Below are 115343 nucleotides of genomic sequence, written 5' to 3' on the forward strand. Positions count from 1 at the left end.
TTACGTTTCACCACACCTTCGGTCACCATACAGCCGGCAATCGCACCGAATTTCGGATGGCGGAACACATCGCGGACTTCCGCCAGACCAATGATTTCCTGTTTAAATTCAGGCTGTAGCATTCCGCTCATCGCCGCTTTGATTTCGTTTAACAACTCGTAAATAATGGAGTAATAACGCAAATCGATATTTTCATTTTCGATGATACGGCGTGCGGAAGCATCGGCACGAACATTAAAGCCGACGATAATCGCATTGGAAGCCGCCGCTAAAGTGGCGTCGGTTTCGGTAATCCCGCCCACGCCGGAGCCGACCACATTGACTTTAACCTCATCGGTTGACAGCTCCTGTAACGACTGCACAATCGCTTCGACGGAACCCTGTACGTCCGCTTTGACAATGACATTCAGCTCGGCGACATCACCTTCTTCCATATTGCTGAACATATTTTCCAGCTTGGCTTTTTGCTGACGCGCCAGTTTCACATCGCGGAATTTACCCTGACGATACAACGCCACTTCGCGCGCTTTTTTCTCGTCACGCACGACGGTGGCTTCATCACCCGCCGCCGGCACCCCGGAAAGCCCCAGCACTTCCACCGGAATGGACGGGCCGGCGGAATCAATGTCTTTACCGTCTTCATCACGCATCGCGCGCACACGGCCGTATTCAAAGCCGCACAGCACAATATCGCCGCGGTGTAATGTTCCCGACTGCACCAGAATCGTCGCGACCGGGCCACGTCCTTTATCCAGATAGGATTCAATCACAACCCCGCTGGCCATGCCGTCTTTCACGGCGGTCAGTTCCAGCACTTCCGATTGTAATAAAATCGCATCCAGCAATTCATCGACGCCGATACCTTTTTTCGCCGACACATACACAAACTGCGTATCGCCGCCGAATTTTTCCGCGATCACTTCATGTTGCAGCAATTCCTGTTCGACCCGATCCGGGTTGGCTTCCGGCTTATCGATTTTATTTACCGCCACCACAATCGGCACGCCCGCCGCTTTGGCATGCTGAATCGCCTCAATCGTCTGCGGCATTACGCCGTCATCCGCCGCTACAACCAACACTACGATATCGGTGGCTTTGGCACCGCGCGCGCGCATGGAAGTAAACGCCGCATGTCCCGGCGTATCCAAAAAGGTAATCATCTTACCGTCTTCGGTTTCAACATGATAGGCACCGATATGCTGAGTAATACCGCCCGCTTCGCCGGCTGCCACTTTGGCTTTACGAATATAGTCAAGCAATGAAGTTTTACCGTGGTCAACGTGTCCCATAATGGTCACCACCGGCGCCCGCATCACTTTTTCCGCGTTCACATCACGGTCTTCCAGCACCGCTTCTTCCAGTTCGTTTTCTTTGCGCAGAATAACCTTATGCCCCATTTCTTCCGCCACCAACTGTGCGGTTTCCTGATCGATCACTTGGTTAATGGTCACCATTTCGCCCATCTTCATCATCGTTTTGATGATTTCGGTGGCTTTTACCGCCATTTTATTGGCCAGTTCGGCAACCGTAATGGTTTCGCCGATCACCACGTCACGATTGACCGGTGCGGCAGGTTTGGTAAAGCCTTGTTGCAACGAACTGCCTTTTTTACCGTGTTTGCCTTTGCCGCCTTTCACGCCGCGGGTATCTTTCTGATTGCGGCGGTTGGATTCGCGTTCGGTTTTGGTATTATCGTCCTCGCGTCCGCCTTTTTTCGCTTTGGCAACTTTATTCTTACCGCGGCCGCGCCCTTCGTTACGGCGCTCTTCCTCATTTTCCGCTTCCAGCGCATAGCTTGAAGTCAGATGATAATCGGCATATTCGTCCGTATTGTCGCCGCCGTTATGTTCATCCGTACTCTCGGCGTAACGTTTCGCTTCTTCCGCCGCCTTTCTCGCCTGTTCTTCCGCTTTCTGGCGAGCCAGCTCTTCGGCTTTACGGCGCAATTCGGCTTCTTCCGCTTTGCGTTTTTCTTTTTCCGCATCAAGCGGTTTATGTTCCGCTTTAAGTGCGGTGGTTTTTTCCGCCGTTTTTTTCTCCGCCGCCTGCGCCGCTTTCGCCTGCTGTGCTTTTTCCGCTTCCTGACGGGCTTTTTCTTCCGCTTCGCGTTGCGCTTTTTCCGCCGCGGCTTTTTTCTCGGCTTCTTCCTTAGCTTTCAGGCGCGCCTGCTCTTCCGCTTTTCTGGCCGCCTCGGTCTGCACCATGCGTTTTTTACGCACTTCGACCTGCACCTCTTTACTGCGCCCGCCGCTGGTCGTGCCGCTGACCGTAGTTTTGGTTCTGCGTTGCAGGCTCAGCTTTTTCGGGGCACCCGATAGTTTTATTTCATCTGTCATACTGTCATCACTCCTTATTGTTCGCTGAACCAGCAAATGTTACGCGCCGCCATAATTAAATCCGCCGCCTGCTGTGCGCTCAGATCGTCAATATCCGCTAAATCGTCCACGCCCTGTTCGGCAAGTTCCTCTAATGTGGTAATCTGTTTCGCCGCCAGTTTTAACGCGATTTGACGATTCATGCCGTCCAGATTCAATAATTTATCTTCAATATGCGCCTGTTTCAACGCTTCTTCTTCCGCCAGAGCCGCCGCCGTTAATGCGTTTTTCGCCCGGGTTTGCAGCTCTTCCACCAAATCCTCGTCTTCCAGCCCGTCAATCGCGGTCAGTTCGCTGACCGGCACATAAGCCAGTTCTTCCAGGGTAGAAAACCCTTCTTCCACTAAAATATGCGCGAATTCTTCATCAATTTCCAGCGTATCCATAAATAATTTCAACACTTTATTGTCTTCCGCCTGATGTTTGGCGTTTAATTCGTCGGTGGTCATGACATTCAGCGTCCAGCCGGTCAGCTGGGTAGCCAGCCGCACATTCTGTCCGTTGCGCCCGATGGCCTGCGCCAGATTCGCCGCATCCACCGCGATGTCCATGGAATGAGTATCTTCATCCACCACGATAGAGCTGACGTCCGCCGGCGCCATGGCGTTAATCACGAATTGTGCCGGATTATCGTCCCACAGCACAATATCCACCCGTTCGCCGCCGAGTTCATTGGTAATCGCCTGCACGCGCGCACCGCGCATTCCTACGCAGGCACCGACCGGGTCGATACGTTTATCGTTGCTTTTCACCGCAATTTTTGCCCGCGAACCCGGATCACGCGCTGCGCCTTTGATTTCAATCAATTCTTCACCGATTTCCGGCACCTCGATGCGGAACAGCTCGATAATCATTTCCGGTTTAGCCCGGGTGACAAACAACTGCGCGCCTTTGCTTTCCGGATTGACGTTATACAGCACGCCGCGGACGCGATCGCCCGGACGGAAATTCTCCCGCGGCAGCATATCTTCACGCAAAATCACCGCTTCGGCCTGCTGGCCCAAATCCAGAATAATGCTGTCGCGATTGACTTTTTTCACCGTGCCGGTCAGAATTTCGCCCTCATGGGAACGGAACTGCTCAACGATTTTATTACGTTCCGCCTCACGGATTTTGGTACTGATGACCTGACGCGCCGTTTGCATGGTGATACGGTCAAAGGCGACGGATTCAATCTGATCTTCCACATAATCGCCGATTTTGGCATTCGGATCTTCAAACTGTGCGGCCTCAAGGGTAATTTCCTTGGTCGGATTATTCACATGCTCAACCACCAGCCAGCGACGGAAGGTATCGAATTCGCCGGTTTTGGTGTTAATTACCACGCGCACATCGATTTCCTGTTCGTATTTCTTTTTGGTGGAAAGGGCAATCGCACTTTCCAGCGCTTCAAAAATCTTTTCGCGCGGCAACAGTTTTTCATTTGATACGGCTTCGGCCGCCAATAAAATTTCTTTACTCATGGTGTTATTTTCCCCTGTATAAAATTAGAACTTAGGCACAATATTGGCTTTCTGAATATTACCGAATACGAAAACCTGCGGCTGGCCGTCAACGCTGAGGGTCAGCATATCGTTTTCGATTTTTTCCAGCTTACCCTGCCATTTACGGCGATCTGCCTGCGGAATACGCAGCTGCACGGCAATATCCTGCCCGATAAAACGCTGATACTGCGCCAAGGTAAACAACGGGCGATCCAATCCCGGCGACGACACTTCAAGATTGTATTTATCCGCAATCGGATCTTCCACATCCAGCACCGCGCTGACCTGACGGCTGACATCGGCACAATCGTCCACGGTCACGCCGCCGTCTTTATCAATATACAAACGCACGGTTAAAAAACGTCCGTTGCGTTGACATTCAATGCCCCAAAGCTCACAGCCTAAATCCTCTACCGAACTTTGCAGCAATTGCTGTAACTTTTCTTCTAACGTGGCCAAATCAACCTCCTGATCTGAAAGCAAGACATAAAAAAAGGGCGTTCAGCCCAGTCCTACATCTAAATTGCTCGTACAAAAAAACCCCAAACTTGGGGTTCCTTTACTGAACTTGTTGTAAAGTGGTTGCGGGGGCCGGATTTGAACCGACGGCCTTCGGGTTATGAGCCCGACGAGCTACCAAGCTGCTCCACCCCGCGTCCGAAAATATGGAGCGCATTATACGGGGTTTATGCGCCGATAGCAAGTTTTTGTTATAAAAAACACGGATTTTTCCCGATATAAGGCTGATAACTCCCTAAAAACAACAGAAAAAACCACCGCACTTGCGTATCTCGCCCGCCTTTTATCCGGCGGGATTTCAGCGCTTAGAAACTAATCCCGCTGCCAATACCGATGCCCGCACCGACGCCGTTGCTGCCGCCGCCGACACCGAATCCGCCGCCCACCGAACAGGCGCCGAGCATAACAATACACAGCACGATAATCATTTTTTTCATTTTATTGCCTCCTGATGCGCCAGTTTACGCATGGTTTCAAACAACCGGTAAATGGCGATTAAATCCGTTTTCGCCACCGCACTGAACGGTCGCAAAATAGTATATAACCCGCGGTATCGATGTACGGTCGCAAAAGTCGCCCGTTTAATCTGCGGCTCACAATCCTCAAAATAGCGTTCGAGCAAGGTCAACATCCGTTCATCGGATAAACCGGCCGTTCGCCCCAGACTGTGAATAAAAATCAGATTATCGCGCACTTTACGGCGTATTAACACCTTATCCGAATCCGTTTTTACCCAGCCGGATTCAAAATCAATGAAACTCACCCGGCCGTTATCCCACAACATATCGCGCAATGCCGGACGCCCATGCACCAGCCCTTGACGGTGTAACTGCGCCAATGCGCGCGCACCGTCATCCAGCATTTGATCCTTCAGCGCCTGCGGGACGGTTTCATCATTCAGCGCGGAACCGATGGATCGCCCGCTGTCGCGCAGCACAAAAAAATCCTCACCGCACAATACCATTTCCGGCACCGGCGCCCGGTGTTCGGCAAAATAGCGCAGCGCCGCAATTTCCTGCCGGAACGCTTTGCGGGGATACGGTTTCAGTACGCGCCAAATGCCCCTCACCTGCTCCGGCTGTTTCAGCCAGAAAGCCTTGCCCTCGTAGCTGAAAGGCAGGATTCTCTTTCCGTGATATTTCTGTAATAATTGTCGAACATAATGTTCGAAAGCCTGTTGTTCAGAAGTTAACATATCGCCTGTCCATAAAAAGTGCGGTATAAAATTCATGTGTTTTGCCGTTCGCATCGACAAGATTTTGCGTTGATTTCACCGAGCCTGCGCACGTCACCCAAATAATCCTAAGGAGAGTTTATGCGTTATAAAGCCGTTATTGTCGTCGCGCTGTGCCTATACAGCCTGTTTATTCCCGTCGCCCATGGGTTTCTTGCGCCGTTTGCCGTCACCGAAACGCAGATCAACGATTATCTGGCACAAAAAGCCAATATCCGCGATCAATTTCGCTTCCCGGGCCTGTTTTCCATTGATTATCAATTACAGGATTTAACCGCCCGCATCGGACAGCACGCAGAAAAGCGGGTGGAAATCGACGGCAGTATGCACGGCGTATTTAAACTGCAAGACAAACAGTTCGCCGCCAAGCTCAACCTGACCTTTGATACCGTGCCCTACTACGATGCGCAAAAAAGCGCCGTTTATCTGAAAGAGGTGCGTATTCTGCGCTGGTCGGGATCGCCGCAAGCTTATATGGAACAACTGCAAGCCGTTATGCCGTTGCTGAGCGGCAATCTCGCCGCCCTGCTCAACCATATTCCGGTCTACACCTTGGATCCAAACAATGCGCGCGACGCCCTGATTAAAAAATTCGCCAAGGAAATTCGGGTCGAGCCGGGAAAACTGATACTGGATACCGGTATTCTGTAATCCGAATCCGTCCCGGCTTGCAGAACGGCCGCAAACATCAACGGCTTAAAAACAAGGCTGCCGCACCGCGTACGCCGCTTGAATCGCCATAAATCGCTTTTTTAATCACCGGTACGGAAGCGCCGCGCATCAACTGTCCCGGCAGAATGTTCGGCAACGCCTGATATAAATAATCGAAATTGGATAAACCGCCGCCGAAGACAATCAGATCCGGATCGAACACTACCGCCAGATCGCCGATGCAAATCGCCATCAGTTCAACAAACATCTCAACAAATTGCACGGCTTTTTTATCACCGGCATAAAAACGTTCGATAATTTCCTTGGCGGACAACGCCTCACCCTGCAAATCGCGATACAGAAATTCAAAACCGCGGCCGGATAAATAGGTATCCAGACAAGCCTGATTGCCGCAGCCGCACTGATAAATCGGTGCGTTGTCCCAGCCGAGTAATTTCAAGGCCTGATAATTTAATGCGATATGCCCGACTTCGCCCGCCATACCGCTTTGACCGGAATGGGCTTTGCCGTTAATAATCAGACCGCCGCCGAAACCGGTGCCGATAATAAATCCCATCACCGAATTGTATTGCTGATTTTCCTCCGCCCAGGCTTCCGACAGCGCAAGGCAATTGGCATCGTTTTCCGCCCGCACTTCACGTCCGAGCCGTTCGGCCAAATCGGTCAGAATCGGTTTTTTATCCGCCGCACGGATATTACTGATTGACGCGATGCCGGTTTTCGGATTGACGAATCCCGGAATACCCAGCCCCACCGAACCGCGGCAGCCGAAGCGCTGATCGGCGCGGTTTACCAGATCTTCAATGGTATCCAGCCATTGCCGATAATCCTCTTTCGGTGTCGGCACACGTTCGGTGTATTGTTTTTCCAGTTTCTCATTAAATACGGCAAGCTCGATTTTCGTTCCGCCGATATCAAAGCCATATAGCATGTTAACCTCCCTGCTTATTTATTCGAAAATCCGTGTATTTTAACCGCACTTTCCTCGCGTTTCTTTGCGGAAGATCGCCTTTTTCGCTAAAAAGCCGAACAGCAGACAATGCACCAGCCATGCGGTTATCACCGACACAAACAAATCGATCGGATAATGCATGCCCAGACGTAAGCGGCTTATCAGCATCAATAGCGCCCAAATCGCGATAATGCCGGTTAAAATGTGCATTTTTACTGACTTTTCGCCCAGCAGCCGACCGAACCCTACCGCCAGCATTAGCCAGGCTGCGGCAAACAGTGTATGCCCGGAAGGGAAAGAATAGCCGGTTTCATGCATGCGGTGACGCACTAGCCAGTCCGGCGTCTGCGGTTTATCCGCATAATAAAAAGACACCAGCTGCTCCCGTTGCGCCGGTGTCTGATCATAAAAATAATCGGTGGTTATCTCCGATTGTTCCGCCAATGCGCTGATAAAAGGGCGCGGTTCGGCAAACAACAGTTTCAGCCCGCTTTTCATTCCCTGCGTCAGCGCAATAGCGCAGGCCATAATCGCAATGACCCGAACCGCTTGTTTTTTATTCGGAATCAGCCAGAAATACAAGCCGGCAAATACGGCGCAGGTCAGCAACGCATAAGGCGAACTGCCGGTTTCCGTCAGCCAGTAAAGGGCATGATCCGGCGTGCCGAGGTTCGCATCGCCCTGCCAGTGCCAGCCGCTTACCCACGCAAAAAAAGGTACCATAAGTAATAATAAAGTATATAATGACAGCCGTTTTAACATTTTAATAACCATCTCGGATTGTAAAAAGAACGTATTCTAACATCATTAAAAGAAAAAAGGATAAGGATTTAACTATGTCAAAAATTCAGCGTGTGACTGAAGCCAACCTGCCGACCGAATTCGGGTTGTTCCGCATCGTCGGCTTTGAATTTCCGGACAGCAAAAAAGAACATGTAGCGCTGGTGATGGGCGATATCAGCGATCAAAACGTGCCGGTGTTAGCCCGCATCCATTCCGAATGTTTAACCGGCGATGCGCTGCACAGCTTAAAATGCGACTGCGGTTTTCAGCTTGCCACCGCATTGCGTCAAATCAGTGAAGAAGGCCGCGGCGTGCTGATTTATCACCGCGAAGAAGGGCGCGGTATCGGGCTGATTAATAAAATCCGCGCTTATGCGTTGCAGGATCAGGGCATGGATACCATTGAAGCCAATCTGGCGCTGGGTTTCGCCGCGGATGAACGCAACTTTGCCGTCTGCGCCGATATTTTCGACCTGCTCGGCGTCAAACAGGTGCGTCTGCTGACCAATAATCCGAACAAAATCGAAACCATGAAAAAAGCCGGCATCAATGTGGTCGAACGGGTGCCGCTGAACGTCGGCGAAAACCGTTACAACACCGAATATCTGGACACCAAAGCGAAAAAAATGGGGCATTTTATCGTCCATAACAATCAAAAACACCTGCTGACCTGCCCGCACTGTCAGGAAGAAATTCCGCCAAAATGACCGCACTTTCGGGACGCTCGTCCGACGTCCCGACACAGCATCTACCAGTTGAAATAATCCATAAAATTCCTGCTTTTTGCGCAAAAAACGCATAAAATACACGCCGTAATTGCACCCCGACAAAAATCTTGTTAAAGTGCGGTAAAATTTTGTGCCGAATGATGATTAGGAAAAACACATGAGCCAAGAATATTTAGATTTCGAATTACCGATTGCCGAACTGGAAGCTAAAATCGAATCGCTCCGTTCAGTGACTCAGCAAGACGATAAAATCAATCTGGATGATGAAATCGCCCGCCTGCAGAAAAAAAGCGCGGAACTGACGCAAAAAACCTTCGCCAATCTGGACGCCTGGCAAGTCTCACGCATGGCACGCCATCCGAACCGTCCGCACACGCTGGATTATATCCGCCATATTTTTACCGAATTTGAAGAACTCGCCGGAGATCGCGCCTTTGCCGACGATAAAGCGATCGTCGGCGGATTAGCCCGTCTGGACGGCAGAGCGGTGATGGTAATCGGCCATCAGAAAGGCCGCAGCGTAAAAGAAAAAGTGATGCGCAATTTCGGCATGCCGGCGCCGGAAGGCTACCGCAAAGCCCTGCGTTTAATGCAAATGGCGGAACGTTTCCATTTGCCGATTATTACCTTTATCGACACGCCGGGAGCCTACCCGGGCGTCGGTGCCGAAGAGCGCGGACAGTCGGAAGCCATCGCCCGCAATCTGCGTGAAATGTCAACCCTGAAAGTGCCGGTGATCTGTACGGTTATCGGCGAAGGCGGTTCCGGCGGCGCACTGGCGATCGGTGTCGGCGATAAAGTCAATATGCTGCAATACAGCACCTATTCCGTCATTTCACCGGAAGGCTGCGCGTCGATTTTATGGAAAAGCGCGGACAAAGCCTCCACCGCGGCGGAAGTGATGGGCTTAACCGCACCGCGTTTAAAACAGTTAAAACTGATCGACAATATCGTACAGGAACCGCTCGGCGGCGCACACCGCAATTACGACGAAATCGCGCACAATCTGAAACAGCGTTTACTCACCGATCTGGCAGAACTTGACCTATTGGATCAGGAAACCCTGCTGGATCGCCGTTATCAACGCCTGATGGGCTACGGCTACTGCTAAACGGCGGTTTAATCTTCTCACGGGACGGTATATCGCCGTCCCTGATATTCTGTTAATCATCCGGAAACTCTCAATATCATGAAAAATATTCTTTCCATTCAATCTCATGTGGTGTACGGCTATGCCGGCAACAAATCGGCGACCTTTCCTATGCAACTGCTCGGCATTGATGTCTGGGCGCTGAATACGGTGCAATTTTCCAATCATACCCAATACGGTCAATGGACCGGCATGGTGGTGCCGAAAGAGCAAATCGGCGAAATCGTGCGCGGTATTGACGCCATCGGCGAACTGCATCCGTGCGATGCGGTCGTATCGGGCTATATTGGCTCTGCCGAACAGGTGGAAGAAATCATTAATGCGCTGCATCAAATCAAACAAAAAAATCCGCGCGTGCTGTATCTTTGCGACCCGGTGATGGGACACCCGGATAAGGGCTGCATCGTCGCGGACGGCGTAAAAGAAGGGCTGATTAATCTGGCCATGGCAGAGGCGGATATTATGACGCCGAATCTGGTGGAACTGCGCGAACTCAGCGGACTTCCGGTAGAAAACTTTGCGCAGGCCATTGCGGCGGTGCAAGCGATTCTGCGCAAAGGGCCGCAAAAAGTGCTGGTTAAACATTTAAGCAAGGTCGGTCAGGATCCGAACCGGTTTGAAATGTTGCTGGCCACGCCGGCGGGCATCTGGCATATCGCCCGTCCGCTGCATCCGTTTGCCAAAGAACCGGTCGGCGTGGGCGATTTAACCGCCGGCCTGTTTATCGCCAATCTGCTGAACGGCAAATCCGACATCGAAGCCTTTGAACACACCGCAAATGCCGTGAACGATGTGATGGCGATAACTCACCAGCACGGCGCCTACGAGCTGCAAATCATTGCCGCCCGCGATCGGATCGTCAACCCGATCAGCAATTATCGTGCGGTAAAAATCGCCTAAACGCTGTCGGCGCAAACGCGCCGTCAGCCTTCCGGAGCTGACAAATGCCACTGTTTGACCGATTCCGCCGCCAGCTTGCCGAGCATCTGCCGGCGCAAACCGACTTTCTGCTCAGCTTCAGCGGCGGGCTGGATTCTACCGCGCTGCTCGGATTATTCGCCGAACTGCGCGAAAAACAACCGCACTTTACGCTGCGCGCCATTCATATTCATCACGGTTTAAGCCCCCATGCCGATCACTGGGTACGGCACTGCCAAAGTATTTGCCGTCGGCTGGCGATTCCGCTGATTATCGAAAAAGTCAGCGTCGATACCCGCGACGGCATTGAAGCCGGCGCCCGCCAAGCCCGCTACGGCGCGATAAAACGGCATCTGCGCAACAACGAAATCCTCGTCACCGCCCATCACCGGCAGGATCAGACGGAAACCTTTTTGCTCGCCCTCAAACGCGGCAGCGGCCCGGCGGGGCTCAGCGCCATGGCGGTAAAAAGTGCGGTCGATAATCTGCCGATTTTTCGCCCGCTGCTGCCTTTCAGCCGCGCGGAACTGGAACATTATGTGCGCGCAGTCAATCTGCCGTGGATTGAAGATGAAAGCAATGCGGATAACCAATATGATCGCAATTTCCTGCGCAATCAAATTCTGCCGTCGCTGCGCCGCCGCTGGCCGCATTTTGACCGCGCGGTACAGCGTTCCGCACGGCATTGTGCCGAACAGCAACAGCTTATCCACGATTTACTGACGGAAAGTTTCCAGCAAAACTATCGCGAATCCGACCGCACTTTTGACCTCAGCCGTTTTCCGCATTATAGCGCGTTGCAGCAAAACGCCCTGCTGCGTCGCTGGCTGGCGGAACTCGGTTGTAACATGCCTTCCGTGGTGCAGCTGGAGCAACTGATTCGCGATGTCATTTTCGCCCGCGCGGATCGCAACCCGCAGTTTCACTGGCAAAATCAGGTTATCCGCCGTTATCAGAAGCGGCTTTATGTGACGGCGAATTTTGCCGATCTCAGCGCAATCCGCCTCAATATTCAACCAAATCAGACCATCACTCTGCCTGATAATCTCGGCACTTTGCGGCTGTGCGAAACTCACGACGGCTTACTGGCCGAATGGGCACATCACCGCCAGCCACTGCCCGCCACCGATTTGCCGATTCAAATCCGTTTCGCCTATGCCGGTAAAGTGCGCACCCGCAACGGCATTCATCAGGATATTAAAAAATTATGGCAACAGGCCAACGTCCCGGTCTGGCAACGCCGCCGGATTCCGCTGATTTTCTACGGCGAACAGTTTAAAAGTGCGGTAGGTTTTTTTACCGATTACGCAGAACCGTCGATAAAAACGGGGCGTTAATCCGCCCCGGTAACAATTCATAAACGGCCTAATCAGAAATAATAGCCTACGTTGAGTTTAAAATTCCGTCCGCTGCCGGCCATTAAACTGAATGCCGGTAAATATTTTTTATCCAGCAGATTTTCAATCGCAAAATCCAGCCGTAAGTTGTGCCATTCGCCACTAAGCGGTGCGTAGCTTGCGGTGAAATCCAGCAACGTATAACCGCCATACTGCAAACCGTGTTCGGCAGGGACGCGATGCTGTTTGGCATAATGGGTAACACGCGCGCCCAGATTAAATTTCTGTTTCACCAATTCATAATCGGTCGCGAAAGTGAACTTATCCGCCGCAATATTGGAAAGCGGCTGATGAGTGTTTTTGTCTTTACCGCGTGTCTGCGCATAGCCCAATGCCAGCGACAGGCGTTCGTATTGATACTGACTTTCCAGCTCGAAACCGCGTAACCGGGCATTTTCCACATTCCGGTATTGCGAACGATCCGGCAGCAAAATCGCATTGGAATTCGGATCGGATTTATATACCACCAAATTAATAAAATCTTTTACATCATTCTGGAAATAGGTCGCGCGGAATGTCAGCCGGTCGCGGTTATACCATACATTATCAAAATGGAAATCGGCGCTGATTTCTTTATTTTCAGCCGTTTCCGGTTTCAGGTTCGGGTTCGCGACAAATAGATTGCCCAGATCACGACCGCGCGAACTCATACCGAAATGCGCCCCGCTGACAAAACGTTCCTGCATAGAGGGCGCACGATACGCCTCGCTGTATTTCGCCGTAATATCCAGCCAGTCGGCGGCGTGCCAGGTCAGCGCCAGCGCCGGCGACCAGTGATGGTCACGGTATGTCTGATGTTGCCGGCCGCCCTGCGTATTATAGCGATCATAGCGCAGCCCGGGCGACAGCACCCAGCGTTCGCTTAATTGAATATGGCTTAATACATAGGCGCCGAATACCTTGCTGTCCGCCGTATATGAATCGGCCCGGAACTTACCGTCGGTTTGATTGCTTTCGCGCTGCGAATCCAGTTTATCCCGATAATAATCCGCGCCATAGGTCAGGCTGATCCCGGCCAGTTCACTGCTGTTGCGAATATTCAATCCCGTGGTATGCAATTCGGTTTTATCCCGCAAGCCGCTTTGCACGCGCTGTTCCTTTTCCTCCGTGCGATTATGATATAAGGTAAACTGCATATTCAGATACGGATTATGTTCCGGGTTGAGATAATAATTCAGCGCCGAGCTTTGATCCGTCACTTGCTGGCGGCTTAAATAATTCACGCTGCCGAGGCGGGTATGCACGTTTTCCGCATAGAATTTGCGGATGTCCTCCAGGCTGCAACCGCCGCAATTACGGTGAAAATTGCCGATTTCATTAATCACGTCCTGATCGGTAAATTCCGTCGCCGTTTCGTTATTGGAATTGGCGGTTTGTTTGCTGACCGAGCCGCGATGGGACAATTCCAGACGCTGCGCCTCATTAATCTGCCAGCCGAATTTCGCCAAACCGCCTTTCTGCATTAAGCCGCTGTGTGCGATCTTCTCCCCGCCGCCGACCCGTAGGTCATTGGAATCGTTATAAAATCCCTGTAACAGCCAATCGAAAGTGCGGTCGGCGCCGAATACCGCCACTGACGAAGAAGACAATTGATTGGCGGACTGATACCCCTGCTGAATCTGCGCGCCGATAGTATCGCCGTTTTTCAGCAAATCCAAGGCATTGGCAGTACGCATCGCCACCACGCCGCCTAATGCGCCGCTTCCCCATAATGTGCTGGACGGCCCTTTCACCACTTCCACTTCCTGCAATAAAGAGGCGGGCACAAAATAGGCGCCGCGGTGCGCCAGATCAAAATTCTGTCGAACTCCGTCAATGATTTGCACCACCCGGTTCCCGCCCAGCCCGCGGATCATCGGCTTTTGTGCCAACGCACGGGAACCGCCCTGAATATCCACATTGGGCAGATATTTCAGGCTGTCCGCCACACTGGTCGGCTGTTGGCGCCGCAGCGCTTCTTGCTCAAGGGTTTGCGTATTGTTGGCATAGACGGCATACGCGGACGGGTCGCGCAATGCCAGAACGGAAATTTCATCAAGTGCGGTCGGTTTTTGCGAAGTTTCCGACGCATAAACCGCACAAGGCAGCATCACGCCACAAAAAAGCGAAGTATAAATGTTAGACAGTTTCACATGATATTCCTTTAGACTAAAAACAGCGACGGCAATAATACGGGAATTCATCTTAAAAAACAACGATATTGATAATAATTATCATTTATGTAAAATAAGCCCGCTTTTTACTATTTTATTTTTTATAAAGGGAAATTTTTTATGTCCGTTCATACGCATTTAACTGCAATTTCAACCGCACTTTTTATGCTCGCCAGCCCGCTTTGCGCTGCCGAAACGCTACCGGACGCCGGTCTGCTGAATAAAGAAATCGAACAAGGGCAAAGGGCGCCCAAAATAAAACCGGGCGGTTCGCTGTTTCATGCTCAGCAGCAAACTCAGCCTCAAAGCGCCGATGACGGCATTCATTTTCAGTTGCGGGAAATTCAGGTTATCGGGCTGAACGGCGAGCCGGTGGAAGAAGACACCACGCCGGTGATTACGCCTTTTTTGCATCAAGACCTGCAATTTTCCGCCCTTGACCGACTGACCCGGCAACTTACCGAATTTTATCGCCGCCATGACTATCTGCTGGCGCGCGCCATTTTGCCACCGCAGGATATTGTTGACGGTAAACTGACCGTTCTGGTTATCAAAGGGCAACTGGCCGACATTCATATTAATAATCACAGCGCCTTACGCGATAATATCGTACAACGACTGTCAACCGCCGGCATTAACGAGGGCTATTACGTTTATCAGTCGGAGCTGGAAAGACTGGCATTAGTGCTCAACGACATTCCCGCCATTCGCCCGTCATTAAGCCTGAAATCCGCACGGCAACAGGGCAAAGCGGATTTAACCGTTACGCTGGAAAACGGACGGCGATTCGGCGGCTATGTGTTAACGGACAATCAGGGCAGCAAAGAAACCGGACGTTACCGTTTTTTGCTCGGCGGCAGCGTCTATAACCTGCTGGGGCTTGGTGATGAATTAAAACTGGATATGCTGACCTCCGGCAAAGGAGATTTGAAAAATGCCAAATTGGATTATTCCGCGCTGATCGACGGTTACGCCACCCGGTTCGGGGTGACGGCAAGTTATCTGCACTACCGGTTAGGCGGTAATTTTAAGGATTTGCAATCCGCCGGTAATGCAAAAAATGCCGGCGTTTATTTGCTGCACCCCACGGTACGCTCGCCGAATTTGCGGCTGAATACCAGACTGGCGTTTAATCATCAGACCCTGACCGACAAACAGCGCGCGGTAAATTTAATTCAGACCCGCAAAATTAATACGCTATCCCTCACCCTTGCCGGCTCTTGGAACAGCGTGCCGAACGGGGTCAGCTATTTTTCCTTCGGTACGGTTTTCGGGCGGGAAGGCAGTCATTCCAATGAACGGCCCCATTACCGGGCAGAGAATTTCGCCGCCAAAAAATCCTTTACCCTGTTCAATTATCAGCTGTCGCACGAACAGTTTTTACCCTATTCTCTGGCCGTCAATATTAATGCCATGGGGCAATGGACGGATAAAAACCTGGACAGTTCACAAAAATTATTATTGGGCGGGCTGCATGCGGTTCGCGGTTATAAAGCCGGTGCGGCCTCCGTTGACGAAGGCCATATCGTGCAGGCGGAATTAAAACATTATGTGCCGGTTTTCGAACAAAGTATTCTGACCGGTTCGTTATTTTACGACTATGCGACGGGCAAATATTATAAAAGTACACGCATGCTGAGCAAAAATACCGACAACCATGTCACGCTGCAAAGCCTCGGTGCCGGCCTCGCGTTATCTGCCGCCAATAATTACCATATCGGCCTGACGTTCGCCAAACCGATAAACAACAAACTAGCCGCGTCCGATCGGCATCAAGTCTGGCTGTCCGCCATGAAAACATTTTAATAAGGGAACAATATGAAGAAATTACATGTAATCAGCCTTGCCATGGCAAGCTATATTGCACAGCTCCATGCCGCCGGCTTGCCGCAAAACGGTCAAATCACCTCAGGGCAGGCGGAGATCGCCGCCCAAGCCGATAACATGACCATCCGCCAGCAAAGTCCGCAGGTCAGTATTGATTGGCAGAGTTTCGATATCGGTCAAAAAAATCAAGTGGAATTCAAACAACCGAGTTCCACCGCCATCGCCTATAATCGTGTGCGCGGCGCAAACGCCAGTGAAATTCAGGGCAAGCTGGTGGCAAACGGTCGAGTCTTTCTGGCTAATCCGAACGGGGTGTTATTCAGCAAAGACGCGCAGGTTAATGTGGGCAGTCTGCTGGTAACCACTAAAGCGCTGGAAAACCCGGCGCAAAACCTAAACAATCAGACGATGACCTTTGTGCGGGTCAAGCAAAAAGAAGGGGCGATCAAAAATCAGGGAAAAATCACCGCACAAGGTGAAAACGGTTTTGTGGCGTTAATCGGCGATCAGGTCAGTAACGAAGGTACCATCGAAGGGAAATATTATCAGCAAACCACGAAAACCAAAACCATGGTGTGCAGCAATGATTATGGTGCGATATATAGTACGATTACCAGCGAACAGGCCTGTAAAGATTTTGCCAACGACTGGTGGGAAGGCAGCCCGAGCGCACGCTGGCGCGAAAAAGAAAGCGTGAAAACCGTCGTTTCGCCGGGACAGGTGATTCTTGGCAGCGGCGAAAATTTTACCTTAACCTTAAATGACAGCAATATCGACCTTGATCTCGACGCCAACACCGTCGCCGCGCTGGTGGAGAACCGCGGCATGATTATATCCGAAGACGGTCATGTCGTTCTCACCGCCCAAGGCCGCAATGATGCGCTGAAAAGTGCGGTCAATAATGACGGTATTATTGAAGCCAAACGGGCGGCATTAACCGACAGCGGCAGCATTACCCTGCTGGCGGAAAATATTCAACTCGGCAAACACAGTCGCCTGAACAGCGAGACGCTGAACCTGAAAGCGCCGCAACATCGCCTGCATATCCGATCTGCCGAGGGCGCGAAAATTACCGCCCGCAAAACCGCTATCGGAGAAAATAATGATCGCATCGGGCAAAAAACCGTGAAACATCTGCGGATTGAAGGGAGGTTTTCCCGCGATGACAGTAACGAATTCTATGATAAGGCCAAGCATAAACTGAATAGTCTTATTGAGATCAAAGCATTAGATAAAATTATGATTGCAGATAGTCTATCGCCAAGCTCCGAGCATTCCTTTATTCAAACCGATGCGCTGGCCTCAATGTTAGCCGGCAGCGGAAAGGTCGCATTATTGAACGCCGGCTCCGGTTATGATGCCGGCAAAGCCGGAATCGATATTTCCGGCAAACTGCATGTGGATTCCTTCCGAAATACGGATTCCTTCCTGCTGCTGGACTCGCCACATCAAATTAGCATTCATCATGCCGACTGGCGGGCTAAAAACGGGCGTTTACTGTTATTGGGGCAGCTTTGGAACTATTATCAAGGGCGTGTACCGCAAGGACTGACGCCGGCAATCCGGATCAGCCACAGCCGCTTCGATCTGGGGAACGGTTCGCTCGGCTTCGGACATAATACGCAGCTGCAAAACCGGGTATATTACGAACAAAGCGCGCAATATGTGGAGGAGGATCAACGCAATTATTTCGCCGTCAATCTACAGGATGTCAGCTTTAACCGGGTTGATGATGTGGTCATTAGCGGCGGTTTCGGGCAGGTGGAATTCGACCGCGTAAACGCCGAAGGACGCACCAGTTTTTACATTCATGGCGGCAATCAACGCAAATGGGGCAAAGACGGCGCTCAAACCCGTTGGGAATACGGGTTAAAAGATCTGGAAGAACGTATTTTGCGCTCCCAGCCGGATCATTCCCAACGCCGCTGGGCTTATTCCACAAAAACCGATGAAAGCCTGAACCGTGAATTCTGGGATTATTTTTACCAATGGGTCAAAGAGCGGTCGCATTTGGCAACCGATATTACAATTAAAAACAGCGATTTCAATCTGCACAACGGCTTTATGCATTTAATGGCTAAACATGTGCGGCTGGAAAACAGCAATATCACTCTCCGTTTTGATCAACCGTTGGATTCCTTCGGTAAAGCCATCAATAAAATGGGAATTAACGCTGAAAATACGCTTATGGATAACAGCCATATCCGGATTATCGGCGCCGATATGAAAGGCGTTACCCCCGATTCCAAATCCGGAGCGGCTGCCTTTCATTTGGTCGGTAATTTAACCGGTAAAAACCGCAGTGCTATTTTTGTCCGCACTCATCAGGGCTACAGCTTCCGCACGGACGGGCGTTCGACCATTAAAGGGGAAAGCAGTAAAGACGACTTAGCGATTACCGTTATCAATACCGGCTTACCGCCGGTGGCGGACGGTGCGGATCTGGGTCGCAACAACAATGACGATTATTTAGGTACCGCAGGCATTGTCATCGGCGGCGAATCCGGCGACAGAACCCTGTTTGAAAACGTCAAAGTTCAGGCCATCGCCCCGAACGGCGCGAATGCCTACCTGAGCGCAAAAGCCTTACCGCTGGAAACCAAAAACGCGGATTTTTCCTATTTTGAATTACCGCGCAGCACCAACCAATTATCCGCTTATATTCAAGGCGAGCATACCCGGCTAAATCTGTCCGCGCGGGAAAAATTACAGCTGTTGGATCGCCTACAGGGTATCGCCGGCTCGAATCTTTCCAGCCATCAGGTAGCGCAAACCGCGCAAAATCAACTGGCGCAGCGCCGCCCGGCGGTAATCCGCGATAATCTGGCGGAAGACAGCGTTGCCATGACAATATGTGATGAACAGGGACAATGCGAAGAACGGCTTATCGGAAAAGGCGGCAGCGCCCGCATAACGGTAGGCGAATTGCAATAATCCGAACGCACAAAAAAGCGGGCTGAAACGCCCGCCCTACACCGCCACCGACAACGCCGGCGGATTACGCTGATATTCTACGGCGTACAGTTTAAAAGTGCGGTGGTTTTTTTGCTGATTTCAAATAAACCCGAATGATTAATGCCGTAAACTATAAAAAAGAAGGACGCCCTTAAGCGTCCTGCTGTCTGTTAGCGGTGAAGTTAACTACTTCCCAATCACCTCAATGCCGCCCATATAGGGACGCAGCACTTCCGGCACGGTGATGCTACCGTCGGCGTTTTGGTAGTTTTCCAGTACGGCGACCAAGGTGCGGCCGACGGCCAGCCCCGAACCGTTTAAAGTGTGTACCAGACGGGTTTTCTTATCGCCTTTGGCGCGGCAGCGGGCCTGCATGCGGCGGGCTTGGAAATCCCACATATTGGAACAGGAGGAAATTTCGCGGTAGGTATTTTGCGCCGGCACCCAGACTTCCAGATCATAGGTTTTCGCCGAGCCGAATCCCATATCGCCGGTACACAGCAACACTTTACGATACGGCAATTGCAACAACTGCAACACTTTTTCGGCATGACCGGTTAATTCTTCCAGCGCCTGCATGGAGGTTTCCGGCGCGACGATTTGCACCATTTCCACTTTATCAAACTGGTGCATACGGATAAGTCCGCGCGTATCGCGACCGTAAGAACCGGCCTCGGAACGGAAACAAGGAGTATGTGCGGTCATTTTTAACGGTAAATCCGCTTCATCCAGAATTTCATCGCGTACCAGATTAGTGACCGGCACTTCCGCGGTCGGAATCAGCGCATAAGGCTGTTCGCCTTCCAACGGTTTGGTATGAAACAGATCTTCACCGAATTTCGGTAGCTGACCGGTGCCGTAAAGGGTTTCGTGGTTGACTAAATAAGGCACATAGGTTTCCTGATAGCCGTGCTGCTGGGTGTGTAAATCCAGCATAAACTGCGCCAACGCACGGTGCATGCGGGCGATTTGCCCCTGCATCACGGCAAAGCGCGCACCGCTCAGCTTCGCGCCGGCGGCAAAATCCAGCCCTTTGAGCTGTTCGCCCAAGGTGACGTGATCTTTCACTTCAAAATCAAATTTGCGCGGCTCGCCCCAGCGGGAAATCTCTTGATTTTCGCTGTCATCTTTCCCCAACGGCACTTCATCGGCCGGTATATTCGGGATCGCAATGGCGATTTGGTATAATTCCGCCTGCACATCATCAAGCTGCGCTTTCGCCATGCTTAATTCGATTCCCATATGCTCCACTTCATCCAATAAGGGGGCAATATTTTCACCGCGCGCTTTGGCGGCGCCGATGGCTTTGGAACGGGCGTTACGCTGCGCCTGCAGGGTTTCGGTTTTCACCTGCAAAGTTTTACGCTGTTCTTCCAGCTTACTGATATTGTCAACATCTAACGCAAAACCGCGTCTCAGCTTTAATTTTTCCGCCACTTCGGCAAGATTATTGCGTAATAAATTCGGATCGATCATAGTATTACCCTAACCTGTTAATTTGAAATGTGTGTTACCCAGATAATTGGCTATTCTAGATCGGATTAATAAAATAAACCAGTTATCCGCGTGATTTATAACGACTATTCGGGCTTTGTTTATCCAGTTCGCGCAAACGGGTTAATTTTTCGCTGATCTGAATTTCCATACCGCGCGGCACCGGAAAATAATATTGCGTTTCTTGCAGCGCTTCGGGGAAGTAATTTTCGCCCGCGGCATAGGCGTTCGGCTCATCGTGGGCATAGCGGTATTCGGCGCCGTAACCCAGCTCTTTCATTAACGCGGTCGGTGCATTGCGCAAATGTTCCGGTACGTCATAATCGGGGCTTTCCATCGCCTGTTTTTTGGCGGCTTTGAAAGCGGTATAAACCGCATTGCTTTTCGGTGCCACGGCAAGATACACAATAGCCTGAGCAATCGCGCGTTCGCCTTCCGCAGCGCCGACCCGGGTAAAACAATCCCACGCCGCCAGCGCCACCTGCATTGCGCGCGGATCGGCATTGCCCACATCTTCGGAGGCAATCGCCAGCAAACGCCGCGCCACATATAACGGATCACCGCCGGCGGTAATAATGCGGGCATACCAGTATAACGCGGCATCCGGCGCGGAACCGCGCACCGATTTATGCAGGGCGGAAATCAGATCATAAAAGCGATCGCCCTGTTTATCAAAACGCGCCTGCCGTTCGCCCAGCACCTCGGTCAGCAAAGTGCGGTCTAAAATTTTGCCGTTTTCCGTTTCCTCCGCCATATCCGCCATTAATTCCAGACAATTGAGCGCCAGACGGGCATCACCGTTGACATAACCGGCCAACAGAGACAGCAGATTGTCTTGTAAAATCAACCGCACTTTGCCTAGGCCGCGTTCGTTATCATCCACCGCCTGCCGTAACACCCGTTCGATATCCGGCGCGCTCAGCGGTTTTAAAACATATACCCGCGCGCGGGAAAGCAGCGCGTTGTTCAGTTCAAAGGAGGGATTTTCCGTCGTCGCACCGATAAAAATCACCGTGCCGTCTTCAATATGCGGCAAAAAGGCATCCTGCTGACTTTTATTAAAGCGGTGTACTTCGTCCACGAACAACACCGTGCGCCGGTCTGCCAGCCGGTTTTGTTTGGCCCGCTCGATCGCCTCGCGAATTTCTTTAATGCCGCCCGTTACGGCGGAAATGCGTTCCACATCGGCCTGAATCCGCTGTGCGATAATCTCCGCCAGCGTGGTTTTGCCGGTGCCCGGCGGCCCCCACAGAATCATCGAATGAATATGCCCGGCCTCAATGGCTTTGCGTAACGGTTTACCCGGTGCCAACAGGTGAGACTGCCCGCAATACTGTTCCAGTGTCGTCGGTCTCATGCGGGCGGCTAAAGGCCGAAACTCATTTTCGTTAAAATCGAAAGCCAGATTAGACATCGTATTTTGCTTTACCATAGTACGCCCTGCCAACAAGTGCGGTGCAGAAACGCGGAGAAATTCATCAAAACCGGCAGGATAAATCCATGCCGATCATCCGTTCGGGGTTATTTTTTCTTGCGCTGATCGTCCAGCTCCACGCCTTTCGGCACGCTGAACCGGAACAGGCTATCCGCCAGCGGCAGATTGGTGATGTTGCGCAGCAGATACAGATTCGCCTGACCGTCTTTTTCGATGGTACTGAAATTTTTCAGCACGCCGTCCGCCTCAATCCGGATATCAAACTGTTTGATGTTGCTTTGCGCGGATTTCGGTTTCAGGATAAACGTATCGGCACGCTGTTCCACCGAATATTGATTCCAATGGGCTTTATCGTTACTGGTCAGCAGCACGAAAGGCGTATCGTTGACCGCCTCGCTCACCCAGTTGGCCGTGACCTGTTCCACGAAAGGATCATAAAACCACAGGGTTTTACCGTCGGAAATAATCTGCGTTTCCTGCGGCGCTTTATTATCCATGCGGAACAAATTCGGCCGTTTAATCTGAATTTTACCGCTGCCCTGCTGGATTTCCTTGCCTTTCGGATCGCTGACTTTTTGCGTGTAATCGGCGCTCAGTACATCCACTTTGCTTAACCGCGCCTGTAATTCTTCCGCCGCATCCGCCCACGCCAGCGGGCTGATGCCGGCAAGCAAAAGTGCGGTCAGTTTTAATGCTGTTTTTTTCATCGTTGTCGTCCTTAAACAAAAAAGTAATGGCATGAATTAGACCGTCAGAGACAAAATTAATTCACCCGCCGCGTTGCCGCTCACATCATTTGGCCGTCGCCTTCAGGCCGGCAACGCGCGTTAATAATCGGACGGGCGGGATAAAATCTCCCGTTTTCCGTTCTGCATGGCCGATACGATGCCCTGTTCTTCCAGTTGATCCATAATCCGTGCGGCACGGTTGAACCCTACGCGGAAACGGCGCTGAATGGCGGAAACCGACGTGGTGCCGGTGCTGACCACAAATTCCACCACATCATCAAACAGATCGTCCAGCTCGCCGTCATCAAAACCGCGCTCGCCGTCGCCGCTCTCTTCGTCTTCCGCACCGTCTAAAATGCCGTCGATATAATTCGGTTTACCGCGTGCGCGCCAGTCGTCGGCCACGCGCGCCACTTCGTCATCGCTCATAAATGCGCCGTGTACGCGGATCAAATCGGAGGATCCCTGACCGGAATACAGCATATCGCCGCGCCCCAGCAAGGCTTCCGCGCCGCCCTGATCCAAAATGGTGCGCGAGTCGATTTTACTCGCCACGGTAAAGGCGATACGGCTTGGAATATTCGCCTTAATCAGCCCGGTGATCACATCCACCGACGGACGCTGCGTGGCTAAAATCAGATGAATGCCGATAGCGCGGGCTTTTTGTGCCAGACGCGCGATCAGCTCTTCAATCTGTTTGCCGGCAACCATCATCAAATCCGCAAATTCGTCCACGATCACCACAATATAACTGAGTTTTTCCAATGCCGGCGGCAAGGTGTCCATGGTATCGCCCGGTCGCCACAGCGGATTCGGAATCGGCATGCCCATGGCGTTATATTCGTCGATTTTCTCGTTATAGCCTTCAATATTGCGCACGCGCAGCGCCGATAACAGCTGATAACGGCGCTCCATTTCGTCCACGCACCAGCGCAGCGCATTGGCGGCTTTTTTCATATCGGTCACCACTTCGGTCAGCAAATGCGGGATGCCGTTATAAATGGACAATTCCACCACTTTCGGGTCGATCATGATAAATTTGACTTCTTCCGGTTTAACCCGGAACAACAGGCTTAAAATCATGGTATTCACACCCACGGATTTACCCGAACCGGTCGACCCCGCCACCAGTAAGTGCGGCATTTTCGCCAGATCCACCACTACCGGTTTGCCGCTGATGTCTTTCCCCAGCGCCATGGACAGCAGTGAGGTTGAACGGCGGAATTCGTCACTGTCCAGCACATCGCGCAACGGTACGGTCTGGCGCTGCACGTTCGGCGTTTCAATGCCGATATAAGGTTTGCCCGGAATCACTTCCGCCACACGGATCGAACGGAACATCAACGCGCGCGCCAAATCCGTATCGATCCCCGTCACTTTGGAAGCTTTCACGCCCGGCTGTAACTCCAGTTCATAGCGCGTGACCACCGGGCCGACCAGCACATCTTTCACCGTGGCTTTCACATTGAAATTCCGCAGCTGCTGCTCGATACGCTGCGAGGTTTCGATAATTTCGTCCTGGGTAATTTCCTGCGCTTTGACCGGCCGATGCTCCAGCAAATCCAGACTCGGCAGCGGCGTGGTCGGTTTAGCGCCGATCGTCACTTTTTTCTGTAACGCCGGATGAATCAGGGAATCGCCGTAAGACTGATAATGCGGCGGCGCAGACGGCGGAGTTTCAGGCGTTTGCGGTGCGTCGGATAAAATCACATGCAGGGCGTCTTCCGCGTGCATCGCTTTGGCACGCTGTTCCATCTCATTCAGTCGCTGTTGTTCCTGCTCGGCAAACTGACGCGCCAGCTCCGCCATGTCCGCTTCGCCCTGTGCCGCCGGGGCGGGATCAACGGTAATTTGCTCGGTGACGTTCAGCGTTGCATTGCTGTCGGGCATGGAAACTTTCGGCATGGCGATATCCGCATAGGCCGCGCTATAACCGTGATTGGCATAATGATCGCCGGCAAACTCGGTCGGCCGTTCGGCGGCGGAATAAGCATAATCCGCTGCGCTCGAAGCCACCGGCGACGGCGTAATGGTGACCGACGGCAATTCATTGGCAGGTTGTACCGTATAGGCACCGAATGCCGGTATTTCGGACGACGCCGTCCCCGCCGCCAAAGCCTCGTCCGGCGTGTTTGAACGCGCGCTCTCAGGTTCAGGCGCAGCGGAAGTCAGACCGCTGATATGAATTAACTTATCAATATTGACCAAGCCGTCGTCGGCGTCTTTTTCCGCGTTTTCTTCGCTATCCGACGTCACCGTATTCGCCTGCGACGGACGGATAATAATTTCCTCCAGCGGCTGGGCAACGGTTTCTTTGCCGGCGCTTTCCGCCGCCGTATCAATAACCGGTGCCGAGTCGTTTTGCGCCTTATCTTCATTTTTCATGGTCAGCCAGTAATAAAATTTCATCAGCAGTCGCAGCAGCGAGGCGCCGGAGCAAAAAATAAAGCCCACCACGCTAAAAATAAAGGCGGTAAATAAAATGCCGAATTTGCCCAGCAGCGGGAAAAACGACACCGTCAGACTCGCCCCCAGCACGCCGCCGGCCAGATAATACGGCGTATTGGACAGCAGCAAAGTCGCCAGCACGGTTAACCCGCAAAGCAACAATACAAAACCGCATAAACGAAAACCGAAACGCAGCCAGGTCAGGCTGTCCGTGCGCTTGGTTTTGATAAAACTGACCGGCGCAACAAACAGCACAAAGGGCAGAATATTCCCGATATGACCGAACATCGCAAAAAACAAATCGATAAGCCAAGCGCCGAACGCACCGGCTTTATTAATGGTGGTCGGCTGCGAGGTTGACACCGACCACGAACTGTCCAGCGGGCTGTAGCCTGACCAGGCGATAATCAAATACAGCCCGAAAAGTGCGGTTAATCCTAACAATAATTCAACGAGATATTGTTTCGGCGAAAAATGATGAGTAATACGTTTAATCATTATCTGTTTATTTTAATTGTAAAAAATTAGTCTGCTTCACTTCTTCCATCACCACATAAGTGCGGGTGTCGTTCACCCCGGGCAGGCGCAGCAAAGTGGTGCCGAGTAATTGCCGGTAAGCCGCCATATCCGCCACCCGGGTTTTCAATAAATAGTCGAAATCGCCGGAAACCAGATGACATTCCTGAATCTCATCCAGTTGCTGCACCGCCGCGTTAAATTCTTCAAACACATCCGGTTTGCCGCGCACCAAGGTAATTTCCACAATCACCAGCAACGGCGAATTGAGCAACTCCGGATTCAGCAACGCGCGGTAGCCCATAATCACGCCCTGTTTTTCCAGACGTTTCACCCGTTCCAGACAAGGTGTCGGCGACAGGCCGACTTTTTTCGACAAATCAATATTGGAGATCTTGCCGTTGCGCTGTAATTCGGTCAGAATTTTTATATCAATGCTGTCAAGTGCTCTCGTTAATTTCTTTTCCATAAAATCTCCAACTCTAAATAGGTAAATGACGTCAAAAAGACTGAAGAAGGTCTGATTTTACACTATTTCATTAGATTTTTATGTGATTTTTTTTATAAAATGTCCGCCTGCAATCATTTGTTTCGAGGTTGTTAAATATGGCAAATCCGTTTATCGCCCACTGGACCTCCACCGGCAATACATTATGTTTAGGCCACTGGGAAATCACCTATCACGACAAGGCATTAACGCTGCCGGAAAAAATACGCGAACACGATATGGGCACCCGCGGCATTTATTATTTTATCGATCCCACCGATGAGCTGTATTTGGAAGGGCTGGATGAAGACGACTGGATTTTAGCCAATATCGACTGGCTGAGCGAGGTGTTTATCGAGGCGGATATTCCGCTGGAAGAAGAATATATGCGCCTGTTTTATCAGGCGGTCAACCCGCAGGACTGGCGCTGCGGCAGCTGCGGCGGCTGTATTTAAAGGCAGCTGCCGCCGCATGCCTTTCCTGAGATTAAAAATTATCGACAATCGCCAGCGCGTCCGCCAGTTTTTTTACAGTGAAAACCTGCATATTTTGCACCGCACTTTTCGGTTTATTGGCAAACGGTACGATCGCCCGTTTAAAGCCGTGTTTCGCCGCTTCGCTGATGCGTTCCTGCCCACTCGGCACCGGCCGGATTTCGCCCGCCAGCCCCACTTCGCCGAACACCACCAAATCCTGCGGCAGCGGCCGGTTACGGAAGCTGGAGATCAATGCCAGCAACAGCGCCAGATCGGCGCCCGTTTCCGTTACTTTCACCCCGCCGACCACATTGACGAATACATCCTGATCCGACATTTGCAAGCCGCCGTGGCGATGTAATACCGCCAGCAACAGCGCCAGCCGGTTTTGTTCCAGCCCCACCGCCACCCGGCGCGGATTTGCCAGCATGGAATGATCCACCAACGCCTGAATTTCTACCAACAGCGGCCGCGTACCTTCCCAAATGACCATCACCGAACTGCCGGCGGTTTGTTCTTCGCCGCGGCTTAAAAAAATGGCGGACGGATTTTTCACTTCGCGCAGCCCCTGTTCGGTCATGGCGAACACACCCAGCTCATTGACCGCACCGAAGCGGTTTTTATGGCTGCGCAGGGTCCGATAGCGGGAATCCGCCTCGCCTTCCAATAATAATGACGCGTCGATCACATGTTCCAGCACTTTCGGTCCGGCCAGCGTTCCGTCTTTGGTCACATGCCCCACCAGTATTATCGCCACTTGACGGGTTTTCGCATAGCGGGTAAGAAAAGAGGCGCACTCGCGCACCTGCGATACGCTGCCCGGTGAGGACTGAATATCCGCCAGATGCATGACCTGAATGGAATCGATCACCATGATCTGCGGTTTCAGCTGATCCGCCAGCTGACAGATTTGTTCCACCGAGGTTTCCGACAGCAAATTCAGCCGATCCGGCGGCAATCCCAGACGATTGGCCCGCATTGCCACCTGCTGTAGGGACTCCTCGCCGGTGACATAAAGTGCGGTCATTGTTTGCGCTAAATCGCACATCACCTGTAACAACAGGGTACTTTTACCCGCCCCCGGATGACCGCCGATTAAAATCGCGCTGCCCGGCACTATCCCGCCGCCGAGCACCCGATCCAGCTCGTTAAAACCGCTGCCGAAACGCGGCAGCTCCTGCAGACTGATATCCGACAGAGTTTGAATTTTAGCCTGTGTTTCGCCGGCATAACCGCTGAAACGATCATTTTTCGTGTTTTTTGCCGAGACCAAGCGGACTTCGCTGATACTGTTCCACGCCTTGCAGGCGGAACACTGCCCCTGCCAGCGGGCAAATTCCGCCCCGCACTGATTGCAGACATATGCGGTTTTAGCTGTTTTCGCCATGATGATATTGTTCCGTGTCATCCAAACTCAAAGAAATTAAATGCAGCATCCGTTTCACATAAGGTGCCGATTGCAGCAGCTCAAACAATGTTTCCAGCGCCGGGCGGTTAAGCTTGGTTTCGCTGTGGCGGCGGATGATGGTTTTGAGCTGAGACAACAAACGGGCGTTGCTTTCCGCAATGGCGGTCAGCGCATCCTGCCCGTCATCGGTAGTTTGTCCCTTTTCCCGCCGCGCATGCAGCACGCTTTCAAGCAAGGCGCCGTGTTCCGTATAATAATGATACAGATTGAAAAAAGCGCCGATGCGCTCGACGGTGCGCACAAAATCAGCGGCGAAATAATCTGCCCCCAGCGCAAAGGTGTCTTCAATCAGATCCTGTTCCAGCTGAAAAAGTGCGGTCAGTTTTTGCTGAGAATTTCCCGCACCGGCTTCAGCGCGCAAAAATTCACGCCAACTATCCGACCAGTTTTGAAGCGCCGCGTTTTCCTGTCCGGCCAGACGATAACCGCGCTGCGCTTTACTGGCGGCGCTTAAGCGCACGCCGTTTTCCAGACTTAACGCGGCAACGAAATGCAGTAAATCCTTGATGCGTCCCTGTTTCAGTTCAAATTCCACTTCGCAAATGGGTTCGCATTTATCACCGGCGCGGATTTCGCCCTGATCCAGCGCGATTTCCACCACCACGCCGTTACCGCATTCCACCAGCCAGCAACGGCGCTCAAAATCGGTGCTGAAAATCTGCTGTAGCGTCACATCGCGCCAATCCGCTGCAAGTTGATAAGTATCGACCAGCGTCGGTAGATCCGGCTGGGCGTTATCCAGCGCAATGTTATATTCCGGCCGGATATGCAAACCGCCCAAGGTTTTGCCGTCGGTTTTCAGGGTGAAGGTAAAGCGCCCGTCGGCCTGCCGAACCCGCAATCCCATATGCCGGGCGGCGAAAAAATACTGCGGCGTATCATAATACGCATTGGCCAGAAACTGAGTTTTCTGTGACAAAATGCGGAAAGCGGAAATTTCCTGGCTTAAAAATGCGGCAAAACCGGCGGATACCGCCAGTTTCAGTTCAACTTCATTATTCATAGCATGCCTTTCAAGGTAAAACATCAACCGCAGTGCGGTCGCAATGATGCACAAATCATGTCGGCATTATCCAATAAATCCCGATCTTTTTCGATTAAAATCGTGAATTTTTCATTCACATAAGGTAATATGCGCGCTGAATTACTTTCAACCCCTTAAGGAGTTAGCTAATGGCAGTAAATAATATTTTCGGTTTATTTGCCCACTCGCCTTTAAAACCGCTGCAGCAGCACTCGGACAAAGTGACCGAATGCTGTAGCTTTTTAGTGCAGTTTTTTGAATATACCTTTGAAAACGATTGGCAGCATGCCGAACAGATGCGCCAGCAGATTTCCGAAGCGGAACGTCAGGCCGACAGCCTGAAACGGGAAATCCGTTTAAAACTGCCGCGCGGTTTATTCATGCCCATCGATCGCACCGACCTGCTGGAGCTGGTCACCCAGCAGGATAAACTCGCCAACTATGCCAAAGATATTGCCGGACGGATGATCGGACGCCAGTTTTCTTTTCCGGCGGAAATGCAGGATGAGTTTATGCGCTATGTCTGCCGCAGTCTGGATGCCACCGTGCAGGCGCACAAAGTCATCAATGAAATGGACGAACTGCTGGAAACCGGTTTTAAAGGCCGTGAGCTGACGTTTGTGAATAATATGATTCAGGCATTAGACGATATTGAAGACGATACCGATCAAATGCAAATCAAGCTGCGCTTAATGCTGCGCGGCGTTGAAGACCGCTACAATCCTATCGATGTCATGTTTTTATATAAAATTCTGGAGTGGATCGGCGTACTCGCGGATCAAGCGCAGCGTGTCGGTTCCCGCATTGAATTAATGCTGGCCCGCTCATAATTATCATTACATACATAGGAAAACACTATGGAAATTATTCAAGAATATGGCACATTGCTTGTCATTATTACTGCCGCGTTCGGCTTTTTTATGGCATTCGGGGTCGGTGCCAATGACGTATCCAACGCAATGGGAACGTCAGTTGGCTCGGGAACAATTACAGCGAAACAAGCTATTATCATTGCAATGATCTTTGAATCCGCCGGGGCTTATCTGGCCGGCGGTGAAGTGACGGAAACCATTAAAAGCGGGGTGATCAACACCGTTGAATACGCCGCAACGCCGGAAATTCTGGCGCTTGGTATGATGGCGGCGTTATTTTCCTCCGGCTTATGGCTTTTGATCGCCTCCAAAATGGGATGGCCGGTTTCCACCACGCACACCATTATCGGGGCGATTATCGGCTTTGCCTGCGTAACCGTCGGTCCGCACTCCGTGGACTGGGGCTCAATCCGCAATATTATCGGCAGCTGGTTTATCACGCCGGTACTGGCCGGAATCGTCGCCTACGGTATATTCTTCAGCACGCAGAAGCTGATCTTCGATACCGAAAAACCGCTGCATAACGCGCAGAAATACGGGCCTTATTATATGGGCGTGACTATCCTGATTTTATGTATAGTGACGATGACCAAAGGTTTAAAACATGTCGGTCTGCACTTAAGCGGGCTTGAAACCACGGTGATTTCCCTGTCTATCAGCGCCGTTTCCGTGGTGCTGAGCCGCTTTTATTTCCGCAGCCGCATTTTCCGCCATACCATGCGCTCCGGCACTTTCGGCGCGGTGGAAAAAATATTCAGTATTCTGATGCTGCTCACCGCCTGCGCCATGGCATTTGCGCACGGTTCAAACGATGTGGCCAACGCCATCGGCCCGGTATCCGCGGTGGTTTCCATTGTGGATCATCAGGGACAAATCATCGCCAACAGCCCGCTGGCATGGTGGATTCTGCCTTTAGGTGCCGCCGGGATCGCACTCGGGCTTATCGTAATGGGTTATAAAGTGATGGCCACTATCGGTACCGGGATTACGGATTTAACGCCAAGCCGCGGATTCGCCGCCCAATTCGCCACTGCCACCACCGTGGTGCTGGCTTCCGGTACCGGCTTGCCGATTTCCACCACCCAAACCTTGGTGGGGGCAATTTTAGGCATCGGTTTCGCCCGGGGTATCGCGGCGTTAAATCTGACCGTCATCCGCAATATCGTCGCCTCTTGGATCATTACCCTGCCGGCGGGCGCATTATTTGCGATTCTGATTTACTATGTGCTGAGCGCGATTTTCATCTAATCGATACCCGGTTCGTCCGGCGCCAGCCACGCCGGTTCAGTGAAAATTTTGTCAATAGGTTAAAGTGCGGTACAATCTACCGCACTTTTTATTTGCTTAATTTACTTAGGATGTCTGTATTATGCAAAAAATCGCTCAATATCTTCTTTCCGCCCTGCTTTTCGCCCTCACGGTACCAACCGCACAGGCGGAAACCCAATATGTTACGGAAAATCTGTCCACCTTTTTACGCAAAGGTGCCGGCGACCAGTATAAAATCGCCGGCGCCATTCAGTCCGGCGACGCCGTCACCGTGCTGGATCGTAAAGATAAATACACCCTTATCCGTGATGCCAAAAACCGCGAAGCCTGGATTCTCAGCAACGAGCTGACCGCCACGCCGAGCAGCAAACAGGAAAACCCGAAATTAAAAGCACAGATTCAGGAACTTACCCTGAAACTTAATCGTCTGGACGGCGACTGGCAGCAGCGAACCAGCGAAATGCAACGCCGCGCAAAACAGGCGGAAGAACAAAGCAGCCAGCTGCTGGAACAGAATTCGCAGCTGAAACGTGAACTGGAAATCACCAAAAATAAAAACCGCGATCTGGAAGCCATGCTGGATGCCGGCAAGCGGGAAATTGCGATTCAATGGTTTATTTACGGCGGCTCGGTGTTAGGTGTCGGCCTCCTGCTCGGTCTGATTATTCCGTTAATTCTGCCTAAACGCCGCCGTCGCGACGGTTGGGCATAACCTTTCCCGGCGGGCGGTGTGCGCCCGTCTTTATTATCCGGTCTGTTACGGTAATCGAATATGCAAATTTATCTTGTGGGCGGTGCGGTCAGGGATCGGCTGTTGGGACTGCCGGTGAACGATCGCGACTGGCTGGTGGTCGGCGCCACCCCCGCGCAATTGCTGCAACAAGGTTATCGACAGGTGGGAAAAGATTTTCCCGTCTTTCTGCACCCGCACAGCAACGAAGAATACGCCCTCGCCCGCACCGAAAAAAAAGCCGGCCGCGGCTACACCGGATTTCGCTGCGATTTCAATCCGCACATTACCCTTGAACAGGATTTAATGCGCCGCGATCTGACCATCAACGCCATTGCCGAAGATCAGCACGGCACCCTGCACGATCCCTATCACGGCGTGCGTGATCTCCGGCTGCGGATGCTGCGCCACATCTCCCCGGCATTTGCCGAAGATCCGCTGCGGGTATTGCGGGTTGCCCGTTTTGCCGCCCGTTACCATGAGCTCGGCTTTACCATTGCGCCCGAAACCTACCGGTTAATGCGGAAAATCACCCGCCAGGGCGAATTAGCCCAACTGACCGCCGAACGGGTCTGGCAGGAAACGGAAAATGCGTTGCTGGAAAAAAATCCGGCAATCTATTTTGAAACCTTACGGGAAATCGGCGCACTGGCCGTCTTATTTCCGGAACTCGACGCCCTGTGCGGCGTGCCGAATCCGCCGCGTTATCACCCGGAGATCGACAGTTTTACCCACAGTATGCTGACCTTACAACAAGCGGTACGGCTGACGGACGGCACTGACTGTCATCAAAGTGCGGTGCGTTTTGCCGCAGTTTGTCATGATCTGGGCAAAGCGCTTACGCCGCAGGCGCTGCTGCCGCATCATTACGGCCACGAACAGGCCGGCGTTCAGCCTGCCCGCAATCTGTGCCGACGCCTTAAAGTGCCGGCTTATACGCAGGAACTGGCGGTGCTGAGCTGCGAATATCACAGCCATATTCACAGAGCGTTCGAGCTGCGCCCCGATACGGTGCTGAAGCTGTTCAACCGTTTGGACATCTGGCGTAAACCGTCGCGCTTTCAGGAATTACTGCTGGTGTGCCGCGCCGACAGCCGCGGGCGCACAGGTTATGCCGAGACGCCGTATCCGCAGGCGGATTTTCTGCTTGAACTCTACCGCAGCGCGCTGCAAGTGGACGTGCGGCAAATTATCGCTGAGGGGTTCAGCCGGCAAGGCATCGGTGACGAACTGAACCGGCGGCGAAAGCTCGCCCTGCAGCAAAAACGTGCGCAAATTCTACCGCACTTTACTAACGCCGGCTAACACCGTAAAATACGCACAAATTTTTTATTTATTATGATTATGCACTCTTTGAAAAACGTTTTTTTCGTGTTATGTATCGGTTTCGTGCTCAGTGCCTGTACAAGCCTGGATATTGACAGCAATCGCCCGACCGACGTACAGCATATTGACCGCAACGATCCCGCATGGCAGCAACATCTGCAAAAAATCCAAACCATTCACGCTTATGCCGCTCAGGGGCAGCTCGGTTATATCAGCGCGAAAGAGCGTTTTTCCACCCGTTTTGACTGGCAATATCGCCACCCGAAAGCCTATACCTTGCTGCTTTCTTCCACAATCAGCAGTGCCACGCTTAAATTCGAGATGACCAATCAGGGCATGACCATTTCCGACAATAAAGGCAACCGGCGCTCCGAGGCGGACGCCAAAATGCTGCTGCGCGACATCGTCGGCATGGATATTCCGCTGGAACAACTGGCCGTCTGGCTAAAAGGTCAGCCTGATCCGACCAGCGATTATCAGGTCGGCACCAATCATTTGCTGGCCGGTTTCAGCTACCAGCTCGACGGCACGCTGTGGACGGCGGATTATCTGAATTATCACAGGGGGCAGGCCATTGCGTTGCCGCGCGACATTCTGCTGAAAAATGCCGCACAAACCTTAAAAATCCGTGTGGACAACTGGCAATACTGATGAAAACCTATCGATTTTCCACCGCACTTTCGCCGCATAACGCCCATTCGCCGCGGCGTTTTCCCTGTCCGGCCAAGCTGAATCTGTTTTTGTATATTAACGGCAGACGCCCCGACGGTTATCATGAACTACAGACCTTATTTCAGTTTCTGGATTTCGGCGACTGGCTGCAAATCGCCGTGCGCCAAGACGGAAAAATCACCCTCTCGCCGACGTTTGCCGGTATCGATACCGAAGAGAATCTGATTTACCACGCCGCCCGTTTGCTGCAAGACGAAACCGGCTGCACGCTGGGGGCGGATCTGTATCTGGATAAAATTCTGCCGCTCGGCGGCGGGGTCGGCGGCGGTTCTTCCGATGCGGCGACCACGCTGGTGGCATTAAATCATTTATGGCATACCGCACTTTCCACCCAAAAACTCTGCGAACTGGGGCTGCGCTTAGGCGCCGATGTGCCGATCTTTATTCACGGTAAAGCCGCATTTGCCGAAGGAGTGGGCGAAAAAATCACCTATTGTGCGCCGCCTGAAAAATGGTATCTGGTGCTGAAACCGGCGGTGTCGGTTTCCACCGCACATATCTTCGCTCATCCTGCGCTGCCGCGCAATACGCCGAAAAAAACACTGTCTCGGTTGCTGCACGAAAATTATGCAAACGATTGCCAAAAACTTGTGCTGGATCAGTATCCGGAGGTTGAAGAAACGCTCCGCTGGTTGTTACAATATGCACCGGCAAGATTAACCGGAACAGGCGCCTGCGTTTTCGCACAATTTGACGATGAGCAATCGGCGCAGGCGGTATTTCGTGATAAACCGGAAAAATTATTCGGTTTCGTTGCTAAAGGGGTCAATATTTCGCCGCTACAGCATATGTTGAATTCGCTTTAACGGAACCCGTTGATGACTTTATATACACACTTTCTTATCATCCAAAATCCTTGAGGTTAAATTTACCATGCCCGACATTAAACTTTTTGCTGGTAACGCCACGCCAGAACTCGCCAAACGTATTTCCGAACGTTTATATCTTTCATTGGGAGACGCAACCGTCGGCCGTTTCAGCGACGGTGAAATTCAGGTTCAGATCAATGAAAATGTGCGCGGCAGTGATGTGTTCATCATCCAGTCCACCTGCGCCCCGACAAACGACAACCTGATGGAACTGATCGTTATGGTCGATGCCCTGCGCCGTGCATCGGCAGGCCGTATTACCGCGGTGATTCCGTATTTCGGTTATGCCCGTCAGGATCGCCGCGTCCGCTCCGCCCGCGTACCGATTACCGCCAAAGTGGTGGCGGATTTCTTATCCAGCGTCGGGGTGGATCGCGTATTGACCTGCGATCTGCATGCCGAACAGATTCAGGGCTTCTTCGATGTGCCGGTGGATAATGTCTTCGGCTCGCCGGTATTGATTCACGATATTCTGAAAAAATCCGATCTGCACAATCCGATCGTGGTGTCACCGGACATCGGCGGTGTGGTACGCGCCCGCGCGGTGGCGAAATTATTGAACGATACCGATATGGCAATCATCGATAAACGCCGCCCGAAAGCCAATGTGGCGCAGGTGATGCACATTATCGGTGATGTGGCCGACCGCGACTGTATTTTGGTCGATGATATGATCGACACCGGCGGCACACTGTGCAAAGCGGCGGAAGCGCTGAAAGAACGCGGCGCAAAACGGGTGTTCGCCTATGCCACTCACGCAGTTTTCTCCGGCTCGGCGGCAAAAAATATCGCCAGCAACGCACTGGATGAAATCGTGGTGACGGATACCATTCCGCTGACGCCGGAAATCAAAGCGCTGGGTAAAGTACGCACCTTAACCCTTTCCGGTATGCTGGCGGAGGCGATTCGCCGCATCAGCAACGAAGAGTCCATTTCCGCTATGTTTAACTAACGGATTTCGCACTTCTGTCAATAACGGGCGCAATCATCGCCCGTTTATTTTTTGCCGATTTTGGCGCTGAAAATCACCGCACCGACGAGCAAGCCTTTATGCTTTATGAGATTTTCGATAAAAAAACAGCGACCGTGTGATAACACGGCCGCAGGCTTTGAGTGGATATTCAGATTCTTGCTCAACGCGGAAAAACGCGCTATTTTTTCACCGCACTTTCCACTTCGTCAATCATAATGCTCATGCTTTCCAGCCCGCCGAAGGTTAAATACCAATTGGCGGCATTCAGGTAAACAATGTGATTGTTTTGCGCCGCTTTGGTCTGTTTGATAATCGCGTTATCCAGCACGGTTTGCGCATTGTTGGCTTTATCGGTGATCGCCGCGGTACGATCCACCACCAATAAATAGTCCGGATTTTTTTCCAGAATATATTCAAAACCGACGCTCATGCCGTGGGTGGAGGATTTGATCGCCTTATCCGCCGGGGTAAAGCCGAAGCCGGTATAAACGATGGCATAGCGGGAATTGTCACCGAAGGCGCTGATTTTACTTTCATTAACCAAGGTTATCAGCGCGGTTTTGCCTTTTACCTGTTCGGCTAAGGTTTTCATCCGGCTGTCCAGCGCCGCCAGCTTTTCTTCCGCCAGCGCTTCCCGGCCGAAAATTTGACCGAAAATTCGGATATTCTGCTGAAAGCTCGGATAGAAATTATCGTAATCCGTTTTAACGAAAAAGACCGGCGCAATTTCTCTTAAGCGATCCAGCACTTTTTCCTGCCGCCCGGTGGCGATAATCAAATCCGGGTTGAGTTCGTTGATTTTTTCAAATGCCGGTTCCGGCGGCACGCCCACATTGGCATAATTCGCCGCGTTGAATTCGCTTAAATAATCCGGCACTTTACCGGCGTTGGCAACACCGACGATGGTCTCTTTCGCCCCCAGCAGCCGGATCGTATCCACCGCGGAAAAATCCAGCACCACCACCCGCTTAGGATGTTGCGGCATAACCTGTTTGCCGGCGGCATTTTCGACCGTGATCTCCGCCGCATTGGCCGTGACGACGCCCAAAAAACCGAGCAAGGCGACGGCTAGGGTTGAGAAAGTTTTTTTCATCATAGCGATTACTCCTGTTGTGTTGTGATTAATTTCTGAAATAAACGGCGATTTTATGCCGGTTGATCTCCTGAATCGGGATCGGCATATCATAAATCGCCTGTAATACCGGCTCCTGCATAATACGGTTCACTTCGCCCTGCTGTACCAACCGGCCTTCTTTCATGGCAATGATGTAATCGGAATAGCAGGAAGCAAAATTAATATCATGAATCACAATCACTACTGTTTTATTCAGTTCGGTTGTCAGCTTGCGCAGCACCTGCATGATCTGCACCGAATGTTTCATATCCAGATTATTCAGCGGTTCGTCCAGCAGAATATAATCCGTATCCTGTGCCAGCGTCATGGCAATATAGGCGCGCTGCAGCTGACCGCCGCTGAGTTTATCGATATAGCGCTGACGCAGCGGTTGCAGATCCATATAGCCGATGGCATTGTCGATAAAAGTGCGGTCGTTTTCGGTTAAGTTTCCTTTGCTGTACGGAAAACGCCCGAAGCCGACCAGCTCTTCCACCGTCAGACGCAGATTAATATGATTGGATTGTTTTAAGATCGACAGTTGCTTGGCGATATCCGCACTCTTCTGTTCGTTCAATCGTTTACCGTTCAGATAAATTTCGCCGCTGTCGGGATTAAGCAAGCGGCTGATAATCGACAGCAGCGTGCTTTTGCCCGCACCGTTCGGCCCGATAAAGGAGGTGATTTTTCCCTGCGGAATGGTCAGCGACACGTTGTCCACCACCTTTTTATTCGCGTAGCTTTTATTAATATTCCTGATTTCTATTGCCATTTTTTATTCACTCGTAATAACAGGTAGATAAAATAAACACCGCCGACAAAATTCACAATAATACTCAGAGTGGTATTAAAGCTGAACACCTGAGAAACCAGCAGCTGACCGAATACCAGCGTAATCACCGCAATCAGCATCGCCGCCGGGATCAGCACCGAATGGCGGTAAGTGCGGACAAATTCAAAGGTCACATTCATCACCAGCAGACCGAGAAAGGTCAGCGGGCCGACCAGTGCGGTGGAAACCGAGGTCAGAATCGCCACCAGAATCAGCAAGCGTTTTGCGATGCGATGGTAATCCACGCCGAGGTTAATCGCCTGATCCCGGCCTAAAGACAGCACGTCAAAATAAGGCAGATAGCGGACGGCATAAATAATGGCGAGGATCAGAATAGCCAGCGCAAGCCATAAAATATTGGTATTGATGCGGTTAAAACTGGCAAAGCCGATATCCTGCGCGATCTGAAATTCATTCGGGTCGATCAGCACTTCCATAAAGGTGGTCAGACTTTGAAAAAAGGTGCCGAAAATAATCCCTACCAGCAGCAGGAAAAAGATATTTTGCTGTTCTTTTTTAAACAGAAAATGATACAACAGCAGCGAAAACAGCACCATTACGCCGGTACACAGCACAAATAGCAGCACGGAATCAATGGCCATCAGCGTGCCGGAACCAAAGATAAAAATAATGCCGGTCTGAATCAGCAGATACAGATTATCCAGCCCCAGAATCGTCGGGGTAAGAATCCGGTTATTGGCGACGGTCATAAAGATCATGGTCGCCAGCGCAACGGACATGCCGGTCACCACAATCGCCGCAACCGCCAGTGCACGGCTGTGCAGGGCATATTCCCAGCGATTGGGTAAGTTGTAAAACAAATATAACGCCACCGCCAGTATGGCTAAGGCGCCCAATAGGATTAATTGGCGGAAAGATGCGGTGTGTTTAGCCATGGCGATACCGTTTCAACAATAAATACAGGAAAATGCCGCTGCCGAACACTCCGACCATCGCATTAATGGAAATTTCGTACGGATAAATCACCGCACGCCCCAAAATATCACACAACAGCACGAACACTGCCCCCAGCAATGCGGTATGCGACAATATTTTTTTCAGATTATCGCCCAGATACAGGGTAACGATATTCGGAATAATCAGCCCCAAAAACGGAATTACACCCACCGATACGATCACAATGGACGATACCGTCGCCACAATGGCCAGCCCCAGATATAAAACCTGCTGATAGTTCAAGCCGAGATTGGTGGCGAAATCCTGCCCCATGCCGACAATGGAAAAGCGGTTGGCAAACAGGTAGGCGATCAGCAAAGCGGGAATGCTGAAATACAGTATTTCATAGCGCCCTGACATCACCAGAGAAAAATCGCCCTGTAGCCAGCCGGACAGATTTTGCAGCAAATCCTGCTGATAGGCGATAAACGCGGTAATCGAGCTGATAATATTGCCGAACATAATGCCGACCAGCGGCACAAAGATCGTATCCTTAAATTTCAGGCGGGATAAAATGGTCATAAACAGCAGCGTGCCGATAAACGACACCACAATGGCAATCGCCGTTTTCAACAGCATGGATGCGGCGGGAAACAGCAATATCGCGATCAGAATGCCTAAACGCGCGCTGTCCATCGTCCCTGCCGTGGTCGGCGACACAAACCGGTTGCGACTGAGCTGCTGCATCACCAAACCGCAGATACTCAGCGCCGCACCGGCGATAAGAATGCTGATCAGGCGCGGGATGCGGCTGATTAAAAAAATCTGCCATTGCATCGGATCCAAATGCAGCAATCCCTGCAGATTCACCGTACTCACACCGAGAAAAAGAGAAACCACGGAAAGCAACAATAATAAGATAAACAGATAACGGCGTTTAATCATAAAATGTCATATAAAATTAAAAATGAGAATAATTATTATGAGTAAATGAGCATAATATCATGCCTTATTTCAGGCGCAATAACAAGCATAAAAAATGCAGCGGAAAACGTTGAATTTTTCCACCGCACTTTTGCTTACTACCAGGAGAAAATGGGTATTGCGTTACATTTTTAACTGCCGCTCGGCCTCTTTGGCGCGCAGCAGGAACTGACGACGTTCGGCAGTTGACATTTCGCTGCTGGTACCCGGCAGTTTAACGGTTAACGGATTGACCGGTCGCCCGTTAATATGAAATTCGTAATGCAGATGCGGGCCGGTGGAACGCCCGGTATTCCCCGACAAGGCAATCCGTTCGCCGCGTTTCACCGTTTGGCCGGCTTTCACCAACGGTTTGCTTAAATGCATATAAACGGTCTGATATTCACGACCATGGCGGATAACGATATAACGCCCCGCGCCGCTGGCCTGATAGGCCACTTTTTCCACCCGGCCGTCTGCCGGCGCAATAACCGGCGTGCCGATCGACATGGCAAAATCCACCCCGTTATGCGGGCGTACGCGGCCGGTGACCGGATGGCGGCGGGCGGGATTAAACGGCGATGAAACCCGCGCCTGACGCTGCATCGGATAACGGGCAAAACCTTTGCCTAAGGTTTCCCCCTGACGGTTATAATAGCGCCCGTTGCCGGCCTGAATGGCATAATAGCTTTTTCCGCCGGAGATAATATGAATGGCTTCCACATTCCCCTGCCCGGTCAGCTTATTATCCAGATATTCACGCGAAACCAGCACGGCAAATTTATCGTCCTTTTTCAGTCGGTTCATGCTGATTTGCCATTGCAGTGCGGTCACTAACTGACTGATTTGTTTACCGTCCAGCCCCAAGCGCCGCAGGCTGGCGGCAAATGAGCCGGTGATCTGGCCTCTCAGGGTTTCTTTTTTCCAGATGCTTTTCTTTTCCAGAATCTGGCGCTTAAATTTTCCGTTTTCCTGCCGTTCGTAAATACGTTCTTCTTTTTCCGAGACCAGCCAGTTCAAATATTCCAGTTCATTATCGCGGTTTAAAATCCAGTAAAACTGCTGCCCGGCCCGCAGTTTTTTCAACTCAGGATAGGCGGCGATCAATTCCTTGCTGGTATCATCCTCCAGACCGGACTGTTCCAGCACATCTTTCAGCGTATCACCGCGGACAACCGTATGGCTGAACTGATTTTTGATCCGCAGCGCCTGATCCGCCACATCCAGCAAATCATTCAGCACGCTTTGCGCGTCCTGCGGTAATTGCGACATGCCGTCATCTTCATCCAGATCAACCTGATCCACTTCGTCGTCATGTCCCTGTAAATCGTCATCATAGGAAGTGGCGTCTTCTGCCGGCGGCGGCAACGGGCTCTGCTGCCCCGGACGGTGTAACAGCGCCGCGTTCATAGCGGCATTCAGCGCCATCGACACGGCGTCGGTTTGCGTCGGCGGCGAGTCGGCAAGTGCGTTAACATCGACGAATTGCGGTGCGACAGGCTCCGGCGGCGGTGCGGTTTCATTTAAAGGCTGATATTGGCTCTCATCGCCGGCAACCACGGTTTCCAGCTTGGTTTCCGCCGTCTCTTTCAGGCTCAGCAGCATCCCCGCCAGAATAGAGAGAATAGCCAAAAAGAAAATCGCTGCTTTAATCCGCGATTTTCTTTTTCGTCTGTCCCTTGCCAACTTAACGTGCCGCACTCTCTGTTTTTCCTTTGATGACCACTTCATGAGAACTTTGCATGCTATTCAGACCAACGATAAGGCAAAAAATTCAGCCCCGAATTGAAAAAAAACATTAACCGGATAAATTATAAACATAATTCAACTTCAGCTTGTTAAAAACGGGAAAATAAGCTATTTTAAGCCGATTATTTAGCACTTGAATACAGCGACAATGCAGGTTCGTTCCGTGACACATCCTCTTATTGAGTTAAAGCATATCAATGTTCGTTTCGAACAGAAAACCGCTTTACAGAACATCAATTTAACCATTTATCCCAACTCGGTGATCACCATCGTCGGCCCCAACGGCGGCGGTAAATCCACCTTGCTGAAAGTGCTGCTGAAACTGCTGCCGCCCACCTCCGGCAGCGTCATTTATCACCGCAACGTGCGGATCGGCTATGTGCCGCAGAAAATTCATCTCGATCACAGCCTGCCGATCACGGTGGAAAAATTCCTGTCCCTGAAAAAAGGGATCAGCAACACCGCTATCCGCGAAACACTGGCGCTTTTGTCGATCGGCGAATTAGTGCATAACAGCATGCAGAAGCTATCCGGCGGTGAAATGCAGCGGGTCTTGCTGGCACGCGCGATTTTAAACCGACCGCACCTTTTGGTGCTGGACGAACCCACTCAGGGCGTGGATATTAACGGTCAGGCGGAGCTTTACCAGCTGATTCATCAAACCCGGCAGACCCTGAATTGCGCGGTGCTGATGGTTTCCCATGATCTGCACATCGTGATGGCGGATACCAATGAAGTGCTGTGCATTAACCAGCATGTCTGCTGCGCCGGAACCCCGGAAAGCGTATCCAACGATCCGACCTTTATTCATTTTTTCGGTGATCAGTTATCAAAAAATATCGCCTTTTATACTCATCACCATAATCATAAACACAACATCCACGGCGATGTCTGCTGCAATCGTTATTTTCATTCGCAGCAATGCGCCCACCGGTTTGAAAACAAGGATAACTCATGATCGATATTCTGCTTCCCGCCTGGCTGACCGGGATGTTGCTGTCATTAATTACCGCCCCGCTCGGCGCGTTTGTGGTGTGGCGCAAAATGGCGTATTTCGGCGATACGCTGGCACATTCCGCGCTGCTCGGCGTGGCGCTGGGAATTTTTCTGCACATCAATCCGTATCTGGCGATTGTCGTGCTCACGTTGCTGATTGCCGGATTCATGGTCTGGCTGGAAAGCAATACCCAGTTTTCCGTCGATACGCTGCTGGGCATTATCGCCCACAGCTGCCTTTCGCTCGGCGTGGTCACGGTGGGATTACTGCACAATGTGCGCGTTGATCTGATGGCTTATTTGTTCGGCGATCTGCTGGCGATTAATTACGATGACTTATATTTTATCGGCGGCGGCGCCCTTTTCGTGATGGTGACGCTGTTTTATTGCTGGAAACCGCTGCTGTCCACCACCGTCAGCCCCGAACTGGCACAGGTAGAAGGCATTAATATCCGCCGGATGCGCTTCATTCTCATGATGCTGACCGCCTTAACCATCGCACTCAGCATGAAATTTGTCGGCGCCCTGATCATCACCTCGCTGTTGATTATTCCCGCCGCAACCGCCCGGCGTTTTGCCCGCACTCCGGAAACCATGGTGTGTATCGGCATCCTGATCAGCATGTTATCCGTTTCGCTGGGTTTAACCCTGTCCGCCTGCTACGACACCGCCGCCGGCCCTTCTGTGGTGATCTGTTCAACCTTCTTATTTCTGCTGTCCTTATTTAAGAAAGAAATCAATTAAAAAACCACCGCACTTCAGACGCCTTGCAGCGCTAAAGTGCGGTGATTTTTCGCACGGTTTTTTATTCTGCCACAGGCGTGCGAACACACGCCTATCCATTCAACAACACAGGGCAAACCGTATCAATATCGGTTATTCCACCCGTTCGCCGTGCAGCACCAAATCCAGCCCCTGCCGCTCCGCATCATGATCCACGCGCAGACCGATGAACTTATCAATGATCTTCAGCAACATAACGCTGCCGACAGCGCTGAATACCACGGTGATCAGCACGCTTTTCAGCTGAATCCAGACGGTAGTTTCCGCACCGGTAATCTCGCTTGAAACAAATATGCCGGTTAATACTGCGCCGACGATACCGCCGATGCCGTGAATGCCGAAGGCATCCAGACTGTCGTCATAGCCACACCAATATTTCAGCTTCGTTACCCCCACAAAACATACGGCGCCGGTTATTGCGCCGATAAACAGCGCGCTTTGTACCGACACGAATCCCGCGGCCGGCGTAATGCCGACTAATCCCGCCACTGCGCCGGAAACCAGCCCCAATGCCGAAGGTTTATGCCGGCATAAGGTTTCGATCAAAATCCAGCTTAACGCGCCTGCCGCCGCGGCGATCTGCGTAGTTGCCAGCGCCATGCCCGCTCGGCCGTCCGCCGCCAGCGCAGAACCGGCGTTAAAACCGAACCAGCCGATCCATAGCATCGCCGTACCGATTAACGTCAATACCAAGTTATGCGGTGTGATGACTTCGCGCCCGTAACCGACACGTTTTCCCAGCATAATCGCCGCCACCAGCCCGGCAACCCCGGCATTAATATGAATCACCGTGCCGCCGGCGTAATCCAGCACGCCATCATTTGCCAGCCAGCCGTCCAACGCCCACACCCAATGGGCGGTCGGCACATAAATCAGCAGCGACCAAAGCCCGACAAAACACAATAAGGCGGAAAATTTCATCCGTTCGGCCAAGGCGCCGGTGATAATCGCACCGGCAATAATCGCAAACGCCATTTGGAACACCATAAAGACCGATTCCGGAATCGTCGGCGCGCCGGGATACACCGTCAGCATTTGTTGCTCGGTAAACACATTCAGCCCGTTTAAAAACAAACGTTCGCTCCCGCCTAGAAACCCGTCGCCGGGGGTAAACGCCAGACTATAGCCGACGCCCATCCATAACAGGGAAAGTAAGCAACATACCGCAAAACTCTGCACCATGGTCGCCAGCACATTTTTCTTGCGCACCATACCGCCGTAAAATAACGCTAAACCGGGAATGGTCATAAATAACACCAAAATGGCGCATACCGCAACCCAAGCCGTATCGCCCGCCTGTAACTCCGCAACCGGCCGAATCCAGTCGGTCAGCTGCGCAAAGGTGGCCGGCGATAAACCGGCCGATAATCCGAGTAAACAATATTTTTTCATAAACCACCTGCCATCTCACTGTTAAATCGCGTCGTCATCAAGTTCACCGGTACGAATGCGCACCACTCGCTCCAGCGGCTTGATAAAAATTTTTCCGTCACCGATATGCCCCGTTCTCGCCGCATTACAAATGGCGTCCACCACCTCATCGACACGCTCATCGCTTAAGGCAATATCTATTTTGACTTTCGGTAAAAAATCCACCTGATATTCGGCACCGCGGTACAATTCCGTATGCCCTTTTTGTCTGCCGAAACCGTTGACCTCCGTCACTGTGATGCCCTGAATCCCGATATCGGATAACGCATCGCGTACCTCATCGAGGCGGAAGGGTTTAATAATCGCCGTGATTAATTTCATGATTCGCTCCTCTTAAGTTGATTACCGTTACGCCACCGTTCAGCCCCGGTTGCCGAACCGGCCGTGCATCAAACACTGCCGAAAAATAAAATAACATTAATAAAAATCTAAGTAAACATCAATTTATATAAAAAATATTTATTAAATTAAGATAAAAATAAAACAAAAACCAATAATAAAGAGATTTTATTAAATAATAAACCAAATCATGAATACCATGACGAGATATGGCGCGCAACTTAAGCGACGGGCGGCGATCTGAAAAAATACATAAAAAAACACCGCACTTTAGAGACATAAAAGTGCGGTGCAAAATCCGATAATTTTTTGCGTTATGCCGTCGGGCGAACGCCTAAGGTGTGGCAAATGGCATAGGTTAATTCGCTGCGGTTTAAGGTATAAAAATGAAAATCCTTCACTCCTTCGCGTGACAGAACGCGCACCATATCCATGGCGACACTGGCGGCAACCAGATTGCGGGTGGTTTGATCATTATCCAGCCCATCATACATTTTTGCCAGCCAGCCGGGCAGTTTCACATTGGTAAGCGCGGCCATTTTCTGCAATTGTTTGAAATTGGTCACCGGCAAAATGCCCGGCACGATTTCCGCATCAATACCGACGGATGCGCAACGATCCCGAAAGCGCAAATAGCTGTCCACATCGAAAAAGAACTGGGTAATCACATGGTTGGCGCCGGCGTCAATTTTGCGTTTCAGATTAATTAAATCCGCCTGCGCCGATTTGGCTTCCGGATGCACTTCCGGATAAGCCGCCACCGAAATATCAAAATCGGCGACGGAACGCAGCAAGGCGACCAAATCCGCCGCATAAAACGGCTTTTTGTCATAGCCGGGCGGCTCGTCACCACGCAGCGCCACAATGCGGCGAATCCCGCTGTCCCAATAATCCTGCGCGATTTGTTTTAACTCATCCGGCGTGGCATCGATGCCGGTCAGATGCGGCGCGGCTTCCAGCCCGGTTTCCCGCTTAATCCGTTTTACTACGCTATGGGTGCGGTCACGCTCACCGGAATTGGCGCCGTAAGTTACGGATACGAATTTCGGCTTCAGCACTTTCAGGCGCTGTATGGAATCCCACAGGATCTGTTCCATTTTCTCGTTTTTGGGCGGAAAAAACTCGAAGGACACATTAATTTTTCCGTTGATATCGGTTATATGATTGTTCAGCGTATCAATTTCTTTGGCATAGCTCATCGTCTTTCACTCCCGTTCCGCCGTATTTCCAACCCGGCCATATATGTTCAATAACCCGTCATATAACGCATGATAACGGATTTCGGTATTAAACTTAAACACAAAACGAATATGTGTCAATTTCAAATATTTCATTATTTTTATGAACGGAATTCATAATAAACTTATTTGTAGTCATCTGGTGAATTCGCTATACTCAAGGCAATTTCAACTTGTCAGGTTTAGGAATAAGATGAATAAAAAAGCCAAAGTCACATTGACATTATCCGCCATTGCCGTGGCCTTAGGGATCGGCGCACAATTTTATACCAATTACAAAATCGATCAGGTCTTACAGAATTTTCCTTACTCTTTGCGTGATCAGCTGACGCTGAACGTCACCCAGCAACACGCTAACTTTTTCAGCCGGGAACTGATGTTCAGCATTACCGACGCCGATGCGGAAAAAACCGATATTATTACCACCAAACTGACCGCACTGCCTTTTGCCGTTACCGCGGAATCCGAACTGCCGCAAACGCTGGTGCGGGAGCTGAATAAAAAACTGAAGATCACTATCGATAAAAACATGATCAGCAGTAAGTTTTCCGTGATCGGCGATTATCTGCAATCCAGCATTGCAACGCAATTCCGTGATCTGGCCAATAGCTCGCAAACCTTGGAAATCGATCTGAATTTCGCCGCCAAAACCAAATTTATGGAAATTCAGAGCCGGCTCAGCGGATTTAATTATGACGCTAACTCAAAAATCAACGGCCTGAAAACCAATCTGACCCTGATTCCCGTCGGGCGCAGTCAATATGACTTGGCCGACCTTGATCTCAGCCTGAACAACGCGGATATTTATTTGCTGGACGGCGATAACACGCATATTCAGCTCAACAAACTTAATTATACGATCAACAAATCCGTTTCCGCCGACACCTACGACCTGACCACCGCCATCAACGGGGAAACGGTTTATCTTTCCGATAAAAACCGCAAAGAGGATAAAATCGCCCTCAACGGCGTGCAGATTTCCACCGTGCAAAACGGCATACCGAATGAGCTGGTGTTCGCCAATATACTGAATGCGTCGAATAAAGACAGCATTGATTATCCAAAAGCCATCAATCTGTTATTGGATCTGCTGTTTAATAATCAGCAATCGGAGGCCAAAGTCAGTATCGCGGGCCTGAATGTACCGCAAGGGCAGCAAACCGTTCTGGCGCTGAAAAATGCCAATCTGGCCTTTAAAGGCAATTATCAGGATAAACAAAACGCCGAATTTAATCTGACCTTCCGGCTTGACGAACTGAACGCCGCCCCGCCGGCCAAACAGGCGCTGAGCCTAAACGGCGTAGAGCTGGAAAACAACGTCTCCCATTCCGATTTAGCCGCCCGTTTAAGTTGGCTGAAAGGCGCGTTTGCCTTATTTAACCGTACCGCCGACAACAAAGCCAGCCAGCCACTGGAAAAAGATAATCCGGCATTTTTAACCGCACTAACCGATTTCGCCCATCGTTTCAACGAAACCTCCGCCCTCAAACTGCGCATCAATCGCCTGTCTTGGCAGGATAATATGCGCTTTAACGGCTTGACCTTAAACTATACGGAAGCTCCCGCCGATGAAAAACAGCATTATGCGATTACACTCAGCGGCACGCTGGATAAATACAGCAACGAACCGGATGGATTACAACTCAGTAAGGTTAAACTGAATCTGCCGGCCAAGGTGGCGGATTTTCATCGTTTATTGCCGTATTATGTCTGCTCTCAGCATCTGATCGACGCTTACTGCGCCGCGAATTTAACGGATAAAACCCTATCCGAGCTGCAAGGGGAATTGTTTAAGGTGGGTGTCGCCATTGAACAGGCGGATCTCAGCGCCAATCTGGATTCCCTGCCGGCGACCGACAGCGCCGACATTACGGCGTCCCTGAGTTTAAATTTCCCGCCGCCGACAAATGATAATGATAAAGCGGAAAATCAGGCGGCGCTGATGAGTCAACGTCTGGAGCAGACCGATACCGTTCTGACACTGCGCATCCCGACGGTGCTGCTCAGCGACGATAATCAGGTTAAAGCCAAGCTGAAAAAAGAAAGCCGCTTCTGGCAAGGGTTCAACAACCTCATTAATCCGGACGGCCGGCTGTCTGCTTATTTTATCCAGGAAAACGCCGACTATGTGTACCGTTTTGAGAAAAACTCCAATGGCGAATTCGTCAACGGTAAACCGCTGTCCCAGCTGGAACAGGATATAGAGCAGGAGCAGGATCAAGCCATGCCGCAACCAGAAGCGCATGACGCACCGGCAGAAAGCGATTTACCAACCCCGCCGGCGAACTAGCCGGCCAAAGTGCGGTGAAAAAAAACGAAATTTGCACCGCACTTTCTTTACAAATGCGAAAATCCTCCTACAATAGCCTTTCCTTAAACGACCTGCCCGCGCGGGCGGGTTACTGACCTGTAATCAGACACAAAGAGAAATCTATGACAACGCCTTTTAAGCCCGAACTGCTTTCACCGGCAGGTTCGCTGAAAAATATGCGCTACGCCTTTGCTTACGGCGCGGATGCGGTATATGCCGGCCAGCCGCGCTACAGCCTGCGCGTACGCAACAATGAATTTAACCACGCCAATTTAAAAATCGGGATTGATGAAGCTCATGCCTTAGGCAAAAAATTCTATGTGGTGGTCAATATCGCCCCGCACAATTCCAAATTAAAAACCTTTATCAAAGACTTACAGCCGGTAATCGACATGAATCCGGATGCGCTGATCATGTCCGATCCGGGTTTAATTATGCTGGTGCGCGAACATTTCCCGCACATGGATATTCATCTGTCTGTGCAGGCCAATGCGGTGAACTGGGCGACGGTCAAATTCTGGCACCAGCTGGGGCTGACCCGCGTGATTCTCTCGCGCGAGCTTTCGCTGGACGAAATCGCCGAAATCCGCCGTCAGGTGCCGGATATCGAAATCGAAATCTTCGTGCACGGCGCATTATGTATGGCCTATTCCGGACGCTGTCTGCTGTCCGGTTATATCAATAAACGCGATCCGAATCAGGGAACCTGCACTAATGCCTGCCGCTGGGAATATTCCGTGGAGGAAGGCAAAGAAGATGATATCGGCAATATCGTCAACGCCGCTGAAGCGATTGCGGTGAAAAATGTGGCGCCGACTCTGGGCGAAGGCGCGCCCACCGATAAAGTGTTCCTGCTGGCGGAAAGTCAGCGCCCGGAAGAAAAAATGTCCGCCTTTGAAGACGAACACGGCACCTATATTATGAACTCCAAGGATCTGCGCGCCGTGCAGCATGTGGAACAATTAACCAAACTGGGCGTGCATTCGCTGAAAATCGAAGGGCGCACCAAATCCTTCTATTATTGCGCCAGAACCGCGCAGGTATACCGCAAAGCCATTGACGATGCGGCGGCGGGCAACCCCTTTGACCGCAGCCTGATGGATACGCTGGAAAGCCTTGCGCACCGCGGTTATACGGAAGGTTTTCTGCGCCGGCATACCCACGACGAATATCAGAATTACGAGTACGGTTATTCCATTTCCGAACGTCAGCAGTTTGTCGGCGAATTTACCGGCGTGCGCCAAAACGGCATGGCGGAAGTGGCGGTAAAAAACAAATTTTTACTCGGCGACGAGGTGGAATTAATGACCCCGCAGGGCAATATCGTCTTCACCATCAAACGCCTGCTTAACCGCAAAGGCGAAGCGGTCGAAACTGCGCCCGGCGACGGACACTTTGTGTTTTTAGATGTGCCGGCGGATATTGATTTACAGTATGCGCTGCTGATGCGCAATCTGGTCGGTACCGACACCCGAAATCCGCACGCCGCACAACGTTGAGTCAACTGCAATATTTTTGTTAAAAAAATGTTGCAAATGTAAAAATTATGTGTATAATTCAAGCCGTACCCTAAAAAGTATGACTCCAAATATATTCGCCCTTTCTGCTTGAAAGGGCTTTTTTTATGCGCCAAAAACGAAAGCGCGATTTTTGCTTGTACTTGCCGACAATTCGCAATAGACTACGCCATTCGACTTTTTTCATCACAAAATAAAGAATTTTTATAATGCGTGTTTCCGATTTTTATTTTGATTTACCCGACGAATTGATCGCCCGTTACCCGAATCCCGATCGCAGCGCCAGCCGGTTAATGCAGCTGAACGGCGAAAACGGGCAGATTTTTCACCGCACTTTTACCGATATCGTTAAGTTGATTCAGCCCGGCGATCTGCTGATTTTTAACAACACCCGCGTGATTCCCGCCCGCATGTTCGGCCGCAAAGCCAGCGGCGGCAAAGTGGAAGTGCTGGTGGAACGGATTCTGACGGAAAACCGTTTTCTGGCTCATGTGCGCGCGTCCAAAGCACCGAAAGAAGGCGCGTTATTATTGCTGGGCGAAGATAAATTAGGCGCCGGCAACGACATCGCCGCCACGATGATTGCGCGTCAGGGCGCGTTATTCGAACTGGAAATCGTCGAAAAAAACACCGCACTTTTGGATCTGCTGCAACAAATCGGCCATATGCCGCTGCCGCCTTATATTGACCGCCCCGATGAAGAGGCGGATAAAGAGCGCTACCAAACGGTGTACAACAAAGTTCCCGGCGCCGTTGCCGCGCCCACCGCCGGGTTGCATTTTGACGATCAACTATTAGCGCAGCTGAAGGAAAAAGGCGTCAATTTCGCCTTCGTCACCCTGCACGTCGGTGCCGGCACCTTCCAGCCGGTACGGGTGGACAATATCGAAGATCACATTATGCACGCCGAATATGCGCAAGTCCCGCAGGATGTGGTGGACGCCATTTTGGCGACCAAACGCAACGGCAAGCGGGTGATCGCGGTCGGAACCACTTCCGTGCGTTCGGTCGAAAGCGCCGCATTAGCCGCCGAACGGCACGGCGGCGCGCAACTGCTCGAACCCTATTTTTCCGACACCTCGATTTTTATTTATCCCGGTAAAAAATTCCGCGTGGTGGACGGTTTAATCACCAATTTCCATTTGCCGGAAAGCACCCTGATCATGCTGGTTTCCGCCTTTGCCGGTTACAAACATATTATGACGGCCTATCAAAGTGCGGTGGAAAATCGCTATCGTTTTTTCAGTTACGGCGATGCGATGTTTATCAGCAAAAATGAGCATGTAACGGGGCTGGATTAACGTTTTCAGGCGAATCTGCTCAGCATACTGTTTTTTGTTTGCACAAAAGAAAACCGGTTCACAACAAGCCGATATAAAACCAAAACCCCTCGAACTGTTTATTCGAAAAGGAAAAAATAATCATGACGATGAAATTCAAACTGCATAAAACCAACGGTACGGCGCGGCGCGGTACCATGACATTTAACCGCCCGCAGGGCGAATTTGAAGTACAGACCCCCGCCTTTATGCCGGTGGGTACTTACGGCACGGTCAAAGGCATGACGCCGGAAGAAGTGCGCGCCAGCGGGGCGGAAATTCTGCTCGGCAATACTTTTCATTTATGGCTGCGTCCGGGGCAGGAAGTAATGCGCAAACACGGGGATTTACACGATTTTATGCAATGGCAGCGGCCGATTCTGACCGACAGCGGCGGCTTTCAGGTGTTCAGTCTGGGCAAACTGCGTAAAATCACCGAGCAAGGGGTGAAATTCCAGAATCCGATTAACGGCGAACGGATTTTTTTGTCACCGGAAAAATCCATGGAAATTCAATATGATCTCGGTTCCGATATTGTAATGATTTTCGATGAATGCGCGCCCTATCCGTCCACTTTCGACTATACCAAAAAATCCATGGAAATGTCGCTGCGTTGGGCGCAGCGCAGTCGCCAGCGTTTCGACGAATTAGGCAACCGCAATGCGCTGTTCGGCATTGTGCAGGGCGGTGTGTTTGAAGAGTTGCGGCAAACTTCTTTGCAAGGTTTGGTCAATATCGGCTTCGACGGCTATGCGGTAGGCGGTTTGGCGGTGGGCGAACCGAAAGAAGATATGCACCGTATTCTGGAATATGTCTGTCCGCAACTGCCGACGGATAAACCGCGCTATTTGATGGGCGTAGGCAAACCGGAAGATCTGGTGGAAGGCGTGCGCCGCGGGATTGATATGTTCGATTGCGTTATGCCGACCCGCAACGCGCGCAACGGGCATTTGTTCGTCAGCGACGGGATTGTAAAAATCCGCAACGCCAAATACCGCGACGATACCACGCCGCTTGATGCGCAATGCGATTGCTACACCTGCAAGCATTACACCAAATCCTACCTGTATCATTTGGATAAATGCGGGGAAATTCTGGGCGCCAGATTGAATACGATTCATAATCTGCGTTATTATCAGCGTCTGATGCAACAGATCCGCACGGCTATTGAGGAAGACCGCTTCGAACAATTCGTGCAGGATTTTTATGCCCGCATGGGAAAACCCGTTCCGCCGCTGCAATTAGCCGGCGCATAACGTAAGGATAAAGGTAAGATAATGCTGAATTTCAACACGCCCCCGGCCGTCGGCTGGGATGATCCCATCGACATGCTGTACGCCTGCCACGGTAAGGTGAAAGGTTTTTGCCGCCAGTTACGGATTCTGCCGGGTTATTTGCAAACGAAGGGCATCAATCAGGCGGTAAAAAATGATGTGCGGCAAATCCTGACTTATTTCAATCACTCGGCGCCGCTGCATCACGAAGATGAAGAACAGGATTTTTTCCCGGCGCTGCTCAGTTACCGGCCTGATGTGCAGCCGGATATTGATGCCCTTGAACGCCAGCATCTTGATTTGCACCAAAACTGGGCGCGCCTGTCCGCACAACTGGAGGCGCTGTTGCACGACGATTGTGCGCAGGTTGATCCGGCGTTAATCGATACCTTTATCGCCGCGTATGACAGCCATATCGCACGGGAAGAACCGCTGTTTGAACTCGGCAAACAACAGCTATCGGCGGCCGAACTGCAAGCCATGGGGAAAATCATGGCGGCACGGCGCAAAAAATAACGCGACAGCATAATATGGCCGAATATGTACTGGATTTAACCGAGTTCAGCTGCCCGGTTCCGCTATTAAGAACGAAACGGGCATTGGCTCAATTACAACCGCAGGACGTATTATATCTGCGGTTGAATTTATCCGCCGCAATTGAGGATTTTCGACTGCTGTGCCGCCAAACGGGTCGGCGGCTTATTTGCGTCGAACAGTTTCCTGCCTATCGACAACTGGTAATCGGAAAATAATCCCGCCGTCGTTTTCTCCGCCGCCGCATAAAATGTTTTTCACATTAGACCCATTTTATGCTATTTTAGCCACCTGTTTTTTCTGGAATTATGATTAATTTAACTTTAAAAAGGATACAAAATGGAAGCTCAACAAGGTAGCCCAATGTCAATGTTGTTTATTTTCGTGATTTTCGGTCTGATTTTCTATTTTATGATTTATCGTCCGCAGGCGAAACGCAACAAAGCCCACAAACAATTAATGTCCGAATTGGCGAAAGGAACCAAAGTGCTGACTTCCGGCGGGTTAATGGGAAAAATCACCAAAATTTCACCGGACAGCGAAGATGTGGTCATCGCCTTAAATTCTAAAACCGAAGTCAGCATTCAACGCAACTTTATCGTTTCCGTCTTACCGAAAGATCAACCGATCAGCGATCTTTAATGTTTAATCTATTCCGCAAGGGAACAGGAAATCTATGTTAAATCGTTACCCTTTATGGAAGAATCTAATGGTGATCCTTGTGGTCGCCATTGGTCTTTTATATTCTCTTCCGAATCTTTACGGCGAAGATCCCGCCGTGCAAATCTCAGGCACCCGCGGACAGGAAGCCAACAGCACATTGCTCGGTGAGGTTCAGCATATATTAGCGCAGAACCAATTGCCGCTTAAATCGATTATGCTGGAAAACGGTTCTATTCTGGCCCGTTTTAATAACACCGATGATCAGCTGCTGGCGAAGGACAAAATTACCGAAACATTAGGCAATAATTATTCCGTCGCCCTCAACCTTGCCGCGGCGACCCCGAAATGGCTGACCGATATCGGCGGCAACCCGATGAAATGGGGGCTGGATTTACGCGGCGGGGTGCGCTTCCTGATGGAAGTGGACATGAACACCGCGTTAAGCAAACGTCAGGAACAGCTACAGGACAATTTGCGCACCGAATTGCGTAAAGAAAAATACCAATACAGCGCCATCCGCGGCGGTGAGAATTTTACCACGCTGGTCACCCTGGCTAAACCCGAGCAGCTATCCGGCGCACAACGTTTCCTGCGTAAACAGCATCCGACTCTTGAAGTGAACGAAGTATCAAACAATACCCTGTCTTTGGGCTTGTCCGATGCGGCGCTGAATGAAGCGCGCGATCACGCCATTGAGCAGAACCTAAGTATTTTGCGTCGCCGTGTGGAAGAGCTGGGCGTATCCGAGCCGGTTATCCAGCGACAGGGTGCTGAGCGCATCGTGGTGGAACTGCCGGGGGTACAGGATACCGCGCGAGCAAAAGAAATTTTAGGTGCCACCGCCACACTGGAATTCCGTCTGGTCAACCAAAACGCCAATCCGGATGCGGCGGCACGCGGCATGGTGCCGTCCGATTCGGAAGTTAAACTGGATCGTCACGGTAATCCGGTCGTGTTGTATAAACGTGCGGTACTCGGCGGTGAACATATTACCAACGCCAGTTCCGGGGTGGATCAAAACACCGCGTCACCGCAGGTCAGCGTCACGCTGGACAGCGAAGGCGGCGAAATAATGTCGCAAACCACTAAGCTGAATCTGAAAAAGCCGATGGCAACCTTATATGTGGAATATAAAGACAGCGGTAAAAAAGACGAAAACGGCAAAACCGTTCTGGAAAAACATGAAGAAGTCATTAACGTCGCCACGATTCAGGGACGTTTCGGCAGCCAGTTCCAAATTACCGGAATCGACAGCCCGGCGGAAGCGCAGAATCTGTCCGTGCTGCTGCGTTCGGGCGCGCTGACCGCTCCGATTCAAATTGTTGAAGAACGCACCGTCGGCCCGTCTTTAGGCGCACAAAATGTCGAACAAGGCTTGAAAGCCGGTGTATGGGGGCTGGCTATCGTTATCCTGTTTATGCTGGTGTACTACAAATTATTCGGCCTGTTCGCCAATATTGCCTTAATGGCCAATATGGTGCTGTTGGTGGGCTTAATGTCTTTGCTGCCGGGCGCGACGCTGACCATGCCGGGGATCGCCGGGATCATCCTTTCCGTCGGCATGTCCGTTGACGCCAACGTTCTGATCTTCGAGCGTATCAAAGAAGAAATGCGTAACGGACGTTCCGTTCAGCAAGCCATTAACGAAGGGTATAACGGCGCCTTTACCAGTATTTTCGACGCCAACCTCACCACCATTCTGACCGCCGTAGTGCTTTACGCCGTCGGCACCGGGCCGGTGAAAGGCTTCGCCATTACGCTGTCGCTGGGGGTGGCGATTTCAATGTTCACCGCCATTACCGGTACCCGTATGCTGGTCAACTGGCTATACGGCGGTAAAAAAGTGGAAAAACTGTCAATTTAACGTGAGGATAACATTGTGAGTTTATTAACAAAACAGAAAAAAGTTCACGAGTTCCAAGGCGTTAAATTACCTTTCGAACTGATTGAATTTATGAAATACCGTAAATGGGGCTACCTGTTTTCGGTGATTGTGATTGCCGTTTGTTTCTTTTTTATCTTCACCAAAGGGTTTAACTGGGGCTTGGATTTCACTGGCGGTACGGTGATCGAAACCCATTTCTCCCAACCGGCCGAACTGGAGAAAGTGCGTGCCACGTTAAAAGAAAACGGTATTGAAAGCGCGCTGGTACAAACCACCGGCGGCGTGCGTGATGTGATGATCCGCTTGCCGGCCACCGCCAGCGATGCGGAAATCGGTAATAAAATCCAAACCATGCTCGGCAAACTGGACAGCGCCATTCAAATCCGCAGTGTGGAATTCGTCGGGCCGAATGTGGGCGAAGAGCTGACGCAAGGCGCCATTTACGCCACCTTAGCCACGCTGCTGATGTTGCTCGGTTATGTGGGTATGCGTTTTGAATGGCGTCTGGGTACCGGCGGCGTGCTGGCGCTGGCACACGATGTGATCGTCACACTGGGCGTGTTTTCCTATCTGCAGATTGAAATGGATCTGACCTTCGTGGCGGCGATTCTCTCCGTGGTAGGCTATTCCCTGAACGACAGTATCGTGGTGTTTGACCGCGTGCGCGAAAACTTCCGTAAAATCCGCCGCATCGGCACCATGGACGTGATTGACATTTCCCTGACGCAAACTCTGTCCAGAACCCTGATGACGTCGATCACAACCCTGTTTGTGGTGATTGCTTTATTTGCCTTCGGCGGGCCGACCATTCACAGCTTCTCGCTGGCGTTATTGATCGGGATCGGTTTCGGTACTTATTCTTCCATCTTCGTCGCCATTGCGATTGCCTTTGATCTCGGCTTAAAACGCGAACACATGGTGGTGCAGAAAGTGGATAAAGACGCCATTGACGAAATGCCGTAAAATTTCACCGCACTTTTCAACCAAAGTGCGGTCTAATTTAACATTGTTTATCAAACCCGATTTATTCGGGTTTTGTGCTATTAACAGGAAGGAATTATGAACGCAAAACGACTTTTACTGAGCATTCTGCTTTCATCGAGCGCTTGCGCCCTGTTCGCCGCCAATCCCGCCGTGCCTGCCGTTGCCAGCGAAAAACAAACCGCTAACACGGCGGCCTCCCCAACTGAAAACAGCGCAAACCGAACAACCAATCCGGCTGATCCGAGTGCGCAGAAAATCGCCGCGCTGGAACAGGAAATTCAGCGTCTGCACGATGCCCAGCAAAGCCAAAACCGCCTTAGCCAACAGCGTCGCACCTATCAGACGCTCACGCAGATACTAAGCGCCTCGAGCAGCGAAAATACCCGCCGGATCGCACAAAACCTACTGGCGGAACTGACTGATTACCCGCTGTATCCCTATGCCGAATATCAGTTACTGAAAGCCGATAAAGACAATATCACCCTGAGCGAAATCCTCGCCTTTCGCAAACGCAATCCGGACTTTCCGGCGGCGGATCTCAGTACCGACTGGCTGCAACAGCAACAAAAAAATGCCCGTTGGCAGGACATTCTGACCAATGCCAACGCATTACCGGCGGATCAGCGTACCCGTTGTATTCTGATGCAGGCCCGACAGGAACTGGCTAAAACTGACAAAAAACAGACCGCACTTTCCGCACAGGAGTTCACTCAACTCTGGCTGACCGGCGACAGCCTGCCAAGACAATGCGATCCGTTGTTGGATCAATGGTCGAAAGACGGCGGCATTACGCCCGAACGGGTCAAACAGCGTGCCTTGCTGGCATTTGAGAAAAATAACACGAACCTGATTACTCATCTGACAAGACAGGCCGCAGACAATGGGCTGAAAACCTGGCTGACGGATCTCAACCGCCTGCTGAACAGCCCGCAGACGCTGCAAAATCCCCACAATACCTTTTATATCGAAAAATTATCGCCGCAAAACGCCGAGGATAAACGCCTGCTGCTGGCGGTGATGCCCGCCTTTATTAACACTGTGGCGGAAACGGATTTGCCGGCCGATGCGCCCTTTGCCCGATTCGCCGACTGGGCGAACCGCTTCGGCCTCACCGCACAACAAACCGCCCAATGGAAAAAACGCCTGCTGAGTCGGATTTTCGACACCGAGAACGACAACCTGCAACAATGGCGGGATAAAGAAATCATCGCGTTAAAAGATGATGCGCTGCTGGAACGGCGCATTCGCCTTGCTATTCGCCAACAAAGCGAGATCACGCCGTGGCTACAGGCGCTGTCGGATAAAACCGCGGCCAAAGACGAATGGCGCTATTGGTCGGCCAAGGCCTTACAAAAGCAAGGAAAAAACACGCAGGCGCAGGCAATCCTGCGGGCGATGCAAAACGATGGCGCCGGTTTTTATCCGATGCTGGCCGCCGAAGAACTGGGCATTGACTACCAACCGCAAATGAAAGAACTGACGGCGGATAAAAACCTTGATGTTGCGCAAAAATACGCCGGTGAGCTGGCGCGGATTCAGGAATTGCGCTATGTCAACGACAATGCCAACGCCGGGCGCGAATGGCGCAAATTGCTCGATGCCGCGGTATTTCAACAAAAATTGCAGCTGGCGGAATATGCCGGCCAACAGCAATGGTATGATTTGCAGGTCGAAGCCACCATTCAGGCAAAAGCCTGGCGCTTTATTCGTTTACGCCTGCCAAACGCTTATCAGGATTGGTTTGATTTATTCTTAAACGATAAAAAAATCGACCGCACTTTTGCCATGGCAATCAGTCGTCAGGAAAGCGCATGGCGTCCGAATGCGACCTCGCCCGCCGATGCCAGAGGATTAATGCAACTGCTGCCGTCCACCGCCAGACTGACGGCGCAGAAATTCAGCCTGCCGTATGGCGATGATAAACGGCTGTTCGATCCGTTTACCAATATCATGCTGGGAACCGCCCATTTGCAGGAATTATATGATCGCTACGGCAATAACCGTATTTTAATCGCGGCGGCCTATAATGCCGGCGCACGGCGGGTTGACAGCTGGCTGGAAAGATCTGCCGGCAAGCTGAGCATGGCTGAATTTGTCGCCTCAATTCCCTTTTACGAAACCCGTGGCTATGTGCAGAATGTGCTGACCTATGCCTATTATTATCAACGCTTGCAAAATCTGCCGATACAAAAATTTACCCAAGAGGAATATAATCGATTATACTAGTGCACCAGTACTACGCTATGAGGTGAATTTATGTATGTAAGTCGCAATATGGAACAATGGCACGCCTTTATCACAATATTACGTCATGCCTTCGAGCAGGGCAAAGAACAGGAGCTGTTGACCCTGCTGCTGACGGCGGACGAACGGGATGCGGTGGGACTACGGTTGCAAATTGTCGCACAGTTGCTGGACAAAGCCCTGCCGCAGCGGGAAATTCAGCAGAATCTGAATACCAGCGCGGCAACGATTACTCGCGGCTCGAATATGATCAAAACCATGCCGCCCGATTTTATGCAATGGGTAAAAGAGCAGCTTGATGGGCAAACGGAAGAAAATTAGCCTGCAAAACGCGGTTCACCGGCTGCGACAAAACGGCTGGCGCTGGCTATGCCGTCTGGTATTGGTATGCTGCGGCGTCACTTTGTTTTTTCGTTTCGTGCCGGTGCCGTTTTCCGCCTATATGGCACAGCAGAAAATCGCCCATATGTTGCAATGGGAAAGCTATTCGCTGCATTATCGCTGGACAAGTATCGAACAGATCTCATGGCAAATGCAGCTGGCGGTGATCGCCGCCGAAGATCAGTTTTTTCCCGAACATAACGGCTTTGACTGGCAGGCCATTGAAAGCGCATTTAAGCATAACCGGCATTCGAAACAGATTCGCGGCGCATCAACCATTTCGCAGCAAACGGCGAAAAACCTGTATTTATGGCATGGCCAGAGCTGGCTGCGTAAGGGGCTGGAAGTGCCGGCGACGTTGATGCTCGAACTGTTATGGTCAAAACGCCGGATCCTGGAAGTCTATTTAAATATCGCCGAATTCGGGGACGGTATTTTCGGAGTCGAGGCCGCCAGTCGGCATTATTTCAAAAAACCGGCACGGGATCTGAGCCAGCAGGAAGCGGCTCTGCTGGCCGCCGTGCTGCCGAATCCGCGGTTATTTAAGGTCAACCGCCCTTCCGCCTACGTTCAGCAGCGACAACGCTGGATAATCCGGCAAATGAACGCATTAGGCAAAAATTATCTGCAACAACTGTAAGGAGTAACATTATGACTATTCTCGTCACCGGTGCCTCCGCCGGTTTTGGTAAAGCTATCTGTACCGCCTTTGTCAAGGCTGGTTATTCGGTTATCGGCGCGGCACGCCGTGCGGATAAATTACAGGCTTTAAAACAGGAACTGGGCGATCAGTTTTATCCGCTGCAAATGGATGTGTCCGATCCTGCGCAAATTGACACCGCACTTCGCCAACTGCCTGAAAGCCTGCAACAACTCGATGGGCTGATTAACAATGCCGGGCTGGCTTTAGGTCTGGAACCGGCGCATCAAGCCGACTTTAACGACTGGCAGACTATGATCAACACCAATGTGGTGGGGCTGGTCTATCTGACCCGCCAGATTTTACCGCAAATGGTCGAGCGCAATCGGGGACATATTATTAATCTGGGTTCCATTGCCGGCACTTATCCTTATCCGGGCGGCAATGTGTACGGCGCAACCAAGGCGTTCGTGGCGCAGTTCAGCCTCAATTTACGCGCCGATTTAGCCGGTACGCCAATCCGCGTGTCCAATGTCGAACCGGGTTTATGCGGCGGTACGGAATTTTCTAACGTGCGTTTTAAAGGCGACGACGCCAAGGCCGCCGGTCTTTATCAGAATGTGGACTATATCCGCCCCGAAGATATCGCCAACACGATTTTATGGATCTATCAGCAACCGCCGCATGTCAATATCAATCGGATTGAGATCATGCCGGTGGCGCAAACCTTTTCACCGCTGGCGGTCAGCCGTAAGTAAAAGAAGAAAAAACGGGCGGAAGCATCTCGCCTTCCGCCCTTAGCCGTTTTGTGCGTGATCTTCCAGCCATGGAATTAAATAACCGTAATTTTCCTCTTCCATTTTGTGCAGCGGAATAAAACGTATTGCCGCGCTATTGATACAATAACGCAATCCGCCGCTTGTCGCCGGCCCGTCATCAAAAACATGACCTAAATGCGCATTGCCCGAACGACTCAGCACTTCTGTTCTGATCATCGTAAAGCCGATATCTTTTTGATACTTCACGACTTCCGGCACAATCGGCTTGCTAAAACTCGGCCAGCCGCAGGGAGAATCGAATTTATCCGCAGAACGGAATAAAGGCTCGCCGGTGGTAATATCCACATAAATTCCCGGCTCAAAATGATCCCAGTATTCATTCCGAAACGGATATTCCGTCTCTTTTTCCTGCGTCACCCGATATTGCAGCTCATTTAACCGCACTTTTAATGCCTCTTGGCTCGGTTTCGGATACGCGCTCGGATTAATATGCGGCCGTTTTGCTTGCGCCGAATCCATCGGATAATCATCGTCGGGATAAGTCATCGCCTCGCCTCCTCGCGGTATTTAATGCTTTACTTACTGCGACAACCGCGTTATCGCTTGCCGAGCAATGTATCTCATCGGTCAATTAACGGTGCCGTTATAACTCTTTGCGCTCATCCGGCATAAACCGTCTTCGAATCAACTAGTTAAAGTGCGGTGAAAACTGACTGTAATTCCACCGCACTTTTTTAGGAGAATTTAGGAGAAATACCGCCGGCGATTATCTGCCGAACATCATCATTGCCGCAAACAATGCCATCTGCACTTCCTGATCGGAAAGCGGCGCGCCGTTGAAATTCAATTGATGATTGTCCAGCAACAAATGCAGGCTTAACTGTTCGTCCGTTTCGTTGAACAGATTGGCCTGTCTGGCCTGACGCAGCAATTCCTGCATTCGGCTGTCGGCAAGCGCCGCCGCGGCTTCACGGCCGAGCGTCGGCGAATTGGCTTGCTCAATCAGGGTCAGATATTCGGTCAATGCCGCTTTATCCAGCTCAATATCAAGCCCCAGCTCGTTAAATAATCCCAGCACGGTTTTCTGTTCCCGCACCCGCTGCTCGACATCTTTGGTTAACACCAGATTAAATTGCGCCGATAACTTTCCTTTCGGATTGAAAAAAGCGAACGGAGTAATTTTGATCTGCGGCGAACGGTTCAGAATCACTTTCAGCGCATCGTCGGCAAGCGGTGTCAACGTCAGGTTATCCCCCTGTTGTTTATCCATTTCATCCGTGAGCGTGTTTAAGGCCTGAACGTCCAGATGATTAAACTGCATAATCATATCGGCACCGCCGAAAGACAGGCCGTTATGAGCGATATCCTCCGCTTTGTACATCACCGCCGCATCGGCAAAACCCTGCTCCGCTTTTATCGCCAGCCCCAGTTCGGCATTTTTAAACGCCGTGCTGATTGTCTGACCGGCATGATTTTTACCGTCCAGACGGAGATCCTCGCTTTTAAGGTAATAAGATCCCGGCAACAACGCTTTTAATTCTTCGCCCGACGTTCTGTCCAGCTCAATATGACTGTTGACGGCGGTCAGCACACCGCTTTGCAGCCCGTCGCGCTCGGAAGCCGTCTCGTGCGGCAATGCATCCAGCGTAATTTTTGCCGACGGGATAGTCACCCGGGTTTTGCCGTATCCGTCTTTATCCGTATCAAAATCAGCGGACAGCGACCATTCCAGCCGGCCGTTATTCAACTCACCCGAGACATCGGAATATGCCGTTCCTTTCAGCCGCTGATCATAGGTCATCATAAAGGTGCTTTTCAGCGGGTTGGATTGATTGTCTTTAAACCAGTTTTCGGTCTGTTGATTTTTTACCATCGCCACTTCCGCCGAAAACATGGCGACGGAAAAATCATTGATCGTCAGCGGACCATGATACACCTTGCCGGCAAACGGGATGACATAGCTTTTATTCTCTTTTGTCGAGCGAATCACCGCATCATAGCTGACTGTCGAGCTAAACAGACCGCGTTCGAATTTGACATTTTCAAGCTGCGCGCTCATCTCGCCGCCGAGACCGAGCGTTGCCAGCCTTTCGTTGCTTTTATTCAGCTGATACTGATACTGCGCTTCCGCCGTTTTCCCGGTGTACCACGCCCCGCCCGTCCACAGCGCGCCGAGTGCGACAATAACCCCGAGGGCTATCGATGATTTTCTCATAATCAGTTCCTTTATATTGAATATTATTTTATCTACCGGGGTTAAATTAGCACAAATACGTCATAAGTTAAAAAATTTTTAGCTTTTCCCCTTGAATTCCGCTTTTCCGCTCGCATTTAGTCTGGCAAGAGCAGACGGCCCGCAGAAATTCGGTATTTTATCACCGCACTTTTGCAAACTTTTTACTGACATTCACTTGAAATAGTAAAAGCCGGCCCAATCTTAGCGACATGCAGCAAATTTAACAGGAGAAAACATATTATGGGAAAAATTATTGGTATTGACTTAGGTACAACAAACTCTTGTGTCGCCGTTATGGACGGTGACAAACCGCGCGTTATTGAAAATGCGGAAGGCGATCGTACCACCCCGTCAATCATTGCATATACGAATGATAACGAAACTTTAGTCGGTCAACCGGCAAAACGTCAGGCGGTAACCAATCCGAAAAACACATTATTCGCCATCAAACGCTTAATCGGCCGTCGTTTTGAAGATCAGGAAGTTCAGCGTGACGTCAGCATTATGCCGTTTGACATTGTCAAAGCGGATAACGGCGATGCCTGGGTGTCGGTGAAAGGCGACAAAATGGCGCCGCCGCAGATTTCTGCCGAAGTGCTGAAAAAAATGAAGAAAACCGCAGAAGATTTTCTGGGCGAAAGCGTAACCGAAGCGGTAATTACGGTGCCGGCATACTTTAACGACGCTCAGCGTCAGGCTACCAAAGACGCCGGCCGTATCGCCGGTTTGGAAGTTAAACGTATTATTAACGAACCGACTGCGGCGGCACTGGCTTACGGGCTGGATAAAGGTAAAGGCAACCATACCATCGCGGTGTATGACTTGGGCGGCGGTACATTCGACTTATCCATTATCGAAATTGACGAAGTGGGCGGCGAAAAAACCTTTGAAGTGTTATCCACTAACGGGGATACCCATTTAGGCGGTGAAGACTTCGACAACCGTGTCATTAATTATTTGGTCGATGAGTTCAAAAAAGAACAAGGCGTGGATTTACGCAACGATCCGTTAGCCATGCAGCGTTTGAAAGAAGCGGGCGAGAAAGCCAAAATCGAATTGTCCTCCGCACAGCAGACCGATGTCAACCTGCCGTACATTACCGCGGATGCGACCGGCCCTAAACACCTGAACATCAAACTGACCCGCGCGAAACTGGAAGCGTTGGTGGAAGATCTGGTAACCCGTTCAATGGAACCGGTAAAAACCGCATTGGCGGACGCAGGGTTGAGCGTATCACAAATTGACGACGTTATTTTGGTGGGCGGTCAGACCCGTATGCCGTTAGTACAGCAGAAAGTTGCCGAATTCTTCGGTAAAGAACCGCGTAAAGACGTCAACCCGGACGAAGCCGTTGCGATCGGTGCGGCGGTACAGGGCGGCGTATTAGCCGGTGATGTCACCGACGTGTTGCTGTTAGACGTTACACCATTATCCCTTGGTATCGAAACCATGGGCGGTGTGATGACAACGCTGATTGAGAAAAACACCACGATTCCGACTAAGAAATCGCAAGTGTTCTCCACCGCGGAAGATAACCAGAGTGCGGTAACAATCCATGTGCTGCAAGGTGAACGTAAACAAGCCTCGGCGAACAAATCGCTGGGTCAGTTCAATCTGGAAGGAATTAACCCTGCACCGCGCGGTATGCCGCAGATTGAAGTTACCTTCGATATTGATGCGGACGGTATCATTCATGTATCGGCCAAAGACAAAGGCACCGGTAAAGAACAGCAGATTACCATTAAAGCCTCTTCCGGTTTAAGCGATGAAGAAATTCAACAAATGGTACGCGACGCCGAAGCGAACGCCGAAGCCGACCGTAAATTTGAAGAATTAGTGCAGGCGCGTAATCAGGCGGATCATTTAGTTCACTCCACTCGCAAACAATTAAGCGAAGCGGGTGATAAATTACCAGCGGAAGACAGAGCGGCGATTGAATCTGCGGTGAATGACCTTGAAAGCGCAGCGAAAGGCGAAGATAAAGCCGCTATCGATGCCAAAGTTCAAGCCTTAATCCAGGTTTCGGAAAAACTGGTTCAGGCCGGTCAGCAACAAGCGCAGGCGGATGCGCAGGCACAGAGCCAGAACGCAAAAGGCAATGACGATGTAGTCGATGCCGAGTTCGAAGAAATGAAAGACAATAAATAACGGCTTTTCATTCACTCATCACAAGGGCGTAGCGATACGCCCTTTTGGCATGTAAACAAGCTTAAAACGCGGAGACCCGTTCGGGCGTCCGCACTCAACCTCGAAGCATTATTATGGCGAAAAAAGATTATTACGAAGTCCTTGGTGTGGAACGCAACGCGGACGAAAAGGCGATAAAAAAAGCCTATAAACGTCTGGCGATGAAATATCATCCCGACCGTACCAAGGGTGACAAAGCAAGCGAAGAAAAATTCAAAGAAGTCAACGAAGCCTACGAAATTCTCGCCGATAAAGAAAAGCGCGCCGCTTATGATCAATACGGTCATCAGGCCTTTGAACAAGGCGGTGCGGGCGGATTCGGCGGCGGTTTCGGCGGTGCCGATTTCGGCGATATTTTCGGTGATATGTTCGGCGATATTTTTGGCGGCGGACGCACGCGTCAGCGTGTGGTACGCGGCGAAGATTTGCGCTACGACATAGAAATTACGCTGGAAGAAGCGGTACGCGGGGCGAAAAAAGATATTCAGATCAATACCCTTGCGCAGTGCGATCATTGCCACGGTTCCGGTGCGGAAGCCGGTTCTAAAGTGGAAACCTGTCCGACCTGTCACGGTTCCGGCCGGATTCGTCGTCAGCAGGGTTTCTTTATGACCGAGCAAACCTGCCCGACCTGCCACGGCAGCGGTAAAAAAATCGAAAAACCTTGTAGCCACTGTCACGGCGAAGGGCGCGTACATAAACGCAAAAATCTGTCCGTCACCATTCCGCCGGGTGTGGATACCGGCAATCAGCTGCGTCTGTCGGGTGAAGGCGCGGCGGGAGAAAACGGCGCGCCGGCCGGTGATTTGTATGTGGTGATCCATGTCAAGGAACATCATATTTTTGAACGTGACGGCAACAACCTTTATTGCGAAGTGCCGATCGGTTTCACCATGGCGGCATTAGGCGGCGAAATCGAAGTGCCGACTTTAGACGGTCGTCTGAAAGTGAAAATTCCGGCGGAAACCCAAACCGGCAAACTGCTGCGCTTGCGCGGCAAAGGCGTCAGTTCGGCACGCGGCGGCTATGTGGGGGATTTAATTTGCAAAATCACCGTTGAAACGCCGATCAAATTAAATGAAGAGCAAAAAGAGCTGCTACGCAAACTGGGCGAAAGCCTCGACGGCAAACAGCACAGTCCGAAATCCTCCAGCTTTCTGGACGGGGTAAAAAAATTCTTCGATAATTTAGGCAAATAAGCAAAAGTGCGGTAAAATCGACCGCACTTTTTTCTTTGGGTGGTATTGCTATGTTTCCGTGTACTTTGATCAAAAAAGCGATGAATCTGTTTTTTCGTCAGGGCATTAACGAAAAAAACAGACAGGAGCTGCAAAACCACAATATGTCGCTTCTCGCCAGCAACTGCAACGGCGCCTTGATTCTGCATGATCTCGGCGAACGCTTTAACTCGCCGTTCGTCAATCTGTATCTGACCCCGCAGGATTTTATCCGTTACCTACAGCATATGAAGTATTACCAGCACCATCCGCTGCGCTTTGCGGCGGAAAATACCCCTTATCCTATCGGGTATCTGGATGATCTTACCATTCATTTTATGCATTACCATTCCGCTCAGGAAGCGGAGGCGAAATGGCAGGAACGCAGCCGGCGGATCGACCCGGACAATCTGTTTATTATGATGACCGACCGCGACGGCTGCCGCTATCAGGATTTGCAGGCGTTTGATCAGCTGCCTTTCGCTCACAAAGTGGTGTTCACCCGCAAACCTTATGCGGATATCAACTCTGCGTTTTATATCAAAGGGTTCGAAGCGCAGGAATGCGTCGGCGATCTCTTCGATTATTCCGGCCTGTTCGGTAAAAAATATTATGATCAGTTCGATTATGTGGCGTGGTTTAACCAAAACCTGCGGCGGACGTAAAAGGCTATGCCCGACGGCTCGGTTAAGATCTCGGCTAAGATAAAGTGCGGTAAAAAAATGTGCGGTTTTTTCACCGCACTTTTTTCTTTTCACCTACAAGGTGATTTCATCAATACTGCGCCCGAAACTCGGCACGAAAACCCGCACAAAATAGTCCATTTCGTCGCTGTGCCATTCATCCATCAGTTTTTCCAACCGCACTTTTGCCTGCGCGAATTCCTGATTACCGTTTTCCAGTTCGAACTTGACTTTGATATAGGCGCACAGTAAATCCGCCTGTTTAACGATATGTTTTTCCTGCGCGGAAAACCGCTCGCTGTCCAGATAAGGCACAAAATCCTGCTGCAATTCCGCCGGCAGCAGGCTCAGCAGGTGCAGTTCGGCGGCACTTTCGATTTGTTTATAGGCTTCGGTGATCGCCGGATTGAAATATTTAATCGGCGTCGGCAAATCGCCGGTGAAAATTTCCGAGCTGTCGTGATACATGGCCAGCACCGCGATCCGATCGGGATTCAGCCTGCCGGCATAAAATTTGTTTTTGATCAGCGCCAGCATATGCGCCACAAACGCAACCTGTAAACTGTGTTCCGCCAGATTCTCTTTTTCGATATTACGCATTAACGACCAGCGCTGAATCAGCCGCAGGCGATCCAGACAGGCGAAAAAATGACTGATTTTCAGCTCGTTTTGCCACATATCAGTTCACCGTATATTCTTCAATGGTGACCGGCAATACCAGCGTTTTACCCAACCGGGAAATCACCACATTCATGGTGGTATTCGGCTTCATATTGCTGATCACATTCATCATTTGCGCCGGCGATTCGGCCTCTACATCACCGAATTTCAAAATCACATCGCCGGGCTGAATGCCGGCTTTTGCCGCCGGACTGTTTTCCATCACGCTGGTAATCACGATGCCTTTTTCCGTTTTGGCGCCCTGCCCGTTGCTGAACAGAATATCGCTCTGCACGCCGAAAAAGCCGCGAATCACCCGACCGTCGCGAATAATCTTATGCATCACATCGCTGGCAAGCTCAATCGGAATGGCGAAATTCAATCCTTCCGCAATTTCATTGGCGTTTTTACCGATACTCAAGGTGCTGATTCCCACCAGTTCGCCCGCCGAGTTAATCAAAGCGCCGCCGGAATTGCCGCGGTTAATGGAGGCGTCGGTCTGAATAAAATTCTGCCGTCCGATAAAATCGCCCACGGCGTTACGCCCCAGCGCACTGATAATCCCCTGCGACACGCTTTGTCCCAGATTATAAGGATTGCCGATCGCCAGCACGATATCGCCCACATGATCCTGACGCCGCGGATTTTGCGGAATGGTGGATAAATTGTCCGCCTTAATTTTCAGCACCGCCAGATCGGTCAGATTATCCGAACCGACCAGACTGGCTTCAAAAATTTTGCCGTTTTGCAGCGCCACCACAATTTGATCGGCATTTTGGATCACATGTTTATTGGTCAGGATATAACCGTCTTTCGACATAATCACGCCGGAACCCAGATTATTGACCTGAGACTGATAATTATTGTTTGCCGAGGCAAACGCCTGATTATACACATTCACCACCGCCGGCGAGGCAATCCGCACGGCGTCTTTAAAGGAGGCGACATCCGTCTGTAAAATTGCCGGCGTGCTGCGAAACCACGGCAACACGAATAAAATCAGCGCGGCGGCAAGCAGACCGATCAAGATTGATTGAATAATTTTTTTTAACATGACTGTTTCCTTTTTAACTGTCATCGCAAGGTCGGTAAACCAGTTTAACGTCCGATTCGATTTGCCGTACGGATTGCAGCCGCCACAACGGCGCGTCGGCAAGCCGGTGGATATGAGATAAAGGGAATAACCCTTTCGCCTGTTCGCCGAGTAACTTCGGCGCCATATAAACGATAAGTTCGTCCACCAGCTTCTGTTCGATCAATGCGCCGGCCAGCCCGGCGCCCGCTTCAATCCACAGGCTGTTAATCTGGCGGCGTCCCAGCTCGTGCATCAGTGCAGGCAGATAATGGGCGTTATCATCCGCCGTTAATCGGATCTGCTGACAAAAATCGGGAAAGGCGGACATCTCGCGCGCATTGCGGCTGACCAGCCACACCGGCGATGGGATTTGAAACAGCTTGTGATCAGGCCGAACCAAATGCTGATTATCCACAATAATTCTTACCGGCTGACGCAAATCCGCCTGCCGGTAATCGTTGCGTACCGCCTCCGGCAATTGTTCCCAACGCACATTCAGCAACGGATCATCGGCCGCCACAGTTTTACCGGTGGATAAAATCGCCGCGGCTTGCGCCCGCGCCGCCTGCACATCCTGCCGGGCCAGAGCTCCGGTCAGCCATTTGCTTTCGCCGCTCGCCATTGCGGTTTTGCCGTCAATGCTGATCGCCATTTTCAGCTGTACGAAAGGCACGCCGCAGCGCATGCGTTTGAGAAACCCCTTATTCAGCGCTTCCGCCTGTTCCTGCAATAAACCGACCACCGTTTCCACTCCGGCCGCCTTTAACATCGCCAGCCCGTTACCCGCCACCTGCGGATTCGGATCCTGCATGGCGGCAATAACGCGCACCACACCGGCATCAATCAAAGCGCGGGCGCAAGGCGGTGTCCGACCGAAATGCGAACAAGGTTCCAGTGTCACATAAGCGGTGGCTCCTTTCGCCCGCTCGCTGGCATCACGCAATGCCATCACTTCCGCGTGCGGTTGTCCCGCTTTGCAATGAAATCCTTGCCCGACCACCTTGCCGTTGTTAACCAACACACAACCCACCGCCGGATTCGGTGCGGTGGTAAACAAGCCTTTGGCAGCCAGTTGCAGCGCCATTTGCATAAATCGCCCGTCATCCCGGGTAAATCCGCGTTGCATATTAATCCTTTAAATTTTCAATTTCCTGACTGAACTGGTTAATGTCGTCAAAACTTAAATATACCGAAGCAAAACGGATATACGCCACTTTATCCAGCACTTTTAACTCGTTCATCGCCAGTTTGCCGATAAGTTTGCTCGGCACTTCCCGCTCACCGGTAGCGCGCAGCTGATGAGTGATATGGCTGATGGCTTTTTCCACATCATCGGAACTGACCGGGCGCTTTTCCAGCGCATGCAAAATACCGCGGCGCAATTTATCTTCGTTGAACGGCTCACGGCTGTGATCGCTTTTTATCACTTTCGGAATGATCAATTCCGCGGTTTCAAAGGTGGTAAAGCGTTCGTGGCACTTCCCGCATTCGCGGCGGCGGCGAACCTGATAGCCGTCGGAAACCAAACGGCTGTCAATCACTTTGGTTTCTTCGGTGGAACAAAAAGGACAGTGCATAAGCTCCTCTGATAGATAACAGATACAGACCGCTGCATTTTAACAAGATTTACATTGATTTACGATATTTTTCGCCCGCCGCTCGCCATCTTACCGGCGGCGCAGACGAATGGCAGCGCAATATTTTTTTGCCGACCGCTTGCATATCGGCAGGTTATTTCCTACTATATCGCTCAACTTTTTATATTTGGAGAAACCGATGTCAAACGACTTAATCTGTTATAAAAAAATGCCTGTCTGGCATAAAGACAGCCTGCCGCAAATGTTTCAGGAAAAACACAACACCAAAGCCGGCACTTGGGGCAAGCTGACGGTGCTAGAGGGCAAACTTAAATTTTATGTGCTGACCGAAGCGGGCGATATTGTCAGCGAACATATCTTCAGCGCCGGGCAGGAAACACCGTTTGTGCCGCCGCAACAATGGCATAAAGTGGCGGCTTTGTCCGATGATCTGGCCTGTTATCTGGAATTTTATTGCGAAAAGGCGGATTATTTCAGCAAAAAATATAATATGACCGCCACCCATTCGGAAGTCAAAAGTGCGGTGCAACTAATCAAACCTTGCAAAACGCTCGATCTCGGCTGCGGACAAGGACGCAATGCGCTGTTTTTAAGTCTGCTGGGTCATACGGTAACGGCGTGGGATCACAACGAAGCCAGCGTAGCGTTTCTCAGCCAGACCGCGGAGAAAGAAAATTTAACGATAAACACCGCACTTTACGATATTAACTCGGCGGCCATTGCAGAAAATTATGATTTTATTCTGTCCACCGTGGTATTTATGTTTTTAGATCGCCACGCGGTGCCGGCGATTATCCGCAATATGCAGCAGCATACCAATCCGGGCGGTTATAATCTGATCGTGGCGGCGATGAGTACGGACGATGTGCCTTGTCCAGTGCCGTTTTCCTTTACTTTCAAGCAAAATGAACTTAAGGCGTATTATCAGGATTGGGAATTTATAAAATATAACGAGGAAATGGGCGAATTACACAAAACCGATGCAAACGGCAATCGGATCAAAATGAAATTCGTCACCATGCTGGCGAAAAAGCGCTGATCATTATCTAATAACGGGATGCCGTTGCGGCATCCTTAACGGATCACCGACACCGCTTTGATCTGCGCATAAACCTGCTGCCCGATTTGCAGGTTTAACTCGTTGCAGGACCATTTACTGACCGTCGCCCAAATGCGCTGTCGTTCAATCTCGATCTGCACGTCCATACGATCTTCCCGCGCGGCAAGGGCGCAGACGGTGCCGTGCAGAATATTGCGGATACTGCTTTTCTGCGGCTGCACCAAGGCAACGGAAACATCGGAGGCGGCAATACAGACCCGCACTTTTTGATTAACGTGCGGCTCAACCTCACTGACCCATAACGATTGTTCGCCGATAGCAAGTGCGGTCATTTTATACAACGGATGATGAAAATGCACCGGCAGCGCCAGCACGGTACTTTGTTCGTTTTCCGTTTTCCACGCATCGAATAACGGATTTTGCCAGATATTTTCCAAGAGGTCATAAGCTTTGACTTTGCCGTCGTCCAACAACACCACCCGTTCCGACAGACGCAATAATTCGTCCAGACTGTGCGTGACATACAAAATGGGAATATTAATTCGTTTGGACAGGATTTCCAGATAATTAAGCAATTCCCGTTTGCGTGGCAAATCCAGTGCCGACAAGGGTTCGTCCATCAACAGAATTTCAGGATCGGTCAACAATGCGCGCCCGATGGCAACCCGCTGTTTTTCGCCGCCGGACAACGTAATCGGATAGCGTTTCAGCAAATGTTCGATCCCCAGCAGCGCCACAATCTCATCAAATTCCTGCCGACTGGCATTTTTCATGCCGTAACGCAAATTACCTTTTACCGTGTAATGCGGGAATAAGCGCGCATCCTGAAACACATAGCCGATATGACGCCGGTTCGGTGCCAGATTAATATGACGGCGCGTATCCACCAAAGTGCGGTGATTTAACTGAATATATCCCTGATCCGGTTGCAGCAGCCCGCCGATTAAATTGATTAACGACGACTTGCCCGAGCCCGATAGCCCGAATAAGGCGGTAATGCCCTGATTCGGAATCTGTAGATTGGCGGCAAATGCCATTTGCCCCAGCCTTTTACTGACATTAATCTCTAACATCCGCCTGCCCCAGTTTTTTCTGTGTTCGCTTCGCCAACCATTCCGAGACCAACAACGAAAGCAGCGAAATCAAAATGGCGATCAAACAAAGCCGCGCCGCCGCACCTTCCGCCCCCGGCGTTTCAATGAAAGAAAACATCGCCAGCGGAATGGTTTGCGTTACTTTCGGAATATTGGAGACAAACGTAATCGTTGCGCCGAACTCGCCCAAAGAGCGGGCAAAACCGAGGATCAATCCGGCTAACACCCCCGGCAGAGAAAGCGGCAACGTGACGGTAAAAAACGTTCTCACGCCGGACGCGCCGAGCGTTCTTGCCGCCTGTTCCAGCCTGAAATCCACACTTTCCAATGCCAGCCGGACTGAACGCACCACCAGCGGCAGCGCCACAATCGCCGACGCCAGCGCCGCGCCGTACCAGTTAAAGCCGAAACTGAAATCAAACCATTGCAGCAGATAGCGCCCCACAAGCCCGTTGCGCCCCATCACGATCAACAACAAATAACCGATCACCACCGGCGGCAGCACCAGCGGCAGATGAATAATGCCGTTCAGTACGGATTTGCCCCAGAATGTTTTACGCGCCAATAACCAAGCGAGAAAAACCGCAAGGGGCAAACTGGCGAAAATAGAAATCAGCGCCACTTTAAGACTTAATAAAATCGCGTTAATTTCAGGCTGGGATAACTGAAAATATTCAAACAGTGATGACATAAAATGTGGGATAACGCGTTTCCTTTGCAATCAACTTGACGATAAGGCGCAGAGGACAATGATGTCCCCCGCCCGCGTATTATTTACTGGAAAAACCGAATTTTTCAAATATTTTTTTCGCAGGTCCAGATGTTAAATAATCCAGAAATGCCCGGCTTTCCAGATTGTCATGACCAGCGATAATCGCGGCAGGGTATTCCACCGGCGGGTGAGAGCCATCCGGGAACACTGCAACCACTTTGACTTTCTGGCTTGCTGCCGCATCCGTCGCATACACCACACCTAACGGCGATTCACCCTGTTCGACCAACGCCAGCGCAGCGCGCACGTTATTGGCGCGGGCAAGTTTATCCTGCAACTGATCCCATTGTTTTAAATAGGTAAACGCCGCTTTGGCATAAATGCCCGCCGGCACATGCGCCGGATCGCCGACCGCCAGATAAGAACCTTTTAACGCCGCCTGCCATTGGTCATTGCTTAAATCGACTGCACTGAGCTGACTTTGCTGCGGTGCGATCATCACCAGTTTATTGCCGACCAAATCAATGCGCGAATCCGCCGCAATGGCCTTTTTTTCCGCCAAAAAATCCATCCATTTCTGATCTGCGGAAACAAACACATCGGCCGGCGCGCCTTCCGTAATCTGGCGGGCAAGCACGGAGGAAGAGGCAAATGAAAAATCGATTTCTTGCTGCGGGTTGGCTTTGACGTAATCGGCTTTCACGGCTTCCAGCGCATTGGTCATTGAGGCCGCGGCGAACACGGTGAGTTTTGCCTGCGCGGATAAAGCCAGTGCGGCACAAGCCAACACACAAGAAAGAGCAAGTTTTTTAAATTTAAGCATAAGTTTCTCCATGACTGTGATTGATGCAATATGCACGGGATTATATAACGAATTAAAAAATAAAAGCTACATAAAAAAAGGACTTTCCATTAAAATACCCAGAACGGTTGAAACGGAGTCATCATGATGTCGGAAAGCGAAATTCTTCTTACCATAAAACTACAGCAGCAACTGTTTGTCGATCCGAAACGGATTCGGCTGTTAAAAGAAATTCAGCACTGCGGTTCGATTAACCAAGCGGCCAAAAATGCGCAGGTCAGCTATAAAAGCGCATGGGATCATTTGGAAGCAATGAACAATATCAGCCCGAAACCGTTGCTTGAGCGCAATATCGGCGGCAAAAACGGCGGCGGCACGGCATTGACGGTTTATGCCCAGCGTTTGCTGCAACTGTATGATTTACTGGAAAAAACACAGCAAAAAGCGTTTGAAATTCTGCAAGATGAAACGGTTCCGCTGGACAGCCTGCTGTCCGCCACCGCACGTTTTTCGCTGCAAAGCAGCGCGCGCAATCAGTTTTTCGGTAAAGTCGTTCGTTTGCGCCGGCAAGATATTCATTGCTATGTGGAAATTGAGGTGGACGATTTCCCTCATCCGTTTATCGCCTCCATCACCGCGCAAAGTGCGGTGCGTTTACAGCTTGTTGCGGGTAAAGAAGTGATGATTATGGTGAAAGCGCCTTGGGTGAAACTGTATCACAGTCGTCCGGAAAACGTGCCGAACTGTTTTAACGCCACCGTCAGCGCGATTACGGATAAAGATCAGGTGAAAGAAGTGATTCTGAGCCTGCCTGGCAACACCACATGCTGCGCCACCGTGGGTAAAGATGAAGCGTTCGCCTTAAACGAATCGGTTTATTGCACGATCGATCCGGAACAGATTGTACTGGTGACGCTTTACTAAACGACGCCCACCGCCGGATAACCTTAACGTTAAATCAAGGCGGTGGTCGCCCGCCACCGGAAAGCCGAAAAGCCGAAAAGCCGAAAAGCCGAAAAGCCGAAAAGCCGAAAAGCCGGAAATTATACTCAAGTGCGGTCGGTTTTGTTAAAGCTTTTCCAGTTTCGCCAGCGCGGCAATTAACCATTTAATTCCCTGTCCCTGAAAGGCAATTTGCAATCGGGTGTTGTTCTCCGCACCTTCCACATTGATTACCGTCCCTAAGCCGAATTTCGCGTGTTTGACTTTCTGCCCGCTTTTCCACTCATTATTATCCGATAATACCGGCGCCGCGCTTCCCACCGCACTGCGATTGTAAGCGCGGGTCACGGTGCCGCGCAACCGCACTTCCTGAATGCAATCGGTCGGTAGTTCGGCAAGAAAACGTGACGGCAGATGGCGCTCTTCTTTGGCATATAAACGGCGGCTTTCGGCATAACACAGGGTCAGTTTTTGCTTCGCCCGGGTAATGCCCACATAGGCCAGCCGGCGTTCTTCCTCCAACCGTCCCGGTTCTTCGAAAGAACGGAAACTCGGGAATACCCCTTCTTCCATGCCGACAATAAACACCCGCGCAAATTCCAGCCCTTTCGCCGAATGCAACGTCATCATCTGCACGCAGGCCTGATGCGGCGATGCCTGCTCTTCCCCGGCTTCCAGCGAGGCATGGGTTAAAAACGCGGTTAAATCGGACATCTCCGCCGCCTCATCCGGTTTGCTGAATTCTCTGCTGGCCGTTACCAATTCTTCCAGGTTTTCGATCCGCACTTCGCCCTTCTCGCCTTTTTCCTGCTTATACATGTCATATAAACCGGAATGCTTGATCACAAAATCCGTTTGCGCAAATAGCGGCATTTCATCCGTATCGCGCTGTAATGAATTGACCAGTTCAAGGAAACGCAACAGCGCGGTGGCTGCGCGGCCGGACAGCATATTTTCCTGCATCGCCACCTGCGTTGCCTGCCACAGTGTAATTTGCCGTTCGCGGGTTAAGGTGCGTAAACTGCTTAAGGTGCGTTCACCGATACCGCGCGGCGGCGTATTCACCACCCGTTCAAAGGCGGCGTCATCCTGACGGTTGGCGATCAGCCGCAAATAAGCCAGCGCGTCTTTGATTTCCTGCCGTTCGAAGAAACGCATGCCGCCGTAAATACGATAAGGAATTTTCGCCCGAATCAAGGCTTCTTCAATCACTCGGGACTGGCTGTTGCTGCGGTACAGTACCGCACAATCATCCGGCTTGCCGCCGTCTTCCAGCCATAGATTAATCTGACTCGCCACAAACAGCGCTTCGTCCAGTTCATTGAACGCGGCATACACGCCCACCGGTTCGCCTTTTTCACCGTTCGTCCACAAATCTTTACCTAACCGGTTATTATTATTGGCAATTAAATGATTGGCGCTTTGCAGAATATTGCCGGTGGAGCGGTAATTCTGCTCAAGGCGGACGGTTTGCGCATGCTGGAAATCCTGCAAAAAGCGGTGAATATTTTCAATCTGCGCCCCGCGCCAGCCGTAAATGGACTGATCGTCGTCGCCGACAATCATCAATTTGCCCTGCTCACCGGCCAACAGTTTAATCCACGCATATTGAATTTTATTGGTATCCTGAAATTCATCCACCAGAATATGCTGAAAACGCTGGCGGTAACGCTGCAAAATCACCGGTTTTTTCAGCCATAATTCATAGGCGCGCAGCAAAAGCTCGGCGAAATCCACTAAACCGGCGCGATCACAGGCGTCCTGATAAATCCGGTAAATGCGGATCCATTCCCGTTCCTGCGCATCGTTGTTGTCGTCAATCTGATCCGGACGCAGCCCCTCCTCTTTTTTATTATTGATATACCAGCAGGCCTGCTTATACGGGTACATTTTCTCGTCATAATGGTGTAATTTCATTAAACGTTTAAGCAGGCGCAGTTGATCTTCGCTGTCCAGAATCTGAAAATCCTGCGGCAAACCGGCATCGGCGTGATGGGCGCGCAACAAACGGTGCGCAATGCTGTGAAAGGTGCCGACCCACATTCCGAATAAACGCTGCGACGAATAGTTCGCCAGCGTGCTTTCAATACGCTGGCGCATTTCCGCCGCGGCTTTATTGGTAAAGGTCACTGCCATAATGCTGCCTTCGGCGATATGTTCCACCGCAATCAGCCAAGCGATACGGTAAGTCAGCACACGGGTTTTACCGCTGCCGGCACCGGCCAGCACCAGATAATTGCCCAAGGGCGCAGCCACCGCTTCCCGTTGTTTATCATTTAATCCGTCGAGTAATTCAGAAATATCCATGCCATCACCACTGTTTTTTTGTACAGGCTAAATTATATTGAGTTTTTAGCCAAAGGACAATAAAAAGTGCGGTAGGAATATTCGCCGTTTTCCGCGGGCGGAAAAAACCGGCACGCGTTGCTGCCGGTTTAACCTTAAGCGTACACTTTAATATGCACGGTGATTTCTTCCCGATCGTGATAAAGGTGTTTGGCCTGAATCTGAAAACGCAATTCGGCTTTGCGCAACGCCTGCTCTATGTCGTGTAGACACTGACGCACTTCCGCATAGCGTTTTTTCATCGGTAATTTCAGGTTGAAAATGGTTTCGCGACACCATCGGTTAATCAGCCATTTACAGATTAACGCGCTGATACGGCTCGGCTGCTCCACCATATCGCAAACCAGCCAGTCGATACGCTGATGTTTCGGCGGCTGGAATTTAAAACCGTCTTCGGCACAATGTTCAATCCGTCCCGTCTCATGCAGACTTGCCGCCATTTTGCCGTGATCGACGGCATATACGAACAGCCCGCGTTTTACCAGCTGATACGTCCAGCCGCCCGGACAAGCGCCGAGATCCACGCCGTACATATTGGCGTTGAAATGTCGCGCTTCTTGATTGCGCGGGATAAAAGTCAGAATGGCTTCTTCCAGCTTCAGCGTCGAACGGCTCGGTGCCTGCGGCGGAAATTTCAGCCGCGCAATACCCATCGAATACGGCGAATGGTTGTGGTTATAAGAATAGCCCACATAACAGCTGTCGCTGCGCAGGAAAAAAATATGCAAAGTCAGACCGCACTTTTCGCCTTCTGCAACCTGTAGCCAGCCTTGTTTTTTCAATGCGCTGCGCAGCGGCACGGTAAATTTGCGGCAAAAGGCGGACAGCGCTTTGGCGTCATTGGTATCGGCCGTTTCCACCCGAAGGTCAGCGCTTTGCGACAGCGGAATCTGTGCGGCAATGCGCTGATATTGCTCAATAATCGGCGTAATGCGATCCGCCGGCGACAGATCCGACAATAACGCCGACACCACTATCATCTGGCGGGCGAAAATCAGCCGCTTAAAAGGCAGCTCGCGCGCCAGACGATCCGCCTCACCGGCCTGATAACATTCGAAAATCACATAACCGCTGTTTTGCACAATTCGGGCAAAGCCGAATACGCCCAGTGTCGCCGCTTGATCGGTCATTTCCGCCGCGGCTTCTTTTTCAAATCCGGCGCGACAATATAAGGCTAATTTATTCATTCGTTTCGCTCTGCTGCATGCTGTCGATGATCCAGTCGCGAAATGCCGCGATCTGCGCATCGTTGGTTTTATCCAATCGGTTGATCACATAAAAGGATTTGGGATCTTTGAAATTGGTCGGCAAGACGATTTGCAGGCTGCCGTTATTGATTTCCTGCTGCGCCAGCACCCGGTTCGCCAATACGATGCCCTGACCGTGTACCGCCGCCTGTAGCGCCATAAAGGTATGGCTGAATAACGGCCCGTGTTGAATATCCAGGCCTTCCAGCTGTAAATAGCTGGCCATATTCTGCCAGTTATCGCGGGTATAAATATGAATTAAGGTATGCTTTTTCAGATCGTCCGGTGAGTTTACCGCTTGCTGCGCTAATAATTTCGGCGATGCCAACAGCAACAAATTTTCTTCCGCCAGTTTTTCCACCTGTAGATTGTCCCAGTTTCCGCGGCCGTAATAAATTGCCACATCCACATCTTTATTGAGCAATCCTTCATCCTGATCCACCCCTTTTAAGCGCACTTCAATATCCGGATGCAGGCGGTTGAATTCGCTCAAACGCGGCACCAGCCATTGAATGCCGAAAGTTTGCGGCACGCTGATAGCCAAATGTTTATCATTTTTCTGTGCCAGTAAATTGGCCGTCGCGTCCGCCAGACGGTGCAGGATTTTCGTCACGTCGGTAAAATAGGCTTTGCCGAATTCGGTTAATTCCAGTGAACGGTTTTTGCGTTTAAACAGCTCAATGCCTAAAAAATCTTCTAATAGTTTTATCTGATGGCTGACCGCCGCCTGTGTAACAAACAGTTCGTCCGCCGCTTTAGTAAAGCTTAAATGGCGGGCCGAACATTCGAATGCTTTCAGTGAATTCAAGGGAGGCAAACGTTTATACATAAATCTTCCCAATAATAAAAATTTAATTTATAATAAGTTACTGATTTTCGGATTAGTTTTTCTAATACCTCAAATAAAAAAATATCCATTGTTCAATCCGGACTACCTCTCTACAATACGCGCCATACTTAATGATTGGTAATTCCTTACTGGTTAAAGAGTTTCGGACTTAAGTATGATGTTGTGTTTGCATATTGTCCGGGCAACCGGACAGAGTAACTGATAAAGTTACTCATTTCACTTCCTGTATATTTTTTAAACCTTATTTAGGTTATACGCACCGCTCTGTTGAGCGGTGTTTTTTTATCTGCGCATACTACCACAATCTCGCCGACATTTCCGCGCCAAATTAAATAAATTGATAAAATTCCCCGATTTTCCCTTGAAACAGTTTTCAACCCTCAGAGAATGGTGTAGATTAAATTCATCGCATCGTATCAATGTTTAAGGAAAGAAAATGAGTAAAAATATCGATTGGCAAAACCTAGGTTTCGGTTACATCAAAACCGATTACCGCTATCTCGCCTACTGGAAAGACGGAAAATGGTCTAAAGGCGAATTAACCCAAGATAATCAATTACATATCAGCGAAGGTTCGACCGCACTGCACTACGGTCAGCAATGTTTTGAAGGATTGAAAGCATACCGCTGCAAAGACGGCTCAATCAATCTGTTCAGACCGGATCAAAACGCACTGCGTATGCAAGCCAGCGCACGCCGTTTATTAATGCCCGAAGTGCCGGTGGAAATGTTTATCGACGCCTGTAAACAAGTAGTGAAAGCCAATGAACAATGGCTTGCCCCTTACGGCACCGGCGCAACCTTATATTTGCGTCCGTTTTTAATCGGTGTCGGCGACAATGTCGGCGTCAGCCCAGCGCCGGAATACATTTTCTCCATTTTCTGCTGTCCGGTGGGCGCTTATTTCAAGGGCGGTCTGAAACCGACCAATTTTATCGTTTCCGAATACGATCGCGCCGCACCGCACGGCACAGGCGCCTCGAAAGTAGGCGGCAACTACGCAGCCAGTCTGTATCCGGGTAAAAAAGCCAAAGAACACCATTTCAGCGATTGCATTTATCTTGACCCGGCCACGCACACTAAAATCGAAGAAGTGGGCTCCGCCAACTTTTTCGGCATTACGCGAGACAATAAATTCGTCACGCCGCTATCGCCGTCGATTCTACCGAGCATTACCAAATATTCCCTGCTGTATTTAGCCAAACAGCGCTTAGGCATGGAAGCGGTTGAAGGTGATGTTTACATCAATGAGCTGGATCAATTCAAAGAAGCCGGCGCCTGCGGTACCGCTGCGGTCATCTCGCCGATCGGCGGCATTCAATACGGCGACCAGTTCCATGTTTTCCATTCCGAAACGGAAGTCGGCGAAGTTACTAAAAAACTTTATGACGAACTGGTCGGTATTCAATTCGGCGATATTGAAGCCCCGGCGGGCTGGATCGTCAAAGTGGAATAATCCCTAGTTTTGAAACCTAAAGATTGGATTACGATCCAATCTTTTTTTTCCGCAAAATACCCCTATCCAAGCGACATGATATGTTTTAAAATAATTGCGAATTATCTCTTGTTGACCGAATTTCTATGAAATTGAATTTCCCTACCATTCTGACATTATTTCGGGTCGTGCTGATCCCTTTCTTTATTATTGCCTTTTATCTTCCTTTCACTTGGGCGCCTCTTGCCACCACCATTATCTTCTTCATTGCGTCCGTTACCGACTGGTTCGACGGCTATCTGGCGCGGAAATGGAATCAAAGCACGCCGTTCGGCGCCTTTTTGGATCCCGTTGCCGACAAAGTGATGGTTGTGGCGGCACTCGCTTTAGTGATGGAATATCAACATTCTTTCTGGGTCACCCTGCCAGCCATTATCATGATTTCCCGCGAAATCATCATTTCCGCCTTACGGGAATGGATGGCGGAAATCGGCAGTCGCAGCAAAGTGGCGGTCTCGTGGCTGGGCAAAGTCAAAACCGCCTCACAAATGCTTGCGCTGGGCGGCTTGTTATGGCGCTATAACGTACTGATGGAAATCGCCGGTATTATTTTCTTATATATCGCTGCCATTCTCACCGTCTGGTCAATGCTGCAATATCTAAAAGCTGCCAAAGGCAACCTGCTGGACGGCCAATAAGCCGCCTTTTGCGGTATTTTATTCGGCAATACCGATAAAAGTGCGGTCGAAATTCAAGCGTTTTTTCATCTCAAGACATTAGCAATAAGACCATGATTTCTTTTTAGACAATCGAACTTAAAATCTTCAGTTTCTATTTGACTAATGATAAGAAATCCGTACAATTCACCACGTTATTTAACGGCAATGATAATTGCTGACGATGCGGGAATAGCTCAGTTGGTAGAGCACGACCTTGCCAAGGTCGGGGTCGCGAGTTCGAGCCTCGTTTCCCGCTCCACTCGCCCGAGTGGTGAAATCGGTAGACACAAGGGATTTAAAATCCCTCGGCTTTCGGGCTGTGGCGGTTCAAGTCCGCCCTCGGGCACCATTTAAAACAATTGATAATTCAATAAGATAGTCGCGTAACGCGGCTTTTTTTATGCCCAAAATTCGACATCTTTTTAATGCAAAATTGCTTTGGTGGTTAGCTCAACTACTATTTTCATTCCTGAACAATATATCGATCAAATTTGCAAATCTGACGACATTAACAATAAAAAAACCACCGATAAACCCAACTGATTACTGCCGGATTTATGGGTGGTGAAATGATAGAAATAGGTATCGATAATAACGATTACCGCTGCGTTTCAACCGCTTCTAGGGCGCGCAGGGCGTAGGTGTAGGCGGCGCCGGCGTTCAGTGAAATGGCGGTGGCCAGTGCACCGGCGATTTCGCTTTCGGTTGCGCCGGCTTTGGCTGCGGCGGCGGCATGTACGCTGATACAGCTTTCGCAGCGGGTGGTAATGGCCACGGCAAGGGCGATCAGCTCTCTGGTTTTGGCATCCAGCGCTTCTGCCGCGGCAGCCTGTTCAAGGGAGCCGTAAGCCTGAAGCATTTTCGGATGATTTTTACCCAATTCGCCGAATGCTTTTTTCACCAATGCAGTATGCGCTTTCCAATCTTTAAACATAATTTTTTCTCCTATTGTGTAAAAAACGGTGCTATTATTATGCAAATTCAGCGGTAAATCTCGTCAAATCGTATCAATTCATCGTCAAATATTATGGATATTCTCGAACAACTTATTTCCTTAGCACAGGTTTCAGGACAGGTGGATATTCAATGCCGCTTGCAGGGAAGCTGGTATATGCGCCACGAAGCGCAAACGGCCTGCGCGATTGCTCACATCGTCACGCAGGGAAGCGGCTATTTAAAAATCGATGGGCAAAAACAACCGCACTTACTTAAAGCGGGCGATGTGATCTTTTTCCCGCGCGCGGTGGGACATACGCTGAGCGATCGGATCGATCCGACAGGCCACAAAACCATTCCGCAAACCACACAAAACGGCGCGTTTATATTAAAACACAGCGGTGACAACTCCCCCGATTTCAGCTTATTTTGCGCCCGTTTCGACTACGAACCGCAAGCCGAATTATTCAGCAATTTACCGCAGGTGATTTTTCTGCATATTGATGCGGAAAATCTCTTAGCACCCTTAATTAAGGTGTTGCAAAATGAGGCCGAAACTCCGTCGATGGGGGCAAAACTGATTATTCATGCGATTTCTTCGGTATTGCTGGTCTCCCTACTACGCGCCTATATGCAGCAGGGGCATAGCATGACGCTGAGCGGAACCCTGAACGGCTGGCAGGATCGTCGTCTGCGGCGGCTGATTCAGATGATTTTAATCCAGCCGGAACAAAACTGGTCCGTGGAACAAATGACACATACCGCAAATCTCTCACGAGCGCAACTGATGCGTTTGTTTAAGCAGAAAATGGCGGTCAGCCCCCACGCTTTCGTGCATAAAACCCGCTTACAAAAAGCGGCGCAGCTGCTGAAACAAAGCAACGAATCCATACTGTCAATTGCGCTGTCCTGCGGGTTTCAGTCGGAAACCCATTTCGGCAAAGCGTTTAAAAAACATTACCACATCACGCCGGGACATTACCGAAAACTGAAAAAATAATACCGCACTTATCACACATGCAACCCGTATGTGAAGAACCGGCTTCTCTTTGCTTATCTGTTTTTCTTTATTTTTTAACCAGTTATAAATCTACCCGCCATATTTTTCAATATGCCGTTCTTTTCAAATTGCTCTCGGTCTAACCAAGCATACCCCGATTTCAGTAAATACCCTCGGCATAATAGTTGATATAATTAGTCGGTTATTTTATATAGCACCTGTTGAAGTTTAACAATGATAAGGAGTTAGTTATGGGACAATATAAAAAACTCTGGTACACCCTGGTTGCCGTGTTGATCGGCGCGTTCTCAATCCTCGGTTACTATGGTTTTGAAATTTATCGCGAGGCACCGCCGATTCCGGAAAAATATATCACGGAAAACGGCGAAACCGTCTTTACTAAAGCGGATATTCTGCACGGTCAAACCGCCTGGCAAACCACCGGCGGCATGCAGCTCGGTTCCGTATGGGGCCACGGCGCTTATCAGGCGCCGGACTGGACGGCGGACTGGCTGCACCGCGAACTGGTCAACTGGCTGGATATTACGGCCAATCAGGAATTCGGCAAACCCTTTGCGGATTTAAGCGAAGATCAGCAAACGCTGCTGAAAGCGCATTTGATGAAAGAATACCGTAAGAGCAAAGTGGATGAAAACGGCAACGTCGTACTTTCCGCCAACCGTCTGCAAGCCATCAACCGAACCGCACAATACTACATTGATTTATACGGTAACGAGCCAAGCCTGCACGGCACGCGCGAACACTTCGCCATGAAAGAAAACACCTTGCCGAATTTGCAGGATCGGCAGGATTTGACGCGTTTTTTCTTTTGGACCGCCTGGACGGCGTCCGCCGAACGTCCGAATACGGATGCCACCTACACCAATAACTGGCCGCACGAACCGTTGATTAACAACGTACCGACCGCGGAAAATATCATCTGGTCGATTGCCAGCATCGTTTTTCTGATTGCCGGTATCGGGGCGATGGTGTGGATTTGGTCGTTTAAAAAACGGGAAGATGAAAAAGATCCGATGCCGCCGAGCGTTGATCCGCTCAGTAAAATTTCGCTCACTCCGTCTCAAAAAGCGTTGGCTAAATATTTATTTACCGTACTGGCGCTGTTTATCGCCCAAATCACGTTCGGTGCGATTCTGGCGCACTACACGGTAGAAGGTCAGGAATTCTACGGCATTAATATTTCCGAATGGTTCCCTTACTCGTTAATCAGAACCTGGCATATTCAGGCCGCACTTTTCTGGATCGCCATGGCGTTTCTGGCGGGCGGTCTGTTTCTGGCGCCGATTATCAACGGCGGCAAAGATCCGAAATATCAGAAACTGGGCGTCGATGTGCTGTTCTGGGCGCTGGTGGTGCTGGTCGTCGGTTCCTTTACCGGCAGCTTCCTCGCCATTTCTCACCTGATGCCGCAAAAACTCAGCTTCTTGTTCGGTCATCAGGGTTATGAATACATTGACTTAGGCCGTTTCTGGCAAGCGGTCAAATTCGCTGGCATCCTGTTCTGGCTGGTGTTGATGTTACGCGGTGCAATCAACGCCTTTAAGCAGCCGGGCGATAAAAACCTGTTGGCATTATTCTTCGCCTCGGTGATCGCTATCGGTTTGTTTTACGGCCCGGCCTTGTTTTACGGCGAACACACCCATTTATCGGTGATGGAATATTGGCGCTGGTGGGTGGTGCATCTGTGGGTGGAAGGCTTCTTTGAAGTATTCTCCGTAGCGGCACTGGCCTTTATTTTCGTTAATCTCGGTCTGGTTTCACGACGTACCGCAACCGTTTCCACCATCGCTTCTGCCTCGATTTTCTTAATCGGTGGTATTCCGGGCACGTTCCACCATATCTATTTTTCCGGGGCGACCACGCCGATTATTGCGGTGGGCGCGTCGTTTTCCGCGTTGGAAGTGGTGCCGCTGGTTCTGCTCGGTTACGAAGCCTGGGAACACTGGTCGCTGCAAAATAAAGCGCCGTGGATGCAACGTCTGCAATGGCCGATATATTGTTTCGTGGCGGTGGCGTTCTGGAATATGTTAGGCGCCGGGGTGTTCGGTTTTCTTATCAACCCGCCGATTTCGCTCTACTACATTCAGGGCCTCAATACCACGCCGGTACACGCGCACGCCGCCTTATTCGGGGTGTACGGCTTCCTCGCGCTCGGTTTTTCATTTTTGATCGCACGCTATCTGCGTCCGCATGTTGAGTTTAACGATCGCTTAATGAAATTCGGCTTCTGGGGATTAAATCTGGGTTTGGTGCTGATGATCTTTACCAGCCTGCTGCCAATCGGTTTAGTGCAGGCATTCGCCAGCATGAAAGAAGGATTATGGTATGCCCGCAGCGAAGCCTTTATGCAGCAGCCGCTGTTTACAACTCTGCGCTGGGTGCGTATGATCGGCGATATGATATTCATCTGCGGCGGATTAGCCTTCTTCTGGCAAATGATGCAGCTGGTATTTAACAAAACATCACAACGCTGATTTATCCACTGCCCCGTCATCGGGGCAGTTTACGTTTAAAGTGCGGTCGGATTTTGAACGGTTTTTTAACGCCGTTCTCAACCGGCTAACCACCCACCGCCATGCCGGATGTCATGTGCAACGCATAAAACAGGCTGCGGCCGATTCCCTCAGCAAATAATGTCAGCAATACGGCGGTGCTTAGCCGGACTGCTTGCGGACGTTGGAACAGCAACCAGGCGGCAACCGCTAAACACAGCAAGCGCAGTGCGGTTAAATAGGCGAAATCCGGCACTAAATCCAGCGCCTGCTGAATACTGCTTTGGGTATGAGCAAGCTGGAAAACCTGATAAACCGTTACCACCGCAATCAAACCGAGCGCAACCAAATGCAGCCACGGCAGCCCCTTCAGTACAGGATCGGGCTGCGGATTTAACGCCAGCAACCCATAAGCCAGCGCCGCACCGCCCACCGCCGCCGTGAGATAAAACTGCCAGCTTGTCAGCGCCGTATACCAAGTGGGCACGGTAGGAATCTGGTATAAATTCGCCATCATATACATAAACACCACGCCCAAAAGTGCGGTCAGAATTTGCCACGTTTTCGCCACCAGCGGCGACAATTTATCGAATATCGCCAATAGCCAAAACAAGCCCGCCGTCGCAAAAAATGCCGCACCGCCGGCGATTTCATTACTGAGCATCGATTCGCCCACGCGGTTAAACGCGTTAAATGCGCGCAACGGCGAGCCTAAATGCAACATCGAGGCGATAAAGCCCACACCCAGCAGCGCCAATAACACAAACTGACGACGGTAAATTCGGCGGCTGTCGGCATATTGGCTGCGCCACAGCACAACGCAAAAAATCAGCCACGCGCCCACCGCACTTTGCGCCAGTACGGTGAACACAATCAGCGGTAATTCCACTAATCCATTCATATTACACCTCTCTCGGATTGGCTAAAAAGCCGCTGTTATCCCCGCTGGAACGGGCATGTTTATTTGCTTTAACCACCAAATTGGGGCGGGTCAGTTCCGCCGGCGGCAACGGGGCGATAGACGCCTGCGTGCCGTATTTTTCACGCAATTGCGCAATCGGCGCAAAATCCAGCGCGCGTAACGGACAGGCATCCACGCAAATCGGTTTTTCACCCGCTTTCACGCGCGAATAACAGCCGTCGCACTTCGTCATATGTCCTTTTTGCGCGTCATATTGCGGCGCATCATAAGGACAGGCCATATGACAGTATCGGCAACCGATACAAATAGTCTCGTCGACAAGCACAAAACCGTCCGCATTTTTGTGCATTGCGCCCGTCGGGCAGACTTCGGTGCAAACCGGAGCCGCACAGTGATTACAGGAAACGGACAGATAATAAGCAAACACATTATGCCGATAACAACCGTTGTCGTCCTGCGACCAGTTGCCGCCGGCATATTCGTAAATCCGGCGAAAATTCACCGCCGCGCCTAAATCTTTATAATCCTTACAGGCCAACTCGCAGGTCTTGCACCCGGTGCAACGTTCGGAGTCAAAATAAAATCCATATTGTTCACCCATTTTTCACTCCTTACAGTTTTTCCACTTGAACAAGATTAGAATGCTGCGGATTGCCTTTTGCCAGCGGCGACGGACGTTGCGTGGTGAGAACATTGACGCAGCCCGCATGATCCACCCGCTTGTCATCCGGTTCATACCACGCCCCTTCGCTGAGCGCCACCACGCCCGGTATGATGCGCGGTGTGACCTTGGCATGAATGCGTACCTCGCCGCGATCATTGTAAATACGAATCCTATCGCCGTTTTTAATGCCGCGCGGTTCGGCATCGGCCGGATTCATCCACATTTCCTGCGGATTTGCCGCTTTTAATACCTCCACGTTGCCATAGGTGGAATGGGTACGCGCTTTATAGTGGAAACCGGTCATTTGCAGCGGATATTTCTGCATTAACGGATCGCCGAAATGCTCGAAACTGTCCGCATGCACCGGCAGCGGATGAATCACTTCATCATCTTTCAACTGCCAGCTGCGGGCAATTTCCGCCAAACGGGAGGAATAAATCTCGATTTTGCCGGACGGCGTTTGCAACGGATTATTGAGCGGATCATCACGGAACGCTTGGTAAGCGATATAAAAACCGTTCGGATCAACTTTTTTGAAAATACCCTGCTGTCTGAATTGGTCGAAATCCGGCAATTCCGGCAACTGCGCGCGGGATTGCGCATACAGATGACGCAGCCATTGTTCCTGCGTGCGCCCTTCGGTAAACTGCTGTTTCACGCCCAGTTTTTCCGCCAGATCGGTTAACATATGGTAAATACTGCGGCATTCAAAAGACGGCGTAACCGCTTGATCGGCAAAAATCACATAATTCATATTCGCTACAAATGCGTCCAGACAGAAATCCATTTGTTCGGCGGTCATACAATCCGGCAACAGAATATCGCTGTATTTCGCCGTCGACGTCATGTGATTATCAATCGTCACGATCATCTCGCATTGGCTTTCATCCTGCAGAATATCATGGGTGCGGTTGATCTCGGCGTGTTGATTAATCAGGCAGTTACTGGCGTAATTCCAGATGAATTTAATCGGCGCGGAGAGTTTTTCCACCCCGCGAATCCCGTCGCTCAAGGCGGTCATTTCCGTGCCGCGCACAATGGCGTCCGTCCACAAAAACATCGGAATGCTGGCCCGTACCGGATTTTCCAGCGTCGGCATCCGCACAAAAGGCACGGCATAAGCGCTTTCCCGTGCGCCGGTATTTCCGCCGCTGATCCCCACATTGCCGGTTAAAATCGGCAACATCGCAATCGCGCGGGAAATCAGCTCGCCGTTACTGCGCCGCTGTGGCCCCCAGCCCTGAGCAATATAAGCCGGCTTAGTGCTGCCGATTTCGCGCGCCAGCTTAATAATGCGCTCTGCCGGAATACCGGTAATTTTCGCCGCCCATGCCGGCGTTTTAGCGATACCGTCATCCCCTTGGCCTAAAATATAGGCTTTATAATGCCCGTTTTTCGGCGCCGTCGGCGGCAGCGTTTTTTCGTCATAACCGATGCAGTAGTTATCCAAAAACGCCTGATCCACCAAATTTTCGCGAATCATCACATAGGCCAGCGCCGACACCAGCGCCGCATCCGTTCCCGGGCGAATCGGAATCCACTCGTCTTCTTTGCCCACGCCGGTATCCGTATAACGCGGGTCAATCAGAATCATGCGGGCGTTGGATTTCGCTTTGGCCTGTTCAATACAATAGGTCAGCCCGCCGCCGCTCATACGCGTTTCGGCCGGATTATTACCGAATAACACAATCAGTTTGGTATTTTCAATATCCGCCATGCCGTTGCCGCGCGCCCAACCGCCGCCGTAGGTGTAATCCAGCCCCACCGCAATTTGCGCCGTGCTGTAATCGCCGTAATGATTAAGATAACCGCCAATACAGTTCATTAACCGTGCCACCAGCGTCGAACCCGGCGGCCAGGATTTCGTCACCGTGCCGCCCAATGTGCCGGTGCCGTAATTTAAATAAATACTTTCGTTGCCGTATTTGGCGATATTTTGCCGTAACGATTGCGCGATTTCCGTCAGCGCCTCATCCCAGCTGATGCGTTTAAATTTTCCCTCTCCCCGCTTGCCGACACGTTTCATCGGGTATTTCAGACGATCCGGATTATACACCCGGCGGCGCATGGAGCGCCCGCGCAGACAGGCGCGCACCTGATGATCCACATTATAGGTTTCGCTGCCCGTATTATCGGTTTCCACATATAAAATCCGGTTGTCTTTCACATGCATGCGCAGCGGACAACGGCTGCCGCAGTTTACCGTACAGGCCGACCACACCACTTTTTCCGCGCCGTTTTGCAGCGCACTTTTTGCCGTATTGCGTCCCGCCGTCGGTTCGGCCGCCAGCACATTAAACGGCAACGCAATCTCCGCTGCGATCACCGCCGCCCCGAAAGAAGAGCCTTTTTTCAAAAATGTTCTTCGGCTGATCCGCGGATTTAACTCCGATTTATCCATTCACTTTCCCCCGTTTTAATATTGCTTAGTCGCAAAAAATCAGACCCGGATTTAACCATAATTCGGTAAATGAATGATGTGATCCTGATCATAAAAAATCCGACGCGCCTGATTAACCGCAAGAAATTTGATAACAATCAAACAGTTAAATAAGAATTATTCTTGATAATAAAACGATGGAAAAATAAACCGCACTTTTCCATAAGCCCAAAAGTGCGGTCTGAAATCCGACGGTTTTCGACGGCTAAAGTGCGGTGAAAAATCGCGGCGTTTTGTGAAACCCAATAAAATGCCTGACGGCTTTCGTCCGTTCGTTTTTGTGATCTTTTCCACACTCTGCCAAAAATTTCCCGATTTCTTCGATTAACCGTTTGCAAAGGGAAACCATTTACATTATTGTTACATTCCTATTATAACTGTGTAATATTAATAACAACAAAAGAGGTAACTCCCATGATTATTTCATCAGCCAACGACTATCGTGAAGCCGCGCGCCGTCGCGTGCCGCCTTTTATGTTTCACTATGCTGATGGCGGTTCCTATGCGGAACAAACCTTAAAACGCAATGTGACCGATCTGGAAAATATTGCGCTCAGACAGCGCGTACTGAAGGATATGTCTCATCTGGACACCGAAATCGACCTGTTCGGCGAGAAATTGTCTATGCCGGCCATTCTTGCCCCGGTAGGCGCACTCGGTATGTATGCGCGCCGCGGCGAAGTGCAGGCGGCTAAAGGCGCCGCCAACAGGAATATTCCGTTTACCCTCTCCACAGTTTCCATCTGCCCGATTGAAGAAGTGGCACCGGCTATTAACCGTCCGATGTGGTTCCAGCTGTATGTATTAAAAGATCGCGGCTTTATGCGCAACGCCCTTGAGCGCGCCAAAGCCGCCGGCTGCTCCACGCTGGTATTTACCGTCGATATGCCGACTCCCGGCGCCCGCTATCGTGATATGCACTCCGGCATGAGCGGCCCGTATAAAGAAATCCGCCGCGTCATTCAGGGCGCAACCCATCCGTTCTGGGCCTGGGATGTGGGCATTAAAGGCAAACCGCACACCTTAGGCAACGTGTCGCATTATATGGGGAAACAAATCGGTCTGGATGATTATATCGGCTGGCTGACGGAAAACTTCGACCCGTCTATTTCGTGGAAAGATTTGGAATGGATCCGCGAATTCTGGGACGGCCCGATGGTTATCAAAGGCATTTTAGACCCGAAAGACGCCAAAGACGCGGTACTTTTCGGTGCGGACGGTATTGTGGTGTCAAATCACGGCGGACGTCAGCTTGACGGCGTATTATCCAGCGCCCGCGCGTTGCCGCCGATCGCCGATGCGGTGAAAGGACAAATCAAAATCCTAGCCGATTCCGGTATCCGCAACGGTCTGGACATCGTCAGAATGATCGCACTCGGCGCCGATGCCTGCATGCTCGGACGTTCTTATGTCTATGCTCTTGGCGCCGCCGGTCAGGCCGGTGTGGAAAATATGCTGGATATTTTCCAGAAAGAAATGCGCGTCGCCATGACGCTGACCAGCAATCAGAAAATCAGCGATATTACCCCGGAAGCGCTGGTCGATTTAAGCAAGCTGTAATCCTGAGAGCTTAACCTGCAACGGCGTATGAAAAAACATACGCCGTTTTTTTGCGTAAAAAACAGCTTTAATTTTGCCCGCACTTTCCTTCCCGCAGATATTGTTGTATTAATTTTAAACAAATTAATAGTTTTTTACTTTAATGTTAAAGAAATAGTGTGATTGTTGTCATATTTTTTAACAAAGATTCTACATAAAATGCAAAAACTCAATAGAATGATACTCCGTTTTATATGATTACATTCATTGATACCGTATGGAGTAGCTTTATGGCGCTTTTTTTAAGTCTCTTTCCGATTATTCTGTTGATTTATTTAATGGTAAAACGCAATGCGTTGCCTTCTTATGTGGCGCTGCCTTGGATCGCCGCCGTGGTGTTTCTCATTCAGCTGATATTCTTCGGCACCGATATTACCATCGTGAGTGCAAATATCGCCTCGGCGCTTATTGCGGTGCAAACACCGATCACCGTGATTTTCGGCGCGATTTTGTTTAACCGTTTTTCGGAAATTTCCGGCGCGACGGATATTTTACGCAAATGGCTGGGCAATATTAACCCGAACCCCGTCGCTCAGATTATGATCATCGGCTGGGCGTTCGCCTTTATGATTGAAGGCGCCAGCGGTTTCGGTACGCCTGCCGCGATTGCCGCGCCGATTCTGGTCGGTTTGGGCTTTCCCGCGTTAAAAGTGGCGATGCTGGCCTTGGTGATGAATTCGGTGCCGGTTTCCTTCGGCGCGGTGGGTACACCGACCTGGTTCGGTTTCGGCCCGTTAAACCTGAGCGAAGCGCAGATTCTTGAAATCGGCTCCATGTCGGCTTTAATCCACAGTATCGCCGCACTGGTTATTCCGCTGATGGCGCTGCGTTTTATCGTCAGCGGTAAAGCAATCCGGCAAAACATTCTGTTCATTTATCTGTCGGTATTTTCCTGCGTGATCCCTTATTTCCTGCTGGCGCAGGTCAATTATGAATTTCCGGCGCTGGTGGGCGGGGCAATCGGCTTACTGATTTCGATTTTTCTGGCCAATCGCGGTGTCGGTCTGGCGAAAAGCGAAAATAATCTGGATAACAACGCGGTCAGTGCTAGGCAAGTGGCCAAAGCGCTGTTCCCGACCGGGTTATTAATCGCTATCCTTATCGTAACCCGTTTACAGCAGCTGCCGTTTAAAGCAATGATGAACGACGCAACCTCTTGGTTCAGCGTGCAGTTGGGATCGCTGGGTACCTTCGACATCAGCCGCGGCCTGATTTTCAGTCTGAAAGATATTTTCGCCACCTCAATCAACGCCAGTTATAAACTGCTGTATGTGCCGGCGCTGATTCCGTTTGTGATCACCGTATTGATCGCCATTCCGGTCTTCGCCGTAAGCGGAGCCAAAAGCAAAGATATTTTTGTCGGCAGTTTCAAACAAACCCGCAATCCGTTCTTTGCGCTGGTCGGCGCCTTAATCATGGTGAATCTGATGCTGGTCGGCGGTGATAATTCCATGGTGAAAATCATCGGTAAAAGTTTTGCCGAAGCAACCGGCGAACATTGGACGGTATTCGCCTCTTATTTAGGCGCGGTAGGGGCGTTTTTCTCCGGCTCGAACACGGTGTCCAACCTGACTTTCGGCAGCGTACAGCTCTCCACCGCCGAACTCACCGGCTTATCCGCCACGCTGGTACTGGCGCTGCAATCCGTCGGCGGTGCGATGGGGAATATGGTGTGTATTAATAATATCGTGGCGGTCAGTTCCGTGCTGAATATGAACAATACGGAAGGGGCAATCATCAAACGCACCGTCGTGCCGATGGTGGTATACGGCATTATTGCGGCGATCAGCGCAATCATGATTATTCCGCTTTTCTATTCGTTATAAATTCAATGACGGGCGGATACTCTCCGCCCTGTCATCCTCACGCCCGTGCGGCAGTATCAGCTAACCGATTTACCTAAAAACAGTTGATTATTACACCGCACTTTTACCCCTTTTTACCTTAGCGTTAACGCCTCCTCTGTGCCGCATCGTCCGATTGCCGGCGGCTTTGATGTGATAGTTAAAACAAAAAACGCCCCCATTACGATTATCCCCGATAAAATCGTCGTTCGCGCAAGCTATTCTGTACATATTTCAACCTTAATGTGACTTTTATCACAGAATAAAAGCATTACTCACATTTCAGTACTTGAATTTTTTTATTTCTTTGACTATGCTTTTGATCTTTTTTGAGAATAGATCTCATTTTCATTATCACAAAGGGAAATAACATGACTTACACCAATCACCGCAGACTGATACTGGGAACGCTGCTGCTTGCCGTCAATACGGGGGGGGCACAACAACCGGACAATCAGCTGGACGTTATCGAAGTAAAAGGCCAAAGCGAACAGCAGGATGAACAGCGCAAAGACGAGGTTTATTTACGCAATATCACCAATATGTACGCAGATAAAGAAACCGTCGAACGCTATAAAGGCGCGGCGCCGGCGGATCTGTTTCAGGGCTTTAACGGGGTTTACAGCGGCGATGCGCGCAACAGCGGCGCGGTGGATCCGAACATACGCGGCATTCAGGGCGAAGGGCGGATCCCGGTCACCATTGACGGCACGGAACAGGCGCTGACCACTTGGCGCGGCTATAACGGCGCCAATAACCGCAACTATCTCGATCCGAATTTAATTGCCGGCATTACGGTGGAAAAAGGGCCGGATATCGCTTCCGGCAACGCCTCCGGCATCGGCGGTGCGGTAAAAATGCGCACCATTGATGTGAACGATATTCTCAAACCGGGACAACGGGTCGGTGCGGAATTAAAACTGGAAGCCGGTAATAATTCGGTGAAAGAACGGGTACCCGATTTTGATAACGGCAGAGATTGCCGTGAAACCGGACAATGTATTCTGGGATTTTTCTCGCCCCATGCGCTGATCAAACCAAAAACCAAAGGCACATGGGGCCATGATAATGCCATGCGTCTGGCGGTGGGCGTCAGAGAGGATAAATTCGATTTACTGGCGGCTTATAGTTACCGCAGCAAAGGCAATTATCTGGCGGGAAAAGGCGGTGCGCATAACTATGAAGGCGATATCGACATCAAAGGTTCGGACATTTCCATTAAACAGATGGAGCCGAATCTGCCCTTCGCCGCCAGCATCTACCGCCCGCATACGGAAGTGCCGAACACTTCCAGTCTGATGGAATCTTATTTATTAAAAACCACCCTGCGCCCGACCAGCGCCCAACAGATTAAGCTGGGTTATCGCCACACCAAAACCACCTACGGCGAAATTATGCCGTCCCGTCTGGATTTTCACAGTTTTCACGGTTTTGTGCCGCAATGGCCGCTTTCCACCGTGAAGCAAGCGGCTTTTAATGCCGATTACGCCTATAATCCGGAAAACAACGACTGGATCGATTTAAAACTCGGCTTATGGTACACCCGCACCGACAGCCTGACCAATACCTCCGGCGGGAACCCGCGCGAAATTAATGATCCGAAAGCGATATTAAAAGATCCGGCTTTTTATCAGTGGTTTGCAATGACCAGCCCTTGTGTCAGCGAACGGCAGGACTGGACAAGCGCGAGTTCCGGTCGGGATGCGCTGATTGTCGATTATGACTGTCTGCACCGCAACGGTGATCCGATTGTACGGCAGAACCCGAACACCGGTAAATATACGCTGGTCAACAGTGCCCAAATGCAGGCGCACAATACCCGCCGCGGTGTCAATTTAAGCAATGTGATGAAATTGCACGATAAACTGGATCTCACCATTTCCGCAGCGTTGCAACGCGAGCATTTAACCAGCTTTAATCCGGGCAAATCAAACCGTAATGACGGATTTACCACCTACGAAGCCCCGCCGCGTCTCGGCCGGCGGCAGGAATGGGACATTGCGCTGAATTTCCATTATCGGCCGACCGACTGGCTGGCATTCACTGCCGGCGGACGTTACAACGAATACTGGTCTTATGATGATTATCTGGAGGAACTCCTGAATTCCGGTGCGCTCTATGCGCCGTACTATAGCGAAGGAACGGAATATCCCGATAGAGTTAATGTCGGGCGCTATGTTGACTATCAAGAAGTGATGACGCAACAGGATTGGGACAAACACCAGCAACTGTGGGACGAATTACACAGAATTAATGAACTGCATTCCGCAGGAAAACTCTCGCTGCGTGAACTGAATGCAAAACAAAATGAAATCTATAAACAAATCGACAATATAAAAGGCGATGCAAAAAAAATTGAGGACGGCTATCGTTACTATAGCTCCGTTCAGTATTATCATTCCGACGGTCGTTTACACAAAGAGGACAATCCGTTCTATAACGGTACATTAAAAAATAAACTGGTTAAAAATCCGGTAACCGGTAAAACGGAATACAAATATCAGGGGCAATACCTTTCTTCGGAATATTCCGAAGAACTAAAGCAAGAAGACAAACTAAAATCGGTAGAAAAAAGACGGGGCCACGCCTTTTCCCCGGCATTTTCCGCCACCGCGTTTTTAACCGACCATTCCCGCGTTTATTTCCGTTATGTGCAATATGCACGCATGCCGAGTATTTTTGAAACCACTATCGGCTTCTCCGCCAGTTCGGATACCGTCGCACGCTTCAAAGACGCCAAACTGAAACCGGAAAAAGCCCGCAATATCGAACTGGGCTACGCATACGATTTCGGCCATTGGTTCGCCACGCCCACCAAAGCGGATATTAAACTCAGCTACTACCATAATGTCACTAAAGATGTGATTGATCGCGATACCGCATTCCGTTTCATACAGCTGGATAAACGCAAGCTGGAAGGTATTGAATTGCAGGCCCGTTATGACAACGGCGACTACTTTGCCGATCTGGGGTTTGAATACCATTTAAAAAATAAAGTCTGTGATGCCGATACCGCGGTAGAACTCGACGGAATATATCTGCGCGTACCGGAATGTATGACCGGCGGTTTTCCGATGGGCTATCTGCGTACTCAGTTGCAACCGAAATATTCGATCAGCGCCAATATCGGCGGCCGTTTCTTTGAACGCAAACTGGAAATCGGCAGCCGCTGGCTGTACCACAGCAAGGCGGTAAATAAAGATGAACAGCGGATCTATGAACAGGGCATTGACAAAAACAATGCGTTCTGGAACTGGAACCGCCCAATGTCATGGCAGCCGGTGCTGGTGGTGGACGCCTATATCCGCTATGCCTTTTCGCCGGATTTAAGTATTGAACTGACCGGTACCAATTTAACCGATCGCTATTATCTGGATCCGATGACCCGTTCTATGATCCCGGCACCGGGCAGAACCTTTAAATTAGGTCTGACGGCAAAATTTTAAGCTATGGAACGGGTATCGTTCCGTTGCTTAAAAAAGACGGCAAAACACATGGTTGGACGCCCGTTTTGCCGTTTTGGAACGCATACTTCAGGTATGCCTTATTACAATGAGGAAAGTCCTCACAAAAATCAGGAGATTTTATATGAAAAAATCCAGTTTAGCCACCGCACTTTGCCTGTCCTGCACCGTCGCGCTCAGCGCCAACGCCGCAATTACCTCAGGCACATCCAACAACAAAGCGGCGCTCAGCGTAAAAAATGCCTCAGCTAAACACAACGGTTGGTTCCATTCCGATCCCGGCGGATTACCGGGTATCGAAGTACAAGGCGTCACCTCTAAAGTCACCAGCTTTAAATCGCTGACCGGTGTCGCCAACAATGCTATGGTGCCGAAATCCTTGGGCGGTCAGGATAAAAACGGTGTTGTGGTGTTAAACATGAACAACATGCCAAGCTGGGTGCCGGGCTTTCATGGCAAGTTAGGCAACTTTGCGTTTAAAAAAGTCGGCACGCAGGAATTGTACTACGGCGAATGGCTGGGCAACGGCGCCAATGCCAAGCAGGATCGGGTTGTGTATTATGCCGGCAATAATAAAACCGACAACATGCCGACCGGCGGAAAAGCCGTATATAGCGTACAGGGCATTAATAATCACGGCAAACTGGATGCGGAAATGCTGAAAGGCGAGCTGACCGCCGACTTCGGCAAAAAACAAGTTAACGGTTCAATGAGCAAAACCGGCTTAACGGTGAATATCAATAACGCCCAAATTAATCCGGCTGATGCAAGTTTCTCCGGTGATAAAGCCGCCACTGCAAATGGTGTGGTCGGTAGTGTCAAGGGTAATTTCTTCGGCAATAATGCCGCGGCGTTAGCCGGTTATGCGAAATTCGCAGGCCATAACCAATATGACACCGCATTCGGCGGAAGTAAAAAATAATCATCGCATGGGGGAATCATTCCCCCTTTTTTCCTTTAAGTTACCGATAAAAGCAGGGTTATGTATCGCTTAACATTCAATCACCTCAAAACATGCAACGCCGCATTCCGTTTGTTGCTGCTCTTGCTCCCGGCTTATACGGCGCAGTATGCCGCCGCGCAAGTGCAAAACAACCACGACGCCCTTCAGCTCTGGCAGCAGCATAAGCAAGCCAGCCGGCAGCAGCAACGGGAAAGCCAGGTTGATCAGCCGATCGCCGAAGCCGCACACGAAATGATCTTTGACGGTCAATCGATCACGATTGACAATACCGCCGAGGCGGTCGGACAGGCGCTGTTTATCGCCCTCAACCAGCAATTATGGGATTATGCGCAAACATTTCTGCGCCATTATAAAACCTTTGACGACCATAATCCCGAACTGGTGTTATTTGCCGAGGCGGCGCTGGCACGTCAGCACGGCGATCTGAATCGCGCCGAACAGCGCTATCGCGAGCTGCTGCGGGCGGATCCGACCTTTATCCGCGCTCAGCTCGATCTTGCGCGCGTGCTGTTCGAGAATAAAAAAACGCGGGAATCCACCGCACTTTTTGAGAATCTGGCAAGGCTGGATCTGCCGGCTGAAGTCCGTGACAGCATCGACGGCTATCGTCAGGCATTAAGCCAGCGGGAAAAATGGCAGCTGTCTTTCACTCTGGGCTATCAGTATGCCACCAATATCAACCAGTCTTCCCGACGCAGCCTGTGCGCGCTGTATCTGGGCGAGGTCTGTTCCGCCCGATTCACTTCGCCCGACGCCATAAACGCGCAGGGCTGGCGCTATGATCTCAGTGTACGGAAGCAAACCGCTTTATCCGGTCATCACGGGATAATATTTTATCTCAACAGCTACGGTTATTTTTATCCCCATGCCAAGGATTACGCCGAAGACAACAGCAAAGTTTATGTCGGTTATCAGTATCAAAATCAGCACACCGAACTGACCCTTGCGCCGTTGTTCGAATATAACCAGCTGGGCAACCGCACTTATTCGCGGGCATGGGGCGTACAGCTTGCCTTAAGCCGGCAAATGGCCGCCCGCCATTGGCTGAATTTGCAGTTCGAACAGAAAAAACTGCGCTATTCCCCGCACTATAATGCGCTGCGTCATGCGGATCAGAGCGCGCTGTATGCCACTTGGTATTATGCCGCCGGCGCACAAACCACTTTATTCGGCGGGCTGGACTGGCAATACCGGCACACCCGATATCACGACGACAACTTTCATATGTACGGCATTCGTTTAGGCCTTAACCGGCAATTTGATTTCGGGCTGGACGCCACCCTGCTGGCGTTATTGCGCCGTTATGATTATCAAGGCTTCAACGCGGCACTCAACCGAACCCGACACGATAAACAGCAGGTTTATCTGGCGATCCTTAAAATGCCGTCGTGGCAGTTTTACGGCGCAACGCCGAGTTTGTTGCTGAAACGCACCGACAACCGCAGTAACGTGGATTGGCTGTATGCTTATAAACAGAATGAAATTCAACTGAATATCGAATGGCAATTTTAACCGCACTTGATACAGCACAGAAGCGAAGTATCAAGCGCGGCGGGCATTATCGATAATAAAACGGGAATTGAAACTAACTTTTCAGCGCCTCGGCAATTTTTTCCGCCAACGCCGGTGAAATACCCGGCACCGAGGCGATTTCATCCGCCGTCGCGTTTTTCACCCCCTGCATGCCGCCCAGATATTTAAGCAGCGCCTGACGGCGTTTCGCGCCGACGCCGGCGATATCTTCCAGATTGCTGTGAGTAAAGGCTTTCTGCCGTTTTTTGCGGTGGCCGCCGATCGCATGATGATGGCTCTCATCGCGGATATGCTGAATCAGATGCAATGCCAGGCTGTCCGGCGGTAAATGCAGTTCCCTGCCCTGTCGGCTGATAATCAGGGTTTCCAGACCCGCTTTGCGATCAACCCCTTTAGCCACCCCGATTAACAGCGGCCGGGTTTTATCCCATTCCACATTCAGCCCGGCAAACACCTGTAGCGCGCGGTTAAGTTGCCCTTTACCGCCGTCGATAAAAATCACATCCGGAATTTTCTCCGCCTCCAGCGGTCGGTCATAGCGTTTTAATAACGCCTGTTCCATCGCCGCATAATCATCACCGCCGGTAATGCCGCTGATATTAAAACGGCGGTAATCTGATTTCAGCGGGCCATCCTGATTAAACACCACACAGGAGGCAATCGTCTGCGCGCCCATAGTATGACTAATATCAAAACATTCCATCCGCTGAATCAGCGCGATGCCCAACACCGCCTGCAACGCCGCATAACGTTCCGCAATCAGCGAAGATTGTTTCAGCCGGGTCGCCAGCGCCGCTTTGGCGTTCATCTGCGCCAGATGCAGATATTTACTCTTATCGCCTTTGGCACTGTCCTGAATCGCAACCTTGCGTCCCGCCAGATCGCTTAACAGGGTTTCCAGTTCCGTTTTGTGCGCCAGTTTATGATCGACGATAATACTGTTCGGAATGCTGCGCCCCTGATGTCCCTGCAAATAAAACTGCCCGACAAAGGTTTCGGTTAACTCGGACAAATCCGTATTCGCCGGCACTTTCGGGAAATAACTGCGGTTGCCCAGCACTTTTCCCTGCCGGATAAACATCACCTGCACGCAGGCAATACCCAGCCGATAGGCGATAGAAACGATATCGATATCATCCAGCCGTTCGTTGGAAACGAATTGTTTTTCCATTACCGCCCGCACCGCCTGAATCTGATCGCGAAAACGCGCCGCCTGTTCAAAATTAAGCTGCGCGCTCGCCTGTTCCATTTTAGCAATCAAATGATCCAGCACCTGCTGATCCTTGCCCTGTAAAAACAAGCGGGCAAAATTCACCTGCTGGGCATAGTCTTCATCGCTGACATAACCGGCAACGCAGGGTGCGCTGCAACGGCCGATCTGATATTGCAGACAAGGACGCGAACGGTTGCGGTAAACGGCATTTTCACATTGCCGCACCGGAAACAGTTTTTGCAGCAGCGATAAGGTCTCACGCACCGCGCCCGCATCGGGATAGGGGCCGAAATATTCGCCCTGAATTTTTTTTGCCCCGCGGTAAGCGGTAATTCTCGGGTGGCGTTCTTTAGTCAGTAAAATATAAGGGTAAGATTTATCATCCCGCAGCAGCACATTGTAGCGCGGCTGAAACTGTTTGATGTAATTATGCTCAAGCAGCAGCGCCTCGGTTTCCGAAGAGGTAATGGTGGTGTCAATACGGCGAATCGCCGCCACCAGCGCTTCCGTTTTACGGCTGGCTAAATGGCGACGAAAATAGCTGGCAAGGCGCTTTTTCAGATCCTTGGCTTTCCCCACATAAATCACCTGATCGTTGCCGTCATACATCCGGTAAACGCCGGGATCATGAGTCACATTGGCAAGAAAGGTTTTGGCATCAAACATCGTGATTAAATTCGCTAAAAATGGCCTAAAATCGACCGCACTTTTGCCAGATCCTCGGCGGTATCCACGCCGACCGCCGGCGCTTCGAGCGCCTGTGCGAGATGAATTTTTTCCCCGTACCACAACACTCGCAGCTGCTCCAGACTTTCGATTTGCTCAAGCGCACTGGGCTGCCAGCGTACATATTGGCGGATAAACCCGGCGCGATAGGCATAAATACCGATATGGCGCAAATAATGGCTTGCCAGCTTAAGCTGTTCAATCGGCAATTCGCCCCGCTGCCATAACGCGAACTGATCGCGATCCCAAGGGATCACGGCGCGGGAGAAATACAAAACATACCCGTCTTTATCGGTCAGCACCTTGACTACATTCGGATTGAACAATTCTTCCGCTTGTTCGATCTTCACCGCCAGCGTCGCCATATTCACCCGATAGGTCGCCAGATTTTCCGCCACCTGACGCACAATGAGCGGCGGAATCAGAGGCTCATCACCCTGAATATTGACGATAATCTCATCATCGGCAATGGCTAATTGCTGCACCACTTCCGCCAGCCGTTCGGTGCCGGAGTGATGTTTATCCGAGGTCATACAGACTTCACCGCCGAACGCCCGCACCGCTTGTGCCACCTGAGCATTATCCGTCGCCACTATCACGCGTTCGGCGCCGGATTGGCCGGCTTTTTCCCAAACATGTTGGATCATCGGTTTACCGGCAATATCCGCCAGCGGTTTGCCCGGCAAACGGCTGGAGGCAAAACGGGCGGGAATAATCACGGTAAATTTAGTCATGTGCACCGTCCTGTTGTAAATCTTGGGCTAATGGCTGCGCCTGTTCCGCCAGCAGCACCGGAATGCCGTGCTCAATCGGGTAGGCAACCTGATCGAAACGGCAGATCAGCCGTTCCTGTTGTTTGTCATAATTCAGTCTGCCCTGACACATGGGGCAGGCGATAATCTCCAATAATCTAGCGTTCACCTTTCACCTCCGTAACGATTCTGTCGATAAAACGCGCCGCCGCGGCATCCAAAATCTCCGCTTCCACCGGCACATACCACCAGTTTTGCTGTGCAAAGGCACGGCATTTCACCGCATCTTTTTCGGTCATAAAGAGCGGTCGTTTTTTATCGAATTTTGTCAATAACGCCGCATCAAACGGCTGATGATCCTGAAATGCGTGGGATTGCGCCACATCAAGCCCCAACTCGCGCAGCATTGCAAAAAAACGCGCCGGATTGCCGATTCCCGCCACGGCGGTCAAGGGCGTTGCGGTAAATTCGCACAACGGACGGGATTGACCGCTCAATAAATTCACCGCATAGGTCGGCACCAGCCGCATCACGCTCTGGGCGTACGGATGTTCGCCGCCGTTGGCGATAATCAAGTCAACGGATTTCAGACGCCCCGCCAGCTCGCGCAGCGGCCCTGCCGGCAGCAGGAAACCGTTACCCAGACCGCGTTGCGCATCAATCACCACAATCTCAAAATCCCGCTGCAATTTGTAATGCTGCAAACCGTCGTCACTGACAATCAGATCGCAGGGCGAATGGCGCAATAACCGTTCCACCGCCTGCCGGCGATTCGGCGCGATACACACCGGTGCACCGGTTCGCTGCGCAATCAGCAACGGTTCATCACCGGCTTGCAACGGATCATCACCGGCCGTGACTAAACGCGGATATACCGCCGAGCGACTGCCGTAACCGCGCGAAATTACGCCGACTTTCAGCCCTTGCCGGTGCAATTGCTGTACCAGCCAGATAACCACCGGCGTTTTACCGTTACCGCCGACGGACAGATTGCCCACCACGACCACCGGCAGCGGCGGACGATAAGAAGTCAGCACACCGCGCTGCAACAAAATGCGGCGCAGCTGAGAAATGCCCCAGAACAACGCAGACAGCGGCGCCAACAACCATTTCAGCAGGGTTGCCCATAAACCGGAAGCATACCAGAAATTCATCTCCGCCTCGTTGCCCGTTAATGATTGAACTGCATATTGTGCAGTTGTTTATACACGCCGTCTAACGCCAGTAATTCGGCGTGGCTGCCGCGTTCTTTGATTTCACCGTGTTCGACCACCAGAATTTCATCCGCTTTTTCGATGGTGGATAAGCGGTGTGCGATCACCAGCACCGTGCGATCTTTTTGCAACTCCTCCAGCGCCGCCTGAATCGCACGTTCCGATTCCGTATCCAGCGCCGAGGTGGCTTCATCCAGAATCAGCACCGGCGAATCGCGCAATAATGCGCGGGCAATGGCCAAACGCTGACGCTGTCCGCCGGATAAACTGGCGCCGTTTTCCCCGATCACCGTATCCAGCCCGTGTTCCAGATTCTCAATAAATTCCATGGCGTGCGCCGCCGTTGCCGCCCTGACGATTTCATCGCGGCTGTATTTGTCCGCCGCGGCATACGCGATGTTATTGGCGATAGTATCGTTAAACAAATGCACCTGTTGCGACACCACGGCACAATTTTCACGCAGATTACGCAGAGTATAATCCTGAATATTCACCCCGTCTAACGTAATCTCCCCTTGTTCGATATCATAAAAACGGGTAACCAGATTGGCGATAGTGGATTTACCGGAACCGGAACGGCCGACCAGCGCAACGGTTTTACCGTGCGGAATCTCAAACGAAATATCGTTTAACGCGCGGCTTTCCCGGCCGTCATAGCTGAACGTTACATGGTTAAAACGAATATCGCCTTTCGCTTTTTCAACCTGATAGCGGCCCGTGTCTTTCTCGGTTTCCATATCCAGAATGGCAAACAGTGTCTGGCAGGCCGCCATCCCGCGCTGGAACTGAGCGTTCACGTTAGTCAGCGATTTCAACGGGCGCATCATCGCCATCATGGAAGAAAACACCACGGTAAAGGATCCGGCGGTCAGATTCTGGCTCATGATCTCCGGCAGCGTGGCCAGATACAGCACGGCGGAAAGCGCAAACGAGGCGATAATCTGCACGATAGGATCGGAAATGGCGTCCGCCATCATCACTTTCATGCCTTTGCGGCGCATATCGTTGCTGACATGATTAAAGCGTTCTTCCTCCAGATTCTGCCCGCCGAAAGACAATACCACTTTATGCCCTTTCAACATTTGTTCCGCCATGGAGGTCAACTCCCCCATGGAATTCTGCATATTTTTCCCCAGATTACGAAACACTTTCGATACCATGCGGATCAGCACCGCAATGATCGGCCCGATAATAAACAGCACCAGCGAAAGCTGCCAGCTGGTATAGATCATCAAGCCGAGCAACGAAATAATATAGGCGCCCTCGCGCACGATAGTCACCAGCGACCCGGAAGACGAATTAGCCACCTGTTCGCTGTCATAGGTAATGCGCGACAATAATTTACCGGTGGCATTCTTATCGAAAAAGGTCACCGGCATATACATTAAATGGCGGAACAAGCGACGGCGCATGGTCATCACCACTTTTCCCGACACCCACGCCAGACTGTAAGTGGAAACGAAACTGGTTACCCCGCGCACAATAATCAGCAGCACCACCACCAACGCCATCATTCTTAAAAACGATACATCGGCTTTACCGAAACCGTCGTCCAGCAGCGGTTTTAACATCTGAATCAGCGCCGCATCGGTCAGCGCATTAAAAACCAAGGTGATCGCCGCAGCGAGCAAACCGAGTTTAAACGGTGCAATAATCGGCCATAGCCGTTTAAACGTTTGAGCGGTAGAAAGATCCTTATCCTGCATAGTTTTCTTCTTCTAATATCAAAAAATCGGGTCATTGTACCTTTATTTTCCATGCAAGCCAATTAATCCGCGATACCACGGCGCCAAATCCGTTCTGGCGGTGCGGATTTTAATGAATTGGGGATAAAACCACAGACCGATCTGACCGGAAACCGCCGTATTATAGACCGCACTTTGCCGCGCCTTAAGCCTTGCCGTCACCGTGGCATGCGGAAAGCCCCACGGATTCCGGCGCCCGCTTGAAATCAGCGCAATATCCGGACGAATACGTTCCACCAAGCGGCTGCTGGTGGCGGTTTTGCTGCCGTGATGCCCCACCTGCAACACATGGATTTTATCCAGCTCATCCGCGAACCGGTTTTCCGCCGCTACATCCGCATCGCCGGTCAGTAACAGCTTGTAATGCCCGTCCGTTACCAGCAAGACGCAGGAGGCCGGATTATCCGCCCGCACCACCGTTTCCGGCGGCCATAATGCCGTGATGCTCAGCCCTCGCCACTGCCATCGGCGCCCGCGCCGACAAAAAGTGCAGTCGCTTGCGCCGTAATTTTGAACGGACGGACTGATAAATTGCGCCTGCGGATAGCGACGCAGAATATCCGCCGCCCCGCCGGCATGATCGTTATCGTCATGGCTGATAATCAGGGTTTCCAGCTCAATCCCCTGCCGCTGCAAATAAGGGATAATTTCCGTTTGCGCCATACTGCCTGTCCGCCAGCCGGCGCCGGTATCGTATAATATGGCGTTGTTCTCTTTCACCAGCAACGTGGCCAGCCCCTGCCCCACATCCAAGGTTTCCAGCCGCCACAGCGGGCGGTTAATCCGTTCCCACATCGCCGCCGACAGGCAAAGCAGCGCTATCAGCACACTGCCGGCGATGCCGTTGCGCAGTACCGGCGCGGGTGCAATCGCCTGTTCATTCAGGTTAAACGGCAGGCGGGAACGGAGTAAGGCAAGGGACGGGCTACGCGCGGATTTTCGCCGCCACACCGCCAGCCACAATAAACCGCCGCCGAACAGTAAACTTAACAGTGCGGTGCAAATCAGCGACGTATCTGAAGACAAGGCAAGCCACATATTCTGCAACGGACTGAGCCGAGCGGTGATCCACTCCGCCAGGCTATTCGCCGCCGCCCAGGAATGTAACCCGCCCTGCGTCATCACCGCAAACAGCACTAACGGCACCAGCAGCAGGCTGAAGAGCGGCACGGCGATCAGATTAGCCAAAAAGCCGCTCAGCGATATGCCGTTAAACTGCCATAACAGCAGCGGGGTAAACAGCCACAGTAAACCGATCTGTAAATGCAGCAGGTTTATCACATAACGCGCCTTGCGCAGCGGCGATTCCGCCAGCGGGCGCCCCCGCCAGTGCAGCAGGGCAAGTGGCACACATTGATACCACAGAATCAGCGCCGCCACCGCACCGACCGATAACCAAAAACTGGCGGACAGCAACATCAGCGGATCCATGATCAGCAACAGCGCCACCACGCGTAACAGCATTTGCCATGCCGTACCATATCCCCGCCCGAAACGAAACAGACAAATCACCGCCAACGCCGTGATCGCACGCAAGGTCGGAATACTGAACCCCGCAAGCGCCGCATACCCCCATGCCATTGCCAGCCCGCCTAACAGCGGTAGGTGCGGACCGATGCGCCTGGTGGGCAAAAAAAGCTGCACGCCCCGCACTACACCGACGCCCATCAGCATCGCCAGCCCGATATGCAAACCGGAAATGGCAATTAAATGCGCCGTATTGGTATGCTGATAAATGCGCCAGCGCTCGGCATCCAGCCATGCCCGTTCGCCGAATCCCAGCGCCAGCAGCAAGCCCCGTGCGGATAACCCTTCCGTTTGTTGCAGCGCCCTTTGCAAACGTTGCTCGCGCCAAGAAAATTCGGCGCCGGTTTTCACCGCACTTTTTACCGTTCCTTCCGCACTGATTCCGCTTGCAAAAGCCCATTGCTGGCGGTCAAAGCCGCCGTCGTTCAAGCGTGAAGCAAGCGAACGCAGACGAACCTCGCCTTGCCAGCGTTCACCGGCATAAACCGGCTGCGGCAATTGCCAGCGCAGATAAATCCGCTGTGCGGGTAAATCAGGGGTCAGGCGCGCCGTGGCCACCAGCGTTTGATAATCGGTTTGACGCAAAACCTCGCGGATATTAAATTCCAGCCTCATCACTTTCGGCAATGCGGCGATCCGCTCCGCCTGACGCAGCGCTGATAAAGCATGGTAATGAAAATAGCTCAAACTCAACACAAAACCTAAAAAGGCCAGACAACACCCGATAAGCCGTGGCGCACGCCGATAAACCGCCACGGCCAGCAGCACCAGTCCGGCGCATAACAATAAAAGTGCGGTGGAAAAATCCAGCAAATAGGCACGCGGCGTCCACAGCAACGTCAGCGCCGCCGGTAAAATAAGGCAGACAAGATGATCAAGGTGAAAGCGGTAATTTCTCATAACGGTGCACAGCGGGAGTTTCCGCTACTATGAAAAATCAGCGGCGAATAGACAAAATCCGCCCGTCAGTTTTACGACAGCGATCGCAAAAATCATATTTATAAATAAAAAAAACCGCTTAAATCGCGGGATTCAAGCGGTTTTGCGGCAATCAAACAGGATTAAATCGCCAGACACAGATATTTCATTTCTAAAAACTCCTCAATGCCATAGCGCGAGCCTTCTCGTCCCAGCCCCGATTCTTTAACCCCGCCGAACGGCGCCACTTCGTTGCTGATCAACCCCTCATTAATGCCGACCATGCCGTATTCCAGCGCTTCCGACACCCGCCAGATACGGGCGATATCGCGGGTGAAAATATACGCCGCCAAGCCGAACTCGGTATCATTGGCCATTTGAATCGCCTCATCTTCCGTATCGAATTTAAAGATCGGCGCTAAAGGCGCAAAGGTTTCTTCTTTCGCCACCCGCATATCCTGCGTCACATCACGCAAGACGGTCGGCTGGAAAAACGTACCGCCCAATTCATGCGCCTGACCGCCCAGCACCAGCTTCGCCCCTTTGTGCAGGGCATCACGAATATGTTCCTGCACTTTATTCACTGCACTTTGGCTGATTAACGGCCCCATGGTGACATCCGCCTCGGTGGCGTCGCCTAATTTAATGCGGCGCACGGTTTCCGTAAACTTCGCCAGAAATTCATCATAAATGCCGGACTGCACATAAATTCGATTGGTGCAGACACAAGTCTGCCCGCTGTTGCGGAATTTCGAGGCAAACACGCCTGCCACGGCATTGTCCAAATCGGCATCTTCAAACACGATAGCGGGCGCATTGCCGCCCAGCTCCAGCGAAAGTTTTTTGATTGTCGAGGCGGACTGCGCCATCAACAATTTGCCCACCCGGGTCGAGCCGGTAAAAGTCAGCTTACGCACGATGGGGCTTTCGCTCAGCAGCTTGCCGACCATGGCGGCATCAGAAGAAGTCACCACATTCAGCAAACCTTTCGGCAATCCTGCCTGCGCCGCCAGCTCCGCCAGCGCCAGTGCCGATAACGGCGTCTCCGAAGCCGGCTTCAGCACAACCGCACAGCCTGCCGCCAACGCCGGCGCCGCTTTACGCGTAATCATCGCATTTGGGAAATTCCACGGCGTAATCGCCGCAACCACGCCGATAGGCTGCTTAATCGTCATCAGACGATGACCGGCTTTGTCGGCGGGCAAAATATCGCCGCCAATCCGTTTCGCCTCTTCGGCAAACCACTCGATAAAACTCGCGCCGTACAGGATCTCACCCAGACTTTCCTGCAGCGGTTTTCCCTGCTCCAGACTTAAAATCCGCGCCAGCTCCTCTTGATGCTGCATAATCAGCCCATACCAACGGCGCAATACTGCGGCGCGTTCTTTCGGCAGCACGTTTTTCCACGCCTGCTGCGCCGCTTCCGCCGCCCGAATCGCCGCCTGCACTTCCGCCGCGCCCACATCCGCCACCTGACAAATCTGCTGATTATTCGCCGGATTCAGCACCGCAAATGTTTTGCCATCCAGTGCCGCAACATATTCACCGTTAATATAACTTTTTGTTTTTATAAGAGAAAAATTCTGCATATGCCCTCCGTTGTGATTCATAAATACCCTCCGCTTACTCTATGACGAAAACCTCGTCCCCCTGTTATCTTACCAATTTCCCGCCCTAATGATGACACAAATATGCGCCGATAACCTGCGCGCGTTGCCCTGCCGCGTAAAAGTGCGGTCGAAATTGCAGCGGTTTTTTATGTTTAAATTAATGCTATTTTTCACCGCACTTTTAGTTGAACCGTGTGAATAATGCTTGTCGGCACGGACGGCAAATCGCCCGAGCGCACAACAACACATTATTACCGGTTTTAAACGCCGAAAACAGAAAGCTAAAACGATAAACCCGAATCGGCAAATTATTTTTTCAATTTTGTCGCGAATATCTCAAAATAAAAAATTATTGCCGAAAATCGGGATTTCTGCGCTAAATTTATTTGCTAATTCCGTCAAGTTCTGTTATTTATATCGCCCTTGAAAAAGCCCGTTGCATTTTAACCGGCTTTTTCACATAACCATGAGAATGCTTATCGCCCGAACGCGGTTTGAATAACAAGTTAATGGATGAAGTTTATCTAGGAGATACAAATGACTAACGCTTCTTTAAGTTTACTAGCCTTAGCCGGTGTAGAGCCGTATCAATTAAAAGAAGGCGAAGAATATATGAATGAAGAGCAACTGCTTCATTTCAGAAAAATCCTGCAGGCTTGGCATGATCAAATCCGTGAAGAAACCTCCCGCACCGTTGCCCATATGCGCGACGAAGCGTCGAATTTCCCGGATCCGGCGGACAGAGCGACTCAGGAAGAGGAATTCAGTCTGGAACTGCGCGCCCGCGATCGTGAGCGTAAGTTAATGAAAAAAATCGAGAATACGCTGAAAAAACTGGATACCGGGGATTTCGGTTACTGCGATTCCTGCGGGGTGGAAATCGGTATTCGCCGCCTGGAAGCGCGGCCGACCGCCGATCTGTGTATCGATTGTAAAACACTGGCGGAAATCCGCGAAAAACAAATGGTCGGCTAACCGATCGGGGGCGGTTGTCCGCCCCGCTAATGCCGAAAACGTACTCAACGGTATGACACGCATTCTTACCGCACTTTAATAAACTGCCCGTGCTTTTTAAGGGGTGAACTATTTTAAATTTAATCAAAAATCTGTTTAAAAAGACAACACATCGACCCGTCACCGAAGTCAGTCCGAAGCCAAAGACAGATTTCAAGCCGAAAACACAAACCGCCTCCGCCGCAGAACGAACCGAACCGAGATTCGTTACGTCCGCCCGCACGCCGAAATCCGCCGCACAGGCACATCATTATAACAAACATGTGGTCAAAGCCTCGCAATACGGCATTAACCCGCGCATGATCAGCAAAAATGCGCTGACCGTGGTGGAAAAGCTGCATCGTCAGGGGTATGAAGCCTATGTCGTCGGCGGCTGTCTGCGCGATTTGCTGCTCGGTAAACATCCGAAAGATTTCGATGTAGCAACCAATGCCCGCCCGGAACAGATTCAGGCGGTGTTTCAGCGCCAGTGTCGTTTGGTCGGCCGGCGTTTTCGTCTGGCGCATGTGATGTTCGGGCGGGATATTATCGAAGTGGCGACATTCCGCGCCAATCACAGCGATAATCATAATGAAAAACAGTCGAAACAAAGCGAACAGGGCATGCTGCTGCGCGATAATGTGTACGGCAGTGTGGAACAGGATGCCGAACGCCGCGATTTTACCGTAAACGCACTGTATTACAATCCGCAGGACAATACGCTGCGCGATTATTTCAACGGACTGGAGGATCTGAAAGCCGGCAAACTGCGCTTAATCGGCGATCCGGTGGTGCGTTATCAGGAAGATCCGGTACGCATGTTACGTTCGGTTCGCTTTATGGCGAAACTGGATATGTTTCTGGAAAAACCGAGCGAGACGCCGATCCGCCAGCTGGCACCATTGCTGAAAAACATTCCGCCCGCCCGCTTATTTGACGAAAGCCTGAAATTGCTGCAAGCGGGATACGGGGTGAAAACCTATCATCTGCTGCGTAAATACGGCTTGTTCGAACAACTGTTCCCGGCATTAATGCCGTATTTCACCGAACAGGGCGACAGCTACGCCGAACGGATGATTTTAACCGCACTGACCTCCACCGACGAACGGGTCGCCGATAAACTGCGCATTAATCCGGCATTTTTATTCGCCGCCTTTTTCTGGTATCCGCTGCGTGAGAAAGTGGAGATCCTGAAAAATGAAGGCGGCTTAAATAACCACGATGCCTACGCATTGGCCGGCAATGATATTCTGGCGCTGTTTTGTCGGGCGCTCGCCGCACCGCGCCGGCATACCGCCGTGATCCGCGATATTTGGTTGTTGCAGCTGCAATTGCTGAAACGGACAGGCAACGCGCCGCTTAAGGTAATGGAACACCCAAAATTCCGGGCGGCTTTTGATTTACTGGTAATGCGGGCGGAAATCGAAGGCGGCGAGGCGGTGGAACTGGCCGCCTGGTGGCATGAGTATCAGCTTAGCAACGGCGAACAGCGCTCAACGTTGGTGCAGGAACAACAGCGGCTCAATCCGAAGCCGAAGAAAAAATTTTATCGCGCCAGAAAGCGGCGTAAAGCGAAACCGTTATCCGAATGAAAACAGCTTATATCGCCTTAGGCAGCAATTTAAATGCACCGATACAACAACTGAACGCCGCGTTATATGCCCTGGCGGCATTGCCGGATTGTCGTTTAACGGCGGTCAGTTCCTTTTATTGCAGCAAGCCGCTCGGCCCGCAGGATCAGCCCGATTATGTCAATGCCGTCGCCGCACTGCAAACCGCACTGGCGCCGCTGGATTTACTGGATAACCTGCAACGGATCGAAAACCGGCAAGGTCGGGTGCGCTTACGCCGTTGGGGGGAAAGAACGCTGGATCTGGATATTTTGCTGTATGCCGATGCCATCATCCGAGACACCCGTTTAACCGTGCCGCATTATGATATGAAAAACCGTGAATTCGTGCTGATTCCGTTATATGAAATCGCTCCGCATTTGGTGCTGCCGACGGGGGAACGCGTGGCGGATTTACAACAGCCGTTTGCCGCGCATACTATGAAAATTGTAAAAAAATAACCGCACTTTAGTCATTTTACCTGCTGTTCGGCGTTGCTCGTTGTATGATGCAACCGCCGCATCTTACGCCGTTTCCAGCCCTGAGCGAATGCGCGGGGCAAAAAAATCATAATCCACCAAAAAGGCATCATGTCCGTAATCGGAAGGAAATTCGTGATAATTCAGGTTTACCCCGTATTGTTCTAACAGCGCTTTGCTTTTGTGCAAATCGACCAGTTTAAACAATTGATCATTGGTGACCGCAACCAGCGTATAACGCGCTTTAATACGCGAAAGTGCGGTTTTAATATCCGCATAGCCCACCGCCGGATCATACAAATCCAGTGCGCGCAGCAAATGCAAATAGGTATTGGCGTCAAAACGGTCAAGAAATTTCTTGCCCTGATAGCTCAGATAGGATTCCACCTGAAAATAATCACCCCAGAACTCGCCCTCCGCTTTGGTGGCTCGCCCGAACGCCTTCGCCAACTGAATATCGGTACGGTAAGTCAGCATACCCAGCATACGCGCAACGGACAGTCCTTTCAGCGGCGGCTCGCCGTCATAATAATCGCCCTGATTGAAATTCGGATCATTGATCACCGCCTGCCGCATAACATGATTGAAGCCGATCGCCTCGGCGCTGAAATAAAGCGAAGAACACAGATTAATCACATTACTGACGAAATCCGGGTAGTCGATCGCCCATTGGGTTGCCTGCATACCGCCGAAAGAGCCGCCGATCACCGCATGCAGATGCGGAATATTCAACTGATCCAGCAAAGCTTTCTGCACTTTGACTAAATCCTGCACCACAATATGCGGAAAGCGGCTGCCATAAGGCTTACAAGTGGCGGGATCAGGTGAGGCGGGGCCGGTCGAACCTTTACAACCGCCCAGCACATTGGAGCAAATAAAAAAATAACGATCGGTATCCAGCGCCAGCCCGGCGCCCATAAAATTCTGCCACCAGCCGGTTTGGGATTTATCCTCGCAATAGGGTTCGGCGTCTCCGGTCAGCGCATGGCAGATCAAAACGGCATTATCTTGCTCCGCGTTTAACTTTCCGTATGTCTGATAAGCAATGTCGATTTGCTCCAGTTGTCCGCCCAAGGTTAAATGAAGGGGCTGTTCGGTAAAAAGTGTGACTTTTTGTACTGCCATTGCCTATTCCGTAAACGATTCAATCCGGCTGCTCCGTGCGCCGGTTCCTGCTGCATAAACTACCGCTAGCGGTGTGCATTGTCAAGAAATTTTAGACGTCTAAACTTCTAGACGTTTTAGCCCCCGGCAATCTCGCCGTTAACCGATTTAATACTTGAATTTAGCAATATTTTTCATTATGTTGATAGGCAGTCAAATTCCGATACAATCCGCTCATGATGAAACACATACTAATGACGATGTTGCACAGCGAAGGCATTAAGGCATTTTCCCGCAAATGCCTGCGCTATTGCATGTCCGCACTGTTTCTGTGCATATTTGTGCTGATTCTGATCGATCAGGCGATCGGCTTTTATGTGCGGCAGGGCATTTATACGGATATCGACAGCATACCGAACCGCCCGTACGGTCTGCTGCTGGGTACGTCAAAATACTTTGCCAAAAACACCCCGAATCTGTTTTATTCCAACCGTCTGTTGGCCGCCGACGAGCTGTTTAAAGCCAAGAAAATCGATTATCTGTTGCTCAGCGGCGACAATCGCACGGTGGAATATAACGAACCGCGCACCATGTACAAAGATCTGAAGAAAATGGGCATTCCGGACGCATTTATGTATATGGATTACGCCGGCTTTCGCACGCTGGATTCCGTTATCCGTGCCGATCAGGTGTTTAAGGCGCACTCCATTACCATCATCACGCAAAAATTCCATTGCGAACGCGCCCTGTTTATCGCTAAATATCATAATATCGATGCGATCTGCTTCGCCGCGGAATACCCGTCGGGCTATACGTTCGTGCGCATACGCGAATTTTTTGCCCGCCTGCAGGCAATCTGGGATCTTTTAATCGAAAAAGAACCGCACTTTTTGGGAAAACCCGAACCGCTGCCGCCGCCGGTCACGATTCCGATGAATTAGCTCAACGATAATGGTGATAAACGATATCGCGTAAAATCGCGTTTTGCTGCGTTTCCGCTTTTTTATGATGCAGTTTATGCAAAACCAGATTCAGCAGCGATTGTACGATTTGTTGATGATTCTGCACCGCGCAGACCACTCGGTTTTCCAGCACTTCCAGCATGTCGTGATCGCCGAAAGTGGCGATAACCAACTGTTTAGGAATGCCGTTGCCGCGCTGCAACAGCGCCTGAAACACGCCCTGCAATAAGGTTAATGAAGTGACAAACAGCGCATCCGGCAGCGGATTTTCCGCCAGCCAGCGTTCAAACGCCTGCGCCGCCGCGGCTTTATGGAACCGGTCGGCATACAGCACATCAACGGCGCTTGCCGTTGTGGTATCCAACGCCTTGCGAAATCCCCGTTCACGTTCCTGACTGGTCGGTAATTCCGGTAGCGCGCCGAAAAACAAAATGCGCCGATATTGCTGTTCCTGCAGTAAATTTTGTGCCAGACGACAGGCATCCTGCTCATCATCGGTCAATACGTTAATCACCTCATCGGAAACAATCCGCCGGTCAAAACCGAAAACCGGAATAGTGTTGCCCTGATAAAACCGGGTATCGGCCGGTAACGCGGTGGAAACGATCAACGCATCAACCTGCCGCTGAAACAAATGTTTGGCGCAATCCATTTCATTTTCCGGGCGATCATTGGTGCAGGCAATCAATAATTGATACCCTTTTTCGCGGAATTTATTTTCTAACTGATTGGCGATTTTAGCATAACTGAGATTTTCAAAATCAGGAATAATCAGGCCGATGGTGTTGGTTTTCCCTGCGCGTAAGCCCGCCGCCATGGCATTAGGTTTAAACTGGTGTTTTTGGATTAGCGCCTGAACTTTTTCAATGGTTTTATCGCTG

General features: G+C 51.0%; 95 protein-coding genes, 3 tRNA genes and 1 pseudogene (2 of these 99 cut by a window edge). 50 read left to right on the forward strand and 49 right to left on the reverse strand.

Annotation, left to right across the window (positions count from 1 at the left end; all coding sequences use genetic code 11):
* From infB to ACESOH_RS05645, 6 genes are all read right to left on the reverse strand, one after another.
* Positions 1-2336: the 5' portion of a translation initiation factor IF-2 gene (gene infB, locus ACESOH_RS05620; protein ID WP_373100265.1), read on the reverse strand. The gene continues 196 nt to the left of window position 1, outside the view; the window shows 2336 of its 2532 coding nt (coding positions 1-2336); its start codon is at positions 2334-2336; its stop codon lies off the left edge, out of view.
* Between the two features lie 14 nt (positions 2337-2350).
* Positions 2351-3838 (reverse strand): transcription termination factor NusA, encoded by a 1488-nt coding sequence (gene nusA, locus ACESOH_RS05625; protein ID WP_032092871.1) that lies wholly within the window; start codon positions 3836-3838, stop codon positions 2351-2353.
* A gap of 24 nt (positions 3839-3862) precedes the next feature.
* On the reverse strand, positions 3863-4318 hold the full coding sequence (gene rimP, locus ACESOH_RS05630) for a ribosome maturation factor RimP (protein ID WP_032092872.1): 456 nt from the start codon (positions 4316-4318) through the stop codon (positions 3863-3865).
* 120 nt (positions 4319-4438) lie between these two features.
* A tRNA-Met gene (locus tag ACESOH_RS05635) sits at positions 4439-4515 on the reverse strand.
* 168 nt (positions 4516-4683) lie between these two features.
* Positions 4684-4815 (reverse strand): hypothetical protein, encoded by a 132-nt coding sequence (locus ACESOH_RS05640; protein ID WP_373100436.1) that lies wholly within the window; start codon positions 4813-4815, stop codon positions 4684-4686.
* Positions 4812-5573, reverse strand: a complete 762-nt coding sequence (locus ACESOH_RS05645) for a BUD32 family EKC/KEOPS complex subunit (RefSeq protein ID WP_373100267.1) — start codon at positions 5571-5573, stop codon at positions 4812-4814. The genes ACESOH_RS05640 and ACESOH_RS05645 overlap by 4 nt, the downstream gene beginning before the upstream one ends.
* A gap of 120 nt (positions 5574-5693) precedes the next feature.
* On the opposite strand from ACESOH_RS05645, the gene ACESOH_RS05650 reads away from it, so the two are divergent.
* Positions 5694-6263, forward strand: a complete 570-nt coding sequence (locus ACESOH_RS05650) for a YceB family lipoprotein (protein WP_373100269.1) — start codon at positions 5694-5696, stop codon at positions 6261-6263.
* Positions 6264-6300: 37 nt separating this feature from the next.
* Here ACESOH_RS05650 and nagK read toward each other — a convergent pair whose 3' ends face one another.
* Both nagK and ACESOH_RS05660 read right to left on the reverse strand, forming a co-directional pair.
* Complete coding sequence (gene nagK, locus ACESOH_RS05655) at positions 6301-7215, reverse strand: N-acetylglucosamine kinase (RefSeq protein WP_032092874.1); 915 nt, start codon at positions 7213-7215, stop codon at positions 6301-6303.
* A 39-nt stretch (positions 7216-7254) separates the two neighbouring features.
* Positions 7255-8010 carry a phosphatase PAP2 family protein gene (locus tag ACESOH_RS05660; protein WP_373100271.1) on the reverse strand — a complete coding sequence of 252 codons (756 nt, stop codon included), beginning with the start codon at positions 8008-8010 and terminating at the stop codon, positions 7255-7257.
* A gap of 62 nt (positions 8011-8072) precedes the next feature.
* Here ACESOH_RS05660 and ribA point away from each other — a divergent pair, with 62 nt between their 5' ends.
* The 4 genes from ribA to tilS all read left to right on the forward strand — a co-directional run bounded on the left by ribA (position 8073) and on the right by tilS (position 12152).
* Entirely contained in the window at positions 8073-8726 is a 654-nt protein-coding gene (gene ribA, locus ACESOH_RS05665) for a GTP cyclohydrolase II (RefSeq protein ID WP_032092875.1), read from the forward strand.
* A gap of 178 nt (positions 8727-8904) precedes the next feature.
* Positions 8905-9858, forward strand: a complete 954-nt coding sequence (gene accA / locus ACESOH_RS05670) for an acetyl-CoA carboxylase carboxyl transferase subunit alpha (RefSeq protein ID WP_373100274.1) — start codon at positions 8905-8907, stop codon at positions 9856-9858.
* 78 nt (positions 9859-9936) lie between these two features.
* Positions 9937-10797, forward strand: coding sequence for a pyridoxal kinase PdxY (gene pdxY, locus ACESOH_RS05675; protein WP_373100276.1), 861 nt, complete (start codon positions 9937-9939; stop codon positions 10795-10797).
* A 44-nt stretch (positions 10798-10841) separates the two neighbouring features.
* A complete protein-coding gene (gene tilS, locus ACESOH_RS05680) occupies positions 10842-12152 on the forward strand; it encodes a tRNA lysidine(34) synthetase TilS (RefSeq protein WP_373100278.1) in 1311 nt (436 codons plus the stop codon).
* A gap of 32 nt (positions 12153-12184) precedes the next feature.
* Here the strand turns inward: tilS and ACESOH_RS05685 are convergent, their stop codons facing one another.
* Positions 12185-14344, reverse strand: coding sequence for a TonB-dependent hemoglobin/transferrin/lactoferrin family receptor (locus tag ACESOH_RS05685; protein ID WP_373100280.1), 2160 nt, complete (start codon positions 14342-14344; stop codon positions 12185-12187).
* 141 nt (positions 14345-14485) lie between these two features.
* Between ACESOH_RS05685 and ACESOH_RS05690 the strand changes: the two genes are divergently transcribed.
* Positions 14486-16171 (forward strand): ShlB/FhaC/HecB family hemolysin secretion/activation protein, encoded by a 1686-nt coding sequence (locus tag ACESOH_RS05690; RefSeq protein WP_373100282.1) that lies wholly within the window; start codon positions 14486-14488, stop codon positions 16169-16171.
* A gap of 12 nt (positions 16172-16183) precedes the next feature.
* Positions 16184-19126 carry a two-partner secretion domain-containing protein gene (locus tag ACESOH_RS05695; RefSeq protein ID WP_373100284.1) on the forward strand — a complete coding sequence of 981 codons (2943 nt, stop codon included), beginning with the start codon at positions 16184-16186 and terminating at the stop codon, positions 19124-19126.
* Positions 19127-19333: 207 nt separating this feature from the next.
* On the opposite strand, the gene serS is transcribed toward ACESOH_RS05695, so the two are convergent.
* The 5 genes from serS to lrp all read right to left on the reverse strand — a co-directional run bounded on the left by serS (position 19334) and on the right by lrp (position 26237).
* Entirely contained in the window at positions 19334-20623 is a 1290-nt protein-coding gene (serS, locus tag ACESOH_RS05700; RefSeq protein WP_373100285.1) for a serine--tRNA ligase, read from the reverse strand.
* Positions 20624-20705: 82 nt separating this feature from the next.
* Positions 20706-22055, reverse strand: coding sequence for a replication-associated recombination protein A (locus ACESOH_RS05705; RefSeq protein ID WP_032092883.1), 1350 nt, complete (start codon positions 22053-22055; stop codon positions 20706-20708).
* 107 nt (positions 22056-22162) lie between these two features.
* Positions 22163-22783 carry an outer membrane lipoprotein periplasmic chaperone LolA gene (lolA, locus tag ACESOH_RS05710; protein ID WP_032092884.1) on the reverse strand — a complete coding sequence of 207 codons (621 nt, stop codon included), beginning with the start codon at positions 22781-22783 and terminating at the stop codon, positions 22163-22165.
* A gap of 120 nt (positions 22784-22903) precedes the next feature.
* Entirely contained in the window at positions 22904-25750 is a 2847-nt protein-coding gene (locus tag ACESOH_RS05715; RefSeq protein ID WP_373100287.1) for a DNA translocase FtsK, read from the reverse strand.
* 7 nt (positions 25751-25757) lie between these two features.
* A complete protein-coding gene (gene lrp, locus ACESOH_RS05720) occupies positions 25758-26237 on the reverse strand; it encodes a leucine-responsive transcriptional regulator Lrp (protein ID WP_032092886.1) in 480 nt (159 codons plus the stop codon).
* Positions 26238-26374: 137 nt separating this feature from the next.
* Between lrp and ACESOH_RS05725 the strand changes: the two genes are divergently transcribed.
* Positions 26375-26710: a PM0253 family protein gene (locus ACESOH_RS05725; protein WP_032092887.1), complete on the forward strand. Its 336-nt coding sequence runs from the start codon at positions 26375-26377 to the stop codon at positions 26708-26710.
* Between the two features lie 31 nt (positions 26711-26741).
* Here ACESOH_RS05725 and radA read toward each other — a convergent pair whose 3' ends face one another.
* Both radA and ACESOH_RS05735 read right to left on the reverse strand, forming a co-directional pair.
* Positions 26742-28118 (reverse strand): DNA repair protein RadA, encoded by a 1377-nt coding sequence (gene radA, locus ACESOH_RS05730; protein ID WP_373100428.1) that lies wholly within the window; start codon positions 28116-28118, stop codon positions 26742-26744.
* On the reverse strand, positions 28102-29202 hold the full coding sequence (locus ACESOH_RS05735; RefSeq protein ID WP_373100290.1) for a CYTH domain-containing protein: 1101 nt from the start codon (positions 29200-29202) through the stop codon (positions 28102-28104). Before ACESOH_RS05735 ends, radA begins: the two co-directional genes overlap by 17 nt.
* A 170-nt stretch (positions 29203-29372) precedes the next feature.
* Here ACESOH_RS05735 and ACESOH_RS05740 point away from each other — a divergent pair, with 170 nt between their 5' ends.
* The 7 genes from ACESOH_RS05740 to ACESOH_RS05770 all read left to right on the forward strand — a co-directional run bounded on the left by ACESOH_RS05740 (position 29373) and on the right by ACESOH_RS05770 (position 35973).
* Entirely contained in the window at positions 29373-30053 is a 681-nt protein-coding gene (locus ACESOH_RS05740; RefSeq protein ID WP_032092890.1) for a TIGR00153 family protein, read from the forward strand.
* A gap of 27 nt (positions 30054-30080) precedes the next feature.
* On the forward strand, positions 30081-31343 hold the full coding sequence (locus ACESOH_RS05745; protein ID WP_032092891.1) for an inorganic phosphate transporter: 1263 nt from the start codon (positions 30081-30083) through the stop codon (positions 31341-31343).
* A 121-nt stretch (positions 31344-31464) separates the two neighbouring features.
* Positions 31465-32076 (forward strand): TIGR04211 family SH3 domain-containing protein, encoded by a 612-nt coding sequence (locus ACESOH_RS05750; RefSeq protein WP_032092892.1) that lies wholly within the window; start codon positions 31465-31467, stop codon positions 32074-32076.
* Positions 32077-32136: 60 nt separating this feature from the next.
* Positions 32137-33399, forward strand: coding sequence for a multifunctional CCA addition/repair protein (locus tag ACESOH_RS05755; protein ID WP_373100292.1), 1263 nt, complete (start codon positions 32137-32139; stop codon positions 33397-33399).
* Positions 33400-33438: 39 nt separating this feature from the next.
* Positions 33439-34071: a lipoprotein insertase outer membrane protein LolB gene (lolB, locus tag ACESOH_RS05760; protein ID WP_373100293.1), complete on the forward strand. Its 633-nt coding sequence runs from the start codon at positions 33439-33441 to the stop codon at positions 34069-34071.
* Entirely contained in the window at positions 34071-34958 is an 888-nt protein-coding gene (gene ispE / locus ACESOH_RS05765) for a 4-(cytidine 5'-diphospho)-2-C-methyl-D-erythritol kinase (protein WP_373100295.1), read from the forward strand. Before lolB ends, ispE begins: the two co-directional genes overlap by 1 nt.
* Before the next feature lie 67 nt (positions 34959-35025).
* A complete protein-coding gene (locus tag ACESOH_RS05770) occupies positions 35026-35973 on the forward strand; it encodes a ribose-phosphate pyrophosphokinase (protein ID WP_032092895.1) in 948 nt (315 codons plus the stop codon).
* 199 nt (positions 35974-36172) lie between these two features.
* Here ACESOH_RS05770 and ACESOH_RS05775 read toward each other — a convergent pair whose 3' ends face one another.
* The 5 genes from ACESOH_RS05775 to mepM all read right to left on the reverse strand — a co-directional run bounded on the left by ACESOH_RS05775 (position 36173) and on the right by mepM (position 41501).
* A complete protein-coding gene (locus ACESOH_RS05775; protein ID WP_373100429.1) occupies positions 36173-37087 on the reverse strand; it encodes a siderophore ABC transporter substrate-binding protein in 915 nt (304 codons plus the stop codon).
* A gap of 28 nt (positions 37088-37115) precedes the next feature.
* The gene (locus ACESOH_RS05780) at positions 37116-37880 is read right to left on the reverse strand and encodes an iron ABC transporter ATP-binding protein (RefSeq protein ID WP_373100297.1); all 765 of its coding nucleotides are present in this window, start codon (positions 37878-37880) and stop codon (positions 37116-37118) included.
* The gene (locus ACESOH_RS05785; protein ID WP_373100299.1) at positions 37871-38836 is read right to left on the reverse strand and encodes an iron chelate uptake ABC transporter family permease subunit; all 966 of its coding nucleotides are present in this window, start codon (positions 38834-38836) and stop codon (positions 37871-37873) included. The genes ACESOH_RS05780 and ACESOH_RS05785 overlap by 10 nt, the downstream gene beginning before the upstream one ends.
* Positions 38829-39782 carry an ABC transporter permease gene (locus ACESOH_RS05790; RefSeq protein WP_032092897.1) on the reverse strand — a complete coding sequence of 318 codons (954 nt, stop codon included), beginning with the start codon at positions 39780-39782 and terminating at the stop codon, positions 38829-38831. Before ACESOH_RS05790 ends, ACESOH_RS05785 begins: the two co-directional genes overlap by 8 nt.
* A gap of 162 nt (positions 39783-39944) precedes the next feature.
* Positions 39945-41501 carry a murein DD-endopeptidase MepM gene (mepM, locus tag ACESOH_RS05795; protein WP_373100300.1) on the reverse strand — a complete coding sequence of 519 codons (1557 nt, stop codon included), beginning with the start codon at positions 41499-41501 and terminating at the stop codon, positions 39945-39947.
* 196 nt (positions 41502-41697) lie between these two features.
* Between mepM and znuC the strand changes: the two genes are divergently transcribed.
* Positions 41698-42507 (forward strand): zinc ABC transporter ATP-binding protein ZnuC, encoded by an 810-nt coding sequence (gene znuC, locus ACESOH_RS05800; RefSeq protein WP_032092899.1) that lies wholly within the window; start codon positions 41698-41700, stop codon positions 42505-42507.
* Entirely contained in the window at positions 42504-43289 is a 786-nt protein-coding gene (znuB, locus tag ACESOH_RS05805) for a zinc ABC transporter permease subunit ZnuB (RefSeq protein ID WP_032092900.1), read from the forward strand. The genes znuC and znuB overlap by 4 nt, the downstream gene beginning before the upstream one ends.
* A 132-nt stretch (positions 43290-43421) precedes the next feature.
* Here znuB and ACESOH_RS05810 read toward each other — a convergent pair whose 3' ends face one another.
* From ACESOH_RS05810 to metF, 3 genes are all read right to left on the reverse strand, one after another.
* Positions 43422-44720 carry an ammonium transporter gene (locus ACESOH_RS05810; protein ID WP_373100301.1) on the reverse strand — a complete coding sequence of 433 codons (1299 nt, stop codon included), beginning with the start codon at positions 44718-44720 and terminating at the stop codon, positions 43422-43424.
* A 21-nt stretch (positions 44721-44741) separates the two neighbouring features.
* Positions 44742-45080 carry a P-II family nitrogen regulator gene (glnK, locus tag ACESOH_RS05815; protein ID WP_032092902.1) on the reverse strand — a complete coding sequence of 113 codons (339 nt, stop codon included), beginning with the start codon at positions 45078-45080 and terminating at the stop codon, positions 44742-44744.
* Between the two features lie 332 nt (positions 45081-45412).
* Positions 45413-46297, reverse strand: coding sequence for a methylenetetrahydrofolate reductase (gene metF / locus ACESOH_RS05820; RefSeq protein ID WP_032092903.1), 885 nt, complete (start codon positions 46295-46297; stop codon positions 45413-45415).
* Positions 46298-46529: 232 nt separating this feature from the next.
* Here metF and ACESOH_RS05825 point away from each other — a divergent pair, with 232 nt between their 5' ends.
* The 13 genes from ACESOH_RS05825 (at position 46530) to ACESOH_RS05885 (ending at position 60846) form a co-directional block, all read left to right on the forward strand.
* The gene (locus tag ACESOH_RS05825) at positions 46530-48626 is read left to right on the forward strand and encodes a hypothetical protein (protein ID WP_373100302.1); all 2097 of its coding nucleotides are present in this window, start codon (positions 46530-46532) and stop codon (positions 48624-48626) included.
* 143 nt (positions 48627-48769) lie between these two features.
* Positions 48770-50146 (forward strand): prephenate-dependent tRNA uridine(34) hydroxylase TrhP, encoded by a 1377-nt coding sequence (gene trhP / locus ACESOH_RS05830; RefSeq protein WP_373100304.1) that lies wholly within the window; start codon positions 48770-48772, stop codon positions 50144-50146.
* Positions 50147-50373: 227 nt separating this feature from the next.
* Complete coding sequence (gene queA, locus ACESOH_RS05835; protein WP_373100306.1) at positions 50374-51465, forward strand: tRNA preQ1(34) S-adenosylmethionine ribosyltransferase-isomerase QueA; 1092 nt, start codon at positions 50374-50376, stop codon at positions 51463-51465.
* A gap of 128 nt (positions 51466-51593) precedes the next feature.
* Complete coding sequence (tgt, locus tag ACESOH_RS05840; protein ID WP_373100430.1) at positions 51594-52739, forward strand: tRNA guanosine(34) transglycosylase Tgt; 1146 nt, start codon at positions 51594-51596, stop codon at positions 52737-52739.
* Between the two features lie 21 nt (positions 52740-52760).
* Positions 52761-53273: a hemerythrin domain-containing protein gene (locus tag ACESOH_RS05845; protein ID WP_373100307.1), complete on the forward strand. Its 513-nt coding sequence runs from the start codon at positions 52761-52763 to the stop codon at positions 53271-53273.
* A gap of 14 nt (positions 53274-53287) precedes the next feature.
* Positions 53288-53509, forward strand: a complete 222-nt coding sequence (locus ACESOH_RS05850) for a sulfurtransferase TusA family protein (RefSeq protein ID WP_032092907.1) — start codon at positions 53288-53290, stop codon at positions 53507-53509.
* Positions 53510-53630: 121 nt separating this feature from the next.
* The gene (gene yajC, locus ACESOH_RS05855; RefSeq protein ID WP_032092908.1) at positions 53631-53933 is read left to right on the forward strand and encodes a preprotein translocase subunit YajC; all 303 of its coding nucleotides are present in this window, start codon (positions 53631-53633) and stop codon (positions 53931-53933) included.
* Between the two features lie 34 nt (positions 53934-53967).
* Positions 53968-55818 (forward strand): protein translocase subunit SecD, encoded by a 1851-nt coding sequence (secD, locus tag ACESOH_RS05860; protein ID WP_373100309.1) that lies wholly within the window; start codon positions 53968-53970, stop codon positions 55816-55818.
* A gap of 90 nt (positions 55819-55908) precedes the next feature.
* Positions 55909-56802: a protein translocase subunit SecF gene (gene secF, locus ACESOH_RS05865; RefSeq protein WP_373100431.1), complete on the forward strand. Its 894-nt coding sequence runs from the start codon at positions 55909-55911 to the stop codon at positions 56800-56802.
* 96 nt (positions 56803-56898) lie between these two features.
* Positions 56899-59049: a transglycosylase SLT domain-containing protein gene (locus ACESOH_RS05870; RefSeq protein WP_373100310.1), complete on the forward strand. Its 2151-nt coding sequence runs from the start codon at positions 56899-56901 to the stop codon at positions 59047-59049.
* A gap of 30 nt (positions 59050-59079) precedes the next feature.
* Positions 59080-59388 (forward strand): trp operon repressor, encoded by a 309-nt coding sequence (gene trpR, locus ACESOH_RS05875; protein ID WP_032092912.1) that lies wholly within the window; start codon positions 59080-59082, stop codon positions 59386-59388.
* Positions 59366-60088: a monofunctional biosynthetic peptidoglycan transglycosylase gene (gene mtgA, locus ACESOH_RS05880; RefSeq protein ID WP_373100312.1), complete on the forward strand. Its 723-nt coding sequence runs from the start codon at positions 59366-59368 to the stop codon at positions 60086-60088. The genes trpR and mtgA overlap by 23 nt, the downstream gene beginning before the upstream one ends.
* A gap of 8 nt (positions 60089-60096) precedes the next feature.
* Entirely contained in the window at positions 60097-60846 is a 750-nt protein-coding gene (locus ACESOH_RS05885) for an SDR family oxidoreductase (RefSeq protein ID WP_373100432.1), read from the forward strand.
* A gap of 39 nt (positions 60847-60885) precedes the next feature.
* Here ACESOH_RS05885 and msrB read toward each other — a convergent pair.
* Both msrB and ACESOH_RS05895 read right to left on the reverse strand, forming a co-directional pair.
* Positions 60886-61386, reverse strand: a pseudogene (gene msrB, locus ACESOH_RS05890) (peptide-methionine (R)-S-oxide reductase MsrB); the annotation flags it as partial.
* 247 nt (positions 61387-61633) lie between these two features.
* Entirely contained in the window at positions 61634-63082 is a 1449-nt protein-coding gene (locus ACESOH_RS05895; protein WP_373100313.1) for a YdgA family protein, read from the reverse strand.
* Between the two features lie 261 nt (positions 63083-63343).
* Here ACESOH_RS05895 and dnaK point away from each other — a divergent pair, with 261 nt between their 5' ends.
* The 3 genes from dnaK to ACESOH_RS05910 all read left to right on the forward strand — a co-directional run bounded on the left by dnaK (position 63344) and on the right by ACESOH_RS05910 (position 67172).
* The gene (gene dnaK, locus ACESOH_RS05900) at positions 63344-65251 is read left to right on the forward strand and encodes a molecular chaperone DnaK (RefSeq protein WP_032092916.1); all 1908 of its coding nucleotides are present in this window, start codon (positions 63344-63346) and stop codon (positions 65249-65251) included.
* A gap of 113 nt (positions 65252-65364) precedes the next feature.
* Entirely contained in the window at positions 65365-66489 is a 1125-nt protein-coding gene (gene dnaJ, locus ACESOH_RS05905; protein ID WP_032092917.1) for a molecular chaperone DnaJ, read from the forward strand.
* A 50-nt stretch (positions 66490-66539) separates the two neighbouring features.
* A complete protein-coding gene (locus ACESOH_RS05910; RefSeq protein ID WP_373100316.1) occupies positions 66540-67172 on the forward strand; it encodes a DUF1919 domain-containing protein in 633 nt (210 codons plus the stop codon).
* A gap of 93 nt (positions 67173-67265) precedes the next feature.
* On the opposite strand, the gene yfbR is transcribed toward ACESOH_RS05910, so the two are convergent.
* The 4 genes from yfbR to nrdR are packed head-to-tail and all read right to left on the reverse strand — an operon-like array spanning position 67266 to position 70502.
* Positions 67266-67868 carry a 5'-deoxynucleotidase gene (yfbR, locus tag ACESOH_RS05915; protein ID WP_373100318.1) on the reverse strand — a complete coding sequence of 201 codons (603 nt, stop codon included), beginning with the start codon at positions 67866-67868 and terminating at the stop codon, positions 67266-67268.
* 1 nt (position 67869) lies between these two features.
* Entirely contained in the window at positions 67870-68904 is a 1035-nt protein-coding gene (gene degS, locus ACESOH_RS05920) for an outer membrane-stress sensor serine endopeptidase DegS (RefSeq protein ID WP_032092920.1), read from the reverse strand.
* Positions 68905-68917: 13 nt separating this feature from the next.
* Complete coding sequence (gene ribD / locus ACESOH_RS05925) at positions 68918-70051, reverse strand: bifunctional diaminohydroxyphosphoribosylaminopyrimidine deaminase/5-amino-6-(5-phosphoribosylamino)uracil reductase RibD (protein WP_373100320.1); 1134 nt, start codon at positions 70049-70051, stop codon at positions 68918-68920.
* 1 nt (position 70052) lies between these two features.
* Positions 70053-70502: a transcriptional regulator NrdR gene (gene nrdR / locus ACESOH_RS05930; RefSeq protein ID WP_032092922.1), complete on the reverse strand. Its 450-nt coding sequence runs from the start codon at positions 70500-70502 to the stop codon at positions 70053-70055.
* A 199-nt stretch (positions 70503-70701) separates the two neighbouring features.
* Here nrdR and tehB point away from each other — a divergent pair, with 199 nt between their 5' ends.
* Positions 70702-71562, forward strand: coding sequence for an SAM-dependent methyltransferase TehB (gene tehB / locus ACESOH_RS05935; protein ID WP_373100323.1), 861 nt, complete (start codon positions 70702-70704; stop codon positions 71560-71562).
* 35 nt (positions 71563-71597) lie between these two features.
* Here tehB and modC read toward each other — a convergent pair whose 3' ends face one another.
* From modC to modA, 3 genes are all read right to left on the reverse strand, one after another.
* Positions 71598-72656 (reverse strand): molybdenum ABC transporter ATP-binding protein ModC, encoded by a 1059-nt coding sequence (gene modC / locus ACESOH_RS05940; RefSeq protein WP_373100324.1) that lies wholly within the window; start codon positions 72654-72656, stop codon positions 71598-71600.
* Positions 72643-73368, reverse strand: coding sequence for a molybdate ABC transporter permease subunit (modB, locus tag ACESOH_RS05945; RefSeq protein ID WP_373100326.1), 726 nt, complete (start codon positions 73366-73368; stop codon positions 72643-72645). Before modB ends, modC begins: the two co-directional genes overlap by 14 nt.
* A gap of 79 nt (positions 73369-73447) precedes the next feature.
* Positions 73448-74212: a molybdate ABC transporter substrate-binding protein gene (gene modA, locus ACESOH_RS05950; RefSeq protein ID WP_373100327.1), complete on the reverse strand. Its 765-nt coding sequence runs from the start codon at positions 74210-74212 to the stop codon at positions 73448-73450.
* A gap of 126 nt (positions 74213-74338) precedes the next feature.
* Here modA and ACESOH_RS05955 point away from each other — a divergent pair, with 126 nt between their 5' ends.
* The gene (locus ACESOH_RS05955; protein WP_373100433.1) at positions 74339-75115 is read left to right on the forward strand and encodes a TOBE domain-containing protein; all 777 of its coding nucleotides are present in this window, start codon (positions 74339-74341) and stop codon (positions 75113-75115) included.
* Between the two features lie 144 nt (positions 75116-75259).
* Here the strand turns inward: ACESOH_RS05955 and uvrD are convergent, their stop codons facing one another.
* The 3 genes from uvrD to ACESOH_RS05970 all read right to left on the reverse strand — a co-directional run bounded on the left by uvrD (position 75260) and on the right by ACESOH_RS05970 (position 79555).
* On the reverse strand, positions 75260-77440 hold the full coding sequence (gene uvrD, locus ACESOH_RS05960; RefSeq protein WP_373100329.1) for a DNA helicase II: 2181 nt from the start codon (positions 77438-77440) through the stop codon (positions 75260-75262).
* Positions 77441-77574: 134 nt separating this feature from the next.
* Positions 77575-78666 carry a 23S rRNA (cytidine(2498)-2'-O)-methyltransferase RlmM gene (rlmM, locus tag ACESOH_RS05965; RefSeq protein WP_373100331.1) on the reverse strand — a complete coding sequence of 364 codons (1092 nt, stop codon included), beginning with the start codon at positions 78664-78666 and terminating at the stop codon, positions 77575-77577.
* Positions 78659-79555 (reverse strand): transcriptional regulator GcvA, encoded by an 897-nt coding sequence (locus ACESOH_RS05970; protein WP_373100333.1) that lies wholly within the window; start codon positions 79553-79555, stop codon positions 78659-78661. The genes rlmM and ACESOH_RS05970 overlap by 8 nt, the downstream gene beginning before the upstream one ends.
* A 457-nt stretch (positions 79556-80012) precedes the next feature.
* Here ACESOH_RS05970 and ACESOH_RS05975 point away from each other — a divergent pair, with 457 nt between their 5' ends.
* From ACESOH_RS05975 to ACESOH_RS05990, 4 genes are all read left to right on the forward strand, one after another.
* Entirely contained in the window at positions 80013-81032 is a 1020-nt protein-coding gene (locus ACESOH_RS05975) for a branched-chain amino acid aminotransferase (protein ID WP_373100335.1), read from the forward strand.
* A gap of 125 nt (positions 81033-81157) precedes the next feature.
* A complete protein-coding gene (gene pgsA, locus ACESOH_RS05980; RefSeq protein ID WP_032092930.1) occupies positions 81158-81709 on the forward strand; it encodes a CDP-diacylglycerol--glycerol-3-phosphate 3-phosphatidyltransferase in 552 nt (183 codons plus the stop codon).
* A gap of 204 nt (positions 81710-81913) precedes the next feature.
* Positions 81914-81989 (forward strand) — tRNA-Gly (locus ACESOH_RS05985).
* Positions 81990-81992: 3 nt separating this feature from the next.
* Positions 81993-82079 (forward strand) — tRNA-Leu (locus ACESOH_RS05990).
* A 249-nt stretch (positions 82080-82328) separates the two neighbouring features.
* On the opposite strand, the gene ACESOH_RS05995 is transcribed toward ACESOH_RS05990, so the two are convergent.
* The gene (locus tag ACESOH_RS05995; protein ID WP_032092931.1) at positions 82329-82664 is read right to left on the reverse strand and encodes a carboxymuconolactone decarboxylase family protein; all 336 of its coding nucleotides are present in this window, start codon (positions 82662-82664) and stop codon (positions 82329-82331) included.
* Positions 82665-82757: 93 nt separating this feature from the next.
* Between ACESOH_RS05995 and ACESOH_RS06000 the strand changes: the two genes are divergently transcribed.
* Both ACESOH_RS06000 and ACESOH_RS06005 read left to right on the forward strand, forming a co-directional pair.
* On the forward strand, positions 82758-83666 hold the full coding sequence (locus ACESOH_RS06000) for an AraC family transcriptional regulator (RefSeq protein ID WP_373100337.1): 909 nt from the start codon (positions 82758-82760) through the stop codon (positions 83664-83666).
* A gap of 251 nt (positions 83667-83917) precedes the next feature.
* Entirely contained in the window at positions 83918-86161 is a 2244-nt protein-coding gene (locus tag ACESOH_RS06005; protein ID WP_373100339.1) for a nitric-oxide reductase large subunit, read from the forward strand.
* An 85-nt stretch (positions 86162-86246) separates the two neighbouring features.
* On the opposite strand, the gene ACESOH_RS06010 is transcribed toward ACESOH_RS06005, so the two are convergent.
* The 3 genes from ACESOH_RS06010 to ACESOH_RS06020 are packed head-to-tail and all read right to left on the reverse strand — an operon-like array spanning position 86247 to position 90166.
* Positions 86247-87080, reverse strand: coding sequence for a DmsC/YnfH family molybdoenzyme membrane anchor subunit (locus tag ACESOH_RS06010; RefSeq protein WP_373100340.1), 834 nt, complete (start codon positions 87078-87080; stop codon positions 86247-86249).
* A 1-nt stretch (position 87081) separates the two neighbouring features.
* Positions 87082-87702, reverse strand: a complete 621-nt coding sequence (locus tag ACESOH_RS06015; protein ID WP_032092935.1) for a DMSO/selenate family reductase complex B subunit — start codon at positions 87700-87702, stop codon at positions 87082-87084.
* Positions 87703-87712: 10 nt separating this feature from the next.
* Positions 87713-90166, reverse strand: a complete 2454-nt coding sequence (locus ACESOH_RS06020; RefSeq protein WP_373100342.1) for a DMSO/selenate family reductase complex A subunit — start codon at positions 90164-90166, stop codon at positions 87713-87715.
* Positions 90167-90619: 453 nt separating this feature from the next.
* Between ACESOH_RS06020 and lldD the strand changes: the two genes are divergently transcribed.
* From lldD to ACESOH_RS06045, 5 genes are all read left to right on the forward strand, one after another.
* Positions 90620-91765: an FMN-dependent L-lactate dehydrogenase LldD gene (gene lldD / locus ACESOH_RS06025; protein WP_373100344.1), complete on the forward strand. Its 1146-nt coding sequence runs from the start codon at positions 90620-90622 to the stop codon at positions 91763-91765.
* A 269-nt stretch (positions 91766-92034) separates the two neighbouring features.
* Positions 92035-93630, forward strand: a complete 1596-nt coding sequence (locus ACESOH_RS06030; protein ID WP_373100346.1) for an L-lactate permease — start codon at positions 92035-92037, stop codon at positions 93628-93630.
* A 389-nt stretch (positions 93631-94019) separates the two neighbouring features.
* Positions 94020-97094 carry a TonB-dependent receptor domain-containing protein gene (locus ACESOH_RS06035; protein WP_373100348.1) on the forward strand — a complete coding sequence of 1025 codons (3075 nt, stop codon included), beginning with the start codon at positions 94020-94022 and terminating at the stop codon, positions 97092-97094.
* Between the two features lie 142 nt (positions 97095-97236).
* Positions 97237-98034, forward strand: a complete 798-nt coding sequence (locus ACESOH_RS06040; RefSeq protein WP_373100349.1) for a Slam-dependent surface lipoprotein — start codon at positions 97237-97239, stop codon at positions 98032-98034.
* Positions 98035-98094: 60 nt separating this feature from the next.
* Positions 98095-99588: a surface lipoprotein assembly modifier gene (locus ACESOH_RS06045; protein WP_373100350.1), complete on the forward strand. Its 1494-nt coding sequence runs from the start codon at positions 98095-98097 to the stop codon at positions 99586-99588.
* 73 nt (positions 99589-99661) lie between these two features.
* Here the strand turns inward: ACESOH_RS06045 and uvrC are convergent, their stop codons facing one another.
* From uvrC to ACESOH_RS06080, 7 genes are all read right to left on the reverse strand, one after another.
* On the reverse strand, positions 99662-101488 hold the full coding sequence (gene uvrC, locus ACESOH_RS06050) for an excinuclease ABC subunit UvrC (RefSeq protein ID WP_373100351.1): 1827 nt from the start codon (positions 101486-101488) through the stop codon (positions 99662-99664).
* A gap of 14 nt (positions 101489-101502) precedes the next feature.
* Positions 101503-102282: a 3-deoxy-manno-octulosonate cytidylyltransferase gene (kdsB, locus tag ACESOH_RS06055; RefSeq protein WP_373100352.1), complete on the reverse strand. Its 780-nt coding sequence runs from the start codon at positions 102280-102282 to the stop codon at positions 101503-101505.
* Complete coding sequence (locus tag ACESOH_RS06060; protein ID WP_373100353.1) at positions 102275-102469, reverse strand: Trm112 family protein; 195 nt, start codon at positions 102467-102469, stop codon at positions 102275-102277. The genes kdsB and ACESOH_RS06060 overlap by 8 nt, the downstream gene beginning before the upstream one ends.
* Positions 102459-103454 (reverse strand): tetraacyldisaccharide 4'-kinase, encoded by a 996-nt coding sequence (gene lpxK / locus ACESOH_RS06065; protein WP_373100354.1) that lies wholly within the window; start codon positions 103452-103454, stop codon positions 102459-102461. The genes ACESOH_RS06060 and lpxK overlap by 11 nt, the downstream gene beginning before the upstream one ends.
* A gap of 17 nt (positions 103455-103471) precedes the next feature.
* Positions 103472-105220, reverse strand: a complete 1749-nt coding sequence (msbA, locus tag ACESOH_RS06070; RefSeq protein ID WP_373100355.1) for a lipid A ABC transporter ATP-binding protein/permease MsbA — start codon at positions 105218-105220, stop codon at positions 103472-103474.
* Between the two features lie 42 nt (positions 105221-105262).
* Entirely contained in the window at positions 105263-107686 is a 2424-nt protein-coding gene (locus ACESOH_RS06075; protein ID WP_373100356.1) for a DNA internalization-related competence protein ComEC/Rec2, read from the reverse strand.
* 161 nt (positions 107687-107847) lie between these two features.
* The gene (locus tag ACESOH_RS06080) at positions 107848-109293 is read right to left on the reverse strand and encodes an NAD-dependent succinate-semialdehyde dehydrogenase (protein WP_373100434.1); all 1446 of its coding nucleotides are present in this window, start codon (positions 109291-109293) and stop codon (positions 107848-107850) included.
* A gap of 558 nt (positions 109294-109851) precedes the next feature.
* On the opposite strand from ACESOH_RS06080, the gene dksA reads away from it, so the two are divergent.
* The 3 genes from dksA (at position 109852) to folK (ending at position 112378) form a co-directional block, all read left to right on the forward strand.
* On the forward strand, positions 109852-110289 hold the full coding sequence (gene dksA / locus ACESOH_RS06085) for an RNA polymerase-binding protein DksA (RefSeq protein WP_032092946.1): 438 nt from the start codon (positions 109852-109854) through the stop codon (positions 110287-110289).
* Between the two features lie 302 nt (positions 110290-110591).
* A complete protein-coding gene (gene pcnB, locus ACESOH_RS06090; RefSeq protein WP_373100357.1) occupies positions 110592-111899 on the forward strand; it encodes a polynucleotide adenylyltransferase PcnB in 1308 nt (435 codons plus the stop codon).
* Positions 111896-112378 (forward strand): 2-amino-4-hydroxy-6-hydroxymethyldihydropteridine diphosphokinase, encoded by a 483-nt coding sequence (gene folK, locus ACESOH_RS06095; RefSeq protein WP_373100358.1) that lies wholly within the window; start codon positions 111896-111898, stop codon positions 112376-112378. The genes pcnB and folK overlap by 4 nt, the downstream gene beginning before the upstream one ends.
* Positions 112379-112441: 63 nt before the next feature.
* On the opposite strand, the gene metX is transcribed toward folK, so the two are convergent.
* Positions 112442-113521 (reverse strand): homoserine O-acetyltransferase MetX, encoded by a 1080-nt coding sequence (metX, locus tag ACESOH_RS06100; protein ID WP_373100359.1) that lies wholly within the window; start codon positions 113519-113521, stop codon positions 112442-112444.
* A 215-nt stretch (positions 113522-113736) separates the two neighbouring features.
* On the opposite strand from metX, the gene ACESOH_RS06105 reads away from it, so the two are divergent.
* Positions 113737-114441, forward strand: coding sequence for a SanA/YdcF family protein (locus ACESOH_RS06105; RefSeq protein ID WP_373100360.1), 705 nt, complete (start codon positions 113737-113739; stop codon positions 114439-114441).
* Position 114442: 1 nt separating this feature from the next.
* Here the strand turns inward: ACESOH_RS06105 and cra are convergent, their stop codons facing one another.
* Positions 114443-115343 carry the 3' portion of a catabolite repressor/activator gene (gene cra, locus ACESOH_RS06110; protein ID WP_373100361.1) on the reverse strand. Its footprint extends 89 nt past the window's final position, so the window shows 901 of its 990 coding nt (coding positions 90-990); the start codon falls outside the window, past its right edge; the stop codon is at positions 114443-114445.

The sequence above is a fragment of the Necropsobacter rosorum genome (assembly GCF_964241405.1).
GTDB classification, from domain to species: Bacteria; Pseudomonadota; Gammaproteobacteria; order Enterobacterales; family Pasteurellaceae; genus Necropsobacter; species Necropsobacter rosorum.

Coding starts and splice junctions, on each gene's coding strand:
- nusA (WP_032092871.1), bottom strand. CDS start 3,838: ATGAGTAAAGAAATTTTATTGGCGGCCGAAGCCGTATCAAATGAAAAA.
- ACESOH_RS05640 (WP_373100436.1), bottom strand. CDS start 4,815: ATGAAAAAAATGATTATCGTGCTGTGTATTGTTATGCTCGGCGCCTGT.
- ACESOH_RS05645 (WP_373100267.1), bottom strand. CDS start 5,573: ATGTTAACTTCTGAACAACAGGCTTTCGAACATTATGTTCGACAATTA.
- ACESOH_RS05650 (WP_373100269.1), top strand. CDS start 5,694: ATGCGTTATAAAGCCGTTATTGTCGTCGCGCTGTGCCTATACAGCCTG.
- nagK (WP_032092874.1), bottom strand. CDS start 7,215: ATGCTATATGGCTTTGATATCGGCGGAACGAAAATCGAGCTTGCCGTA.
- ACESOH_RS05660 (WP_373100271.1), bottom strand. CDS start 8,010: ATGGTTATTAAAATGTTAAAACGGCTGTCATTATATACTTTATTATTA.
- ribA (WP_032092875.1), top strand. CDS start 8,073: ATGTCAAAAATTCAGCGTGTGACTGAAGCCAACCTGCCGACCGAATTC.
- accA (WP_373100274.1), top strand. CDS start 8,905: ATGAGCCAAGAATATTTAGATTTCGAATTACCGATTGCCGAACTGGAA.
- pdxY (WP_373100276.1), top strand. CDS start 9,937: ATGAAAAATATTCTTTCCATTCAATCTCATGTGGTGTACGGCTATGCC.
- tilS (WP_373100278.1), top strand. CDS start 10,842: ATGCCACTGTTTGACCGATTCCGCCGCCAGCTTGCCGAGCATCTGCCG.
- ACESOH_RS05690 (WP_373100282.1), top strand. CDS start 14,486: ATGTCCGTTCATACGCATTTAACTGCAATTTCAACCGCACTTTTTATG.
- ACESOH_RS05695 (WP_373100284.1), top strand. CDS start 16,184: ATGAAGAAATTACATGTAATCAGCCTTGCCATGGCAAGCTATATTGCA.
- serS (WP_373100285.1), bottom strand. CDS start 20,623: ATGATCGATCCGAATTTATTACGCAATAATCTTGCCGAAGTGGCGGAA.
- ACESOH_RS05705 (WP_032092883.1), bottom strand. CDS start 22,055: ATGTCTAATCTGGCTTTCGATTTTAACGAAAATGAGTTTCGGCCTTTA.
- lolA (WP_032092884.1), bottom strand. CDS start 22,783: ATGAAAAAAACAGCATTAAAACTGACCGCACTTTTGCTTGCCGGCATC.
- ACESOH_RS05715 (WP_373100287.1), bottom strand. CDS start 25,750: ATGATTAAACGTATTACTCATCATTTTTCGCCGAAACAATATCTCGTT.
- lrp (WP_032092886.1), bottom strand. CDS start 26,237: ATGGAAAAGAAATTAACGAGAGCACTTGACAGCATTGATATAAAAATT.
- ACESOH_RS05725 (WP_032092887.1), top strand. CDS start 26,375: ATGGCAAATCCGTTTATCGCCCACTGGACCTCCACCGGCAATACATTA.
- radA (WP_373100428.1), bottom strand. CDS start 28,118: ATGGCGAAAACAGCTAAAACCGCATATGTCTGCAATCAGTGCGGGGCG.
- ACESOH_RS05735 (WP_373100290.1), bottom strand. CDS start 29,202: ATGAATAATGAAGTTGAACTGAAACTGGCGGTATCCGCCGGTTTTGCC.
- ACESOH_RS05740 (WP_032092890.1), top strand. CDS start 29,373: ATGGCAGTAAATAATATTTTCGGTTTATTTGCCCACTCGCCTTTAAAA.
- ACESOH_RS05745 (WP_032092891.1), top strand. CDS start 30,081: ATGGAAATTATTCAAGAATATGGCACATTGCTTGTCATTATTACTGCC.
- ACESOH_RS05750 (WP_032092892.1), top strand. CDS start 31,465: ATGCAAAAAATCGCTCAATATCTTCTTTCCGCCCTGCTTTTCGCCCTC.
- ACESOH_RS05755 (WP_373100292.1), top strand. CDS start 32,137: ATGCAAATTTATCTTGTGGGCGGTGCGGTCAGGGATCGGCTGTTGGGA.
- lolB (WP_373100293.1), top strand. CDS start 33,439: ATGCACTCTTTGAAAAACGTTTTTTTCGTGTTATGTATCGGTTTCGTG.
- ispE (WP_373100295.1), top strand. CDS start 34,071: ATGAAAACCTATCGATTTTCCACCGCACTTTCGCCGCATAACGCCCAT.
- ACESOH_RS05770 (WP_032092895.1), top strand. CDS start 35,026: ATGCCCGACATTAAACTTTTTGCTGGTAACGCCACGCCAGAACTCGCC.
- ACESOH_RS05775 (WP_373100429.1), bottom strand. CDS start 37,087: ATGAAAAAAACTTTCTCAACCCTAGCCGTCGCCTTGCTCGGTTTTTTG.
- ACESOH_RS05780 (WP_373100297.1), bottom strand. CDS start 37,880: ATGGCAATAGAAATCAGGAATATTAATAAAAGCTACGCGAATAAAAAG.
- ACESOH_RS05785 (WP_373100299.1), bottom strand. CDS start 38,836: ATGGCTAAACACACCGCATCTTTCCGCCAATTAATCCTATTGGGCGCC.
- ACESOH_RS05790 (WP_032092897.1), bottom strand. CDS start 39,782: ATGATTAAACGCCGTTATCTGTTTATCTTATTATTGTTGCTTTCCGTG.
- znuC (WP_032092899.1), top strand. CDS start 41,698: ATGCAGGTTCGTTCCGTGACACATCCTCTTATTGAGTTAAAGCATATC.
- znuB (WP_032092900.1), top strand. CDS start 42,504: ATGATCGATATTCTGCTTCCCGCCTGGCTGACCGGGATGTTGCTGTCA.
- ACESOH_RS05810 (WP_373100301.1), bottom strand. CDS start 44,720: ATGAAAAAATATTGTTTACTCGGATTATCGGCCGGTTTATCGCCGGCC.
- glnK (WP_032092902.1), bottom strand. CDS start 45,080: ATGAAATTAATCACGGCGATTATTAAACCCTTCCGCCTCGATGAGGTA.
- metF (WP_032092903.1), bottom strand. CDS start 46,297: ATGAGCTATGCCAAAGAAATTGATACGCTGAACAATCATATAACCGAT.
- ACESOH_RS05825 (WP_373100302.1), top strand. CDS start 46,530: ATGAATAAAAAAGCCAAAGTCACATTGACATTATCCGCCATTGCCGTG.
- trhP (WP_373100304.1), top strand. CDS start 48,770: ATGACAACGCCTTTTAAGCCCGAACTGCTTTCACCGGCAGGTTCGCTG.
- queA (WP_373100306.1), top strand. CDS start 50,374: ATGCGTGTTTCCGATTTTTATTTTGATTTACCCGACGAATTGATCGCC.
- tgt (WP_373100430.1), top strand. CDS start 51,594: ATGAAATTCAAACTGCATAAAACCAACGGTACGGCGCGGCGCGGTACC.
- ACESOH_RS05845 (WP_373100307.1), top strand. CDS start 52,761: ATGCTGAATTTCAACACGCCCCCGGCCGTCGGCTGGGATGATCCCATC.
- ACESOH_RS05850 (WP_032092907.1), top strand. CDS start 53,288: ATGGCCGAATATGTACTGGATTTAACCGAGTTCAGCTGCCCGGTTCCG.
- yajC (WP_032092908.1), top strand. CDS start 53,631: ATGGAAGCTCAACAAGGTAGCCCAATGTCAATGTTGTTTATTTTCGTG.
- secD (WP_373100309.1), top strand. CDS start 53,968: ATGTTAAATCGTTACCCTTTATGGAAGAATCTAATGGTGATCCTTGTG.
- secF (WP_373100431.1), top strand. CDS start 55,909: ATGAAATACCGTAAATGGGGCTACCTGTTTTCGGTGATTGTGATTGCC.
- ACESOH_RS05870 (WP_373100310.1), top strand. CDS start 56,899: ATGAACGCAAAACGACTTTTACTGAGCATTCTGCTTTCATCGAGCGCT.
- trpR (WP_032092912.1), top strand. CDS start 59,080: ATGTATGTAAGTCGCAATATGGAACAATGGCACGCCTTTATCACAATA.
- mtgA (WP_373100312.1), top strand. CDS start 59,366: ATGGGCAAACGGAAGAAAATTAGCCTGCAAAACGCGGTTCACCGGCTG.
- ACESOH_RS05895 (WP_373100313.1), bottom strand. CDS start 63,082: ATGAGAAAATCATCGATAGCCCTCGGGGTTATTGTCGCACTCGGCGCG.
- dnaK (WP_032092916.1), top strand. CDS start 63,344: ATGGGAAAAATTATTGGTATTGACTTAGGTACAACAAACTCTTGTGTC.
- dnaJ (WP_032092917.1), top strand. CDS start 65,365: ATGGCGAAAAAAGATTATTACGAAGTCCTTGGTGTGGAACGCAACGCG.
- ACESOH_RS05910 (WP_373100316.1), top strand. CDS start 66,540: ATGTTTCCGTGTACTTTGATCAAAAAAGCGATGAATCTGTTTTTTCGT.
- yfbR (WP_373100318.1), bottom strand. CDS start 67,868: ATGTGGCAAAACGAGCTGAAAATCAGTCATTTTTTCGCCTGTCTGGAT.
- degS (WP_032092920.1), bottom strand. CDS start 68,904: ATGTTAAAAAAAATTATTCAATCAATCTTGATCGGTCTGCTTGCCGCC.
- ribD (WP_373100320.1), bottom strand. CDS start 70,051: ATGCAACGCGGATTTACCCGGGATGACGGGCGATTTATGCAAATGGCG.
- nrdR (WP_032092922.1), bottom strand. CDS start 70,502: ATGCACTGTCCTTTTTGTTCCACCGAAGAAACCAAAGTGATTGACAGC.
- tehB (WP_373100323.1), top strand. CDS start 70,702: ATGTCAAACGACTTAATCTGTTATAAAAAAATGCCTGTCTGGCATAAA.
- modC (WP_373100324.1), bottom strand. CDS start 72,656: ATGTTAGAGATTAATGTCAGTAAAAGGCTGGGGCAAATGGCATTTGCC.
- modB (WP_373100326.1), bottom strand. CDS start 73,368: ATGTCATCACTGTTTGAATATTTTCAGTTATCCCAGCCTGAAATTAAC.
- modA (WP_373100327.1), bottom strand. CDS start 74,212: ATGCTTAAATTTAAAAAACTTGCTCTTTCTTGTGTGTTGGCTTGTGCC.
- ACESOH_RS05955 (WP_373100433.1), top strand. CDS start 74,339: ATGTCGGAAAGCGAAATTCTTCTTACCATAAAACTACAGCAGCAACTG.
- uvrD (WP_373100329.1), bottom strand. CDS start 77,440: ATGGATATTTCTGAATTACTCGACGGATTAAATGATAAACAACGGGAA.
- rlmM (WP_373100331.1), bottom strand. CDS start 78,666: ATGAATAAATTAGCCTTATATTGTCGCGCCGGATTTGAAAAAGAAGCC.
- ACESOH_RS05970 (WP_373100333.1), bottom strand. CDS start 79,555: ATGTATAAACGTTTGCCTCCCTTGAATTCACTGAAAGCATTCGAATGT.
- ACESOH_RS05975 (WP_373100335.1), top strand. CDS start 80,013: ATGAGTAAAAATATCGATTGGCAAAACCTAGGTTTCGGTTACATCAAA.
- pgsA (WP_032092930.1), top strand. CDS start 81,158: ATGAAATTGAATTTCCCTACCATTCTGACATTATTTCGGGTCGTGCTG.
- ACESOH_RS05995 (WP_032092931.1), bottom strand. CDS start 82,664: ATGTTTAAAGATTGGAAAGCGCATACTGCATTGGTGAAAAAAGCATTC.
- ACESOH_RS06000 (WP_373100337.1), top strand. CDS start 82,758: ATGGATATTCTCGAACAACTTATTTCCTTAGCACAGGTTTCAGGACAG.
- ACESOH_RS06005 (WP_373100339.1), top strand. CDS start 83,918: ATGGGACAATATAAAAAACTCTGGTACACCCTGGTTGCCGTGTTGATC.
- ACESOH_RS06010 (WP_373100340.1), bottom strand. CDS start 87,080: ATGAATGGATTAGTGGAATTACCGCTGATTGTGTTCACCGTACTGGCG.
- ACESOH_RS06015 (WP_032092935.1), bottom strand. CDS start 87,702: ATGGGTGAACAATATGGATTTTATTTTGACTCCGAACGTTGCACCGGG.
- ACESOH_RS06020 (WP_373100342.1), bottom strand. CDS start 90,166: ATGGATAAATCGGAGTTAAATCCGCGGATCAGCCGAAGAACATTTTTG.
- lldD (WP_373100344.1), top strand. CDS start 90,620: ATGATTATTTCATCAGCCAACGACTATCGTGAAGCCGCGCGCCGTCGC.
- ACESOH_RS06030 (WP_373100346.1), top strand. CDS start 92,035: ATGGCGCTTTTTTTAAGTCTCTTTCCGATTATTCTGTTGATTTATTTA.
- ACESOH_RS06035 (WP_373100348.1), top strand. CDS start 94,020: ATGACTTACACCAATCACCGCAGACTGATACTGGGAACGCTGCTGCTT.
- ACESOH_RS06040 (WP_373100349.1), top strand. CDS start 97,237: ATGAAAAAATCCAGTTTAGCCACCGCACTTTGCCTGTCCTGCACCGTC.
- ACESOH_RS06045 (WP_373100350.1), top strand. CDS start 98,095: ATGTATCGCTTAACATTCAATCACCTCAAAACATGCAACGCCGCATTC.
- uvrC (WP_373100351.1), bottom strand. CDS start 101,488: ATGTTTGATGCCAAAACCTTTCTTGCCAATGTGACTCATGATCCCGGC.
- kdsB (WP_373100352.1), bottom strand. CDS start 102,282: ATGACTAAATTTACCGTGATTATTCCCGCCCGTTTTGCCTCCAGCCGT.
- lpxK (WP_373100354.1), bottom strand. CDS start 103,454: ATGAATTTCTGGTATGCTTCCGGTTTATGGGCAACCCTGCTGAAATGG.
- msbA (WP_373100355.1), bottom strand. CDS start 105,220: ATGCAGGATAAGGATCTTTCTACCGCTCAAACGTTTAAACGGCTATGG.
- ACESOH_RS06075 (WP_373100356.1), bottom strand. CDS start 107,686: ATGAGAAATTACCGCTTTCACCTTGATCATCTTGTCTGCCTTATTTTA.
- ACESOH_RS06080 (WP_373100434.1), bottom strand. CDS start 109,293: ATGCAGAATTTTTCTCTTATAAAAACAAAAAGTTATATTAACGGTGAA.
- dksA (WP_032092946.1), top strand. CDS start 109,852: ATGACTAACGCTTCTTTAAGTTTACTAGCCTTAGCCGGTGTAGAGCCG.
- folK (WP_373100358.1), top strand. CDS start 111,896: ATGAAAACAGCTTATATCGCCTTAGGCAGCAATTTAAATGCACCGATA.
- metX (WP_373100359.1), bottom strand. CDS start 113,521: ATGGCAGTACAAAAAGTCACACTTTTTACCGAACAGCCCCTTCATTTA.
- ACESOH_RS06105 (WP_373100360.1), top strand. CDS start 113,737: ATGATGAAACACATACTAATGACGATGTTGCACAGCGAAGGCATTAAG.